This window comes from uncultured Serinicoccus sp. (genome assembly GCF_947500995.1).
In the GTDB taxonomy this organism is placed as follows: Bacteria; Actinomycetota; Actinomycetes; order Actinomycetales; family Dermatophilaceae; genus Ornithinicoccus.
Genome location: NZ_CANMUA010000002.1, coordinates 115,343 through 225,570, shown reverse-complemented (window position 1 = coordinate 225,570; position 110,228 = coordinate 115,343). Strand labels below are relative to the sequence as shown.

Annotated in this window: 111 protein-coding genes (2 of these 111 running past the window's edge); 62 read left to right on the top strand and 49 right to left on the bottom strand. The window is 72.5% G+C overall.

The window, feature by feature from the left end; all coding sequences use genetic code 11:
• The 3 genes from Q0967_RS04170 to Q0967_RS04160 form a co-directional block, all read left to right on the top strand.
• Window positions 1–1,247: the 3' portion of an HNH endonuclease signature motif containing protein gene (locus Q0967_RS04170; RefSeq protein ID WP_299449171.1), read on the top strand. Its footprint begins 7 nt before the window's first position; 1,247 of the gene's 1,254 nt are visible here — the last part of the coding sequence; the start codon falls outside the window, past its left edge; the stop codon is at window positions 1,245–1,247.
• Window positions 1,248–1,345: 98 nt separating this feature from the next.
• Window positions 1,346–2,413 (top strand): DUF4062 domain-containing protein, encoded by a 1,068-nt coding sequence (locus Q0967_RS04165; RefSeq protein ID WP_299449170.1) that lies wholly within the window; start codon window positions 1,346–1,348, stop codon window positions 2,411–2,413.
• A gap of 433 nt (window positions 2,414–2,846) precedes the next feature.
• Window positions 2,847–3,557 carry a hypothetical protein gene (locus Q0967_RS04160; protein WP_298746412.1) on the top strand — a complete coding sequence of 237 codons (711 nt, stop codon included), beginning with the start codon at window positions 2,847–2,849 and terminating at the stop codon, window positions 3,555–3,557.
• 182 nt (window positions 3,558–3,739) lie between these two features.
• On the opposite strand, the gene Q0967_RS04155 is transcribed toward Q0967_RS04160, so the two are convergent.
• Window positions 3,740–5,152: a recombinase family protein gene (locus Q0967_RS04155; protein WP_298746413.1), complete on the bottom strand. Its 1,413-nt coding sequence runs from the start codon at window positions 5,150–5,152 to the stop codon at window positions 3,740–3,742.
• A 557-nt stretch (window positions 5,153–5,709) separates the two neighbouring features.
• Here Q0967_RS04155 and Q0967_RS04150 point away from each other — a divergent pair.
• The 5 genes from Q0967_RS04150 (at window position 5,710) to Q0967_RS04130 (ending at window position 8,377) form a co-directional block, all read left to right on the top strand.
• The gene (locus Q0967_RS04150) at window positions 5,710–6,369 is read left to right on the top strand and encodes a hypothetical protein (protein ID WP_298746415.1); all 660 of its coding nucleotides are present in this window, start codon (window positions 5,710–5,712) and stop codon (window positions 6,367–6,369) included.
• 19 nt (window positions 6,370–6,388) lie between these two features.
• On the top strand, window positions 6,389–7,525 hold the full coding sequence (locus tag Q0967_RS04145) for a helix-turn-helix transcriptional regulator (RefSeq protein ID WP_298746417.1): 1,137 nt from the start codon (window positions 6,389–6,391) through the stop codon (window positions 7,523–7,525).
• A gap of 10 nt (window positions 7,526–7,535) precedes the next feature.
• A complete protein-coding gene (locus Q0967_RS04140) occupies window positions 7,536–7,754 on the top strand; it encodes a hypothetical protein (protein WP_298746419.1) in 219 nt (72 codons plus the stop codon).
• A 63-nt stretch (window positions 7,755–7,817) separates the two neighbouring features.
• Window positions 7,818–8,159, top strand: a complete 342-nt coding sequence (locus Q0967_RS04135; RefSeq protein WP_298746421.1) for a DUF2200 domain-containing protein — start codon at window positions 7,818–7,820, stop codon at window positions 8,157–8,159.
• 83 nt (window positions 8,160–8,242) lie between these two features.
• On the top strand, window positions 8,243–8,377 hold the full coding sequence (locus Q0967_RS04130; protein ID WP_298746423.1) for a hypothetical protein: 135 nt from the start codon (window positions 8,243–8,245) through the stop codon (window positions 8,375–8,377).
• A gap of 152 nt (window positions 8,378–8,529) precedes the next feature.
• Here Q0967_RS04130 and Q0967_RS04125 read toward each other — a convergent pair whose 3' ends face one another.
• Window positions 8,530–8,946, bottom strand: a complete 417-nt coding sequence (locus tag Q0967_RS04125) for an organic hydroperoxide resistance protein (RefSeq protein WP_298746425.1) — start codon at window positions 8,944–8,946, stop codon at window positions 8,530–8,532.
• A gap of 52 nt (window positions 8,947–8,998) precedes the next feature.
• On the opposite strand from Q0967_RS04125, the gene Q0967_RS04120 reads away from it, so the two are divergent.
• Window positions 8,999–9,484: a MarR family winged helix-turn-helix transcriptional regulator gene (locus tag Q0967_RS04120; protein WP_298746427.1), complete on the top strand. Its 486-nt coding sequence runs from the start codon at window positions 8,999–9,001 to the stop codon at window positions 9,482–9,484.
• A 75-nt stretch (window positions 9,485–9,559) separates the two neighbouring features.
• On the top strand, window positions 9,560–10,927 hold the full coding sequence (locus Q0967_RS04115) for a phage tail sheath subtilisin-like domain-containing protein (protein ID WP_298746429.1): 1,368 nt from the start codon (window positions 9,560–9,562) through the stop codon (window positions 10,925–10,927).
• Here the strand turns inward: Q0967_RS04115 and Q0967_RS04110 are convergent.
• The gene (locus Q0967_RS04110) at window positions 10,920–11,498 is read right to left on the bottom strand and encodes a DUF2231 domain-containing protein (protein ID WP_298746431.1); all 579 of its coding nucleotides are present in this window, start codon (window positions 11,496–11,498) and stop codon (window positions 10,920–10,922) included. The genes Q0967_RS04115 and Q0967_RS04110 overlap by 8 nt on opposite strands.
• 153 nt (window positions 11,499–11,651) lie before the next feature.
• A complete protein-coding gene (locus Q0967_RS04105) occupies window positions 11,652–12,833 on the bottom strand; it encodes an NAD(P)/FAD-dependent oxidoreductase (protein WP_298746433.1) in 1,182 nt (393 codons plus the stop codon).
• A 132-nt stretch (window positions 12,834–12,965) separates the two neighbouring features.
• Between Q0967_RS04105 and Q0967_RS04100 the strand changes: the two genes are divergently transcribed.
• Window positions 12,966–15,752, top strand: coding sequence for a DEAD/DEAH box helicase (locus Q0967_RS04100; RefSeq protein ID WP_298746436.1), 2,787 nt, complete (start codon window positions 12,966–12,968; stop codon window positions 15,750–15,752).
• Window positions 15,749–16,432 carry a haloacid dehalogenase type II gene (locus Q0967_RS04095; RefSeq protein WP_298746437.1) on the top strand — a complete coding sequence of 228 codons (684 nt, stop codon included), beginning with the start codon at window positions 15,749–15,751 and terminating at the stop codon, window positions 16,430–16,432. The genes Q0967_RS04100 and Q0967_RS04095 overlap by 4 nt, the downstream gene beginning before the upstream one ends.
• A gap of 98 nt (window positions 16,433–16,530) precedes the next feature.
• Here Q0967_RS04095 and Q0967_RS04090 read toward each other — a convergent pair whose 3' ends face one another.
• The 5 genes from Q0967_RS04090 to ctlX all read right to left on the bottom strand — a co-directional run bounded on the left by Q0967_RS04090 (window position 16,531) and on the right by ctlX (window position 20,101).
• Window positions 16,531–17,382: a TrmH family RNA methyltransferase gene (locus tag Q0967_RS04090; RefSeq protein WP_298746440.1), complete on the bottom strand. Its 852-nt coding sequence runs from the start codon at window positions 17,380–17,382 to the stop codon at window positions 16,531–16,533.
• 31 nt (window positions 17,383–17,413) lie between these two features.
• Entirely contained in the window at window positions 17,414–17,968 is a 555-nt protein-coding gene (locus Q0967_RS04085; protein ID WP_298746443.1) for a dihydrofolate reductase family protein, read from the bottom strand.
• Between the two features lie 123 nt (window positions 17,969–18,091).
• Window positions 18,092–18,526 (bottom strand): SRPBCC family protein, encoded by a 435-nt coding sequence (locus Q0967_RS04080; protein ID WP_298746446.1) that lies wholly within the window; start codon window positions 18,524–18,526, stop codon window positions 18,092–18,094.
• Window positions 18,523–18,909: a thiol-disulfide oxidoreductase DCC family protein gene (locus Q0967_RS04075; RefSeq protein ID WP_298746448.1), complete on the bottom strand. Its 387-nt coding sequence runs from the start codon at window positions 18,907–18,909 to the stop codon at window positions 18,523–18,525. The genes Q0967_RS04080 and Q0967_RS04075 overlap by 4 nt, the downstream gene beginning before the upstream one ends.
• A 127-nt stretch (window positions 18,910–19,036) precedes the next feature.
• Entirely contained in the window at window positions 19,037–20,101 is a 1,065-nt protein-coding gene (ctlX, locus tag Q0967_RS04070; protein WP_298746451.1) for a citrulline utilization hydrolase CtlX, read from the bottom strand.
• 194 nt (window positions 20,102–20,295) lie between these two features.
• Here ctlX and Q0967_RS04065 point away from each other — a divergent pair, with 194 nt between their 5' ends.
• The 3 genes from Q0967_RS04065 to Q0967_RS04055 all read left to right on the top strand — a co-directional run bounded on the left by Q0967_RS04065 (window position 20,296) and on the right by Q0967_RS04055 (window position 23,353).
• Window positions 20,296–20,649 carry a YciI family protein gene (locus Q0967_RS04065; RefSeq protein ID WP_298746454.1) on the top strand — a complete coding sequence of 118 codons (354 nt, stop codon included), beginning with the start codon at window positions 20,296–20,298 and terminating at the stop codon, window positions 20,647–20,649.
• Between the two features lie 5 nt (window positions 20,650–20,654).
• Window positions 20,655–21,914 (top strand): RNA polymerase sigma factor, encoded by a 1,260-nt coding sequence (locus Q0967_RS04060; protein ID WP_298746457.1) that lies wholly within the window; start codon window positions 20,655–20,657, stop codon window positions 21,912–21,914.
• 68 nt (window positions 21,915–21,982) lie between these two features.
• Complete coding sequence (locus Q0967_RS04055; RefSeq protein ID WP_298746460.1) at window positions 21,983–23,353, top strand: L-serine ammonia-lyase; 1,371 nt, start codon at window positions 21,983–21,985, stop codon at window positions 23,351–23,353.
• Window positions 23,354–23,683: 330 nt separating this feature from the next.
• Here the strand turns inward: Q0967_RS04055 and nagA are convergent, their stop codons facing one another.
• The 7 genes from nagA to Q0967_RS04020 are packed head-to-tail and all read right to left on the bottom strand — an operon-like array spanning window position 23,684 to window position 31,759.
• Window positions 23,684–24,838, bottom strand: coding sequence for an N-acetylglucosamine-6-phosphate deacetylase (gene nagA, locus Q0967_RS04050; protein WP_298746462.1), 1,155 nt, complete (start codon window positions 24,836–24,838; stop codon window positions 23,684–23,686).
• Window positions 24,835–26,325: a glycoside hydrolase family 3 N-terminal domain-containing protein gene (locus Q0967_RS04045; RefSeq protein ID WP_298746465.1), complete on the bottom strand. Its 1,491-nt coding sequence runs from the start codon at window positions 26,323–26,325 to the stop codon at window positions 24,835–24,837. Before Q0967_RS04045 ends, nagA begins: the two co-directional genes overlap by 4 nt.
• Window positions 26,322–27,143: a carbohydrate ABC transporter permease gene (locus Q0967_RS04040; RefSeq protein WP_298746468.1), complete on the bottom strand. Its 822-nt coding sequence runs from the start codon at window positions 27,141–27,143 to the stop codon at window positions 26,322–26,324. The genes Q0967_RS04045 and Q0967_RS04040 overlap by 4 nt, the downstream gene beginning before the upstream one ends.
• Window positions 27,140–28,045, bottom strand: a complete 906-nt coding sequence (locus tag Q0967_RS04035) for a carbohydrate ABC transporter permease (protein ID WP_298746471.1) — start codon at window positions 28,043–28,045, stop codon at window positions 27,140–27,142. Before Q0967_RS04035 ends, Q0967_RS04040 begins: the two co-directional genes overlap by 4 nt.
• The gene (locus tag Q0967_RS04030) at window positions 28,042–29,346 is read right to left on the bottom strand and encodes a sugar ABC transporter substrate-binding protein (protein ID WP_298746474.1); all 1,305 of its coding nucleotides are present in this window, start codon (window positions 29,344–29,346) and stop codon (window positions 28,042–28,044) included. Before Q0967_RS04030 ends, Q0967_RS04035 begins: the two co-directional genes overlap by 4 nt.
• Before the next feature lie 47 nt (window positions 29,347–29,393).
• Window positions 29,394–30,158 (bottom strand): GntR family transcriptional regulator, encoded by a 765-nt coding sequence (locus tag Q0967_RS04025; RefSeq protein WP_298746477.1) that lies wholly within the window; start codon window positions 30,156–30,158, stop codon window positions 29,394–29,396.
• Window positions 30,155–31,759 (bottom strand): glycoside hydrolase family 10 protein, encoded by a 1,605-nt coding sequence (locus Q0967_RS04020; protein WP_298746480.1) that lies wholly within the window; start codon window positions 31,757–31,759, stop codon window positions 30,155–30,157. The genes Q0967_RS04025 and Q0967_RS04020 overlap by 4 nt, the downstream gene beginning before the upstream one ends.
• 81 nt (window positions 31,760–31,840) lie before the next feature.
• On the opposite strand from Q0967_RS04020, the gene Q0967_RS04015 reads away from it, so the two are divergent.
• The 3 genes from Q0967_RS04015 to nagB are packed head-to-tail and all read left to right on the top strand — an operon-like array spanning window position 31,841 to window position 35,795.
• Window positions 31,841–33,805 carry an N-acetylmuramic acid 6-phosphate etherase gene (locus tag Q0967_RS04015; protein ID WP_298747112.1) on the top strand — a complete coding sequence of 655 codons (1,965 nt, stop codon included), beginning with the start codon at window positions 31,841–31,843 and terminating at the stop codon, window positions 33,803–33,805.
• Window positions 33,802–35,010 carry an anhydro-N-acetylmuramic acid kinase gene (locus tag Q0967_RS04010; protein ID WP_298746483.1) on the top strand — a complete coding sequence of 403 codons (1,209 nt, stop codon included), beginning with the start codon at window positions 33,802–33,804 and terminating at the stop codon, window positions 35,008–35,010. Before Q0967_RS04015 ends, Q0967_RS04010 begins: the two co-directional genes overlap by 4 nt.
• Window positions 35,010–35,795, top strand: coding sequence for a glucosamine-6-phosphate deaminase (gene nagB / locus Q0967_RS04005; RefSeq protein ID WP_298746486.1), 786 nt, complete (start codon window positions 35,010–35,012; stop codon window positions 35,793–35,795). The genes Q0967_RS04010 and nagB overlap by 1 nt, the downstream gene beginning before the upstream one ends.
• Window positions 35,796–35,799: 4 nt before the next feature.
• Here the strand turns inward: nagB and Q0967_RS04000 are convergent, their stop codons facing one another.
• Entirely contained in the window at window positions 35,800–37,167 is a 1,368-nt protein-coding gene (locus tag Q0967_RS04000) for a short-chain fatty acid transporter (protein ID WP_298746489.1), read from the bottom strand.
• Between the two features lie 86 nt (window positions 37,168–37,253).
• On the opposite strand from Q0967_RS04000, the gene Q0967_RS03995 reads away from it, so the two are divergent.
• Window positions 37,254–37,982 carry a VOC family protein gene (locus Q0967_RS03995; protein WP_298746492.1) on the top strand — a complete coding sequence of 243 codons (729 nt, stop codon included), beginning with the start codon at window positions 37,254–37,256 and terminating at the stop codon, window positions 37,980–37,982.
• A gap of 15 nt (window positions 37,983–37,997) precedes the next feature.
• Here Q0967_RS03995 and Q0967_RS03990 read toward each other — a convergent pair whose 3' ends face one another.
• The gene (locus tag Q0967_RS03990) at window positions 37,998–38,342 is read right to left on the bottom strand and encodes a hypothetical protein (RefSeq protein WP_298746495.1); all 345 of its coding nucleotides are present in this window, start codon (window positions 38,340–38,342) and stop codon (window positions 37,998–38,000) included.
• A 67-nt stretch (window positions 38,343–38,409) separates the two neighbouring features.
• On the opposite strand from Q0967_RS03990, the gene Q0967_RS03985 reads away from it, so the two are divergent.
• Window positions 38,410–38,772, top strand: a complete 363-nt coding sequence (locus Q0967_RS03985; RefSeq protein ID WP_298746498.1) for a VOC family protein — start codon at window positions 38,410–38,412, stop codon at window positions 38,770–38,772.
• Window positions 38,773–38,891: 119 nt separating this feature from the next.
• Here Q0967_RS03985 and Q0967_RS03980 read toward each other — a convergent pair whose 3' ends face one another.
• From Q0967_RS03980 to Q0967_RS03970, 3 genes are all read right to left on the bottom strand, one after another.
• Window positions 38,892–39,632 (bottom strand): class F sortase, encoded by a 741-nt coding sequence (locus Q0967_RS03980; protein WP_298746501.1) that lies wholly within the window; start codon window positions 39,630–39,632, stop codon window positions 38,892–38,894.
• Window positions 39,633–39,645: 13 nt separating this feature from the next.
• Window positions 39,646–40,419: a CHRD domain-containing protein gene (locus Q0967_RS03975; protein WP_299449150.1), complete on the bottom strand. Its 774-nt coding sequence runs from the start codon at window positions 40,417–40,419 to the stop codon at window positions 39,646–39,648.
• A gap of 357 nt (window positions 40,420–40,776) precedes the next feature.
• On the bottom strand, window positions 40,777–41,718 hold the full coding sequence (locus Q0967_RS03970; RefSeq protein WP_298746506.1) for a cold-shock protein: 942 nt from the start codon (window positions 41,716–41,718) through the stop codon (window positions 40,777–40,779).
• A gap of 178 nt (window positions 41,719–41,896) precedes the next feature.
• Here Q0967_RS03970 and cysM point away from each other — a divergent pair, with 178 nt between their 5' ends.
• Together cysM and Q0967_RS03960 are read left to right on the top strand one after the other, a co-directional pair.
• Window positions 41,897–42,784, top strand: a complete 888-nt coding sequence (gene cysM / locus Q0967_RS03965) for a cysteine synthase CysM (protein ID WP_363321971.1) — start codon at window positions 41,897–41,899, stop codon at window positions 42,782–42,784.
• Between the two features lie 141 nt (window positions 42,785–42,925).
• Entirely contained in the window at window positions 42,926–43,153 is a 228-nt protein-coding gene (locus Q0967_RS03960) for a hypothetical protein (RefSeq protein WP_298746512.1), read from the top strand.
• Between the two features lie 60 nt (window positions 43,154–43,213).
• Here the strand turns inward: Q0967_RS03960 and Q0967_RS03955 are convergent, their stop codons facing one another.
• Both Q0967_RS03955 and Q0967_RS03950 read right to left on the bottom strand, forming a co-directional pair.
• The gene (locus Q0967_RS03955; protein WP_298746515.1) at window positions 43,214–44,113 is read right to left on the bottom strand and encodes an arginase family protein; all 900 of its coding nucleotides are present in this window, start codon (window positions 44,111–44,113) and stop codon (window positions 43,214–43,216) included.
• A 46-nt stretch (window positions 44,114–44,159) separates the two neighbouring features.
• The gene (locus Q0967_RS03950; protein ID WP_298746517.1) at window positions 44,160–44,735 is read right to left on the bottom strand and encodes a 1-acyl-sn-glycerol-3-phosphate acyltransferase; all 576 of its coding nucleotides are present in this window, start codon (window positions 44,733–44,735) and stop codon (window positions 44,160–44,162) included.
• 178 nt (window positions 44,736–44,913) lie between these two features.
• Between Q0967_RS03950 and Q0967_RS03945 the strand changes: the two genes are divergently transcribed.
• From Q0967_RS03945 to Q0967_RS03915, 7 genes are all read left to right on the top strand, one after another.
• Window positions 44,914–45,816, top strand: a complete 903-nt coding sequence (locus Q0967_RS03945; RefSeq protein ID WP_298746520.1) for an NAD(P)-dependent oxidoreductase — start codon at window positions 44,914–44,916, stop codon at window positions 45,814–45,816.
• A gap of 139 nt (window positions 45,817–45,955) precedes the next feature.
• Window positions 45,956–46,270: a hypothetical protein gene (locus Q0967_RS03940; protein ID WP_298746522.1), complete on the top strand. Its 315-nt coding sequence runs from the start codon at window positions 45,956–45,958 to the stop codon at window positions 46,268–46,270.
• Window positions 46,271–46,503: 233 nt separating this feature from the next.
• On the top strand, window positions 46,504–46,998 hold the full coding sequence (locus Q0967_RS03935; protein ID WP_298746525.1) for a hypothetical protein: 495 nt from the start codon (window positions 46,504–46,506) through the stop codon (window positions 46,996–46,998).
• Window positions 46,995–47,489 (top strand): hypothetical protein, encoded by a 495-nt coding sequence (locus tag Q0967_RS03930; protein ID WP_298746528.1) that lies wholly within the window; start codon window positions 46,995–46,997, stop codon window positions 47,487–47,489. Before Q0967_RS03935 ends, Q0967_RS03930 begins: the two co-directional genes overlap by 4 nt.
• A 214-nt stretch (window positions 47,490–47,703) precedes the next feature.
• Window positions 47,704–48,222 (top strand): SigE family RNA polymerase sigma factor, encoded by a 519-nt coding sequence (locus Q0967_RS03925; RefSeq protein WP_298746531.1) that lies wholly within the window; start codon window positions 47,704–47,706, stop codon window positions 48,220–48,222.
• Window positions 48,219–49,373, top strand: a complete 1,155-nt coding sequence (locus Q0967_RS03920; RefSeq protein ID WP_298746535.1) for a hypothetical protein — start codon at window positions 48,219–48,221, stop codon at window positions 49,371–49,373. The genes Q0967_RS03925 and Q0967_RS03920 overlap by 4 nt, the downstream gene beginning before the upstream one ends.
• Window positions 49,374–49,512: 139 nt before the next feature.
• Window positions 49,513–50,310, top strand: a complete 798-nt coding sequence (locus Q0967_RS03915; RefSeq protein WP_298746538.1) for a class I SAM-dependent methyltransferase — start codon at window positions 49,513–49,515, stop codon at window positions 50,308–50,310.
• A 51-nt stretch (window positions 50,311–50,361) separates the two neighbouring features.
• Here the strand turns inward: Q0967_RS03915 and Q0967_RS03910 are convergent, their stop codons facing one another.
• Entirely contained in the window at window positions 50,362–50,877 is a 516-nt protein-coding gene (locus Q0967_RS03910; protein WP_298746541.1) for a hypothetical protein, read from the bottom strand.
• A gap of 220 nt (window positions 50,878–51,097) precedes the next feature.
• On the opposite strand from Q0967_RS03910, the gene Q0967_RS03905 reads away from it, so the two are divergent.
• Together Q0967_RS03905 and Q0967_RS03900 are read left to right on the top strand one after the other, a co-directional pair.
• Window positions 51,098–51,514 carry a dihydrofolate reductase family protein gene (locus Q0967_RS03905; RefSeq protein ID WP_298746544.1) on the top strand — a complete coding sequence of 139 codons (417 nt, stop codon included), beginning with the start codon at window positions 51,098–51,100 and terminating at the stop codon, window positions 51,512–51,514.
• A 303-nt stretch (window positions 51,515–51,817) separates the two neighbouring features.
• Window positions 51,818–52,207 (top strand): VOC family protein, encoded by a 390-nt coding sequence (locus Q0967_RS03900; protein WP_298746547.1) that lies wholly within the window; start codon window positions 51,818–51,820, stop codon window positions 52,205–52,207.
• 798 nt (window positions 52,208–53,005) lie between these two features.
• Here Q0967_RS03900 and Q0967_RS03895 read toward each other — a convergent pair.
• From Q0967_RS03895 to Q0967_RS03875, 5 genes are all read right to left on the bottom strand, one after another.
• Complete coding sequence (locus Q0967_RS03895) at window positions 53,006–53,500, bottom strand: carbonic anhydrase (RefSeq protein ID WP_298746550.1); 495 nt, start codon at window positions 53,498–53,500, stop codon at window positions 53,006–53,008.
• A 197-nt stretch (window positions 53,501–53,697) separates the two neighbouring features.
• Entirely contained in the window at window positions 53,698–54,108 is a 411-nt protein-coding gene (locus Q0967_RS03890; protein ID WP_298746553.1) for a type II toxin-antitoxin system VapC family toxin, read from the bottom strand.
• The gene (locus Q0967_RS03885; protein WP_298746556.1) at window positions 54,095–54,325 is read right to left on the bottom strand and encodes a FitA-like ribbon-helix-helix domain-containing protein; all 231 of its coding nucleotides are present in this window, start codon (window positions 54,323–54,325) and stop codon (window positions 54,095–54,097) included. Before Q0967_RS03885 ends, Q0967_RS03890 begins: the two co-directional genes overlap by 14 nt.
• Window positions 54,326–54,400: 75 nt before the next feature.
• Window positions 54,401–56,881 carry a DNA topoisomerase (ATP-hydrolyzing) subunit A gene (locus tag Q0967_RS03880; RefSeq protein ID WP_298746559.1) on the bottom strand — a complete coding sequence of 827 codons (2,481 nt, stop codon included), beginning with the start codon at window positions 56,879–56,881 and terminating at the stop codon, window positions 54,401–54,403.
• Between the two features lie 123 nt (window positions 56,882–57,004).
• Window positions 57,005–57,676, bottom strand: a complete 672-nt coding sequence (locus Q0967_RS03875) for a GntR family transcriptional regulator (RefSeq protein ID WP_298746561.1) — start codon at window positions 57,674–57,676, stop codon at window positions 57,005–57,007.
• Window positions 57,677–57,761: 85 nt separating this feature from the next.
• Here Q0967_RS03875 and Q0967_RS03870 point away from each other — a divergent pair, with 85 nt between their 5' ends.
• The gene (locus Q0967_RS03870; protein ID WP_298746563.1) at window positions 57,762–58,781 is read left to right on the top strand and encodes a 1-aminocyclopropane-1-carboxylate deaminase; all 1,020 of its coding nucleotides are present in this window, start codon (window positions 57,762–57,764) and stop codon (window positions 58,779–58,781) included.
• Here the strand turns inward: Q0967_RS03870 and Q0967_RS03865 are convergent.
• Complete coding sequence (locus tag Q0967_RS03865) at window positions 58,760–59,470, bottom strand: 5'-methylthioadenosine/adenosylhomocysteine nucleosidase (RefSeq protein WP_298746566.1); 711 nt, start codon at window positions 59,468–59,470, stop codon at window positions 58,760–58,762. The two genes, Q0967_RS03870 and Q0967_RS03865, sit on opposite strands and share 22 nt — an antisense overlap.
• Window positions 59,471–59,512: 42 nt before the next feature.
• On the opposite strand from Q0967_RS03865, the gene Q0967_RS03860 reads away from it, so the two are divergent.
• The 3 genes from Q0967_RS03860 to Q0967_RS03850 all read left to right on the top strand — a co-directional run bounded on the left by Q0967_RS03860 (window position 59,513) and on the right by Q0967_RS03850 (window position 62,592).
• Window positions 59,513–60,724 carry an amidohydrolase family protein gene (locus tag Q0967_RS03860; protein WP_298746569.1) on the top strand — a complete coding sequence of 404 codons (1,212 nt, stop codon included), beginning with the start codon at window positions 59,513–59,515 and terminating at the stop codon, window positions 60,722–60,724.
• Window positions 60,724–61,662: an ornithine cyclodeaminase family protein gene (locus tag Q0967_RS03855; RefSeq protein ID WP_298746572.1), complete on the top strand. Its 939-nt coding sequence runs from the start codon at window positions 60,724–60,726 to the stop codon at window positions 61,660–61,662. The genes Q0967_RS03860 and Q0967_RS03855 overlap by 1 nt, the downstream gene beginning before the upstream one ends.
• A 147-nt stretch (window positions 61,663–61,809) precedes the next feature.
• Window positions 61,810–62,592, top strand: a complete 783-nt coding sequence (locus Q0967_RS03850; protein WP_298746575.1) for an alpha/beta fold hydrolase — start codon at window positions 61,810–61,812, stop codon at window positions 62,590–62,592.
• Between the two features lie 161 nt (window positions 62,593–62,753).
• On the opposite strand, the gene Q0967_RS03845 is transcribed toward Q0967_RS03850, so the two are convergent.
• From Q0967_RS03845 to Q0967_RS03835, 3 genes are all read right to left on the bottom strand, one after another.
• Window positions 62,754–63,617 carry an ABC transporter permease gene (locus Q0967_RS03845; protein WP_298746578.1) on the bottom strand — a complete coding sequence of 288 codons (864 nt, stop codon included), beginning with the start codon at window positions 63,615–63,617 and terminating at the stop codon, window positions 62,754–62,756.
• Complete coding sequence (locus Q0967_RS03840; RefSeq protein ID WP_298746581.1) at window positions 63,614–64,597, bottom strand: ATP-binding cassette domain-containing protein; 984 nt, start codon at window positions 64,595–64,597, stop codon at window positions 63,614–63,616. Before Q0967_RS03840 ends, Q0967_RS03845 begins: the two co-directional genes overlap by 4 nt.
• A 240-nt stretch (window positions 64,598–64,837) precedes the next feature.
• Complete coding sequence (locus Q0967_RS03835; RefSeq protein ID WP_298746583.1) at window positions 64,838–66,106, bottom strand: amidohydrolase; 1,269 nt, start codon at window positions 66,104–66,106, stop codon at window positions 64,838–64,840.
• Between the two features lie 43 nt (window positions 66,107–66,149).
• Between Q0967_RS03835 and Q0967_RS03830 the strand changes: the two genes are divergently transcribed.
• The gene (locus Q0967_RS03830) at window positions 66,150–67,142 is read left to right on the top strand and encodes a PfkB family carbohydrate kinase (protein ID WP_298746585.1); all 993 of its coding nucleotides are present in this window, start codon (window positions 66,150–66,152) and stop codon (window positions 67,140–67,142) included.
• On the opposite strand, the gene Q0967_RS03825 is transcribed toward Q0967_RS03830, so the two are convergent.
• Window positions 67,129–67,770: a nitroreductase family protein gene (locus tag Q0967_RS03825; RefSeq protein WP_298746588.1), complete on the bottom strand. Its 642-nt coding sequence runs from the start codon at window positions 67,768–67,770 to the stop codon at window positions 67,129–67,131. The genes Q0967_RS03830 and Q0967_RS03825 overlap by 14 nt on opposite strands.
• Before the next feature lie 68 nt (window positions 67,771–67,838).
• Here Q0967_RS03825 and Q0967_RS03820 point away from each other — a divergent pair, with 68 nt between their 5' ends.
• The 4 genes from Q0967_RS03820 to Q0967_RS03805 all read left to right on the top strand — a co-directional run bounded on the left by Q0967_RS03820 (window position 67,839) and on the right by Q0967_RS03805 (window position 73,137).
• Window positions 67,839–70,505 (top strand): GNAT family N-acetyltransferase, encoded by a 2,667-nt coding sequence (locus Q0967_RS03820; RefSeq protein ID WP_298746591.1) that lies wholly within the window; start codon window positions 67,839–67,841, stop codon window positions 70,503–70,505.
• Window positions 70,506–70,517: 12 nt separating this feature from the next.
• Complete coding sequence (locus tag Q0967_RS03815; protein WP_298746594.1) at window positions 70,518–71,096, top strand: DUF5998 family protein; 579 nt, start codon at window positions 70,518–70,520, stop codon at window positions 71,094–71,096.
• Window positions 71,093–72,289: an alkaline phosphatase family protein gene (locus Q0967_RS03810; RefSeq protein ID WP_298746597.1), complete on the top strand. Its 1,197-nt coding sequence runs from the start codon at window positions 71,093–71,095 to the stop codon at window positions 72,287–72,289. Before Q0967_RS03815 ends, Q0967_RS03810 begins: the two co-directional genes overlap by 4 nt.
• A 110-nt stretch (window positions 72,290–72,399) precedes the next feature.
• Complete coding sequence (locus Q0967_RS03805) at window positions 72,400–73,137, top strand: thymidine kinase (protein WP_298746600.1); 738 nt, start codon at window positions 72,400–72,402, stop codon at window positions 73,135–73,137.
• A 101-nt stretch (window positions 73,138–73,238) separates the two neighbouring features.
• Here the strand turns inward: Q0967_RS03805 and sepH are convergent, their stop codons facing one another.
• A complete protein-coding gene (sepH, locus tag Q0967_RS03800) occupies window positions 73,239–74,843 on the bottom strand; it encodes a septation protein SepH (protein WP_298746602.1) in 1,605 nt (534 codons plus the stop codon).
• A gap of 72 nt (window positions 74,844–74,915) precedes the next feature.
• Between sepH and Q0967_RS03795 the strand changes: the two genes are divergently transcribed.
• The 10 genes from Q0967_RS03795 to Q0967_RS03750 all read left to right on the top strand — a co-directional run bounded on the left by Q0967_RS03795 (window position 74,916) and on the right by Q0967_RS03750 (window position 86,431).
• The gene (locus tag Q0967_RS03795; RefSeq protein WP_298746604.1) at window positions 74,916–75,590 is read left to right on the top strand and encodes a trimeric intracellular cation channel family protein; all 675 of its coding nucleotides are present in this window, start codon (window positions 74,916–74,918) and stop codon (window positions 75,588–75,590) included.
• Entirely contained in the window at window positions 75,587–76,834 is a 1,248-nt protein-coding gene (locus Q0967_RS03790; protein ID WP_298746607.1) for a ferrochelatase, read from the top strand. The genes Q0967_RS03795 and Q0967_RS03790 overlap by 4 nt, the downstream gene beginning before the upstream one ends.
• Window positions 76,834–77,700: an inositol monophosphatase family protein gene (locus tag Q0967_RS03785; protein WP_298746610.1), complete on the top strand. Its 867-nt coding sequence runs from the start codon at window positions 76,834–76,836 to the stop codon at window positions 77,698–77,700. The genes Q0967_RS03790 and Q0967_RS03785 overlap by 1 nt, the downstream gene beginning before the upstream one ends.
• A gap of 142 nt (window positions 77,701–77,842) precedes the next feature.
• Window positions 77,843–78,142, top strand: a complete 300-nt coding sequence (locus tag Q0967_RS03780) for a DUF4193 domain-containing protein (protein WP_058891338.1) — start codon at window positions 77,843–77,845, stop codon at window positions 78,140–78,142.
• 58 nt (window positions 78,143–78,200) lie between these two features.
• Complete coding sequence (gene dut, locus Q0967_RS03775) at window positions 78,201–78,695, top strand: dUTP diphosphatase (RefSeq protein WP_298746620.1); 495 nt, start codon at window positions 78,201–78,203, stop codon at window positions 78,693–78,695.
• A 7-nt stretch (window positions 78,696–78,702) separates the two neighbouring features.
• A complete protein-coding gene (locus tag Q0967_RS03770) occupies window positions 78,703–79,614 on the top strand; it encodes a DUF3710 domain-containing protein (protein ID WP_298746622.1) in 912 nt (303 codons plus the stop codon).
• Window positions 79,614–80,363 carry a DUF3159 domain-containing protein gene (locus Q0967_RS03765; RefSeq protein WP_298746625.1) on the top strand — a complete coding sequence of 250 codons (750 nt, stop codon included), beginning with the start codon at window positions 79,614–79,616 and terminating at the stop codon, window positions 80,361–80,363. The genes Q0967_RS03770 and Q0967_RS03765 overlap by 1 nt, the downstream gene beginning before the upstream one ends.
• A 1-nt stretch (window position 80,364) precedes the next feature.
• On the top strand, window positions 80,365–81,765 hold the full coding sequence (locus Q0967_RS03760; protein WP_298746628.1) for a class I SAM-dependent RNA methyltransferase: 1,401 nt from the start codon (window positions 80,365–80,367) through the stop codon (window positions 81,763–81,765).
• 24 nt (window positions 81,766–81,789) lie between these two features.
• Window positions 81,790–83,466 carry an LLM class flavin-dependent oxidoreductase gene (locus tag Q0967_RS03755; RefSeq protein WP_299449128.1) on the top strand — a complete coding sequence of 559 codons (1,677 nt, stop codon included), beginning with the start codon at window positions 81,790–81,792 and terminating at the stop codon, window positions 83,464–83,466.
• Window positions 83,467–83,608: 142 nt separating this feature from the next.
• Entirely contained in the window at window positions 83,609–86,431 is a 2,823-nt protein-coding gene (locus Q0967_RS03750; RefSeq protein ID WP_298746634.1) for an aconitate hydratase, read from the top strand.
• Window positions 86,432–86,492: 61 nt separating this feature from the next.
• Here the strand turns inward: Q0967_RS03750 and Q0967_RS03745 are convergent, their stop codons facing one another.
• The 3 genes from Q0967_RS03745 to Q0967_RS03735 form a co-directional block, all read right to left on the bottom strand.
• Window positions 86,493–87,518 carry a hypothetical protein gene (locus Q0967_RS03745; protein WP_298746636.1) on the bottom strand — a complete coding sequence of 342 codons (1,026 nt, stop codon included), beginning with the start codon at window positions 87,516–87,518 and terminating at the stop codon, window positions 86,493–86,495.
• 274 nt (window positions 87,519–87,792) lie between these two features.
• Entirely contained in the window at window positions 87,793–88,698 is a 906-nt protein-coding gene (ppk2, locus tag Q0967_RS03740) for a polyphosphate kinase 2 (protein WP_298746637.1), read from the bottom strand.
• Window positions 88,699–88,751: 53 nt separating this feature from the next.
• Complete coding sequence (locus Q0967_RS03735) at window positions 88,752–89,585, bottom strand: siderophore-interacting protein (RefSeq protein WP_298746639.1); 834 nt, start codon at window positions 89,583–89,585, stop codon at window positions 88,752–88,754.
• A 104-nt stretch (window positions 89,586–89,689) separates the two neighbouring features.
• Between Q0967_RS03735 and Q0967_RS03730 the strand changes: the two genes are divergently transcribed.
• Window positions 89,690–90,049: a hypothetical protein gene (locus tag Q0967_RS03730; protein WP_298746642.1), complete on the top strand. Its 360-nt coding sequence runs from the start codon at window positions 89,690–89,692 to the stop codon at window positions 90,047–90,049.
• A gap of 18 nt (window positions 90,050–90,067) precedes the next feature.
• Window positions 90,068–90,886, top strand: coding sequence for a PhzF family phenazine biosynthesis protein (locus Q0967_RS03725; protein WP_298746645.1), 819 nt, complete (start codon window positions 90,068–90,070; stop codon window positions 90,884–90,886).
• Window positions 90,887–90,904: 18 nt separating this feature from the next.
• On the opposite strand, the gene Q0967_RS03720 is transcribed toward Q0967_RS03725, so the two are convergent.
• Window positions 90,905–91,288 carry a hypothetical protein gene (locus Q0967_RS03720; RefSeq protein ID WP_298746647.1) on the bottom strand — a complete coding sequence of 128 codons (384 nt, stop codon included), beginning with the start codon at window positions 91,286–91,288 and terminating at the stop codon, window positions 90,905–90,907.
• 103 nt (window positions 91,289–91,391) lie between these two features.
• On the opposite strand from Q0967_RS03720, the gene dxs reads away from it, so the two are divergent.
• From dxs to Q0967_RS03705, 3 genes are read left to right on the top strand one after another with little or no spacing between them, the layout of a single operon-like run.
• Window positions 91,392–93,281 carry a 1-deoxy-D-xylulose-5-phosphate synthase gene (gene dxs, locus Q0967_RS03715; protein WP_298746650.1) on the top strand — a complete coding sequence of 630 codons (1,890 nt, stop codon included), beginning with the start codon at window positions 91,392–91,394 and terminating at the stop codon, window positions 93,279–93,281.
• 14 nt (window positions 93,282–93,295) lie between these two features.
• Window positions 93,296–94,216, top strand: a complete 921-nt coding sequence (locus Q0967_RS03710; RefSeq protein WP_298746653.1) for a diacylglycerol kinase family protein — start codon at window positions 93,296–93,298, stop codon at window positions 94,214–94,216.
• Entirely contained in the window at window positions 94,159–95,172 is a 1,014-nt protein-coding gene (locus tag Q0967_RS03705; protein WP_298746656.1) for a phosphatase domain-containing protein, read from the top strand. Before Q0967_RS03710 ends, Q0967_RS03705 begins: the two co-directional genes overlap by 58 nt.
• Here Q0967_RS03705 and Q0967_RS03700 read toward each other — a convergent pair.
• Window positions 95,159–96,004 (bottom strand): aldo/keto reductase, encoded by an 846-nt coding sequence (locus Q0967_RS03700; protein ID WP_298746658.1) that lies wholly within the window; start codon window positions 96,002–96,004, stop codon window positions 95,159–95,161. The two genes, Q0967_RS03705 and Q0967_RS03700, sit on opposite strands and share 14 nt — an antisense overlap.
• A 185-nt stretch (window positions 96,005–96,189) precedes the next feature.
• Here Q0967_RS03700 and Q0967_RS03695 point away from each other — a divergent pair, with 185 nt between their 5' ends.
• Genes Q0967_RS03695 through Q0967_RS03680 form a run of 4 tightly spaced genes read left to right on the top strand, consistent with a single transcriptional unit; the run spans window position 96,190 to window position 99,585 of the window.
• Complete coding sequence (locus Q0967_RS03695; protein ID WP_298746661.1) at window positions 96,190–97,485, top strand: sugar ABC transporter substrate-binding protein; 1,296 nt, start codon at window positions 96,190–96,192, stop codon at window positions 97,483–97,485.
• A complete protein-coding gene (locus Q0967_RS03690; protein WP_298746663.1) occupies window positions 97,482–98,357 on the top strand; it encodes a carbohydrate ABC transporter permease in 876 nt (291 codons plus the stop codon). The genes Q0967_RS03695 and Q0967_RS03690 overlap by 4 nt, the downstream gene beginning before the upstream one ends.
• Window positions 98,354–99,187, top strand: a complete 834-nt coding sequence (locus tag Q0967_RS03685; protein ID WP_298746665.1) for a carbohydrate ABC transporter permease — start codon at window positions 98,354–98,356, stop codon at window positions 99,185–99,187. Before Q0967_RS03690 ends, Q0967_RS03685 begins: the two co-directional genes overlap by 4 nt.
• On the top strand, window positions 99,184–99,585 hold the full coding sequence (locus Q0967_RS03680) for a DUF2256 and DUF3253 domain-containing protein (protein WP_298746668.1): 402 nt from the start codon (window positions 99,184–99,186) through the stop codon (window positions 99,583–99,585). The genes Q0967_RS03685 and Q0967_RS03680 overlap by 4 nt, the downstream gene beginning before the upstream one ends.
• A 28-nt stretch (window positions 99,586–99,613) precedes the next feature.
• Here the strand turns inward: Q0967_RS03680 and Q0967_RS03675 are convergent, their stop codons facing one another.
• The 5 genes from Q0967_RS03675 to Q0967_RS03655 form a co-directional block, all read right to left on the bottom strand.
• Window positions 99,614–100,369, bottom strand: a complete 756-nt coding sequence (locus Q0967_RS03675; RefSeq protein WP_298746671.1) for an ABC transporter ATP-binding protein — start codon at window positions 100,367–100,369, stop codon at window positions 99,614–99,616.
• Window positions 100,366–101,346 (bottom strand): iron chelate uptake ABC transporter family permease subunit, encoded by a 981-nt coding sequence (locus Q0967_RS03670; protein ID WP_298747115.1) that lies wholly within the window; start codon window positions 101,344–101,346, stop codon window positions 100,366–100,368. The genes Q0967_RS03675 and Q0967_RS03670 overlap by 4 nt, the downstream gene beginning before the upstream one ends.
• 82 nt (window positions 101,347–101,428) lie before the next feature.
• On the bottom strand, window positions 101,429–102,355 hold the full coding sequence (locus Q0967_RS03665) for an ABC transporter permease (RefSeq protein WP_298747117.1): 927 nt from the start codon (window positions 102,353–102,355) through the stop codon (window positions 101,429–101,431).
• A 119-nt stretch (window positions 102,356–102,474) separates the two neighbouring features.
• Window positions 102,475–103,515, bottom strand: coding sequence for a siderophore ABC transporter substrate-binding protein (locus Q0967_RS03660; protein ID WP_298746674.1), 1,041 nt, complete (start codon window positions 103,513–103,515; stop codon window positions 102,475–102,477).
• A 112-nt stretch (window positions 103,516–103,627) separates the two neighbouring features.
• Window positions 103,628–104,509: a serine protein kinase RIO gene (locus Q0967_RS03655; RefSeq protein WP_298746677.1), complete on the bottom strand. Its 882-nt coding sequence runs from the start codon at window positions 104,507–104,509 to the stop codon at window positions 103,628–103,630.
• Window positions 104,510–104,698: 189 nt separating this feature from the next.
• On the opposite strand from Q0967_RS03655, the gene Q0967_RS03650 reads away from it, so the two are divergent.
• Complete coding sequence (locus Q0967_RS03650) at window positions 104,699–105,019, top strand: putative quinol monooxygenase (RefSeq protein WP_298746680.1); 321 nt, start codon at window positions 104,699–104,701, stop codon at window positions 105,017–105,019.
• A gap of 19 nt (window positions 105,020–105,038) precedes the next feature.
• Here the strand turns inward: Q0967_RS03650 and Q0967_RS03645 are convergent, their stop codons facing one another.
• The 4 genes from Q0967_RS03645 to Q0967_RS03630 are packed head-to-tail and all read right to left on the bottom strand — an operon-like array spanning window position 105,039 to window position 109,725.
• Window positions 105,039–106,676, bottom strand: coding sequence for a Na+/H+ antiporter NhaC family protein (locus Q0967_RS03645; protein ID WP_298746683.1), 1,638 nt, complete (start codon window positions 106,674–106,676; stop codon window positions 105,039–105,041).
• 40 nt (window positions 106,677–106,716) lie between these two features.
• Entirely contained in the window at window positions 106,717–108,222 is a 1,506-nt protein-coding gene (locus Q0967_RS03640) for a tripartite tricarboxylate transporter permease (RefSeq protein ID WP_298746688.1), read from the bottom strand.
• A 1-nt stretch (window position 108,223) separates the two neighbouring features.
• Complete coding sequence (locus Q0967_RS03635) at window positions 108,224–108,721, bottom strand: tripartite tricarboxylate transporter TctB family protein (protein ID WP_298746691.1); 498 nt, start codon at window positions 108,719–108,721, stop codon at window positions 108,224–108,226.
• Window positions 108,718–109,725, bottom strand: coding sequence for a tripartite tricarboxylate transporter substrate binding protein (locus Q0967_RS03630; protein ID WP_298746694.1), 1,008 nt, complete (start codon window positions 109,723–109,725; stop codon window positions 108,718–108,720). Before Q0967_RS03630 ends, Q0967_RS03635 begins: the two co-directional genes overlap by 4 nt.
• Before the next feature lie 78 nt (window positions 109,726–109,803).
• Between Q0967_RS03630 and Q0967_RS03625 the strand changes: the two genes are divergently transcribed.
• Both Q0967_RS03625 and Q0967_RS03620 read left to right on the top strand, forming a co-directional pair.
• Complete coding sequence (locus Q0967_RS03625) at window positions 109,804–110,151, top strand: universal stress protein (protein ID WP_298746698.1); 348 nt, start codon at window positions 109,804–109,806, stop codon at window positions 110,149–110,151.
• Between the two features lie 48 nt (window positions 110,152–110,199).
• Window positions 110,200–110,228, top strand: the beginning of a protein-coding gene (locus tag Q0967_RS03620) for an inositol monophosphatase (protein WP_298746701.1). The gene runs 757 nt beyond the window's last position; 29 of the gene's 786 nt are visible here — the first part of the coding sequence; the start codon lies at window positions 110,200–110,202; the stop codon falls past the right edge of the window.

The window sequence follows — 110,228 nt, the reverse complement described above, 5'->3', positions numbered from 1 at the left end:
GGAGCTGGAGGAGTGAGGCGACCGGCGGTGGGGCCGACGGCGCGGGCGGCGTCGTGGGCGAGCTCGCCGGTGTCCTCGAGCGGTCGGTGACGGCCCTCGCGTCGCCCGCCCTGCTGCAGGAGCGCGAGCTGGGTGAGGTGCTGGGGGCGCTCGATGGCGTGGTCGCCCGGACGCACGCATTGGTGGTGGCGGTGGTCCGGGAAGGGCTGAGCCGGGGGCTGCACCAGGAGGCCGGGTTCTCCGACGTCGACTGGGTCAGACTGGTATGCCCGGGGCTGGCCTCACGGACCGCGATCGAGATCGCGATGGTCGCCCGCGCCGCCCAGCAGGGCGTGCACGTCCCGTTGGCGGACGCCGTCCAGGACGGGAGCGTGCCGGTGCACCGGGCGGCGCAGGTCCTGCGGGCGTTGACGAGGATCCGACCGGCCCTCGGGGAGGCCGAGTATGCCGACGCGGCCGACCTGCTGACCGTCGCGGCGGGCCGGGAGGAGTTCGACGAGAAGGACCTGGGCAGGATCAAGTCCAAGCTCGTGGCGACCTGCCTGTCCGAGAAGGAACAGATCGCCCGCGCCCAGGCCAGGCATGAGCTGCGCGACGTGCACGAGTCGTCGTTGGCGGACGGGTCCCTGCACCGGTTCGTGGTGACCGTGGGCAGCGACGCCGACTACGAGGCCATCCGGGCCGTCCTCATGTCGCCGCTGGCCGCGCCGGCACCGGCCAAGGATCGGGGCCAGTGTGGTGTCACCGGGGTGGCCGAGGGCGGTGTGGCGGACCCCGCCGGGGGTGGTGGTGCCACGCTGGCGGAGCTGGACCTGCGGACCGCGGGTCAGCGGCGGTACGACGCGTTCATGACAGTCTTTCGCCGCGGTGTCGCCGGTACGCAGGGGCAGCCCACGACACCCAAGGCGCAGGTCATGGTCACGATCGGGCTGCAGGAGCTGCGCGGCGCCCTCGCCGGGGATGGGCACACGGTGCACGACGGGACGATCCCGGCCCACCAGGTGCGCCAGCTGGCGTGCGAGGCCGACATCCTCCCCGCCGTGCTCGGCGAGAAGGGACAGATCCTGGACCTCGGGCGCGCCAAGAGGCTGGTCACCCCGGGCCAGCGCCGCGCCCTGGCGCACCGGGACGGCGGGTGCACCTTCCCCGGGTGCCACGTGCCCGCGACCTGGTGCGAGGCCCACCACGTCGTGCACTGGGCCCGCGGTGGCCGTTCGGACCTGTCCAACTACGCCAGTCGTTCATAGGCCCCAGTGCGGAGTCGATGGGACGGCGGAGCCGCAAGGGGGATGAGCGCACAGTCGTTGCGGTAGAGTCGCGATCATCCACAACCGGGAGGGGAGTGATGGTGGCTGCGCAGCCGAAGTATCAGGTCTTCGTCAGTTCAACGTTCGAGGATCTACAGGGTGAGCGCGATCAAGTTATTCGGGCGGTCCTAGAGATGGGCCACATTCCGGTTGGCATGGAGATGTTCAGTGCTGCGGATGAAGAGCAGTGGGGCATTATCTCGCGTCACATAGACCAAAGTGACTATTATGTGGTCATCGTCGCACATAGGCTTGGTTCTGTTACTGATGAGGGGGTCAGTTTCACCCGTAAGGAATACGAATATGCTCGAGAGCAGGGCGTGCCTTGCCTTGGTTTCGTAATCGACGACCAGGCACCCTGGCCGGGAGACAAGTTTGACTCAGGCGAAAGTGATCGTGCTGATCTGATCGACTTCAAGAGACTGGTGAAGGAAAAGCCGGTAAGTTTCTGGGCGAACGCGGACGACCTGCATGCCAAGTGTTCGATTGCTCTGATGAAGGCGTTCACCGCCAACCCCCGGGACGGATGGGTCCGTGCCTCGTCCGCAGGAGGGGCAGAAATGGCTGCTGAGGTTGTCCGTCTGAGTGCGGAGAACGCGGAATTGCGGAATCAATTAAAAGCGGCCGGAGAGGCGTCCAAGAAAGAGCAGCGAGACGAAATCGTCCGGGTTGTGCGCATGCTATTTAGCAACAAGCGTAAGCCTTCCTACAGATATCGGGGCAGTAGTAAATGGCACGATGATTCCGAGGTCTCTCTGTTCCATGTGTTCAAGTGGCTTGGCCCTGAGATGATGGTGGAGAGTACAGTAGAGGATTTGGCGGGAACCTTGGCCATGCATGTACGCACCGATCCCCACAAGACTTGGGACCTAGTTGCCTACAACCAGCTTAAAGAGTTGCTGGCTGACTTTGTCACGCTGGGCCTGGCAGAGCCTTCGACAAAGAAGCATGCGGTCAGTGACAACAATGAATACTGGTCGCTGACGGAGTTCGGTCTCGAAGTCTTGAGACGCGTGCGGCAAGTCAACATGTCAGAGCATGACGAATCCGATGAGGAGCCGGCCGCCCCGTCCAAAGAGCATGGAACGCAGGGCGAGGACGGCTGACCTGGCTGCGAGCGTCACCTGCACCGCCTTGACTTGAAGTAGCAACGTAACTCGTGGGGGTTCCCTGTCGTCGTCGTGTGTGGCAGGATGCCGCTGTCGACCGGGTGCTTCTGTGGCTGGTCGGTGCGGGACCGGTTGCGGTGGGCCACTTCTGCCGTATGACGCCACAAACTGATGCTCTGCTCCCGGAGCGAATCGCGCGGCCTTACGCGAAGGCAGGGACGTACCGGTAAGTCGACACGAACGCAGGTAGCGGGGATGCGCCGCAGGTGGCTTGAGTCCTCCTGCGGCGTTCGCGCGTTCGGGGCCGGGTTTCCTGGCCGGTGACATAACGGGGTTCGTGCTGGGGACTGACGTCCTTGTCGGCTCGTCCTTCTGGGGTGCCTCCGTGTCTGTTCGTGTTCCTGCCATACCTCCTGATCCTGCGTGGCGTTTGACGCTGGTCCCTGCCGCTGGCGAAGCGGGCGGGTCTTTCCAACCTGCCAGCCGGGGTGATCGCCCGTTCGTCGCTGCTGGCGCTGCCGCTGACCCTGTCCGGTCGCGGCAGGAGGCCGCCCGCCGCGCCCGCCGTCAGGTCCGCCGCTACTGCGCCGCGAACGCGATCACCCGTCTCGGGACGCTGACCTACGGCCCTCCCCGGTGCACGGATCCACGGGTCCTGCGCCAGCACATCGGCCAGTTCTTCCGCGACCTGCGCACCGAGCTCGGGGGTGACCCGCTGCCGTATGTGTGGGTTCCCGAGCTGCATAAGGACGGGGTGCACTTTCACGTCCACTTCGGCATCAACCGGTACATCCCCGTCGGGCGCATCAGCAAGGTGTGGGGTCGGGGGTTCGTGCACATCAAGCGGCTCTCGGACATGCCGGTGGGTGCCAGCACCTGGGAGGAAGCCAGGCGCGCGGCGGGGTACATGTCCAAGTACGTCTCGAAGACCTTCGATGCCCCGCAGGTGTTCGGCAAGCACCGTTACGACGTGTCCCAGGGGTTTCAGGCTGCCGAGGTTCGCCTGGTCGGTGACTCCCGCGCGGAGGTGCTGTCGCTGGCGTGCGATGTCATGGGGGGCGCTCACCCTACTGAGATGTGGTTCTCCGAGGACCACGAGGACTGGGACCGGCCTCCGGCGGTGTGGTTCGCATGGGCCTGAGCGGTATGGACTCGGAAGCCCTGGAGCGGTGGGTGACTGCCTCCTGTCAGGACCAGGGTGTCGACGTCCGGGTCAGTGACCCGTTGACGTTGTCGCGGGTGTCCGCACTGCTGGGGACAGGCCCGAGCCCGGGTGCGCGCGCACCCGCGGAGCGGGAGCACGCACCGGGCCGGGGCTGACCCTCAGACGCGCCACACCGGCACGACTCGGGCCGCGTCGAAGGTGCGCACCCCCGGTGTCATGGGGCGGATTACGCCATGGTCCAGGACGGCCTTGACGATCGCGTGCTGACGACCCAGGTTCAGGCTCGTCCACTGCTGGGACAACTGCTTGCCGTGGCCGGCGATCCGGGCCAGGTCGCTGTGCCCGTTCATCCGGGCCAGGTTCCGGCGGGTGGTCTCGATCCGTTCCTCGATGGGCTTCTTCGCCGTGAGCCAGTCGGCCATCCTGATCTGCCTGGCGGCGTAGGCCTGGGCCAGTTCCTCCATCTGCGCCTCGTCGGTCGCCAGGGACTCCGACAGGGCCGCTGTCCGCTCGTCGCTGCTGGACTTGCCCGACGTCGCACGAGCCATCTCCGGGGAGTCGAGCCGGAACAGCACCGCGTCCGCGATCAGCCGCTCCACCGGGTCGGCGACCACGGTTAACCTGCCGCACCCGTAGTGATCGGGCCCGGCTTGGCACACGTACCGGCGGGTGTCCTCCCGGCGCGAGGAGTACAACCCGGTGCCGCACCTGCCGCACCGCAGCAACCCTGAGAGCAGGTATCTCTGCGGTGCCCGCCGACCGCTGCGCTTCCTGGCCTCGACGTGCGCCAGGACCTGCCGGTGCTGCTCCTCGGTGATGATCGGCTCCCACACGGCTTTGGCGACCTTGACGCCCTTGTGCTCCCGGTATCCCGCGATGCGTCCTGAGGTCAGGATCTGCTTCAACGTCGAGGTCTGCCAGTTGCCGCCAGCGACGGTAGCCACCCCGGTGTCCGTGAGCCAGGTGCACAACGACCGCGCTGACTCCCCAGCCAGGAACCGGTTCACCAACTCCCGGATGATGGCCGCTTCCTCGGGGACCACGGTGATGCAGTCCGGGGCGTACCCGAACGGGCGGGTGCTCCCATGGCGGGGCTTGCCCTCCAAGGCGTCTTGCTCCCACTTGCGAGCCATCCGCCGGGACTTCGACACCGACTCATGCGAGGCGAACGCGCCCATCACCCGGGCCATCATCAGACCGTCCCCGGTGCCGATGTTGGTGTCCCCGGCGACGAACCGCACGTGCTTGACCCCGGCGGCCTCGACGGCCTCGACGAACTCCTCCAACTCCTTCGGACGACGAGTGAGCCGGTCCATGTGGTAGCAGAGCACCGCGTCCACCACCCCGTCGGCCAGGTCTGTGAGCATCCGGGCGTACTCCGGTCGCGGCTTGCCGGTGTAGGCAGACAGGTCGTTGTCCACGTAGGTATCGGCCACGCCCCAGCCCACTGACTCGGCCAACTTCTGGCAGTCCGTGACTTGGCGCTGCACGCCCGCCCCACTGCCCTCGATGTCCCTCGAGATCCGCGCGTAGATCGCCGCCCTACGGGGTGCCCCCGTGCCAGTCGCCATGGTGGTCAGACTAGCGACATATGTGTAACTACGCCCTGCTCTGCCCCCGGCACCACACCTGGGTCCACCAGCACGACGCGACCGCAGACGTCACGGCGACCGGGGTCCGGTGGAGACTGCGATGACCCCGCCCCGCACCCGGCCCCACGCGGGCCGGGTTGTCGGGCTGTGCGCCGGCGATGCGGAGCGATCGAGGAAGTGTCGTCGCCCTCCACAGCAAGGATCCCCGGATTGACGAGGGCGCAGCCGACCGGGTTGGTCGTGGCAGCCGCCAGACCGGTGATCGCTCTAGGGTCCAGGGGGACTCCTGCGTCGTCCCTCGAAGCATGACTGGTCCATCCCAGATGTCTGGGATGGCGGTACCCACCTCAGCGCTGCCAGGGTCGTCATCACACCCGGCGATGCCGCGCGGCAGGCGGCAGGTCCTACCGACACCCAGGAGATCGATCGTGAACCCAGGAACGAGGCGACGAGAGGGCCGAAGCGCCCTTCGACCCTGCCGAGGAACCCGCCGGACAGGTCGTTCGTCGGTCGCCTGGGTGGCAATGGTCGGGGGTGTGGCGGTGCTGTCGGCCTGCTCCGGCAGCGATGCCGACTCGGCGACGGACGACGGGACCAGTCAGGTGACCGAACAAGAAGGCGCCTCAGCGCAGGAGGCCGACGAGGCGGACGCAGGTATCGAGGTGGAGGGCACCCAGGAGCAGGACGGCCAGGAGGGGGACGCCCAGGAGTCGTCGGAGGACACTGAGGCAGACCCGTCCGGCGGGATGGAGCCTGCGGGAGCAGACCCGGGTGAGGAGTCCCTCGAGGTGCTGCTGGCCGACGCGCAGGCTCTCTGCGACACCTTGGACGAGCAGGAGCTGCGCCCGGTGGTGGACGACTTCGTCGAGCTGCGCGCCGACGAGGTGACCGAGGTCGACAGCCTGTGCTCCCTGCGCGACGAGCGGTTCGAGGTGGCACGCGTCTGGGTCCAGGCGGACTGGAGCGAGCGGGAGTTCCTCCAGGGTATGGCTGCGGACCCGTACGAGCCCTGCGAGATCTCCGGGCGTCCGGCCGTCTGCCAGAGCCACGAGGGGGACCCGGAGCTGGCCAACGGCTGGCCCCGCGTCGCCATACAGATCGGGAGCATGGGTGTCGAGACCCAGGCGGCCGACCCGGCGGTGGCCCGAGAGCTCGCCGCTGTCGTGCTCGACGACGTGCTGGCGCAGCAGGAGTAGGCCCCACTAGCCTGGGGCGATGGCGCGCAGACGGCGAGCGACGCTGGAGTGGTCCCGGCGGCAGGTGGCCGGCCTGGCGGCGGACGGCCTCCCGTGGAGCGATTTCGCCGCGGCCTCGCGGGAGGTCATCAACCACATGATCCCGCACGACGCGGCCGTGCTCTCGTTGGTCGACCCGGTGTCAGGCATCCTCACCGACACGTTTCGCACGGGGCTCGACGACTCGCTGGACGAGCTCTTCATCAGGCTCGAGCTCACCCACCCCGACCCCATCACCATGACGACCCTGACCGGTCGGCGGGACGGCGTGGGCATCCTCGCCGACCACGTGCCTGGTGGTCCGCACAGCACGCCCCGGGTAAGGGAGCTGCTGGCCCCCCACTTCGACCTCGAGCACGAGATGCGTTCGGTGGTGCGGTCCGGAGGCAGCATGGTGGCCGCGTGCGGGCTCTATCGTGCACCGCACCGGCCAGGGTTCACCGTCGACGAGGCAGCCTCGTTGAGTGCCCTCGAGGATGTGCTGGCCGCCGGGGTGCGTCGGTCGGCTGCCGCGGCCGCGGGTGTCGCGGGTGCCCGCTCCGGCGTCGACGAGGCCGAGGCCTCAGTGCTGGTGCTGGATGCGGAGGGTCGGGCGAGCGGGATCACCACGACGGCACAGGCTTACCTCGAGCAGCTGGGAGGGGGAGAAGGCGGCGCGCTCCCCGCGCCGGTGCGCATGGTCGCCGAGGCCTCCCGCCTGCGTCAGGCGGGTCATGCGGTCTCGCCCTTCGTTCGCGCGCGTACGAGGACCGGCCGGTGGCTGATGCTCCGAGCGGCGCCGCTGAGCGGTGACCCGGGCCCGTCCCGGACGGTGGTCACGGTCGAGCCCGCGAGCGCCGAGCACACCATCGACCTGGACCTCGACCTGTATGACGTGACTCCCCGGGAGCGGATGGTCGTGCGCGAGGTGGTCGCGGGGGCTGGGACGACGGCTATCGCCGGCCGCCTGGCCATCAGCGCCTATACCGTGCAGGACCACCTCAAGTCGGCCTTCAGGAAGGTAGGGGTCTCCAGCCGTCGCGAACTCGTCCACGTGCTGACTCACCATGACGCGCGGGGTGCGGCCTTCGGCCCCATTGCCACTGTCCGGCAGGAGATGCTGCGATCCAGGACGTAGATTGAGGAGCATGACCCACGACTCCGACCAGGGCGGCACCGTCTCCGAGGGTGGCTCCGGCTCCCTCAACGAGGAGACCATCCGCGGGGGCGCCGACGCCGTCCCCGAGACCCCGGACACCAACGACACCGGCCCCGACGACGCCACGGCCGAGGACCACGACGAGGCGGAGGGCGATGCGACGGCCGCTCACGGTCGACAGAGCACCGTCGAGGACGCCGGCCGCTGACGCGGGCCTGGCAGCCGGGACGACCCACGCATCGCCACCCGCACCCGAGGACCAGCACCTGACATGAGCCGCATCTTCACCGTCAGCGTCGCCTCGGTCTACCCGCACTACGTGACCAAGGCCGAGCGCAAGGGGCGGACCGAGGCCGAGGTGCGCGAGGTGTTCGGGTGGTTGACCGGGTTCGACGACGCCGAGCTGAGCCGGCACCTGGCCGAGGGGACGACCTTCGAGGACTTCTTCGCAGCCGCGGACCTCAACCCGCGCGTCGACCAGATCACCGGGTCGGTGTGTGGCGTCACGGTTCAGGAGGTCGAGGACCCGCTGATGCGGCAGATCCGCTACCTCGACAAGCTCGTCGACGAGCTGGCCAAGGGCCGTCCGATGGCCAAGGTCCTGCGCTCCTGAGCCTCCGGTCCGCGGGCGGGGTGGATGACGCGTACTGTCAGGGCTAGCGGGACCACTCAGGTCTCCCCATCGAAGGCCACGCCATGACAGACAAGTCGCCGCGCCAGTCCATGACCAAGAAGTCCGGCAAGAGCATCAAGGAGAAGCGGGCGGACAAGCGGGCCAAGGGGGACGCGGCCACGCAGCTCGAGAACGTGATTCACCCCAAGAAGCGCTGATCCCCCCCGGCCCCGGGCCCGTCGGACGGCATGAGCGCGGGCTTCGGTCTCGGCGTCGCTCATGGTGACCCCCCGGCCCGACCTCGCCCACCTCACCGCACAGCACCGTCGTCCGGCCCAGGGCCGGGACGACGGTGCTGTCGGTGCGAGGGTCAGGCGACGGTGAGGGTGACCTCGATGTTGCCGCGGGTGGCGTTGGAGTAGGGGCACACCTGGTGGGCCTGCTCCACGAGCTTCTCGGCGTCGGCGCGCTCGACCTGGGGGAGCGTCACCTCGAGACCGACCGCCAGGCCGAAGCCGCCCTCCCCGTTCGGGCCGATGGAGACGTCCGCCACCACCTCGGAGTCCGTGACGTCCGCGCCCGCGCGCTTCGCGACGCCGCGGAGGGCGGAGTGGAAGCACGCGGCATAGCCGGCGGCGAAGAGCTGCTCGGGGTTGGTGGCGCCGCCGGGTCCGCCCATCTCCTTCGGGGCCCGGACGTCGGCGGCGAGGATCCCGTCGCTGGACTCGACGCGGCCGTTGCGGCCGTCCCCGGTGGCAAGAGCGGTAGCGGTGTAGAGAGTATCCATGCCCACAACTGTATTGCGCACAATCGAATGGTGCAAACGCTACGATGGCGGCATGGACGATGGCCACCCGACGAGCCGGCGGGGCGCGGACCACCCGCAGCTGGCGCTCGACGCGCAGATCTGCCTGCCGCTCTACGCTGCCTCCCGTGCGGTCACCCGGCGCTACGCCGAGCTGCTCGGTGAGGTCGGGCTGACCTATACGCAGTACCTCACCCTGCTCGCCCTCTGGGACTCGGGGGAGCCGCTGGGCGTGCGCGACCTGGGTGCTCGCCTGCACCTGGACTCCGGCACCCTCACCCCGCTGCTCAAGCGCATGGAGGCGGCCGGCCTGGTCACGCGGGTGCGCGACCGGCGCGACGAGCGGCGCGTGCTGGTCTCGGTGACCGAGGACGGGTGGCAGCTGCGCGAGCGCGTGGCCGACGTGCCGCAGCGGCTGGCCGACGGCATGGGGATGACCGAGGAGCAGGGCCGCGCCCTGCGTTCCCTGCTCGACACGGTCATCGACGCGCTGGAGGACCACTCGGACCGCACCGGCTGACCGTCTGCCGAGAGCACGCTCGGCTGTCGGTACTTCCTGCACGTATCTCACCGTGCGGTGTCTCCTCCTGACGGTATGCCTCCTCCCGCACCCCGCGGCACCGTCGGGCCCGTCGAGGCGCTCCCCACGGCCGTCACCGGCTTCGTGGGTGCCGCGGGCACGGGCCCGGTCGACTCACCTGTCACCGTGAGCAGCGCAGCCGCCTACCACGCCGTCTTCGGTCCCAGCCTCGACGCGGGCCGTCCCCTCGGCCACGCCGTCGACCTCTTCTTCGCGGGCGGCGGCACCCAGGCCGTCGTCGTCCGGGCCGCCGGCCCGGCCCCCGAGCAGCTCGTGCCCACCGAGGGCCCCGGTGGTCTGCACGCGCTGGACGACTCCGGGATCACCGTGCTGGTCGTGCCCGGTCTCACCACCGACCACCCCCAACAGGTGCGGGTCGCGCTCGCTCGGTGTGCGGCATACCGGGCGGTGCTGCTGCTCGACCTCCCGCCGGGGCCCTGGACCTCGGAGGTGGGCAGGCGCCTGGACGAGGTGGACGAGCACCGGGAGCGCGCCGCGGCCTACCACCCCTGGGTCGTCGTCGACGGGCTGGCCGTGCCGCCGAGCGGGGCGGTGGCCGGGGTCGTCGCCCGCACCGACGCGCAGCGCGGGGTGTGGAAGGCACCGGCCGGCGTCGAGCTGCGGGGGATCGACGGCTTCACCGAGGCCCTCGACCGCACCCGGACCGACGAGCTGACCGACGCCGGGGTGAACGCCCTGCGCGAGTTCCCCGGGCGGGGGCGGCTGGTGTGGGGTGCGCGGACGCTCGCCGGGGCGCAGACCGGCGACCCGGCGGCGCGCTTTCTGTCGGTGCGTCGGCTCACCGACCACGTCCTGGCGTCGCTCACCGCGGGGTTGGACGTCGTGGCGGACCGGCCGAGTGACGCGGCGCTCTGGGCGGACGTCCGGCGGCGGACGGAGGACTTCCTGCACGCCCTCTGGCTGCAGGGTGCGTTCGCCGGGTCGAAGGTCGACGAGGCCTACGGCGCGCGCTGCGGGCCGGGGCAGACGATGACCGACGCCGACGTCCGCGCGGGGCGCGTGGTGCTGTCGTTCTGGATGGCGCCGTTGCGCCCCGCCGAGTTCGACGTGCACACGCTGACCCTGCAGACGGCCGTGCCGCCGACCGGTCGGGGTCAGGTGGGGCGCGACCGGGTGGACCTGGGCCGGGTGGTCTCGCGCTACCTGGGGGAGACCGAGAAGAACCTCGGGCGAGTCCTCGACCGTGCGCAGAGGTCGGGACCGGTGCTGGGCCTCGACGAGGCGGACGCGCTCTTCGGTCGACGGGCAAGCAGGGCCGGCTCGCCCGACGAGGCGGACACGCTCTTCGGTCGACGGACCGAGGGGAGCCCGACCGACGACTCGGGCGCGCACGACCCGTCCGAGGAGCCGGGGCCTAGGTGACGATCTGGGCCGGGTCGTCGAACGCCGGGTGCTTGCTGCCGACGTTGCGCGCCACCGCCAGGTGACCGCCGAGGTATGCCGCAGCGCCCGACGCCCCGGCCCCGCCGATCGCGAGCACGGCACCGAGGCGGTGGTTGCCGCTGCGGCGGGCGATCCAGGACGCGGCGTACGCGGTGGCGGCGAGCGCGTTGCCGGCGGCGTGCACGAGGCCGACCCGCTTGTCGCGGGGGCCGGTCTCGGACCACTCCGCCCAGCCGGACCATGCGGTCGGGGCGGCCGTGAGGAGCCCGAGCCCCACCAGCCGCTGGGCGGCCGGTGCGGAGGCGGGACCGCCGACGAGGTCGAGCACCGTCGCCGAGGTCCACGAGCCCATGGTGATGTCGGTGAGCAGCGGGTGCAGCGCGTGGCCGAGCCACTCGCCGCGCAGGGCCCAGCCGGTGGTGCCCGACCCGAAGACGGAGGTGATGGTGGGCTCGATGGCCTGGACCGGACCGTCCAGCGCCTCGGTCTGCTCCAGGCGCTCGGTCCACCGCACGATGGCGGGCACTGGCTGGGACTGAATCTGCTCCATGACGCCATCGTCCGCCTGCTCGCGGTCGAGCGCACCTCGAGACGGAGGGCGCCGCACGTCGAGACCAGGGGCGCCGCACGTCGAGACCAGGGCGCCGCACCTCCAGGCCAGGGGCGCGGCACCCCGAGACGCAGAGCGCCGCGGACGACCCGCTCAGGGGATGAGCCGACCCCGCAGCAGGGCGTGGAAGTAGATGACCGGCTCGACGTACCGGTCGAAGAGCCAGAGCGCACGGCGGTGGACGGTCAGGTCCACCAGGCTCGTGGTCGGCGCCGGGGCACCCGTGCGGTCGAACTCGACGAGCATCAGCCGGCGCCGGTCCACCGTGACGGGGATGATGGTGTAGCCGTCGTAGCGTCGCAGCGGCCGGCCCAGCCTGCTGCGGGCGATGTTGTCGGCGAGCACCTCGACCTGCTGGCGCAGTCCACCTCCGGACGACCGGGTGTCGAGCGCGGCAGCGTCGCCGAGGCTCCAGACCCGAGGCGCCCGGCAATGGGCCAGGGTCTCGGGGTCGATGTCGACCAGACCCGCAGAGCCCTCCCGGGCGAGCGGGGCGAGCCAGTCCGGCCCGCGGTAGGGCGGCACGACGAAGGCACGCTCGACCTCCGCGAGGACCGTCCCGGTGGGTCCGTCCACGGTCACCGTGCGCTCCTCGTGGTCCACCGACCCCACCGTCGACCCGTGGTGGACGGTGACCCCGAGCTCGCGCAGGTGGTCACCGAGCCGGCCGTCCACGAAGGGCACGCCCAGGACCCCGTCGAACGGCGTGACCAGGTGCACGTCGAGGTCGTCCAGCACCCCGCACCGACGCCAGTGGTCGCACGCCAGGAAGAGCGGCTTGAGGGCGGTACCGCCGCACGGTGAGGGCTCCGGGGGGATCGTGAAGACGACGCGTCCGCGCCGCAGACCCTCGACCGCGCGCCACACCGCACTGGCCTGGGACTCCACGTGGGCGGTCAGCGACCACCCCGCCGTCATGGCCGCGGCAAGACCCGGCACGGCGTCGAGGTCCTCCTCCATGCCGGGCGCCAGGACGAGGTCCTGGTAGCCGACCCGCTCACCACCGGCCAGCTCGACCTCGCGCGTCTCGGTGTGCGCCGCCGCCGCACGGTCGCGGATCCAGGTGCACCCCTCCGGCAGGACCGCGGCGGTGCTGCGCGTCAGCTCGTCCATCGTCGCCTGCCCGCCGGCGACGTAGTTCAGCAGCGGCCGGAACAGGTGCGGGCGGTCCGGCGACACCACGGCCACGTCCTTCGCGCCGACCCGCAGCAGCCGCGCCGCCAGGGAGACACCGGCGTTGCCGGCACCGATGATGACCACGTCGTGCCGTGCCATGGTGCTCCGTCCGTCGGGACTGCGTCTCGTCAGCCTAGCCGGGCCGCCGAGGTATACCGTCGCTTCGCCGCCCGGCACTCCGCCTGGCGGCGAGGACCCCGCCGTCGGACCTCCCCGCTACGCTCGCCGGTGATGGACAGGGACGAGCGGGCGCGCCTGGAGGAGGTGGTCGCGCAGGGGGAGCGGCTGTCGCCGGTCGCCGCGCGCGTCGACGCGCACCGCCGGGAGGTGACCCGGACCGCCGAGGCCGCGGGCGCCCGGCTCACCGCCCGGATGACCCGCCTCCGGCCCGCGGGCACGCGCGGGTGGCGGGTGCTCGCCCTCGGTGGGGAGGACGACATCCTGCTCGGACAGCTCGCCGCCCGGGCCGCGCTGACCGGTCTCAGCGCGTCGGAGCAGGAGGTGCTGGACGACCTGGTCCTGCGGGTGCCGGAGGCGGTCGACGCCGCCCGCGCGCTCGTCGGGCTGCGCCGCCTCGTGACCTTCGGCGCCCGCCGCACCCGGGCCGAGACGCAGGCCCGTTGGCTCCTGCAGCACCAGCGCGACTGGGGCGCCGACCCCGAGGCGTGGCTGGCCCGGCTGGACGCGCAGACCCGCGAGCCCACCCTGCCGCTCGCCCGCGACGCCGCCCTGCACCCGCACCTCGGCCTGGTCGACCTCCTCGGCGGCCCTACCGACCACCAGCAGGTCGTCACGCTCGGCGACCTGCGGGGCCGGCCCACCGACCGGACCGACGTCACGACGCTCGGCGCACAGCAGGGCGGGCCGACCGACCAGTCGGCGCTCCCTGATCTGCGGGAGGTGCGGGACCTCCCCGCCGTGCTGCCACCCCTCGCCACGGTCATCACCCGTGCCGACGAGGCCCGCCAGCAGGCGCTGACCGCCGGAGAGGCCGTCCGCGCCTTCGCCGCCGACCAACTGCTGGCGCAGATGCCGGTCGACCGGCTCCGCGAGGCCACCGGCGAGCGGCTGCGGATCGGCGCCCTCACCGAGGCCGGCATCACGACCGTCCAGCAGGTCCTGGCCAGCGACCAGAACGTCGACCGCGACCACGACCTCGACCACGAGCACGTGCGGCACACCCCCGACCTCGAGGCCCTCCCCGGCGTCGGGCCGGTCACCGCGCGGCGCATGCGCGGCGCGGCCCAGACCCTGCGCACCCTGGCCCTCGACGACGCCCCCGTCCGGCTCGACCCCGACGACCGCACCCCGCAGGCGACCCGCCTGCTGGAGCGGCTGCATACCTGGGACCTGCTGCGCCAGACCGCCAAGGCGACCGACCTCGTGGCCCTCGCCCAGACGCTGCTGCCGCTCGCCGACCACGTCACCGACCGCACCACCCACCTCGCCGTGCTGGGCGACGCCCCGGCCCAGGACCTGCTCGACCTCGTCCTGCCCGTCCTGGAGCGGGCCAGAGAGCTGCGCGACGCCCTCGCCCGGGCCGAGCAGGACGACCCCTGGGTCGACTTCTCCGACCGTCCGGCGCACTACCTCGCGCTGCTCTCCGAGCTCGGCCTCGTGGAGGAGACCGGCACGCACGGCGACCTGCCCGAGGACGTCGTCGAGGCGGTCCGAGCGCAGGAGCTGGACACGGCATACCTGACGGTGCCGCTGCGCGGCTACCAGAGCTTCGCGGCCCGCTTCGCCCTCGTCCAGGAGAAGGTCCTCATCGGCGACGAGATGGGCCTGGGCAAGACCGTCGAGGCGCTCGCCGTGCTCGCGCACCGCGCCACCGAGGGCGCCCGCTGGTTCCTCGTGGTCTGCCCCGCCGCCGTCCTCAGCAGCTGGGTCCGCGAGGTCGACGCCAAGACCGGGCTCGAGCCGCGCCGGCTGCACGGTGCCGACCGGCAGGCCGAGCTGGCGCGGTGGCAGGCCGACGGGGGAGTCGCGGTCACCACCTTCTCCACGCTCGCGGCCCTCGGCCAGGACCTGGACGGCTTCGAGGTGGACGCGCTGGTGGTCGACGAGGCGCACTACGTGAAGAACCCCGCCGCCCAGCGCTCCCGCCGGGTGGCCGCGCTCGTCGCCCGCACCCAGCATGTCCTCCTGCTCACCGGCACCCCGCTGGAGAACAGGGTGGGCGAGCTCGCGACGCTCGTCGGCTACCTGCGCCCCGACCTGCTGGACGGCCTCGGCGACTCCCCGGTGGACTTCCGCCGCCGCATCGCCCCCGTCTACCTGCGCCGCAACACCGAGGACGTGCTCGTCGAGCTCCCGGAGCTGGTCGAGGTCGAGGAGTGGCTGGAGCTGTCCGCCGCGGACGAGGTGGCCTACCGGGACGCCGTCGCGTCCGGCAGCTTCATGGCGATGCGCCGTGCCGCTTTCGTCTCGGGTCTGCGGTCGGCCAAGCTCGCGCACCTGCTCGAGGTCGTGGCCGAGGCGGAGGAGAACGGCCGCCGCGTCATCGTCTTCTCCTACTTCCGCGACGTGCTCGACCGGGTCGCGACGAGCCTGCCGGGGCCGGTCTTCGGCCCGCTCACCGGCTCGGTGCCGCCGGCCCGGCGCCAGCAGGTCGTCGACGACTTCTCCCGGGCGGCCGGCGGGGCCGCGTTGGTCGCGCAGATCCAGGCCGTGGGGGTCGGGCTCAACATCCAGGCCGCCTCCGTCGTGGTGCTCTGCGAGCCGCAGCTCAAGCCCACCACCGAGTGGCAGGCGGTCGCGCGGGCCCGGCGGATGGGCCAGCTGCAGACCGTCCAGGTGCACCGCCTGCTCACCGAGGACAGCGTCGACGAGCGGCTGGTCGAGCTGCTGTCGGCCAAGGCCGGCACCTTCGACCGGTACGCGCGGGTCAGCGAGACCGCCCAGAGCGCTCCCGAGGCCTACGACCTCAGCGAGGCCGACCTCGCCCGCCAGGTCGTCGCCGCCGAGCGGGCGCGGCTCTTCCCGGCGGAGGACGGCACGGCGATGATGGGGCGATGACCTCCGCGCCGGCCGTCCTGATCTTCGACGTCAACGAGACCCTGTCCGACATGAGCCCGATGGCCGACCGGTTCGCCGAGGTGGGTGCGCCGGGGGCGATGGCCACGACGTGGTTCGCCGCGCTGCTGCGGGACGGCTTCGCCCTCACCGCGGCCGGCGACAACCCGCGCTTCGCCGACGTCGGGCGCGCCGTGCTGCGGCCGATGCTCGCGCGTGAGCTGCGGCATACCGAGGTGGAGGGGGCGGTCGAGCACGTGCTCGGCGGGTTCGGCCGGCTCGCGCTGCACCCGGACGTCGAGGCCGGGGTGCGCCGGCTCCACGACGCGGGTGTCCGCCTGGTGACGCTGAGCAACGGGTCGACGGCGGTGGCGCAGGGGCTCCTCGAGCGGGCCGGGCTGCTCGACCGATTCGAGCGGCTGCTGACCGTCGAGGACGCGCCGCGGTGGAAACCGGCGCCGGAGTCCTACGCTTACGCCCTGCAGGTATGCCGGGTCGCACCCGCCGAGGCGATGCTCGTCGCCGTGCACCCCTGGGACCTGCACGGCGCCCGGGCGGCCGGGCTGCGGACGGCGTGGGTCGAGCGCGGCACGGCCCGCTACCCGGGCCACATGGCCGCCCCCGAGCTCACCGTCAGCGGCATCGAGGACCTGGCCCGCCGGCTGGACGCCACCGAGGGCTGACGCAGCAGGCGCCGCGAGCGGCCGCCCCTCGACTCGTGTGCAGGAGATGCACCTCTGCGGGGATGCATCCCGACAGAGGTACCCCTTCTGCGCAGGAGTCAGCGCGCGCGGCCCCGCAGGGCAGCGTGCAGCACGATCGACCCCGCGACGGCGGCGTTGAGCGAGCTGGCCGAGCCCACCATGGGGATGCTGAGGACACCGTCGCAGGCCTCGCGCCACGCCTTCGCCATGCCGCGGGTCTCGTTGCCCAGGACCAGCACCGTCGGCAGCTCCCAGGGCACGGAGCCCAGGTCGCTCTCACCGCCCTCGTCGGTGCCCCAGACCTGCATCGGCACGCCGTTGCGGCGCTGCGCCTCCACCCAGTCGAGCACCGCCTGCGCCGAGTCCACGCGCACGGTCGGGACGGCGAAGCAGGAGCCGGTCGAGGCGCGGACCGCCTTGGGGTCGTAGGGGTCGGCGGCGTGCCCGGTCACCACCAGGCCGGTGCCCCCGAAGGCGTCGATCGAGCGCTGCAGGGTCCCGATGTTGCCGGGCTGACCCGGCCGGTCGAAGACCGTCACCAGGGGCGCACCTGCCCGAGCCGTCCCGGCGTCCCCGGGGCCCAGCACCCGGTCCAGGTCGTCGTCGGGCATGCCGACCACCGCGACGAGCTCGGTCCGCTCGTCCTCCCGCTGGGCCAGCTCGGCCAGCAGCCCGGGCGCGACCTCGAAGCGCTCACCACCCGCGTCCGCCCACACGCGGGCGGCCCACTCCGAGGGCCGCCCGCCGAGCGGGCGCAGCAGCGCGTGCACCGGCCAGCCGTGGGCGAGCGCCTGGTCGATCGGGCGGACGCCGTGCACGAGGAGCTCGCCGGCCCGGTGCCGGGCCCGGCGGTTGCCCAGCAGCGACTCCCAGCGCTGGAAGGTCGCGTTGCGGGAGGTGACGCGCAGCGTCCGGCGGGGGGCAGGCATACCCCTGATCGAACCAGACGGCCCGTCGCCTTCAGCGCCGGACGTCGTAGACGGCCATGGTGACGCCGTTGCCGTAGGTCTGCGACTCCACCAGCGTGAGCCTCTGGTGGGGGCCGTCGGCGAACAGCCGGAGGCCGCTGCCGAGCAGCACGGGGAAGACGAGCAGGTGGTAGCGGTCGACGAGCCCCGCCGCCGCGAGCCCCTGCGCGAGCGTGGCGCTGCCGTGCACGATGATCGGGTCGCCCTCGCCCTCCTTGAGCGCCCGCACCTCGTCCAGCGACCCCAGGACGGTCGCCTCCCACTGGCTCGTGTCCGTGAGCGTGGTCGAGACGACGTAGCGCGGCATGGCGTTGTAGCCGGGGAACTCCTCGGTCATGCTCGGCCACACCGGCGCGAACTCGTCGTAGGTCCGCCGACCCAGCAGCAGCGCACCGGCCTCGTCCTGCTCGGTGCCCTTGATCTCGTAGGCGGCCTCGTCGAACTCGACGTCGGTGAAGCTCCACCCGCCGTGGGGGTGCTCGCCGCCCCCGGGGGAGTCGACGACCCCGTCGAGGGTGATGAACTCGGTGACGATCAGCTGGCGCATCCTGCTCCTCCGGTCTGCCGTGGGCCGCCCCGGGTGCGGCCGTCGGGGGTATGACGTCGCTGCGGCCGCCGACTCATCGGTGCCGCCGCGGCAGGCTCGGGACCGGCGGGAGGGACTCCCCGGTCAGCTCACCAGACGTCGCAGCGCCCACCTGGCCACCGGTCGGTAGGCCAGCACGACCGGCGCCGGCCCGCTCAGCACGAGACCGGCCTCGGTGAGCGGGCCGGTGCTGTCGGGCAGGGCGACGAGGGTGTGGTGCAGGTCCAGGCGGAACGGGCCCGGCACCGGCCGGACCAGGCGCACGGTCCACGACCACGTCCGCGCCGGCTCGTCCACGGCGCTGACCACGAAGTCGACCGCGAGCCCCAGGGTCCCGTGCACCCGACCGGACATCCCCGCGTGCAGCCGGGTCGACCCCCCGGCGGACACCCCGTCGACCTCGACGCGGCGCAGGTGCGGTGCCCAGTCCGCCCAGCGGGAGGGATCGGCATACCGATCCCAGGCCTCGTCGACCGGCAGCGGCCCGCGCGCCGAGGTCCAGACCTCGCTGCGCCTCACCCCTGACCCGGAATGGCGCACTGGGCGGTGCCGCCCGGCAGCCGCCCCCGGTTGGCCGCCACGAGCCGGTAGACGGCGGCGCCCGGGCGCTCCAGGACCCGCGAGCCCAGGACCAGCCCGAGGGTCCGCAGCGGCTGGGGGCAGTGGGCGAGGATCTGCGCCCACGCGCGGTGGCCGTAGGCGACCTGCCCGTCGGGGAGCACCACGGGCATCTCCAGCCCGGTGCGCCCGGCGTCGACGCCCAGGGCGGCGAGGTCGTGCTCCTGCAGCGACGAGACGTCCACCCGGGCGCCCAGCCGCGGGATCCACCCCGCCGCCCGCGTGCAGAAGCCGCAGTCGCCGTCGTAGAGCGCGAGCGGCCTGCGGCGGGGTGCTGTCGTCATGACCTCATGGTCGCGCACCGTGCGACCGGCGGCGAGTCGACCGGGCGCCCCGGCGAGGCAGCAGGCCCCTCGACCGGTCAGAGGGAGACCTCCGGGCAGCGCCCGGTGCCTGGGTGCGCCCCGGCGCTCAGACCGGCTGCGGCTGCCCGGCCTCGCGGCCGGTGCTCCGTGGGCGGGGCTCCTCCACCTGGCCGTCCGCGCTGACCGGCGCCTCGTCGATGGCCTCGGCGGTCGCGGTGGGCTCGGGTGCGCCGGTGCGGCGAGGGTCGAGGTGGACCCCCGCGATCATGCACCGCACCGAGCCCCCGGCCAGCTCGATGGTGGGGATGTCCACCGACACGATCTGGCAGGAGCGCTCGATCGCGGTGATCTGCGGCCCGGTGAGGCTGCGCCGGGCCCGCCCGGACATCGCCATGACGTGCTGCCGCCGACCCTCCGGGGTCCGCCCCAGCAGCTCGACCGCGTTGCCCGCGAACTCGCGCACCTGGTGCTCGCTCAGCTCGATGATCTCGCGCCCGGTGACCTCGAGCCGCTCACGCACCTCGCGGCGGCGCTGCGGGTCGCCGATCATGTCGAGCGCGATGAGCGCGACGTCGGTGCCGATGCAGGCGATGACGTTGGTGTGGTAGACCGGCACCCCGCCCGCGTCGACCGCCCGGAACGGCATCGGCTCGTAGTTGAAGTCGCTGCAGAAGCGCTCCAGGACGTGGGTGTCGGCCCGGTGGCTGACGGCCGTGTAGGCCACCCGGGAGACGTGGTCCAGCACCATCGCACCGGTCCCCTCCAGGAAGATGCCGTCCGGCTCCAGCCCGGAGTAGTCGACGATCGTCTGCAGCCGGTAGTCCGCCTTGAGCATCTCCAGGATGTCGCCGCGCCGCTCGTGCCGGCGGTTGGAGGCATACATCGGGTAGACCGCGACGTAGCCGCCCGGGTGCGTGGAGAGCCAGTTGTTGGGGAAGACGCTGTCCGGCCGGGTGTGGTCCGGGTCGCTGAAGACGTGGACCCGGACCCCGACGTCCCGCAGCGCCTGCGCCACCGCGTCCATCTCGGCCAGCGCCGCCGCCGAGGTCGCCTCGACCGACTGCCCCACGGGCACGTCGTGCTGGAAGGCGTTGTCGGTGGCGGTGGCCGGGTTGGGCACGAAGTTCTCGGCGCGGATGAGGATGACGGAGGACGGGGCTTGGGCACTCACGCCCGGCAATCTAGGGCATCGCGGGGTCTGCCTCCGAAAATGTCGGGGTCAGGTGTCGATCTCCTGCCGTCCCGTCCGACATGCTGGTGAGGTCGCGCACGGCGGCCCGCGAGGAGCGAGGAGAGACGTATGGAGCGACGCATCGTCCGCAGCACCGGCACCACGGGGTGCCCCGGTCCGGCGAGGGGGCAGCGATGAAGTACGTCGTGCTGCTCATGGCCGATGGCGAGCTGTCCGCGTGGTCCACGATGAGCGACGAGGACAAGCAGGCCGTGATGCGGCAGTTCGAGGACTTCGACGCCGCCTGCCGGGACCGGGAGGGCGTGGAGATCCTGGCCGCCGAGGCGCTCGGGGCCGGTGACACGGCCACGGTCGTCCGCACCCGCGGCGGTGAGCGGGTCGTCACCGACGGGCCCTACGCGGAGGCCGTGGAGGAGCTGGGTGGGTTCTACCTGCTCGAGGCCCCCGACCTCGACGTCGTCCTGGAGCTGCTCACCGTCCTGCCGTCCTACGACATCCAGGTCAGCCCGGTCATCGACCCCTCCTGACCACGATGGTCACCGAGCTCGACGAGGTCGTGCGCGAGGAGTGGGGCCGCCTGGTCGCCCTGCTCCTCGCGCGCTTCCGGCGCCTCGACCTCGTCGAGGACGCCCTCGGTGACGCCGTGGAGGCCGCCGCCCGGCAGTGGCCGCGGGAGGGCGCCCCGACGAACCCCGCGGCCTGGCTGCAGACCGTGGCCCGGCGCCGCATCGTCGACCGGCTGCGCGCCGAGGCGATGGCCGGCCGGCGTCACGCGCTGCTCGCGACCGACCTCGACCGCCGCCCGCCCCGCGCGATGGCCGACCCCGGCGACCTCGTCGAGGACGACCTGCTGCGCCTCGTGCTCATGTGCACCCACCCGGCCCTCGCCCCGGAGGCGTCGAGCGCCCTCGCCCTGCGGCTGGTGCTGGGCGTGAGCACGCACGACGTGGCCGCCCTCTTCCTCGTGCCCGAGCCCACCATGGCGGCCCGCCTCACCCGCGCGAAGAAGAAGATCGTCACGGCCGGCATCCCCTTCGCCGTCCCCGACCTCGCGGCCCTGCCCGGGCGTCTCGAGACCGTCGCGCAGACGGCATACCTCGCCTTCACCGCCGGGTATGCCCCGGCCAGCGGTCCCGACCTGCTGCGTCCCGCGCTCGCGGGGGAGGCGGTGCGCCTGGTCCGCACGGTGCGCGAGCTGCGGCCGGAGGACCCCACGCTGACCGCGCTGCTGGCCCTCGTGCTGCTGCAGCACTCCCGTCGGGACGCCCGGGTGGACGACCAGGGGCGGCTGGTGCTGCTGGGCGACCAGGACCGCGACCGGTGGCACCACGACGAGGTCGCGGAGGCGCGCCGGTTGCTGGCCTCGCCCGTGGTCGTGGGCACCCCGCTGCCGGAGCTGGCGGGGACCTACCTGCTGCAGGCGCTCGTGGCCGCCGAGCACGCCGCCGCCCCGAGCAGCGCGCAGACGAGGTGGGACCGCATCGTCGCGCTCTACGACCAGCTGCTGGTCCTCGCCCCGTCGCCGCCCGCCCGGCTCGCGCGGGCCGTCGCCGTCGCGGAGGCGCACGGTCCGCAGGCCGGCCTCGCCGCCCTCGACGGCGTGGAGATCGCGGGCAGCCACCGCCTGCCCGTCGTCCGCGCCGAGCTGCTCGCCCGGTCGGGCGAGGTGGCCGCGGCGCTCCAGCAGCTCGACACGGCCCTGGCCGCGTGCGGCAACGAGGCCGAGCGCGCCCACCTGCGACGACGCCGCGCCGAGCTGGCGCGGCCCGAGATCTCCCACCCCGGAGGCTGACGCCGGCGCTACGCTCGGAGGGTGCGATCCCGCGCCAGCCTGCCGCCACCTCCGGTCGGGTGCTCGCCGTGGCCCTGAGCGTCCTCGACCTGTTCACCGTGGGCATCGGGCCGTCGTCCTCCCACACCGTCGGCCCGATGCGCGCCGCGCGGATCTTCGCCGAGGGCCTGGCCACGGACGGCCTGCTGCCGGAGGTCGGCCGCGTGCGCGCCGAGCTCTTCGGCTCCCTGGGTGCCACCGGGCACGGCCACGGCTCGGACCGCGCGGTCGTCCTCGGGCTCGAGGGCGAGGACCCGGAGACCGTCGACACCGCCACGGTCGCCCAGCGCGTCGCCGACGTCCGGGAGCGCGGCCGGGTCAGCCTGCTGGGACGGGTCGAGGTGGGCCTCGCCGAGGACGACCTCGTGCTGCACCGCCGGCTCACCCTGCCCGGCCACCCCAACGGTATGACGTTCCGCGCCTGCGCGGCCGACGGCACGGTCCTGCGCGAGCGCACGTACTACAGCGTGGGCGGCGGCTTCGTCGTGGACGAGGAGGCCCTGGGCGCGGACCGGGTCGTCGCGGACGACACCCCGCTGCCGCACGGCTTCGGCACCGGCGCCGAGCTGCTGGCCCACTGCCGGGAGCAGGGCGTGGACGTCGCGGGCCTGGTGCGGCGCAACGAGGAGGCCTTCCGGCCGTGGGAGCAGACCCGTGCCCAGCTGCTCCACCTGTGGTCGGTGATGCAGGAGTGCGTGGCGGCCGGGCTGGCGCACGAGGGCACCCTGCCGGGAGGGCTCCGGGTCCGTCGCAGGGCGCCCGTGCTGCACGCCCGGCTGCAGGAGCAGGGACTGCCGGACGACCCGTGGCGGGCGATGGACTGGATCGACCTGTGGGCGATGGCGGTCAACGAGGAGAACGCCTCGGGCGGGCGCGTCGTCACCGCCCCCACCAACGGCGCGGCCGGCGTCATCCCCGCCGTCCTGCACTACTACCGTCACCTCGTCCCGGGCGCCGACGACGACGGCGTGGTCGACCTGCTGCTCACGGCCGGTGCGATCGGGATCATCATCAAGGAGAACGCCTCCATCTCCGGGGCCGAGGTCGGCTGCCAGGGGGAGGTCGGCTCCGCCTGCGCGATGGCCGCCGCGGGCCTCACCCAGGTGCTGGGGGGCACGCCGGCACAGGTGGAGGCGGCCGCCGAGATCGGCATCGAGCACCACCTCGGTCTCACCTGCGACCCCGTCGGGGGGCTGGTGCAGATCCCGTGCATCGAGCGCAACGCGGTGGGCGCGATGAAGGCGGTGCACGCGGCCCGGCTGGCACGCCACGGCGACGGCACGCACACCGTCTCCCTGGACCAGGCGGTCCGGACCATGCGGCAGACCGGCCGGGACATGAAACGCAAGTACAAGGAGACCTCGCGCGGCGGGCTGGCGGTCAACGTCGTCGAGTGCTGAGGGCCTCTGTCCGGGTCGCCAAGGTCTCGCTTCGGCAAAGGTTTGTCACAGGACCTTTCCCCAGGCGCCCGATGGTCGTACCGTCAGCACTGTGAGAGCACATGTCTCTTCCCTCGGTGCATGGCGCGGCGACGCGCCGGTGCACCACACGGTGATCAACGTGGAGACCACAGCACAGGTGATCACCGACAGGTCCATCGAGCTGGCGGACACGGAGTCCGGCGGTCCCTTCTGCGTGCAGGAGGGGTGCCAGCCGGACGCGTGAGCTCGTGAACCCGGGACTGAGCCGGTCTGCAGCCCTGCTGCAGACCGGCTCAGTCGTGGGTGGGATCAGTCGTCCTGCGCGGGACCGTCCGCCACGTCGTCCCGGAGGAGCTCGCCGTGGCGCAGGACGAGGCGCACGTCCAGGTCGCGGTCCAGACCCACGAGGTCCGCGCGGTGCCCGGGCGCCAGCTGGCCGGCGTCGAGCCCGAGGGTCCGGGCCGGGCCCCAGGTCGCCGACAGCAGGGCCGCGCACCGGGCGACACCGGCCGCGACGCTGGTGCGCACCGCCCGGTCGAGGGTGAGGGTGCTGCCCGCGATGCTCCCGTTGTCCAGGGTCCGTGCCACCCCGTCGACCACCTCGACGTCCATCGGGCCGAGGCGGTAGCGGCCGTCCGCGGCCGCCGCACCGGCCATGGCGTCGCTGACGAGCACGACGCGCGACAGGGTGCTGCGCACCGTGAGCTCCACGACGTCGGGGTGGACGTGGACGCCGTCCACGATGAGCTCGACGGCGAGCCGGGGGTCGGCGAGGGCGGCCACCACGGGGCCGGGGTCACGGTGGTGCAGCGGACGCATGGCGTTGAAGAGGTGGGTGACGACGGTGGCCCCCGCGTCGACCGCCTCGCGCAGCTGGTCGGCGTCGGCGTCGGTGTGGCCCACGGCGACGACCACGCCCGCCGCGACGAAGCGGCGGACCGCCTCCATCCCGCCGGGCAGCTCGGGGGCGAGGGTGACCATGCAGATGGTGCCGGCGCCCGCCTCCAGCAGCGCGTCGATCTCCGCCGGGTCCGGGTTGCGCAGGTCCTCGAGCCGGTGCGCGCCGCGGTGCAGCGGGCTCAGCCAGGGCCCCTCCAGGTGGATGCCGGCGATCATGGTGCCGCGCACGAGCGGGGCCAGCGCGCGGACCTGGGCGAGCAGCGTAGGGGGGTCGGCCGAGACGAGGGAGGCGACGACCGTGGTCGTGCCCGCTGCGTGGTGGGTCGCGGCGGCCGCGCGCACCTCGTCGGGGTCGGTCGTGGCGAAGGTATGCCCGCCGCCGCCGTGGCAGTGCATGTCGACGAACCCCGGGGCGAGGAAGGGGGTGTGCCGGTCGGCGGGGTAGAGCGGGGCGTCCCTCCCGACCTGGGTGATCCGGTCACCCTCCACGGCCACCCAGCCCCCGGCGAGGGTGCCGTCGGGCCACAGGACCTGCTCGCCGGAGATGACCATCCGCTCCCTCATCGGGCCCCCCGCAGGACGTCGGCGGCGGCGGCCGCGCTCGCGGCGCCCCCGCCGAAGGTCCGCACCACGCAGGCGGGCGCGTCCCCGTCCGGCAGGTCCCGGATGCCCGTGTGCACGAGGACGTCGCACCGGGCCAGCAGGCTGCGGGCGATCTCGGCGCCGGCGTCGGAGCCGAGATCGGTGTGGTCGTCGCTCACGAGGACCAGTCCACCACGGTCGGGGCTGCCGGCGACAGCCACGGACGGCTCCACGACCCGGCCCGCGAGCTCGCGCGCCAGCCCCTGGGTGAGGACCTCCTGGCGCGCGCCGCTGGCGATGTTGGCGCCACCACCCAGGGCGGTGACGTCCGGGCTGCGCAGCACGGGGACCTGCCCGGTCACCCGCACGGCACGCGCGGCGGCGGCCCTCCCCGCCCGGGTCGCCGCCGCGGCGTCGGTCTGCCCGGTGGGCGCGGCCCGGCGTTCCGCCTGCCGCCGTCCCAGCCCGGCTACCCTCCGGTCCGCCTCGAGCAGCCGCTCGCGGTCCAGGTCACCCCGCCGCACGGCGGCGACCACCGCGTCGGCGAGCGCGAGGGTGTCCTCGCGCGCGTCGTAGTCGCCCGGGTGCACCGGGTTGCCGATGCACAGCAGGTCCGCGCCGGCGGCGAGGGCCAGCACGGCCGCCCCCGCCCGGCCCCAGCCCTGCGCCACGGCGGCCATGTCGAGGGCGTCGGTGCAGATGACCCCGTCGAAGCCCAGGTCCTCCCGCAGCACGCGCAGCACCGAGGGGTTGAGCGTGGCCGGGAGGTCGCCATGCCCGGGCACGACCAGGTGGCCGGTCATGACCATGGGCACCTCCGCGCGGACCGCGGCGGCGAAGGGCACCAGCTCGCGGGCGCGGAGGACCTCGTCGTCGACGTCCAGCACCGGCAGGTCGAGGTGGGAGTCGACGCGCGTGGAGCCGTGGCCGGGGAAGTGCTTGGCGCAGGCGAGGACGCCCGCCTCGCCCAGCCCCTGCACGGCCGCCGCGACGTGCCCGGCGACCCGCTCGGGGTCCGGGCCGAAGGAGCGCACCCCGATGACCGGGTTCGCGGGCTCGGTGTTGACGTCGGCGTCCGGCGCGGCGGTGACGTCGATGCCGACCTCCCGCAGCTGCCCGCCCAGGCCGGCCATGACCTCCCGGGTCAGCGCGACGTCGTCGGCCACCCCCAGTGCCCACGCCCCGGGCCACGGGGAGCCGTCCCGGTGGTGCAGCCGGGTGACCGTGCCGCCTTCCTCGTCCGCGGCCACGAGAGCCTGCGGCCGCCGGGCGTGGACCTGCGTGGTGAGCGCCCTCACCTGCTCGCCGTCCTCGACGTTGTGGCCGAAGAGCCAGACGCCGGCCATACCCTCCTCGAGCAGGTCCCCCAGCCAGTCCGGCAGGGTCGTCCCCACGAAGCCGGGGACGAGCACGCCGAGCGCGGCCCGGCGCAGCAGCTGGTCGTCGGCGGGTGCGTCGGTTCCGGTCATCCCTTGGTCGCTCCTGACATGAGTCCGCTGGAGAGCCGCGACTGGACGGCGACGAAGAAGATCATGACCGGGACGGTGATGATCGTGCTGGCCGCCATGACCGCACCCCAGTCGGTGCCGCCGCGGGTGAAGAAGGTCCGCAGGCCGACGGCGGCGGTGTACATGTCGTCGTCGGCCATGAAGGTCAGCGCGAAGATGAACTCGTTCCACGCCAGGATGAAGCTGAAGACGCTCACCGCGACCAGCCCGGGCGCCACCAGCGGGAAGAGCACCTTCCAGAACATCTGCCACCAGCTCGCCCCGTCGAGGTAGGCCGCCTCCTCCAGCTCGACGGGCACCGCGGCCACGAAGCCGCGCAGCGTCCAGATCGCGAAGGACAGGCTGAAGGCGATGTAGACCACCGACAGTCCCAGCAGGCTGTTGAGCAGACCCAGCGTCTTGGCCTGCAGGAACAGCGGGATGACCAGCGCCTCCATCGGCACCATCTGCACGATGAGGATCATCATGAGGATCTTGGTGCGCCCGGAGAACCGGAAGCGGGCCACCGCCACGGCGGCGAAGAGCGCCAGCAGGCCGCTCGCCACGACGGTGACGACCGCGACGATGAGCGAGTTGAGCAGGTAGTCCGGGAAGCGCGTCTGCGACAGCACCCGCCCGAAGTGCTCGAAGGAGATGCCGGAGGGGATGACGCCGCGCCCGCCCGCGTTGGCCGCCGGGTCGAGGGCGGTGCCGATCATGACGAACACCGGGAAGATGCTGAAGACCACGACGACGACGCTGGCCAGGACCAGCCCGCCGCGCCCGAGCAGCCGCCTCACAGCTCCTCCTCCTTGAACAGCGTCCGCAGGTAGACCGCGGTGATGGCCAGCAGCAGGATCGTGAGCAGCACGGCGATCGCCGCCCCGAGACCGAACTGGTTCTGCGACATGGCGGTGATGTAGCTCCACGTGCCCAGGTTGAGCACCTCGCGGTTGGAGCCGTCGCCGCCGGGCATGAGGTAGATCTGCGTGAACACCTTGAAGTCCCAGATGGTGGACAGGATGGTGACGATCGCGAAGACCGGCTTGAGCATGGGCACGGTGATGTGCCGGAACCGCTGCCAGGCGTTGGCGCCGTCGATCATCGCCGCCTCGGGCAGCTCGGACGGGATGGTCACCAGCCCGGCGAGCACGGTCACCGCGACGAACGGGAAGCCGTGGTGGACGACGTTGAGGGTGGCGATGGCGTAGAACCAGCCGCGCTCGGTGAAGAGGTTCTGGGTGGCGACGTCGACGAGGCCCAGCTGGCCGAGGACGCCGGTGAGGAAGCCGGCCCGGGCGTCGAAGAGGTAGACCCAGACGTAGGTGCCGGTCACGGCCGGGATCGCCCAGGCGGCCATGACCGCCATCATGACCAGCGTCCGCCAGCCGGGGGAGAGGCGGTGCAAGAGCAGCGCCACGAGGGTGCCGACGGCCACGGTCAGGACCACGCAGACCAGCGCGAAGACGACGGTGTTGGGCAGCGCCACCCGCCAGAGCCGCTCGTCGGTGAGGATGTCGCGGTAGTTCTGCAGGCCGACGATCTCGGCGCCGCCGCGGACCAGCTCGCGCAGGCCGAAGTCCTGGAAGGACAGGACGACGACCCGCACCATGGGCCACAGCAGCAGGATGCCGATGACGGCCAGGGTCGGCGCGAGCAGCAGCCACGGCCGCCGCGCCGACCCCAGGGCGGGCGAGCTCACGAGCCGAAGATCTCGTTCATCTCGTCCGCGGCGGTGGTGGCGGCCTCCTGCGCGTCGGCCCCACCCCCGAGGATGGACTCCATCATCGCGGGGATGGTCTGCGCGCCCTCGACCTGACCCCACAGCGGGGTGACCGGGAGGGTGGCGCTGCCGTCCTTCATCTGCAGGGCGAACGGCGCGACCAGCGGGTCCTCGGCCTCCTCGAGCCGGGTGAGCAGGTCGTCGGTCGCGGGGAAGAAGCCGGTCTGCTCGCCCCACATCTCGGCATACTCCCCGGTCGTCATCATCTCGACGAAGGTCCAGGCGAGGTCCTGGTTCTCGGCCGTCTCGAAGACCGACAGGTGCGAGCCGCCGGCGAAGGAGGGCGACATGCCGCCGTCCGGCCCCGGGATCGGCACGACGCCCAGCTTGCCCTCCAGGTCGGCGTTGGCCTCGACGATGGACTTCGGGGTCCACGAGCCGCTGATGATCATGCCGGCCTCGCCGCGGGCGAAGGCGTCGCGGGTGTCGGCCTCGTTCCACGTGCTCGCGGCCGGGGTGGACAGCTCGTGCTCCTCGACCAGGGACTCCAGGTAGGCCAGGCCCTCGACCGACTCGGGGGAGTCCAGACCGGAGGTCCAGGTGTCGCCCTCCTGCACGGCGATCTCACCTCCGGCACCCCAGATGAACGGGGTCGTGGTGAACGTCGAGTTGGGGATCGGGAAGGGGATGAGGTCCGGGTCGGCCTCCTTGAGGGCGTCACCGACCTCCGCCAGCTCGTCCCAGGTGGTGGGCGGCTCGATGCCGTTCTCCTCGAAGAGGTCGGCGCGGTAGATGATCGACCGGACACCGGCATACCAGGGCGCGCCGTAGACGGCGCCGTCGTAGGTGCCGGACTCCAGCACGCTGCTCACGTAGGCGTCGCCCAGGCCGGACTCCTCGATCTGGGGGCCGAGGTCCATCAGCGCGCCGGCGTCCCCGAACTCGGGGGTCCAGGTGGTGCCCACCTCCGCGACGTCCGGACCGGTGCCGCCGGCGATCGAGTTGACGAACTGGTCGTGCGCGGAGGCCCAGGGGATGAACTGGATGTCCAGGGTGGCGCCGGTCTCCTCCTCGAAGGCCGTGCTCACCTCCTCGAAGAACGGCGTGGCGTCCGGGTTCGTGCCCTCCATGATCCAGACGCTCAGGGTCTCGCCCGTGGCGTCCATGGCCTCGCCGGATCCGTCGTCGCCGGAGCCGGTGTCCTCACCACCACCTCCGCAGGCGGTGAGCGTGAGGGTGGTGGCCGTGGCCAGCGCGAGCAGGCGGGTGGTGCGCTTCATGATGGTGTCCTTCCGGTGGGGGTGGCGGGTCTGCCGGTATGCCGTGGTCAGGGTCGTCCGCCGGAGGCGGCGGGGAAGAGGTCGACGAGGATGCGGTAGCGGTCGCCGCGGTAGACCGAGCGGACGAACTCCGCGACCTGTCCGTCGGCGACCCGGGAGGTGCGCTCGAAGAGGAAGGCGGGGGAGCCCGCGCTGGTGTGCAGCTGCTCGGCCTCCTCGGCGGTGACGAGGTGCGGCTCGATGGTCTGGGTGCCGGCGCTGATGGTGAGCCCGTAGCGCGCCTCGAGCAGCTGGTAGAACGAGGCGTCCTCGAGGTCGGCGCCGGTGAGCCCGGGGACGAGGTCGGCGGGGACGTGCAGGTCCTCCAGCGCCATCGGCTCGCCGTCGGCGGTGCGGACCCGGCGCACGTGGATGACGCTCGAGGTGGGGTCGACCCCCAGCACCGAGGCGAGCATCATGCCGGCCGGCTCCTGCCGGGCCCAGACCGTGTGCGCGCCCGGCGTCATGCCGCGCGAGCGCATGTCGGTGGAGAACGACGTGGCGGACAGCTGCTGGTCGACCCGTTCGGGGGCCACGAAGGTGCCGGCGCCCGGGCGGCGGATGAGCCGGTGGTCGGCGACGAGCGACTCGACCACGCGGCGCAGGGTCATCCGCGCCACGCCGAGGTCGGCCGCGAGGTCGCGCTCGGCGGGCAGCGGCTCACCGGGACGCATCGGGGCGATGAGGTCCTCCAGGCGGTGGCGGACCAGCTCGGCCTTGGCCCCCCGGGCACCGCTCGTGGGCACCGGCGCGCGCGCCGGTTCGGCGGTCATCGTCCGCGGACCGGACGGGACGCGGTGGACTGGGTGTTGTCGGCCGAGAGCGCGGTGACGACGTAGACGTCGTGCTTGTCCCCGTCGGGGTCGACCCAGCCGGTGTCGCCGGTGCCCAGGACCGCGACGAGGCTGTCGGCGTCGAGGTCGTCGCAGTCGACGCGGCCCGGGCCCCGGGCGTCGTCGACGCGGTAGACGGCGAACCCGGCGTCGTCGCCCGCGTGGCTCCACGACAGCGCGGTGCCCTCGGCCGTGCGCCGCGTGCGGACCTTCGTCGGGGCGTCCACCTCGGGCGTGGTGCCGGGGTTGAGCGCGGGCGGCAGGGCCGGGCTGCCATAGTGCTCGCTCTGCAGGAGCGACCAGTGGTCGAGCCGGTCGGCCCGCACGTCCTTGGCGGAGAAGTAGACGTCGCCGGTGACCTGCGGGTACTGCTCGTTGAGGTCGAGGTGACGCACCATCTCGGCGGGGTCGGACCACTCCGGCGACTGCGTCGAGGTGCCGACCTTGTAGGTCGCCTGACCGATCCACAGCGCCACGTCGGTGCCGTCGACCTGCTCGCTCCACCACGGGACGAGGACGTCGTAGGCGGCCGGCTCGAACCCGATGGCCCAGTAGACCTGGGGCAGGACGTAGTCCATCCACTCCTCGCGCACCCACCGGCGGGTGTCGGCATACAGGTCGTCGTAGGTCTGGGCGCCGGCCGTGGTCTCCGAGCCCTCGGGGTCGGTGCCGGCGTTGCGCCAGACGGCGAACGGGCTGACGCCGAAGGCGACGTGCGGCTTGGCGGCCTCGATCTGCTCGTGCAGGCCCTCGATGAGCCGGTCGACGTTGTGGCGCCGCCAGTCGCCGCGGTCCGCGAACCCGGCGCCGTAGGCGGCGTAGCTCTCGTCGTCGGAGAACTCCTCGCCGGCCACCGGGTAGGGGTAGAAGTAGTCGTCGAAGTGGACGCCGTCGATGTCGTAGCGCTCGACCGCCTCCATGATGACGGCGGTGGTGTGCTCGCGGACGGCCGGGACGCCCGGGTCGTAGTAGAGCTTGCCGCCGTAGGCGACGGTCCAGTCGGGGTGGACCCGGGCCGGGTGGTCCTCGGCCAGGACCGAGGGGTCGGTGCCCGTGAGGGTGACGCGGTAGGGGTTGAACCACGCGTGGAAGTCCAGGCCGCGCGCGTGGGCCTCCTCGACGGCGAAGGCCATGGGGTCCCAGCCGCCGAAGTCGGCGCCCTGCTCCCCGGTAAGCCACGCGCTGCTCGGCTCCAGCTCGGAGGGCCAGAAGGTGTCGGCCGTGGGGCGGACCTGCACGACCACGCTGTTGAGGCCGGAGGCCAGCGCCTCGTCGTACCACGCCTCCAGCTCGGCCTGCGCCTCCTGCGGGCTCAGCCCGGGCCGGGAGGGCCAGTCGATGTTGGCGACGCTGGCGATCCACACCCCGCGCATCTCGTGCAGCGGCGCCTCGGGCGCCGGGCTGCACGTCGTCCACGGTGCTCCGGCCGGGGCCGGGGCGGCCTGGGAGGTCGCGGCACCCCCGAGGGCGAGCGCCGCCCCCAGGGGGACGACGGCGCCGGCGAGGAGGGTGCGGCGGTGACGGGGGTGCGGTGCGGGCATCTGCTCTCACGTCCTTGTCAGAGTCATCTAGACCAACGGTGTTAGACCAATGGTCCAGAGATTGGCATACTGCCTCCCGTGATGTCAACGACGAACGAGCACGACGGCGTGGCGGTCGACCTCCTGGCGGTGGACCTCGGCAAGACCGGAGCCCGGGGCCGCTGGCGCCGCGGCGAGGAGGTGCGCGAGGCCGACGGCCCGGGGGTCGTGGGCCTGGCGGCCGCCGACGGGGTGGAGCAGGTCGTGGGGGCGGTGCGGTCGCTGACCGGCGCGCTGGGGCTCGCCGGGGAGCGGGTGGACGTCCTGGCCGTCGGGCTCGTGGGTTACCACGCGGCCAGCGCCCGACGGGACGACCTGGCGGCGACCCTGCTGGACGAGGTCGCCGACACGGTGGTGCTCACCGGGGACGTGACGACCACCTACGCCGGGGCGGTCGGGGACCGGCCCGGGGTCGTCGTCGCGGCCGGCACCGGCGCCGTCGCCCTCGCAGCCGACGGGGCAGGGCGCACCGCGGTCCGTGACGGGTGGGGCTTCCTGCTCGGGGACGACGGCAGCGGGTATGCCGTGGGCCGCGCCGGCCTGCGCGCCGCCCTCGAGCACCGGGACGGCAGGGGTGGCTCGGCCGCTCTGGAGCAGGCGGCGACACGGCGCTTCGGCGACCTCACCGGTCTGCCGTCGGCGGTCCACTCGGCCGAGCACCCCTCCCGGCTCCTCGCCTCCTTCGCCCGCGACGTCGCCGAGGCCGCACGCGGCGGCGACCCCGTGGCCGTGCAGATCTGGCAGGAGGCCGGCGAGACGCTGGCCCGCACCGCCCTGGCCTGCCGCGACGCCCTCGACCCCGGCCTGCCGGTCTGCCTGGCCGGGGGGCTGGTCGAGGTCGGTCCGCTGCTCACCGAGCCCTTCGCGGCCGCGGTCGGGGGTGAGGTGCTGCGGGCGGCCGGGACGTCGCTGGACGGCGCGGAGACCCTCGCCCGCCAGGCGTGGGCGGGCGAGCCGGGACCGGTGCTGGCCGGCCAGGTGAGCGTGACCCGCCGCGCTGCCCGCTCGGGTCGGGGCCACGACGCCCCTTCCCGCACCGGACGCGCGTCCGGGACACACCGAACCACCCCGGAGCCCGCGGACGACACCCTCGCCGAGGTCATCGGCGCGCTGGCGACCGAGGGTGTGCGCGAGGACCTGCTCGACCTCGACGAGCGCGACACCGCGGCGGTGCTGCGCGAGCTCTGGGGGGCCGAGGCCACGGTCGCGCCCACCCTGCTCGGCGTGGTCCCCGCCGTGGCGGCGGCCGTCGACGACATCGCCGAGCGGCTCCGGGGAGGCGGGCGGATGTTCTACCTCGGCGCCGGGACGCCGGGACGGCTCGCCTTCGTCGACGCCTCGGAGCTGCCGCCGACCTACGGCACCCCCGCCGACCTCGTGCGGGCGCTGCCCGCCGGGGGCGTCGAGGCGATGGTCGAGGCGCGCGAGGGCGCCGAGGACGACGGCGCGGCCGGGGCGGCCATGGTGCGCGAGGCCGGCGTCGGGCCGCAGGACGTCGTGGTGGGCATCAGCGCGTCGGGCCGCACGCCCTACGTCCTCGAGGGTCTGGCGGCGGCCGCCGAGGTCGGCGCGCTCACGGTCGCCGTCTCCAACAACGAGGGAGCCCGGGCCTCGGCCGGGGTCGACCACGCCGTCGAGATCCCCACCGGACCGGAGGTCATCAGCGGCTCCACACGGCTCAAGGCCGGCTCGGCGCAGAAGATGCTGCTCGGTGCCCTCTCGACCGCGGTCATGGTGCGGCTGGGCAAGACCCACGGGCCGTTCATGGTCGACATGCAGGCCTCCAACGTCAAGCTGCGCGACCGCGCCGTGCGGATGGTCCAGCGGGTCGCCGGGTGCGACGCCGAGGCCGCCGCGGCGGCCCTGGAGGAGGCCGGCTGGAGCACGAAGGTCGCGGTCGTCCAGCTCCTCGGAGGTATGCCGACCGACCAGGCCCGCAGGGCCCTCACCGAGGGCGGTGGGTCGGTGCGGGGGGCGCTCGCCCGGGCGGACGGGGGTCGCCGGTGATCGTCGTCGGGGCCGGCTCCGGGACCAGCGTGGACGGGATCGACGTCGCGGCGCTCGACCTCCGCCTCGACCGCGACCTGGTGCGGGCGAGGCTGCTCGGTGCGGGGACGGTGCCCTTCGACCCCGACCTGCGGGCCGACGTGCTCGCCGCCTTCCCGCCGGGCCGCCTCGGGATGCAGGAGGTGTGCCGCCTCGACACCCGGCTCGGGCAGGCGTTCGCCGAGGCGGGTGCCACGCTCGGGAACGAGCTCGCCGGAGGGACCCCGGACCTGGTGTCCTCGCACGGCCAGACGCTCTTCCACGACGTCGTCGACGGCGAGGTCCGGGGCACCCTGCAGCTGGGCCAGCCCGCCTGGATCGCCGAGCGCGTCGGTGCGCCGGTCGTGTCCGACCTGCGCGTCGCCGACGTCGCTGCGGGAGGCCAGGGGGCGCCGCTGGCCAGCACCTGGGACGCGCTCTGGCTGGGCGGGCGCGGGCACACCTGCGCCGCGCTCAACCTCGGCGGCATCGCCAACGTCACCGTCGTGCCCGCCGACGCCCCGACCACGCCGACCACGCCCGCCTCGCCGACCCCGGCCGTGCGCGCCTTCGACACCGGCCCGGCCAACGCCCTGGTCGACGCCGTCGTGACCCGCGAGAGCGGTGGCCGCCGGTCCTACGACGCGGACGGGGCGGGCGCCGCGGCGGGGCGGGTGGACGACGAGCTGCTCGCGCTGCTGCTGGCCGACGACTACTACGCCCAGGCGCCGCCGAAGACGACCGGCAAGGAGCGTTTCCACCTCGGGCACGTCGACGCGGCGCTCAGCACGCTCGGCCGCGAGGTCGCGCACCTCGACCTCCTCGCGACCCTCACCCGGCTCACCGTGCGGACGGTCGCCGACGCGCTGGTGCCGTTCGCGCCCGGCGAGGTCGTCGTCAGCGGCGGTGGCGCGCGCAACGCCACCCTGCTCCGCGGCCTGACCCAGGCGCTCCCGGACGCGCGGGTGACGACGAGCCAGGCGCACGGCATACCTGTCGACGCCAAGGAGGCGTGCCTCTTCGCGCTCCTCGGCTTCCTCACCTGGCACGGCCTGCCCGGCACCGTCGCCGGCGTTACCGGGGCGCGGCACGCGCGGCTGGCCGGCCGCATCACCCCCGGCCACGGGGCGCTGAGCCTCCCCGGGCCAGCCCCGACCGCCCCGACCCGCCTGGAGGTGGTGGGCTGATGGAGGTCGTCATCTGCGACGACGAGCAGCAGCGGGGGCGGCTGGTGGGGGACGTGATCGCCCGCCTGGTCGGCTCCCGGCCCGACGCCGTGCTCGGCCTCGCGACCGGCTCCAGCCCGCGCCCGGTGTATGCCGACCTCCTGGCCCGGGTGCGGGCCGGCACCCTCGACCTGGGTGGGGTGAGCACGTTCTCGCTGGACGAGTACGTCGGGCTGCCCGCGGGCCACCCGGCCGGCTACCGCACCGAGATCCGCGAGCAGCTCACCGACCCCGCCGGCATCCCGGCGGAGCGGGTGCACACCCCGCCCGGCGACGCCGAGGACCTGCCGGCCGCGGCCGCCGACTACGAGCGGCGCATCGCCGAGGCCGGCGGCGTCGACGTGCAGCTGCTCGGGCTGGGCACCGACGGGCACATCGCCTTCAACGAGCCCGGCTCCTCGCTCGCCAGCCGCACCCGCATCAAGACACTGACGCGGCGCACCCGGGAGGACAACGCCCGCTTCTTCGACGACGACGTCGACGCCGTGCCCACGCACTGCCTCACCCAGGGCCTGGGCACGATCCTGCAGGCGCGCCACGTCGTGCTCCTGGCGACGGGGGAGCACAAGGCCCGGGCCGCCGCCGAGCTGGTCGAGGGCGCGGTGTCGGCGCGCTGGCCGGCCACCGTCCTGCAGTGGCACCCGCACGTCAGCGTGCTGCTGGACGAGGCGGCGGCCGGCAGGCTGGAGCTCGCCGGCTACTACCGGGAGGCGTGGGCGGCCAAGCCGGCGTGGCAGGGGCTGTAGGCGCTCACACCCCGGACCCGAGGACGAGCAGCGCGGCCGCGAACAGCACCCCGGTGGTCAGCAGGATGACCGTGGTGTAGCCGAGGATGTCGCGGATCTTGAGCCCCGCGATCGCCAGCAGCGGCAGCGCCCAGAACGGCTGGATCATGTTGGTCCACTGGTCGCCGTAGGCGATCGCCATGACGGCCACCTCGGGGTCGACGCCCAGGCTGCTCGCGGCCTCGAGGAGGACCGGGCCCTGCACGGCGATCTGGCCGCCGCCGGAGGGCACGAAGAAGTTGACGATGCCGGCGGACAGGAAGGCCAGCAGGCCGAACGTGGCGGGCGTGGAGACCGAGACGAGCGCCTCCGAGAGCACCGTGATGAGCCCGGTGCCGGCCATGATGCCCATGATCCCGGCATACAGCGGGAACTGCAGCAGGATCTCGCCGACGTTCGACGCGGCGCGCTGCGTGAGCTCGATGATCTCGAAGGGGTTGCGGACCAGGAGCAGGCACAGGGTGAGGAAGCTCCAGTTGACGATGTCCAGGGTGATGGTCCCGCCGCCGCTGAAGTGGATGACGAGGTAGGCCAGCAGCAGCAGCCCGGGGACGAGCGTCAGCACGCGCGAGGCGTCGAGGCGGTCGGCGGGGGTGGTGACGTCGTAGGTGACCTCGTCGTCGGCCATCCGGTGCTCGGGCATCTCGACGATCCCGGCGCCGTGGCGCGGGGCCATGAGCGCGATGGTGCCGGCGACCACGGCGACGGCCAGGAGGGCGGTGATGATGTTCCACGTCGAGAAGGTCGTCTCGGTGATGGGCAGCGGCTGGCCGAGCTGCTCGCTGACGAAGCTGTCGGGCGTGGCCGCGACCAGCGGTGCCGAGCCGGAGTAGCCCATGTGCCACACGACCATGCCGGTGTAGCCGGCGGCGACCAGCAGGGGGAAGTGCCGTGGCTCGCCCCGGCGGCGGCCCCCGGCGGCGACCTCCTTGGCGAGCAGCGCGCCGACGACCAGCCCGAGGCCCCAGGTGAACAGCCCGGCCACGCAGGTCACCAGGGCGACGAAGACGTAGGGCATGACCCGGCCGCGGGGCACCGCCGCGAGCCGGCGCAGACCGGCCCGGACCGGGCCGGTGTTGGCGAGGATGTAGCCGAGCAGCAGGATGAGCGCCATCTGGGTCATGAACGCCAGCAGTCCGGACAGCCCGTCGCCCCACGTGCGGACCACGTCGACCGGCCCGGCGTCGGTGAGACCGAGGGCGGCGACCATGACGAGGACGGTCAGGACGATCGCGAAGACCAGCGCCGAGGGGATGAAGCGCTCGACGACGGAGTTCAGCGGGCCCATGGCGCGCTGGACCCCGGTGCGGGTCCGGGGCTGGGTCTGGCTCATGCGGGTGACCTCGATGTCGTGGGTGGGACGGGCTGGGCAGACGCTAGCGGACGGCGGTTGTCACCCAGGAGACCTACGCTCGCGACATGCGGTTGGAGAACATCGTCCTGCAGGCCCGTGACCCGCAGGTCACGGGCCGGTTCTGGTCGGCGGCGCTGGGCCTGGTCGACCTGGCCCCGGGCAGCCCGGAGGATTACGAGGGCCGGTTGTGGGTCGACGACGAGGTCTGGCTGGACATGTGCATCGAGCCGGCCGCCGAGCCTCCGCCACCGGGGTGGCGGCTGCACCTCGACCTGAGGGGCGGGGCGCAGCAGCAGCAGGTCGTGGAGCGGCTCACCGGGCTGGGGGCCACCCCGGTCGACATCGGCCAGGGGGAGGTGCCGTGGGTCGTGCTGGCCGACCCGGACGGCAACGCCTTCTGCGTGATGGAGGAGCGCGCCGCCTACTCCGACACCGGGCCGATCGCCGCGCTCCCGCTCGACAGCGCCGACCCGCGGCGGGACGGCGAGCTGTATGCCGCGCTCACCGGCTGGGTGCCCGCGCCGGGGGTCGGGCCGGTCACGCTGCGCCACCCGAGCCTGCGTGGCCCGCTGCTCGAGCTGTGCCCCGAGCCCAAGCCGAAGGTCCGCCAGAACCGCACCCACCTCGACGTGCGCCCGACCCCGGGCGGCCCGGACCAGCGGGCTCTCGTCGACCTGGCCCTGTCGCTCGGCGCGACCCTGGCCACCGACGACTGGGCGCACGGTCACCCGTGGGTGGTGATGCACGACCTGTCCGGCAACGAGTTCTGCGTCCTCGCGGACGCCGAGGGCTGAGGACGGGGCCGGCGCTCACCTCTGCGGGTGCTGCCGGGGCGCCGGCCAGGCCAGCGGCACGGTGGCGGCGGCCGCGATGCCGAGCCCGCCGGCCACCACCACCCCCAGACCCGCCAGCGCGCCCAGCGCGGTCACGGCTGCGGCGAGGAAGACCTGCAGCGCCGTGCGCCACCCGGCCTGCTCGGCGGTCACATGGCCCCGTGCGGGCGGCATGAGCGCCGCTGCGGCGACGACGACGACCGCGACGACCAGCGCCAGGGGACGGTCCTCGGGCTCGAGAAGCCGGCGCAGCGCCCTCAGGAGCGCGAAGAGGGCGACGAGCGCGGCCACCCAGGCCACCGACGAGCGGGTCCAGTGCATGGGCCCACGCTAGGCCGGGGACGTCGGGGACCTGGTGCCCGGCGTGCAGCACGGGCAGACTGACCGGATGGACATCAAGGCGCACATCCTCGTGCTCGACGCGGCCGACCCGGAGCCGGAGGCCGCTTTCTGGGCCGGGATGCTGGGCGGCACGGCCCACCAGGAGGACGACGACTGGTGGTCGGTGCGGGTGGGCGAGAGCGAGGCCCTGTGCGTGCAGCTGGCCCCGGGTCAGCGTGCTCCCGAGTGGCCCGACGGGCTGCCGCAGCAGATGCACCTCGACCTGGTGGTCGCCGAGATCGCGTCCGCCCACGACGAGGCGCTGGGGTGGGGCGCCACCGTGCTCCAGGAGGCCGACGACCTCACCGAAGAGCACGGCTTCCAGGTGTATGCCGACCCCGCCGGTCACCCCTTCTGCCTCTGCTGGTGAGGCGAGGGCCGCTCGCCCCTGCGCGCGCGACCGCTCTCAGGTGTCGAGGTCGGTGACCGACGCCGGGCGGACGGGGGCGGGCATACCCCACCGTATGCCGGGGACGGAGCAGGTCCGGGTCAGACCTCGCGGGCGAAGACGATGATGTTGTCGTCGAAGTGGCCGGTGGTGTCGGAGAAGGTGCCGCCGCAGGTGATGACGCGCAGCTCGGGTCCGGTGGTGTTGCCGTAGACCTGGGCGGTGGGGAAGGTGTCCTTGGGGAACTGGCGCAGGTCGTAGATCTCGAAGGTGGCGGTGGTGCCGTCGGCGCGGGAGACCTCGACGGTGTCGCCGACCTGGAGGCGGGCGAGGTCGAAGAAGACGGAGGGGCCGGCGGCGCCGCTGACGTGGCCGAGGATGACGGCGGGGCCGTCCTGGCCGGGGCGGGGGGATCCGTCGTACCAGGCGGCGGAGTCGTAGTCCTGGCCCTCGGGGACGGCCAGCGCCCCCTGGTCGTCCAGGCCGAGGTGCAGCAGGTCGGAGGTGACGCCGATCGCGGGGATGGACACCGAGGTGGGCTGCGCGACCGGGGTGAGCTCCTCGGCGTCCTCGTCTCGGTCCGCTCCCGGCGCACGGGGCGACTCCTCCCGGGCCGGGGGAGAGGTCGACGGCTTCGGTGCCTGCACCGTCTGGGTGGTCGCCGACCGACCGTCCGGGGCGACGGTCAGCGCCGGCGGCGAGAGCGTGTCATCGGATCCCGACAGGCCCGCCGCGACGGCGGTGCCGCCCCCGAGGAGGAGCGCGAGGGCGGCGACCGTCGGGAGGACGCGACGACGTCGGGCAGCGCGGGATAGGCCCGCCTGCCCGACGTCCTCGGTCATCGAGAGAGCCCGGTCAGCTCTGGTCGGCGCTTCGGCGACGGGCCAGGATCAAGGCGCCGCCGAGGAGAGCGGCGCCACCAGCAGCGGCGAGCGCGATGTTCTGGCCGCCGACGGCGACCTCACCGGTCCCGGCGCCGCCACCGGGCATCTCGTCCATCTGCGCCGCCTGCACGACGCCGCACAGGGCGGGGTCGGTGGCCTCACCGGGCAGGGCGGGGTCCAGGTCGGACATGCCGCGGTCGCCCTCGTCGTAGGCGCCGCTGCCGTCGTGGTCCACACCGTGGACGACGACGACGGCCTCGCTGTTCATGAGCGCGTCCGCGGTCTCCTGGTCGACCTCGATGTCCTGCCGCTCGTAGCTGACGGCGTCACCGACACCGAAACGGTCGACGGCCAGGCCCGAGTCCGGGCTGGTGTCACCCTCGGTGGTCAGCGACACCTTGATGCCGCCGTAGGCGGGGGCGCCCTCGGTGGTGGTGAGGAAGCCGTCGCCGTCCGCGTCGTCCTCGGCCGTCGGGCAGGCGTTGCGCGCGTCCGGGCCGTAGTGGATGTGGGCGGCGTGCGGGGCGTCCGCCAGCAGGCCTTCGTAGGCGAGGCCGAAGCTGATCGTGGTGCCGTCGATCTCGAGCACCGCGGCACCCAGGCCCGGCGCGTCGTTCAGCGGGACGGGCTGCAGCTCGGCGGCAGCCGCCCCGGTCTCGGAGGAGGAGGCCAGGGCGGGGGCCCCGGCCAGGAGCAGCGCGACGCCAGCGACCGGGACGGCCAACAGCTTGCGGGAAAGACTCATGGGGACATCCTTGTTCTCGAGCTCCAGCCATCTCATCTGAGAAATCCTGGAACGGTGTCGGCCCCACCGATCAGCAGGGCTCACCCACGGACGTGCCCCCGTTGAATGCCCATTCCTGGGCACGCCTGGAGAAGATCGGCGAATCCCTGTGATGACTCACGCGTCGACACTGACCATGGCCGAGCCATCAGAACACAGAAAAGGTTTTCGTGCGGTGAATCAGGGACGAATTCCGTCGTCGTGATCAGATCGAGACATCACCATCCCTGGATCGCGCGCGAGATCTCGACGGGAGAATCGGCCGAGGTCCAGAGAAAGACAGCCACGAGAGACGGCATACCCCCCCGCGGATCCGGGTCAGAGCAGCTCGACGCGGTCCGCCTGCGGCCCGCGGTCGCTCTGGCGCACCTGGTAGCGGACGCGGTCACCCGGGTAGAGGATGTCGCCGTCGCGCAGGACCGACACGTGCACGAAGAGGTCGGCACCTCCCGTGTCCGGGGTGATGAAGCCGAAACCTCGGTCCGCGTCGAAGCGCGCCACCACGCCCTGACCCCCACGGGCCGGGCCGTCGGACCCCCGCCGCGGTCCGGACCGGGAGGGGGTCGACCTCGGGGGGGCGCCCCGGCGCGCGGAGCCGCCCACGAGGCGCACGTCGCGGGCCTGGGGGCCTCGGTCGCCCTCGACGGTGTCGAAGGTCACCCGGTCGCCCTCGTCCAGCGCGGGGAGGCCGTCGGCGAGCGCCCGGGCGTGGACGAAGACGTCGGGGCCGCCGGTCTCGGGCGCGATGAACCCGAAGCCCTTGTCGTCGTCGTACCAGGACACGGTGCCGTCCGCCCCGTCGGCGGCCTCGGCCTGCTGGCCGGCCTGATCCGACAGGGGGAGCAGGTGGTCCGCCTGCGGACCCTTCTCCCCGTCGACCACGAGGAAGGCGACCCGCTGGCCCTCCGAGACCATGCCCCCCGGCACGATGGCCGAGCTGTGCAGGAAGATCTCGTCACCGCCGCCGTCGGGGGTGATGAAGCCATACCCCTTGGCCGGCTCGAACCACGAGACGGTGCCGAGCAGGCCCAGCGTGACGTCGGCAGGCTGGTCGGCGGTGACCCGGACGCGGCGCGCGAGCGGGCCGCGGTCACCCTCCCCGATCTCGAACTCGACCACCTGCCCCTCCCGGAGCAGCTTGGTCGTGTCGCTGCCGAGGATGTCGGACGCGTGGACGTAGAGGTCCTCGGCGTCCTCTCCGAGGGCGATGAAGCCGAACCCCCGGTCGGCGTCGAACCACCGCACGGTTCCTTCGCTCACGGCTGACTCCTTCTCGAGGTGACGATCGGTGCACCCCCAGTGTCCCCGACGACCCGGCCGCAGGCCATTCGCCCCTGCGGCCGCGTCGTCGATGACTGGACCGAGCAGTGGGCTCCGAGGCAGGGGAGGGCGCCGCCGTAGACTCCCGCAGGTGACTGACCCTCGGCCGTACCCCACGATGGAGGACGTCATCGGCGACACCCCGCTGGTGCGTCTGCAGCGCCTGCCGGGGCCGGAGAACGAGCGCCGCGGCAACGTGCTGCTGGCCAAGCTCGAGGGGAACAACCCGGCCGGCTCGGTGAAGGACCGGCCGGCGATCAGCATGATCCGGGGCGCCGAGGAGCGAGGGGAGATCTCTCCGGGCGACACCCTGCTGGAGGCCACGTCCGGCAACACCGGGATCGGTCTGGCGATGGCGGCGGCGATCAGCGGCTATCCCCTGGTCATCGTGATGCCCGAGGACGCCTCGACCGAGCGCATCCAGACGATGAAGGCGTATGGGGCGGAGCTGGTCCTCACGCCTGCCGGGGGCGGTATGGAGCAGGCCCGGGACGTCGTGGCGCGGATGGAGGGGGAGGGGAGGGGCCGGGTGCTGGACCAGTTCGGCAACCCGGACAACCCGCGTGCCCACGAGGAGGGGACGGGTCCGGAGCTGTGGCGCCAGACCGACGGCCGGATCACGCACTTCGTGTCCGCGATGGGCACCACCGGCACGATCACCGGGGTCTCGCGGTTCCTGAAGTCGCGCAACCCGGGGGTGCAGATCGTCGGGGCTCAGCCCGCGGAGGGGTCGCGGATCCCCGGGATCCGCGCCTGGCCACCGGAGTACGTGCCGAGGATCTTCGACCCGTCCGCGGTGGACCGGACCGTGGAGGTCGCCCAGGCCGACGCCGAGGAGATGGCCCGCAGGCTGGCCCGCGAGGAGGGCATCTTCGGCGGGGTGTCCGCGGCCGGTGCGTGCTGGACCGCCCTGCAGGTGGCGGAGCAGGTCGAGGGCGCGACGATCGTCTTCGTGGTCTGCGACCGCGGCGACCGCTACCTCTCCAGCGGTGTGTTCCCCGCCTGACGGCGAGCCTGGCCCGAGACCGGCGGCGGCCCTTCGGGTCGCGGCGGCACGGGGCGGGGGCCGGACGTGCCCGTCCCTCCTGAGGGTGACCTCCCCGTCGGCGATGACGGACATGGCCGGGTGGGGGGTGCATACTGAGGGGTGACTACATCAACCCGACCCGGTTCGCAGCGGCGCCACCTCCCCTCCAGCCCCTTCCAGCCCCGGGTCGAGCCGGACATCGAGCACTTCGAGCTCGACGACAGGGTCTCCCACCAGACCTTCGGCCTCGGACGTGTCGTGGGCACGGACAGCGGGGCGGTCACCGTCAACTTCGGCACGCGCACCCTGCGCATCCCCAGCCCGTTCCACAGGCTCGAGAAGCTCTGAGGGCGGACTCCTGCTCGACCTGTCGTGACGCCTCGGGGCGTCAGGTCCGGGTCGTCGCGGTCAGGCGTCACCTGGCGGGGTGAGCGCCTCGACGAAGCGACGCAGCGAGGTCGGGTCCGACGCGGCGTGAGCGGGCACCAGCTGCCCGACCGACATCCCGAGGAAGCCGGGTTCGCGCCACAGCGCGCCGAGCGCCTCGCCCAGCTGACCCAGGGTCGGCCCCGAGTTGCGACCGTTGACGTTCTCGGCCAGGGGTGCGTCGAGGAAGTCCAGGACATCGACATCGAGGTGGACCACGAACGGCCCGTCGGGCAGAGCGTGCCTGGCCTTGAGCGCGGCCGACGTCGGCTCTGCGACCAGCTCTGCCTGGGTGGTCACCGGTATCCCGAGGTGGTCGACCTGATGGCGTTCCCACTCGGTGGCCTCGGTGGCGGGCTCGACCCCCAGGTAGCTCAGGTGCGCCGGCTGCAGGAGCGGGGAGGTGCTGGTCAGCCTGGTCAGCGACTCCTCAGCGCCAGGTATGCCGAGCGCGTGGGCCATGCCCATCCAGCTGAGCGACCCCTCGGTGGTCGACTCGGGCGTGTTGAGGTCGAGGTGTCGGTCCAGGTAGACGAGGTGGGGTTCGACCCCGGCGTCCGCCACGGCCGCGCACAGCCCGAGCGCCACGGTGCAGCTGCCCCCGAGGACGAGCAGGCGGGCGTCGGTCGTGACGAGCGGTGCTGCCTTCTCGGCCAGGGGACGGAGGGCGTCGACCTCCTCGTCGAGGTTCTGCGCCCGGGGCCGCTCCGCGTCCGGCTTCCAGAGGTGGACGGGGAGGTCACCCAGGTCCTCTACCTGATGCCCTGCGGCCTGCAGGGCATCCACCAGACCGGCTTCCCGGAGGGCGGCCGGCGCATGCTCGACGCCGACACAGTAGGCAGCCGCGCTGCTGGGGTAGCCCAGGACATTGATGGTCACCATCCTTCGAGGGTGCCCTATGGACGCCGCGGCCGCGTCGGCGAGTCCGTCATACCTCTCGGGTCTCCTCCCGCAACCGGGGTTCGACCCGCCGGTCAGGACGGGCACCTGCCTTGTCGGCGTAGAACGCACGGATGCGGTCCATGTCAGCCGCGACATCGCCGGTCATCTCCAGGGTCGGACCCAGACCCGTCGTCATCGTGGTGCGGTCGACGTAGCCGAGCGTCACCGGCATGCCGCTCTCGCGGGCGATGCGGTAGAAGCCGGACTTCCACTGCGTGTGTCCGCTACGAGTTCCGTCAGGTGTGACCACGAGGCCGAAGACCTCACCCGACCGGACCCGCTCGAGGACCTCGTCGACGACACGGCTCGCGTTCGACCGGTCGACGGGGATGCCCCCGAGGGCACGCATCAGCGGGCCACGCCAGCCCACGAAGAGGCTGTCCTTGCCGAGCCACCGGATGTCCATGTCCAGGCGCCAGGTGATCCCCAGCATGAGGACGAAGTCCCAGTTCGAGGTATGGGGTGCACCGACGAGCACCGTGGGCCGGTCTGGTGCGGGTGCGGTAGAGAGTCGCCAGCGGCTGAGCGACCAGAACGCGCGAGCCACCAGGGGTCGAAGCATGGGCACACGCTAGCGGCAGGCCCGGAGGGCTGGAACTGCCTCCGCGGCCAGGGCGGGTCTGCTACGTGGCTCGGGCGGCCTCGATGGGTCGCCGACCCGGGGCGGCGGCTCGTCGGGTGCGTGCGGCACGAGACGGTCTGACCGGCAGGGACAGCCGGACGGGTGGTGTAATCACGCCATGCGGATCTTCTTCACGGGGGGTAGCGGCAAGGCCGGTCGGCACGTCGCGCCCTTCTTGGCCGAGCACGGTCATCAGGTCACCAACGCCGACCTCGTCCCCTTGGGCCATCCGGCCGTGGCCGACCTGAGGGTCGACCTCACCGACGCCGGCGAGACCTACTCGGCCCTCGCAGGGCTGGCCAGGATGGAGGAGCTGGAGCTGGCGAAGAAGCCTGTCTACGACGCTGTGGTGCACTTCGCGGCGCTCCCGGCCATCCTCATCGCCTCCGATGCTCGCACCTACGCGACGAACGTGCTCAGCACGTACAACGTGCTGGAGGCCGCGACACGGTTGGGTGTGCGCAAGATCGTGTTCGCCTCCTCGGAGACGACCTATGGGATCTGCTTCGCCCAGGGGGAGCGGCGGCCCCAGTACGTGCCGGTCGACGAAGACCACCCGACGGTGCCGGAGGACTCCTACGCCATGTCGAAGGTGGCCAACGAGGTGACGGCGCGCTCGTTCCAGGCTCGCACCGGTGCCGACGTGTACGGCCTGCGGATCAACAACGTCATCGAGCCGGACGAGTACGCCGAGATGTTCCCCGACTTCCTGGGCGACCCGTCGCTGCGGCGTCGCAACATCTTCGCCTACATCGACACCCGAGACCTCGGCCAGATGGTGCAGCGTTGCCTGGAGGTCGATGGGCTCGGCTACGAGGTCTTCAACGTCGCGAACGCGGACATGTCGGTTGCCCTGACCACCCAGGAAGTCCAGGACCGCTTCTACGACGGGGTGACGCAGAACCGTCAGATGGGCCGCGACGAGACCTTCTACTCCATCGACAAGGCCCGCCAGCTCCTCGGATACGCTCCGCAGCACTCGTGGCGCGACGTCCTGCCCGATCCTCGACCCGAGGCCTGACCTCGACCCACCGGCCGGTCCGGGTATGCATGCCCCCGGGAAGGGTGGTAGAGCAGCGCAGCGCCGTGGTCGACCAGATGGCCACGTCGCTGGATCGGGTTGGCCCCACTCTCCGCCCGCGGGCGGTACGGTGATGGGCATGACGGACCAGGGCCCGGGAGCCACCGACGAGGGTGCCGTCATCCTGAGTTTCCCGACCGAGCAGGAGGCCCCCCGCAGCAGCGAGGTCGACCTCGAGGGTGAACCTGTCACGGTCATCTACCTCCCATGGCCACACCTGGTCGACGGTGCCCACCGACCCGCCGGCCTCTACTACCGCGCCAACGAGACCTCCGGGTTCTATCCCGACCCGGCGGTGCGTGGCTTGGACGCGGTGCTGGAGGAGGCCCGCCCGGTGCTGCAACGCCACCTGCGGCTCGTCCGCGAGCCCGGTGAGGGGCCCGCGGACGGGTGACCTCGGACTCGGGCCGGGCCAGGCGTACGGCCTGATCCCGCCATGCGGCGGTCGGAGACGTCCACTATTCGACGCGGCAGTTCCCGTGAACCGATCAGGCCCCCGTCGGGCATTCTTGGCCAGCATTCGCGAGAGAATTGATCGGTTGAGACCGCGGCGGTGATGAGGCAGGGTGGGGGATTCATCCAGTGCCCGTGTGCCTGAACCGGTGGGACGGGCAGGAGGAGGCACCGGTGCAGAAGAACGTCTCGGCACTACAGCTGGCGCGAATCCCTGTCCTGCTCATGGTGCTGTGGGCCACCGGGTGGCCCGTGCGGGCCACAGCGGACGCGCTCGCCGAGGTGTCGATGGCTGACTACTGGGGGCTGTGGGCGCTCACGGTCCTCCTGTCCCTCGCCTTCGTCGTCCTGGCGCTTTTGGGTCGGCTCTCCCCGCATCCGTGGTTCGTGCTGGCGGTCGAGGGGCTTGCTGCTGGTGTCATAGCGGTGGTGCCGCCCGTGTCGTGGGTCCTGTGGCTGGGAGTCGGTGGTTCCTGGGTGACCGCGATGTCCGGTGGGCTCGCGCAAACTCTGGCGGTGACATGGCTGGTCGTCGTCGGGTTCCGGGCGGTCCGGCAGACGAGGAACCTCCCTCGACGGCATACACCTCTCCCCGCCCGACCACGTCAGATGGGCGCCCTCCACGACCCTTCAGGGGAGTCACGAAGGATGTCCGAGAGGACGTCATGACTGCCGCGGACGAGAAGTATCTCCGGGACGTAGCCGTGACCTTCGGTGTCGAGGATCCACCGCCCGTCGATGTGGTTGAGGAGGTTGTGCCAAGGGACCAGGTCGAGCGGGTCGTGTCATGCATGCGTGAGTCGGGATGGACTGACGTCCATGTCGAGGATGGCGGCATCCGGTACCCGTGGCATCGGGAGGACCCTGAGCAGCGCAGGGCTATCGGATGGGCCCTCTACACCTGTTATGCGAAGTTCCCGATCAAGACTGAGTTCCTGCATCCGTCCGATGCGATGTGCAGGCGCCTGTACGACTACTTCAAGGACGAATTGGCACCGTGCCTGCGGTCGCACGGGTACGACATCAGCCCGGCTCCCGGATGGGACCACTGGCTGCACACTCTTCGGCACGACCAGGAGTACTGGGACCCGTCCCGGGAGGTGCCGAGGGACACATACCCGCAGGACGCCTGTCCGCACATGCTTCCGGAGTTCCGGTAGCTCGTCCGGCAGGTCTAGGTCCCTACGGTGCACGTGGGTGGGCGACCGGCGACCAGCAGCCGGCACCCACGACTGGCCGCTTCCCTGGCAACCCATCGGCACGACGGTGTGGCTCTTTCCTGGGAGGCGGAAAGACGTGTGTCGTGGCGAGGCAACCTTCTCGGACCAGGTGGGCTAGTAGGTAGGAGAAGGCGCGTCCAGCGAGGAGGCACAGGTGGGTGCAGGCGCACGGCGGCAGCGCGACGCCGAGTTCACGGCGTTCGTGGAGCAGGCGAGCCCTGAGCTGCTGCGCTTCGCGTGGTTCCTGACCGGTGAGGTGCACGCGGCTCAGGACCTGGTGCAAGGTGCGCTGCTGCGCACGTACCGCGCGTGGCGTCGGATCGACGTGCCGCGGGCGGTGGCCTACACCCGACGCGTCATGGTCAACCTGTCCCGCAGGGAGTGGCGGCGGGGTGGAGCAGGGCGTGTGCTCGTCGGCGAAGGCACCGGGGAGCTGCTTGCGCCGGCCCCGGATCACGCGGACGCCGCCGGGGAGCAGGACCGATTGATCCGCGGCCTGAGGCAGCTGCCCTCGAGGCAGCGGACCGTGGTCGTGCTCCGCTACTACTGCGACCTGTCCGAGCAGCAGTGCGCCGACGAGCTGGGCATCTCTACCGGGGCCGTGAAGAGCGCGGCCTCCCGTGGGCTCGCCCGCCTGCGGGAACACCTCGTGATGCAGGAGGTCCACCCATGAGCACCGACATCGAGCAGCAGCTCCGGCGCAGTCTCGCTGAGGCGACGACTCCGGTCGACCTGGTGCTGGACCCCACGGAGGTGACCCGTCTCTCCGCCCGCTCCTACCGGCGCCGCCGCACCCGCCAGGTCCTCGTGGGGGGTATGGCGTCGCTTGCCGTACTCGCCGCCGGCGCCTGGGCTGGTGGTTGGCTCCCCGGCGATGCGCAGAGTGCGCTGCCGGCCTCGCCGTGGACCTGCCCCATCACCCGCAGCGGCGGCGAGGTGGGCGCCGGCACCGTGGCCGCCGATCAGATCGACGGCGCGATGTTGCCCGTCCAGGGTGGCGGCACCGTGGTCGCTGCCCAGGTCGAGGGGTGCGGTGGCGTCCTGGTGTTCGCTACTTCTACCGCCGGCTCTGACTCGCTGCCCGAGAAGCTGGACGTCCAGACGGCAATAGGTGCGGATGCGGACTCCTCCGACCAGGTTGTCGGGATCGAAGGCGTCCTGCGGGTCGGTGATCGTCTCGTGGTCGCTCGGATGACGGCGGCGGACGTGGGGCAGCTGACGGTCCTGACCGTCGATGGTGCGACCGTCGTGCCGCAGGACGCGATCGTGCCGGTCCCCGGCACGGACATGGTCGCCTACCTGGTCCAGGGACCGGCCGCTGAGGGCACGCAGATCGCCACCACCTGGCGCAGCAGCGACGGGCTCGACCACGTCGCCCCGCGCTCGGTGACGTCGGAGGCGCGAGACCAGGATGCCGTTCCTGGAGACCGCGCCACGGAGTCGTGGGTCGGGAGGCAGGCGGATGGGAGCCTGTGGTTCATGCGGCGCGGGGAGGTCGCCGGCCCGGTAGATGCCCACGGGGCTCCGGTCGCGGTCCCGTTCGACACCTCGCACGATGGCGAGGTCGAGCTGCTGGTCGTGGGTCCCGGGCCGGGGCAGGTGTCGCTGGCTGACCCTGAGCCGCCCCCCGGTGAGAGCACCGGCGACCCGTCGGAGGTGGTCAGGACGGTGTCACTGTCGGGCGAGTCCTTCGTCGGACAGGAGCCGGTCTACGCGGAGCTGGTGACCCTGACCGGCCTGAGGTCTGAGGACCCGATGCCGGGGATGGTCTGGACTCCCGCCGACGGCGGCCCCCCACAGCAGGTGGAGGTCATCGAGCCCTGACTCGAAGTAGCTCTCGGACGGTGTATGGGCCCGCCCGGGACGACGCGGTCGCTCGGACTCGAGGCCCGAGGTGAGCGCGCGCGGTGCCCCTCAGATATCGGGTCGACCCCGGGGGTGCTGGTCGTGGACCATCGGGTCCGTGACTGACGAGAAGCAGACCAACGAGTTCGATCACCCCGTATCCGCCGCGATGTACGACGTGGCGGAGGGCTCACGAGAGGACCTCGACCACTACGCCGCCATCGTGGAGGAGCTCGGGGGCCGCTCGGTCATCGACGTCGGCTGCGGCACCGGGGTGCTGGCGATCCTGCTCGCGGGCCGAGGGTATGCCGTCACCGGGGTCGACCCCGCCGGCGCCATGCTCGACGTGGCTCGTGGGAAGTCAGGTGCCGAGCTCGTCCGGTGGGTGCACGGGACCGCGGAGGTCCTGCCCGAGCTGATCCAGGACACGAGCCCCTCCGGCGGTGAGCAGACCCACCGACGCGGCGGGCACCAGACCGGCCTGCCCGCCGACCTGGCCGCGATGACCGGCAACGTCGCCCAGGTCTTCCTCACCGACGAGGAATGGCTCAGCACGCTACGCGCGATCCACGACGTGCTCGTCCCCGGTGGGCACCTGGTCTTCGAGACCCGCATACCCCAGCGTCGCGCGTGGGAGGAGTGGGCGCGGTGGGGCTCCTCGGCCTACCAGGTCCAGGGCCTGGGGGAGGTGCGGGACTCCTTCGAGCTGGTTCGCGTGGAGGAGCCCTATGTCACCTTCCGCTCCAACAACACGCTGCCCGATGGCACGGTCGTGCCCAGCGAGTCGACGCTGATCTTCCGGTCCCTGCGCGAGGTGGAGCGAACTCTCGCCGAGGCAGGCTTCACCATCCGCGAGGTCCGAGACGCCCCGGACCGCCCGGACCGGGAGTGGGTCGTGCTCGCGCAGCGATCGTGACAGGCATACCTTCGAGCGGCTGCCCACCGGGGGCCGTGCGCCGCCTGCGCATCAGTCGGTGGTGCTCGTCGTCCGCTGGGCGACGGCGTGCCCCCGACTCAAGACTCTTCCCTCGTCGCGCCGGATGTACTCGGTGAGGTAGACGATCTTTCCCATCCGGTCCCCGAACCACAGGTTGTCAAAGGCGACCGGCACCGTGAACGCTGCGACGAATCCCCCGTCGTACACCAGCGCTGCGGCGAACGCGAGGTTCCAGTTGGGGCTGTCACCCGAGGGCTCGAACCGTAGGTAGACCGGGCTCTTCGTCAGGTTGCCCGTGTCGAGAGGCATCCCGATGCGCGGATCGTTGAACGCCGGGTCGACCACGTCGATCAGCTGTGGCGGTGTTGTCGTGGGTGGCAGCTCGCCGAGCGCATACTCGCGCCACGAGCCACGCTCGTAGTCATCCTTCTCGGAGTCCAGTCGGAACTCGCGTCCGCCCAGGCCGAGGTATACGCGGCCATCCGTTCCCGCGTCGTCGATGTTGCTCGTGATGACCTGGCACAGGATGCCGGTGATCGCGGCCATGGTGGTCCTTCCGATGAGTCGTTCCAGACGCCGGGGCGTCGTGGGTGCAGGGGAGAGAGGCCTGACCGGGAGGTTCAGATACGTCACCTGGCTCAGTCCCTGCTGCGCCCCAGGTGCTCCAGCGTCCTGGACGCTGAGCGAGGGGGCCCTCGTGCCCGGGGTCGACTGGATGTCCGGTCGACCCTCCGCTCCCGAAGACGACGCCGTCGTGGGAAGAGTCATGGAACGCATCGGCGCCGTGGTCGGGGGCGCGAACAAGACGCAGACCGTCGAGGACGGCGAGATCCCCTACGGTGGCATGCTCACAGTGCCGGTGTATCTCATGACCCACAGCCCTCATGAGCCGATCGAGCGGGACGGAGTCAGGTACACCTTCGTGGTCGACGACATCGGGCTGGCGGTCGAGTCGGCCAAGCAGGCGGCGGGAGACAAGTGGGTCAGTCTGCTCGGGGGGAGCATCTCGCGACAGTGCCTCGTGCTCGGACTCGTGGACGAGCTCCACCTCGACATCGCGCCGGTCCTGCTGGGCAGCGGCATCTCGCTGTTCGCGGGGCTCGGGCAGCACATCGAGCTGGAACGCCTCGAGACCTTTGCCTTCGCCAGTGAGACCCACCTCCGCTACCGCGTCATCACCTAGAAGCACCTCAGCGGTATGCGATCCCCCGACGCGAGGCGCACCTCCAGAGGCGGTCTGCCATTCAACACTCTCCATACAGCGTTCCGACGCCGCGTGTCGGTTGACGCCGCCGCGCATGACATCGATCTGATCTCCGTCGTCTGGGCGCTCGACCACCAGGCCGATCCAGCGGAGTTCGCCACCAGTGGGCTCCTCGCACAGCACCCGCACGACCGCGTTGGCCGTTGTTGCTATGGATGGACCGGCCGGAGGCGTGAACAGATGGAGAACCGAGTGCGGACGTCGATCCGGATACCATCGAGCATGATCAACGCCGTGCATACCTTGATCTACTCCACCGACCCTGTGGCGACGCGGAGGTTCTTCAAAAAGGTGCTGCGGTGGCCCTACGTCACCGAGGGCTCGACCGACGAGCCCGAGGAATGGCTGATCTTCAGAACTGGACCCAGCGAGATCGGGGTTCACCCCACCCGTGGCCCAGGTGGTGAGACCTGGGGACCGGAAGGCCAGCATCAAATCGCTTTGATGTGTGATGACCTGCCCAGCACGATGAAAGAACTGGAATCCCGTGGTGCTCACTTCGACGGGAAGCCAGAGGAGATGGGCTTCGGGGTAGGTATCGACCTGCCCGTAGCCGCCGCGGGGAAGATCCTCCTTTATGAAGCGCGGCATCCCGTCGCCTTCGACCTGTGAGTGTTGCTTCACCCTGACAGGGGCAGCGTGCCTGCCACGCTCCACGCGGCCAGAGTCTCGGACGCCTGTAGACGGGTGCTCGGTCGCGCCTCGGTTCAGGGCGCGAGGGACTACGTTGGCGACGTGATGGCATCACGCGGGCGATGGGCCGTGGCACGTTGCCTTGTCATGTGCGGGGCTCTGCTCGTGCTGGGCTGTGTCCTTGTGGTTGAGCCGAGAGGGCAGGGAGCGAATGGCACGGGCTTGTCGTACAGAGGCGAGTTCTATGTCTTGTCCGGTGCAGAGGTTCAGCCCGAGCGGCTAGGCCACGTGCTGGACGAGGACGTGGCCTTCCAGGACACGACCACCGAGGTGCGACGGATCGCCGGCGTGCGCCCAGATGTCGCAGTGGCGGCCTTGATCAGCCTGCCAGAGGGGAGAACTGGGAAAGCAGAACCAGCCTGGTCGCTCCTGAGCCCCAAGCCCGACCTGGCGGCAGACCCGTGGTCCGATGCCGAACTCTCGTCCGTGGTTCAGCCCCAACCCTGATTCGTGTCACACCCATACATGGCAGGTCAGCCGAGCTCGGGAGGCCTCTGGGTTGGCGCCCAGCTTCTCGCCACCCGGCGCAGCGCACCGGTCCTGGTCGGCTGGTCACGCCGCAGATCGAGCGCCACCCGGATCGCCCTGTCCCGACGCTCCTCCGGGTACTTCTTCGGTGCTGCCAGGACTCTCATCCTTCCGTGACATGAGAGCCTCGATCACACCCCGGTACGCGGCAGAGCTTGAACGTGCCGGAGTAGGTCCGCGAGGACCAACTCACCGTGCCGTCACTTCGTGAAGTCGTCCGGTGGCGACGTCAAAGACGAAACCGCGAACCGATTCCTTGTGGGGGATGAAGGGACTGGAATGGACACGGCCGAGCGACTGGCGAACATCCTCCTCCACGTCGGGGAACGCCTCGGCCGCCCACGGGGGGCGCAAGCCGGTATCCACGCGGATGGATTCTTTGAACTCGTCGTCGGTGAAGGTCAGCATCCCGCAGTCGGTGTGGTGGATGAGGATGATCTCCGTCGTTCCCAGGAGTCGTTGGCTGATCGCCAGGGAACGGATCTCGTCCTCGGTGACGACACCGCCGGCGTTTCGGATGACGTGCGCTTCCCCTTCGTTCAACCCCAACGCCCGGTAGACGTCGAGACGCGCGTCCATGCAGGCGAGAACGGCCACGTGCTTCGAGGGAGGCAGCGGCAGCGGACCGCTGAACTGTGACGCATACGCCTCGTTGTTGGCCAGCAGGGTGTCGGTGACGGTCATCGCTGCTCCTTGGAGTATGAGTCCTGGCGCGGCGTCCAGGGCTCATCCGGTGGAGCGACAGGGCGCCTCGCCCGCCACCCAACTCTACACCGTCTTGGCATCCGCATAAGTGATCATTATGTCGGGTCCCATGGACCCTCTGGGTCAGTCGTCGTAGTCCTCACATCGCCGCCACCGCCCATGCCGACTGCGGCATGTCAGTGCGGACGTGAGCGGGGCTTGACAACTTCGATGAGGCACGTCGGGCCTGGGGCTCGCGCGATGCGCCGATCTCCGGTGAGGAGTGTTGCCTGAATTGCCTCGGCCAGTGCGACGTAGGAAGCGTCGTAGACGGTGAGGTTCTGCCGCAGCTCCCAGCAGCGCATGACCAGCGCCCCGTGGTCGACCCGCTGCAGCGGCAGGGCGCGCAGGTCCTCCAGGGCGAAGGCCACGCGCCGAGCGTCCAGCTGGCCGCCGCGCGCGAGACCGCGCCACACCGACACGACCTCCAGGTCGATCAGGCTGGGCGCCGCCAGGTCCTCACCGCGCAGGCGGGCACGAAGCTGGTCCCCGTCCGGTCCGTCGTCGAGCAGGGCGACGGCCAGGACGCTGGCATCAACGACGAGCACGCTCGAACCGCAGCGCGCTGACCGCGTCCGCCAGGGGGAGCGTGCCGCCGGCCCGGCTGCCGGCCCGCTCGAGCACCTCGTCCAGCGTCGGTTGCTGGGCCTCCCGGATGAGCCGGGCGCGCAGGTACTCCTGCAGCGACTGGTGGGCTGCCGCCGCACGCTCCCGCAACACCGCGTGCGTCTCCTCAGGGACGTCCTTGATCTGAATGTTGGGCATGGCGCCATTATGGCTCCACAAGAGCCAACAAGGAACCTCGCGGTCACCGGCAGTGCGGTGTATTTATCGACCGCTTCAGCCGACGGCGGCGATGGGGGCGGCGGCGGGGACTCCTGAGCCGTCGCGCTTGTCATTGGTCTCCGGCAGCTCGACGGCGACGCCGTTGGCGGATGCCGCGCGCGGGGGAGCCGCGCCGGCCCAGCCCAGCACGAGGGCGTCCTCGCCGCGCAGGAGGCGGTGGCAGCGCACCCCGCCGGTCGCGCGGCCCTTGGTGGGGTAGGCCCACAGATCAGTGACCTTGACCGACCCCGTCTGGGCGCCCGGGGCGGCGCCGGGGGGCCCGGCCACCGTGACGACGACGTTCTCCACGCTCGAGTCCACGGCGGCGAAGCCGATGACCCGTGCACCGGCACCCAGCTTGATGCCCGCGATGCCACCGCCCGAGCGGCCCTGCGCCCTGACCAATGAGGAGGCGAAGCGCAGCAGCTGGGCGTCGGAGGTGACGAAGACGAGCTCCTCCTCACCGGTGGCGAGCTCCACCGCACCGACGACGCTGTCGCCGTCTTTGAGCGAGATGACCTCGAAGGAGTCACGGTTGCCGGGGTAGTCGGGGTTGACCCGCTTGATCACCCCCTGCTCGGTGCCGATCGCCAACCCGGGCCCGTCGCCGGTCAGGGTGCACAGGCCGAGCACCTGCTCGCCCGGTGGCAGGTCCACGAAGGCGGACAGCGGCGCACCCCCGGAGAGGTTCGGGGCCTCCGCCGACGGTGGCAGCGCCGGCAGCTCGACCACCGACAGGGTCACCACACGGCCGGCGCTGGTGAGAAGACCCACGCTCCCGCGGGCCGTGGTCCGCACCCGCGACCGGATTACGTCGTGCTTGGCCCGGCGCCCGCCGGTGCTGAGCGGTTCCTCGTCCGAGACGCCGGCCCGCGCCAGCAGGCCGGTGGAGGAGAGCAGCACCCAGCACGGGTCGTCGGCGACCTCGAGGTCCATGCCCGCGGCCTTGGCCCCGGCCGCAGGGCCCCCCGCCGCGGACGCGGCGCCCGTCCCGTCGCTCTCCAGCAGCACGGTGCGGCGCGGCGTGCCGTGCGCAGCCGCGACCGCGGCGAGCTCGTCGCTGACGACCGTGAGCAGCAGCTGCTGGTCGGCGAGGATCGCCTCCAGGGCCTCGATCTCGCGCTTGAGCTCGTCCCGCTCGCTCTCCAGCTCGATCCGGGAGAACTTCGTCAACCGGCGCAGCTGCAGGTCCAGGATGTGGTTGGCCTGGATCTCGGACAGGTCGAAGACCTGCATGAGCCGGGTCCGCGCGGTGGCGACGTCCTCGGCGGCCCGGATGAGCTGGATGACCTCGTCGATGTCCAGGATCGCGATGAGCAGGCCCTCGACCAGGTGCAGGCGGTCCTTCTTCTTGCCCAGCCGGTGCGCGGTCCGGCGTCGCACCACGTCGGTGCGGAAGTCGACATACACCTGCAGCAGGTCCCTGAGCCCCAGGGTGCGCGGCTGCCCCTCGACGAGCGCCACGTTGTTGATCCCGAAGGACTCCTCCATGGGGGTGAGCTTGTAGAGCTGCTCGAGCACCGCGTCGGGGTTGAAGCCGGTCTTGATCTCGATGACCAGGTGGAGGCCCTTGGTTCGGTCGGTGAGGTCGATGATGTCCGAGACGCCCTGCAGCTTCTTGGCCTGCGCCAGCTGCTTGACCTTCTCGATGACCTTCTCCGGCCCGACGAGGTAGGGCAGGTCGGTGACGACGATGCCCTTCTTGCGCGGTGTGACGTTCTCGATCCGCGCCGTGGCGCGCGTCTTGAACGACCCGCGCCCGCTCTCGTAGGCCTCCCGGATGCCGTCCAGGCCGACGATCCGCCCGCCCAGCGGCAGGTCCGGCCCGGGCACGAAGCGCATGAGCGCCTCGAGGTCGGCCTCGGGGTGGGCGATGAGGTGCCGGGCGGCCCCGATGACCTCGCCGAGGTTGTGCGGCGGCATGTTGGTCGCCATGCCGACCGCGATCCCGGTGGCACCGTTGACCAGCAGGTTGGGGTATGCCGCGGGCAGCACCTCGGGCTGGAACAGCTGGTCGTCGTAGTTGGGGACGTAGTCGACGGTGCTCTCGTCGAGACCGCCGGTCATGAGCAGCGCCGCCGGCGCCATGCGGGCCTCGGTGTAGCGGCTGGCCGCGGGGCCGTCGTCGAGGGAGCCGAAGTTGCCGTGCCCGTCGACCAGCGGCAGCCGCATGGTGAAGGGCTGCGCCATCCGCACCATCGCGTCGTAGATCGCGGTGTCCCCGTGCGGGTGGTACTTACCCATGACCTCACCGACGACCCGCGAGCACTTCACGTGCGGCCGGTCCGGCCGCAGCCCGAGCTCGTTCATCGCGTAGAGGATGCGCCGCTGCACCGGCTTCAGGCCGTCCCGGGCGTCCGGCAGCGCCCGGGAGTAGATCACCGAGTAGGCGTACTCCAGGAAGGCACCCTCCATCTCCTCCTGGACGTCGACCTCGAGGATCTTCTCCTCCACGTCGAAGAGGTCTTCGCTCTGCGGGCGCTTGCGACGAGCCATGAGGGGGTGGGGCGACCTTTCGTGCTCACGGAGGCCCGGACGGGCGTGTCAGGGTCGATCCAGGGTATGCCGCGCGCCGGGGATGACGGCGGAGGCGCGGCGGTCGGGGGGCGGGCGCGGCGGTCACCGGGGAGGTTCGGGGGGTCCGGGTCGGCCGAGGCCGAGCCAGTTGGCCCGGGTCGCCTCCGCGGCACCGACCGCGTCGCCCTGGCGGAGCCGACGCACGATGAGGTCGTGCTCGGCGGGGGAGTCGCCGCCGGTGATCGAGCCGAAGTGCAGGAACTCGGCCCGCCGCAGCATCGCCGTCACCGCGTCCAGCTGCTCGGCCAGGATCGGGTTGCCGGCGACCCCGACGGGCACGGCGTGGAAGTCGTCGTCGGCCTGCAGGGCGGCGGCAGGATCGGGGACGGCCAGGCCCGCGCGGAGCCGGGCGGTGGCCTCGTCCATGGCCGCCAGCTCCTCGGTGCCCAGTCGCGGGGCCGCGGTCCGCACCGCGAGGGCGTGGAGCTCGGCCACCACCTCGCGGGCGTGCGCGAGCACGGTCTCGTCCTCCGGCGCGACCGTCGTCACCCGTCCGGGCCTGGCCAGCACCAGGCCGTCGCGGGCCAGCCGCAGCAGGGCCTCGCGGACCGGGGTGCGCGACACCCCCAGCCAGGCGCCCAGCTCGGCGTCGTTGATCTTCTCGCCCGGGGCCAGCCGGCCGCGCACGATCTCGTCGCGGATCCGCCCGTAGACGTCGTCGCGCAGCAGGCGACGGGACGCGGAGGCCGGGGTCGGGGTCGTGGGCACGGGCATACCCCCAGCGTAGACGCGGACCTCCTGCGATATGCAATATATTGGTTGTGGCGGTCCGGCCGGCGGACCAGGAGGAGAGCACGCGATGGCCCTGTCAGACCACCCCCGACACCCCCTGACCTTCGGGCCGAGCCCGGTGCACCCGCTGGACCGGCTCAGCGACCACCTCGGCGGGCCGCGCATCTGGGCCAAGCGGGAGGACGTGAGCTCCGGGCTGGCCTTCGGCGGCAACAAGACCCGCAAGCTGGAGTACATCGTCCCGGACATCCTGGCCTCGGGTGCGGACACCCTCGTCTCGATCGGCGGCTACCAGTCCAACCACACCCGGCAGGTCGCCGCGGTCGCGGCCCACCTGGGGCTCAAGGCGGTGCTCGTGCAGGAGCGGTGGGTGGAGTGGGACGACCCGGGCAACGACCGGGTCGGCAACATCGAGCTGTCCCGGATCATGGGCGCCGACGTCCGGCTCGACGACGCCGGCTTCGACATCGGCATCCGCCCCAGCTGGGAGGCGGCGCTCGCCGACGTCGAGGCGGCCGGCGGCACGGCATACCCCATCCCGGCCGGTGCCTCCGAGCACCCCCTGGGCGGGCTCGGCTTCGCGAACTGGGCCCACGAGGTGGTGGCCCAGGAGGCCGAGCTCGGGGTCTTCTTCGACACCGTCGTCGTGTGCACGGTGACCGGGTCCACGCACGCGGGCATGATCGCTGGCTTCGCCGAGATCGAGGACGCCGGCGGGCGGCCCCGCCGCGTCATCGGCATCGACGCCTCGGCGACCCTGGACAAGACCAGGGACCAGGTGCGCCGGATCGCCACGCACACGGCCGGGCTGCTCGAGCTGGGCCGCGACCTGCGCGAGGACGAGATCACCGTCCTGCCCGGATGGGAGGGCCCGGCCTACGGCATCCCCGACTCCTCGACGGTCGAGGCCATCCGGACGGTCGGCCGGCTGGAAGGCGTCATCCTGGACCCCGTCTACGAGGGCAAGTCCATGGCCGGGCTCATCGACCTCGTCGGCGACGGCACCATCGGGGCGGACTCGACGGTCCTCTACGCCCACCTGGGCGGGCAGCTCGCCCTCAACGCCTACAGCGCGATCTTCGACTGAGCCCCGCGCAGGTAGCGCTCCACGACATCGGCCATGAGCCTCGCCGACCCGTCGAGGAAGGCGGGGAAGTCCTGCGCGGCGCCGTGGTCCGCGGTGTCGGAGAGCGCCCGCAGGACGGCGAAGGGCATCCCCAGCGACGTGGCGGCCTGGGCCACCGCCGCACCCTCCATCTCCACGCAGATCGCACCGAACTCGGCGTGGACGGCCGCCGCCCGCGCCGCGGAGGCGACGAACTGGTCACCGGAGGCGATACGGCCCTCGTGCAGCGTCCTGCCGTCGCGCGCGGCGCAGGCGTCGGCGGCGGCCACGAGGTGCTCGCTCATCGCCGGGTCCGCCGCCCAGGACACCGGCTCTCCCAGCAGCTGACCGGGTGGCCGGCCCAGCGCCGTGACGTCCACGTCGTGCTGGACCAGGTCGGTGGCCACGACGAGGTCGCCGACCCGCTGGCCGGGGGCCACGCCCCCGGCGACGCCGGTGAACAACAGCGAGGTGGCGCCGGCGGAGTGCAGGACGGTGGTCGCCATGGCGGCGTTGACCTTGCCGACGCCGCACCGGGCCAGCAGCACCTCGACCCCGTGCAGACGGCCCCGGTGGAGGGTGAGGTGACCCGCCCGCAGCTCGACCGGCTGGTCCAGCAGCCGCCGGTTGTCGGCGACCTCCGTCTCGATGGCCCCGAGGATGGCGAGCATGGCGCCGATCATCGCAGACCGGTCACGGTTAGCCTCGGGAGCATGACGAGCACTCTCTTCACCGGCGGCACGGTCGTCGACGGCACCCTGTCCGAGCCCCGCGTCGCGGACGTCCACGTGGTCGACGGCCGCGTCATCGAAGTCGGGCCCGGCCTCGGCGTCGAGGCGGACACCGTCGTCGACTGCACCGGTCAGACCGTGCTGCCGGGCCTCTTCGACTGCCACGTGCACTTCATGTTCGAGCAGCCGAGCATCAGCCGCATCCTGCAGACCCCCTTCAGCCTGGCCTTCTTCCAGGCGGCCGAGCGCATGCGCACCACGCTCGCGACGGGCATCACCTGGGTGCGCGACGCCGGCGGCTCCGATCTCGGGGTCGCCGAGGCGGTGCGCCGCGGCGTCACGCCGGGCCCACGGATGCAGATCGCGCTGACGATGATCAGCCAGACCGGCGGTCACGGCGACGGGTGGCAGCTGTGCGGCGCCCATGTGGACCTCATGCCCGAGCACCCGGGCTGCCCCTCGGGAGTGGTCGACGGCCCCGTCGAGATGCGCCGCAAGGTGCGCGAGCTGGTCCGTGGGGGCGCCGACGTCATCAAGGTCGCCACCAGCGGCGGCGTGCTCTCGCCGCGCAGCAACCCGTTGCACGGCCACCTGCGTGACGACGAGATCGCCGCCCTGGTGACCGAGGCCACCGCCGCCGGCCTCCACGTCATGGCGCACGCGCAGGCGACCGACGGCATCAAGACGGCCATCCGCGGGGGGATCCGCTCCATCGAGCACGGGATCTACCTCGACGACGAGGCCATCGAGATGATGCTCGAGCGTGGCACCTGGCTGGTGCCGACCCTGCTGGCGCCGCGCGCTGTCCTGTCCCAGGCCGACGCGGGGGTCCCGCTGCCGGACGCCGTGGTCGCCAAGGCCCGCATGGTGTCCGAGGCGCACGACGAGTCCGTCCGCCGCGCCATCGCCGCCGGGGTCAAGGTGGCGATGGGCACCGACTCCGGGGTGGGCGTCCACGGCACCAACCTCGACGAGCTGGCGATCATGCGCGACCTGGGGATGAGCGAGCTGGGGGCGTGGCACGCCACCACCCAGGTCGCGGCCGAGCTGCTCGGTGTCGGGGAGGACCACGGCACCCTCGAGCCGGGCAAGGTCGGTGACGTCGTCGTCCTCGACGGGGCGTGGGACGACCTGGCCGGCCTCGGGGAGCGGGTGTCCTCGGTCTGGCTGGCGGGGGAGCGGGCCCCGGTCTGATGGAGGTCCTCGACGCCGCCGCCGTCCGGGCCGGCCTCGACCCCGAGGCGCTGGTCGAGGCGCTCCGGGTTGTCTTCGCCGGCCCGGGACCGACCGTGCCGGAGCGCACGCTGGAGCCGCTCGGCGGCGAGCCGCCTGCGACGCTGCTGCTCAAACCGGCCTGGGGCCTGCACGGGTGGCTCGGGGTCAAGGTCGCCACCCACCACCCGGCCAACGGGGAGCGCGGGCTGCCCGCGATCCAGGCGACCTACCTGCTCCTGGAGGAGGCCACCGGCTCCCCGGTGGCCGTCCTGGACGGGACCGAGCTCACCCGGTGGCGCACCGCCGCCGCCAGCGCCCTGGCCGCCGACCACCTGGCCCCCGAGCGGGTCGGCGAGCACCTGCTCGTCGGGGCGGGCAACGTCGCCGCCGCCGTGCCTGCCTGCTTCGCCGCGGTCCGCGACGTCGGGATCACCCGGGTCTGGGCGCGCGACCGCGACCGCGCGGCCGCCCTCGTCGAGCAGCTGCGCACCCAGGGGTATGCCGCGGCCGTCGCCGACGACCTGCGGGCCGCGGTCCGCACCGCCGACGTCGTCACCACGGCCACCTCGGCGACGAGTCCGCTGGTGCTCGGGCGGGACGTGCAGCCCGGCACCCACGTCGACCTCGTGGGCTCCTTCCTGCCGACGATGACCGAGGCCGACGAGGAGCTCATGACGGCCGCCCGGGTGGTCGTCGACGTCGCCGAGGCGGCGCAGACCGCCGGCGAGCTGGTCGGGCCGCTGCAGCGCGGCACGCTCAACCAGCAGGACGTCGCGACGACGCTCGCCGACGTCGTCTCGGGCCGCTCACCCGGCCGCCGCGACGCGTCCGAGGTCACCGTCTTCAAGTCCGTCGGCACGGCCGCCGAGGACCTCGCCGCAGCCGTCCTGGTCTGGCGAGTCGCCACGTCCTCCTGAGCAGGGTCGAGCGGCCGCAGGGTGGTGCGGAAACGGTGCGGCACATCCGTTGTCAGAGCGACTGACATGCAGCACCGTTTCCGCACATCCATCGGTCTGGCCGCTCCCACCAGGCAGGTCGCAGACCCCCCGACCTAGGATCGACGGATGACTCTCCATCACGTCCGGCGTGGCAGCGGCAGTCCTCTGCTGCTGGTCCACGGTCTCGGGGCAGGCTCGCAGTCCTGGGCGCCCATCCTCGACCGGTTGGCCGCCGAGCGGGAGGTCATCGCCGTCGACCTGCCCGGGTTCGGGCAGTCCGCGCCCCTGGCCGGGGAGGTCTCCATCACGACCCTGACCGACGCGGTCGCTGGCTTCATCGACGAGCAGGGGCTCGGGGCGGTGTCCACCGCCGGTCAGTCCATGGGGGCGCGGATCGTGCTCGAGCTCGCCCGCCGTGGGCGCGGCGGTGACACGGTCGCCCTGGACCCGGGCGGCTTCTGGACCGACCGGGAGGTCGCCGTCTTCAGTGGCACCCTGCGTCCCTCGATCAGGCTCGTCAGGGCGCTGCAGGGTGCGCTCCCGACCCTGGTGGGCAACCCCGTCTCCCGGTCCGCCCTCCTGGCGCAGTTCTCGGCCCGGCCCTGGGCGCTCTCCGCCGAGACCGTGCTGCCGGACCTGCGCGGGCTGGCCACCGCCCCCTCGACCGGGGCGGCGATGGACGCGCTCACGAGAGGACCGAAGCAGGAGGGTGCCCCCGCCGGCACGCTGCCCGGCCGGGCCACCATCGGCTGGGGGCGCCGCGACCTGGTGACCCTGCCCCGCCAGGCGCAGCGCGCCGTGGCGGCGTTCCCGGACGCGCAGCTGCACTGGTTCGAGGGGTGCGGGCACTTCCCCCAGTGGGACGCACCCGACGAGGCCGCGCGGCTCATCCTCGACCGGACCAGCTGAGCAGCCCACCGCAGCCCCAGCTCACCACAGTCCACAGGCGCCGCAGCCCACTGGATCCCCGCCCATCACCCGCCCGCCTACCTCAGCCGCCGCCTACCTCAGCCGCCGCCCACCTCGCCGCGGCCATCGCCCGGGGCTCGTCGGGGGGCAGCCCGTGCCCCTCAGCGCGAGGAGGCCTGGCGGAACCGGTTGACCGCCACGGGCACGAAGACGGCGAGCATGAGCACCGACATGGCCACGGTGGTGAGGATCGGGTTCTGCATGGGGAAGGTGTCCGGGGTCGCTGCTGCCCCGGTGTTGCCGAAGAGCTCGCGCACCGCCTGCACCAGGGCCGAGATGGGGTTCCAGTTGGCGAAGGTCTCCAGCACCGCGGGCAGCCGGTCGGTCTGCACGAAGGCGTTGGAGATGAAGGTCAGCGGGAAGAGGATCATGAACGAGGCGTTGTTGATGACCTCGGGCGTGCGGACCACGATGCCGAGCAGCGCCATCACCCAGCTGAAGGCATAGCTGAAGAGCAGCAGGATCCCGACGCCGGCGAGGAAGCTGAGCCAGCCCTCGTGGAAGCGCCAGCCCACCAGCGCGCCGCTCATCATCATGATGACGACGGACACGCCGTTGAGAACGAGGTCGGCGTTGGTGCGACCGAAGAGGACGGCCGAGTCGTGCATCGGCAGCGTCCGGAAGCGGTCGATCATCCCCTCCTTGAGGTCCTGCGCCATCTGGTAGCCGGAGAAGGTGGAGCCGAAGAGGACCGTCTGGCCGAAGATGCCGGCCATGAGGTAGTCGGTGTAGTTGCCCCCGTCGATCTCGATCGAGCCGCCGTAGACCTGCGAGAAGAGCAGGACGAACATGATGGGCTGCAGGACCGCGAAGAGCAGGATCTCGGGGTTGCGGCGGAACTTGATGAGGTTGCGCCAGGTCACGGTGCGGACGTCGCTGGCCCAGGAGGCGAGTGGGCTGGCCGCGTGGGGTCCCTGGCCGTCGTCGGCGGCCCGGGCCGGCGGGGCCGCGGTGTCGGTGCTCATGCGCTCTCCTCGAGCTCGCTCGTGGTGTCGTCGGCCTGCTCCCGGCCGGTCAGCCGGAGGAAGACGTCGTCCAGGGTGGGCCGCCGCATCCCGGCGTCGTGCAGCCGGACCCCTGCGGAGTCGAGGTCGGCGAGGACGTGCTGCAGGGCGCCCGGGCCCTCGGTGACCGGGACCGACAGGGTGCGACCGCCGGTGTCCTGCTGGACCTCCTCGGTCCCGTGCCGGGCGAGGACGGCCCGAGCGGTGTCCGCGTCGTCGGCGTCCACCAGCGTGACCACCACCCGGTGCCCGCCGACCTGGGCCTTGAGCTCGTCAGCGGTGCCCTCGGCGATGACCGTGCCGTGGTCGATGACGCTGATGTCGTCGGCGAGGTAGTCGGCCTCCTCGAGGTACTGGGTCGTCAGCAGGACGGTGGTGCCCTGGGCCACCAGGTCCTTGATGACCTCCCACAGGCCGAGCCGGCTGCGCGGGTCCAGCCCGGTGGTGGGCTCGTCGAGGAAGAGGATCTGCGGGCTGTTGACGAGGGCGCAGGCCAGGTCGATGCGCCGCCGCATGCCGCCGGAGAAGCCCTTGACCGGCCGGTCTCCCGCGTCGGCGAGGTCGAACTGCTCGAGCAGCTCGGCGGCGCGCGCCTTGGACCTGGCCCCACCGAGGTGGTAGAGCCGGCCCACCATCTCGAGGTTCTCCCGGCCGGTGAGGTGCTCGTCCACCGCGGCGTACTGGCCGCTGGCGCCGATGACCCGCCGCACCCCCTCCGGGTCCTGCAGCACGTCGACCCCGGCCACGCTCGCGGTGCCCGAGTCGGGCTGCAGGAGGGTGTTGAGCACCTTGACGGTGGTGGTCTTGCCGGCCCCGTTGGGGCCCAGCAGACCCTTGACGGTGCCCTGCGGGACGGTCAGTGACAACCCGGCGAGCGCGTGCACGTCGCCGGAGCGGGAATGGTAGGTCTTGCGCAGGTCGTGCGCCTCGATGAGGGCCACGCGAAGATGCTACTGCGGTCTACCGACACACCCCACCCGTTAAGGTGAGGCCGCCGTCCCGGGCGAGGGTCATCGGCTCTGCCCGGGCGGGCGGCACAGGGCAACCATGCGCGGCGCTCGGTGGGGGTGGGCGCAACCATGCGGGGCGCTCGGTGGGGGTGGGCGCAACCATGCGCGGCGCTCGGTGGCGGTGGGCGCAACCACTCGCGGCGCTCGGTGGCAGACTCCGCGACGGATCGCTCAGCGGGCGAGCCACCCCATCGCCGCGGCGACCATCGCCCGCACACCCGTGTCCAGCATCGGTTGCAGCACGGGGGCGAAGTGCGGGGAGTGGTTGTCCGGGAAGTCCGACCGCTCCGTGCCGCGCCCCTCGGCGGCACCCCAGTCCTGCGCGTCGAAGGCGCCGAAGCCCCAGTAGCAGCCGGGCACCCCCCACGCGGCCGGCAGCTCGCCGAAGTCCTCCGAGCCCATCTCGGGGGTGAAGTCGCGCACCTGCCCCTCGCCCAGCTCGGCGACGAGGGCGTCCCGCACCCGTGCGGTGGCCCCCGGGTCGTTGTCCGTCACCGGCAGGTGGTCGAAGGTCTCGAAGCCCGGCTCCGGGGCTCCCCAGGCCAGCGCCTCGGCGCGGGCGGTGCGCTCGATGACCTCCAGGCAGTGCGCCGCCACCGCACCGTCGTAGGTCCGCACGGTCCCCTCCAGCACGGCGTGCGCCGGGATGATGTTGGTCTTGGTGCCGGCGGCGATCCGGCCGACGCTCACCACGGCGGTGGCCTGCGGCGAGACCTGCCGGGACACCACCGTCTGCAGGCGCATCACCAGCGACGCGGCCATGACGACCGGGTCGATCGCCGTGTGCGGCGCCGAGCCGTGCCCGCCCTTGCCGTGCAGGGTGATCCGGAAGTCGTCGCAGCTGGCCATGATCGGCCCCGGCGCCACCTGCACCGACCCGGCGGGTCCGGGCAGCACGTGCTGGCCCAAGGCGACGTCCGGACGCGGCAGCAGGTTGACCAGGCCGTCGGCGACCATCGCCTCGGCACCGTTGAACTGCTCCTCCGCCGGCTGGAAGACCGCGACGACGGTGCCGGCCCAGTGCTCCCGACCCTCCAGCAGCAGGCGCAGGGACGCCAGCAGGGTCGCCACGTGGGTGTCGTGGCCGCAGGCGTGCATGACCGGCACCTGCTCGCCGGCCTCGTTGGTGACCCGCACCGTCGACGCGTAGTCCAGCCCGGTGTCCTCGGCGACCGGCAGACCGTCCATGTCGGCGCGCAGCAGCACGGTCGGGCCGTCGCCGTTGCGCGCGACCACCGCCACCCCGGTCCCCCCGATCCCGGTGTGCACCTCGAGGTCGTCGGCGCCGGGCATGCCCGACACCTCCTGCACGACGCGCGCGGCCGTCGCGTGCTCGGCCATGGACAGCTCGGGGTGGGCGTGCAGGTGGCGGTAGACGTCCTCCAGCCAGGGGCGGATCGTCGGCAGCGGCTGGAGGACGGCGGCGGTCGCGGTGCTCATGGGGCGAGGGTATGCGGTGCGCCGGCGTGGCAGGGTACGTCCCATGTCGTCGCCCGCCCGCAGGGTCATCCACACCGGCCAGGCCATGGTCGACCTCGTGCTCGAGGTCGGCACGCTGCCCGAGCGCGGCGGCAACGTCATGGCCGACAGCGCGACCAGGTATGCCGGTGGTGCCGTCACCATCGTCGTCGCCGCCGCGCGCTCGGGCGGGCTGGCCGTGCTCGCCGGCGCGGTCGGGACCGGGCCGAACGGCGACCTCGTGCGCGACGTGCTCGCCGCCGAGGGGATCGAGGCCAGCGCGCCCCCGGTGGCCGACCTCGACACGGGGGAGTGCGTCGTGCTCGTCGAGCCCAGCGCCGAGCGGACCTTCGTCACGACCCGGGCGGCGGAGCGCCGCATCACCCGCGACTCCCTCGCCACGAGCGGTCCCGCGCACGGTGACCTCGTCTGCGTGTCCGGCTACACGCTGCTGCCGCCCACCCGCGACCCGCTGCTGGGCTGGCTCGAGGACCTGCCCGGGGGCGTGCAGGTCGTGCTCGACCCCGGAGCGCCCTTCACCACCTTCGAGCCGGACGTCGTGGACCGGGTGCTCGCCCGGACGACGGTGTGGACCTCCAACGCCGCCGAGGCGCGCGACCTCACCGGCGGCCCCGCGCCGGAGCCCGCTGCGTCCGCGGCTGCCGCGGCTGCCGGGGCAGAGCATGAGGACGGGGCCGACCTCGTGGCGCTCGCCGAGGCCGTCGCCGAGCGGCTGGCGCCCGGGGCGGTCGTCGTCGTCCGGGACGGGCCCCGGGGCTGCGTCGTCCGGGCGGAGCAGACCTCGACCCTCGTGCCGGGCTTCCCGCAGACCGCGGTGGACACCAACGGCGCCGGCGACACGCACACCGGGGTGCTGTGCGCCGGGGTCGCGGACGGTCTGCCCTGGGTCGAGGCCGCGCGCCGCGCCAACGCCGCGGCGGCGGTCAAGGTCACCCGGCGCGGCCCCGCGACGTCGCCGACCGCGGACGAGGTCGACGCCTTCCTCAGGGCCCGCTGACCTCCTCCCACGGGGTGCCGAACCGCCCGCGGTGGGCCACCTCCGCCACCGGCCGTCGACCACGGCGCAGGGAGGGCGAGCGGCGGTCGCGGTCCGTGGCGGCATACCCCATCGCCACGACCCCCACGACGCGGCGGTCGGCCGGGGCCCCGAGCGCGGTCAGCGTCTGCCCCACCCGCTCCCCGGGGACCCCGAAGAAGAGCCCGCCCAGCCCCTCGTCGACGGCCGTCAGCAGCATGAGCAGCGCCGCCATCCCCGTGTCGACGTCCCAGTAGGGGACCGGCCAGCGGGCCTCGTCGCGGTCCGTACGGCCCTTGTCCGCCTCGGCGTAGCGCTCGAGGTAGGCCTGCTTGTCCGACAGGCACACGACGAGGCAGGGGGCGCTCATCACCCCGCGCAGCCACGGGTCCATGCGGGCGCGGGCCGCCGGGTCGGTCGCCGCGGACCAGAACCGTCCGCGCTCCTCCTCCGAGGTCAGCACGACGAAGTCCCAGCCCTGGGAGAAGCCGGCGCTGGGTGCGCGGGTCGCGTGCTCCAGCGCGCGGGTGAGCACCTGCGGCGGTACCGGACGCCCGGGGTCGTAGGCCCGGACCATCCGCCGCCGTCGCACCACCTCGCCGAGCTCCATACCTCGATCGTGGCACGGGCCACCGACAGATCCGGACCCGGTGCCGCCCCCGATGGGATAGTGGAGCCATGAGCGAGGCCGAGGAGCTGCCCCCGGGCTATCCGCACGAGTGGGAGGCCGACGTCGTCCTGTCCGACGGCCGGGTGGCCCACGTCCGGCCGATCCGACCGGACGACACCGAGGCCATCCACCGCTTCCACGAGGCCCAGTCCGAGCAGTCGATCTACCTGCGCTTCTTCGCCCCCATCAAGAGGCTCTCCGACAAGGACGTGCACCGGTTCACCCACGTGGACTACGCCGACCGGGTGGCGCTGGTCATGTACGTCCGCGACGACCTGGTGGGCATCGGCCGGTTCGACCGGCTCACCCCCGGCGGGACGGTGGCCGAGGTCGCCTTCAACGTCTCCGACCACCACCAGGGGCGCGGCATCGGCTCGGTCCTGCTCGAGCACCTGGCCGACATCGGCCGCGAGGGCGGGGTGACCCGCTTCGTCGCCGACGTCCTGCCGCAGAACCGCAAGATGATCGGCGTCTTCCGGGACGCCGGCTTCGAGGTCTCACACGAGTTCGACGACGGGGTCATCGCCGTGTCCTTCGACATCGAGCCGACCGAGGCATCCCGGGCCGTCCGCACCTCCCGGGAGCACCGCTCCGAGGTCCGGTCCATGCGGGCGGTGCTGCACCCCGAGTCGGTCGCCGTGGTGGGGGTCAGCCGGCGTCCCTCGACCATCGGCCGCGCCTTCTTCGACGACATCGTCGCCGGGGGCTTCACCGGTCGCGTCTACCCGGTCAACAACGCCGCCGACCCCGGCACCCTCATCAACGGCCACCCCGCGGTCGCCTCCGTCCGCGACATCGAGGGCGGCGTCGACCTCGCCGTGGTGGCGGTGGTGGCCGAGGAGGTCCTCGGCATCGTGGACGAGTGCGCCGACGCCGGGGTCAAGGCGCTCGTCGTGGCCTCCGAGGGGTTCGCCGAGACGGGCACGGAAGGACGGGCCCTGCAGCACGAGCTGCTGGTCCGGGCGCGCCACTACGGCATGCGGGTGCTCGGCCCGACCAGCTTCGGGCTCATCAACAACGACCCGCAGACCCGGCTCAACGCCTCCATCGCCGCCACCGAGCACCTGCCCGAGTTCGGCAGCCTGGGCCTGTTCAGCCAGTCCGGCGGCCTCGGCATCGCGCTGCTGGCCTCGGCCCGCCGTCGCGGGCTGGGCATCTCGACCTTCGCCTCGGCCGGCAACCGGGTGGACATCTCGGGCAACGACCTCATGCAGTACTGGACCGAGGACGAGAACACCACCGTCGTGGGGCTCTACCTCGAGACCATGGGCAACCCGCGCAAGTTCACCCGGATCGCCCGCAAGCTCGCGCTCAGCAAGCCGGTGATCGTGGTGAAGTCGGGCACCGGGCAGCACGCCATCCCGCAGGGGCACCGGGTGCGGCTCACCCACGAACGCCCCGAGACCTTCGGGCAGATGCTGCGCCAGTCCGGGGTCATCCGGGTCGACAACGCCCACCAGCTCTTCGACGTCGCCCAGCTGCTCGTCTCCCAACCGCTGCCGCGCGGGGACCGGGTGGCGGTGGTCACCAACAACAACGCGCTGGGGTCGCTGGCCGCGGACGCCGTCTCCGCGCGGGGGCTGCGCGTCGTCCACGGGCCGGTGACGGTCTCCGCGGAGGCGCTGACCGAGGAGTTCCGGGAGGTGGTCGAGGAGGCGCTCGCCCAGGAGGACGTCGACGCGCTCGTCGCCTGCTTCATCCCGCCGGTCGCCGACATCGACCCCGAGGTGGTCGACGCCGTGGCGGCGGCGGTCGCGGGGCACGAGAAGCCCTGCGTCGCGACCTTCCTCGGTATGCGTGGCGTCACCCCCGGCGCCGGCGTCCCCACCTACCCCATGCCCGAGGACGCCGTCCGCGCCCTGGCCGCGGCCGTGCGCTACGCGCAGTGGCGGCGCCGCGACCAGGGGGAGCGGGTGCGGCTGGACGGGCTGGACCGCGCCCGCGCCGGCGCGGTGATCGAGGCGGCCCTGGCCCGGCAGCCCCGTGGGGTCGAGCTCTCCCGCGAGCAGGTGGAGGAGGTGCTCGGCGCCTACGGCATCGAGGTCTGGCCGGTCGTCCCCGTGCACTCCGACGCGGAGGCGGTCAAGGCATACCAGAAGCTGCGCGGCAGCGTCGTGCTCAAGGCGACCTCGCCGCTGCTGCAGCACCAGCCCGGGCGGGGCTGGGTGCGCACGGGGCTGCGCCACCCCAAGGCGGTCGGCGCCGCATACCGCGACCTGGAGGCGCTCATCGACCCGCTCGGGGCGGACGGGATCGCGCTGCAGCAGATGGCGCCGGACGGCGTCCCGGTCGAGGTCAACTCGGTCGAGGACCCGCTCTTCGGGCCGGTCGTCGGCTTCGGGGTGGCCGGGCTGCCCATCGACCTGCTGGGCGACGAGGCGCACCGCTTCCCCCCGCTGACCGACGTCGACATCGCCGAGCTCACGACCTCCATCAAGGCGGCCCCGCTGCTCGACGGCTACCGCGGCGCCATGCCGGTCGACCAGCGCGCCCTGCACGACCTCGTCGCCCGCGTCTCCATGCTCGCCGACGACCACCCGGAGCTGGCCCACGTGCGGCTCAACCCGGTGATGGCCCACCAGGACGGCATCGAGGTGCTCGGCGCCAGCATCCGGGTCGCGCCCGCCCCGACCCGGGCCGACGCGGAGCGGCGGACGCTGCTCGCCGACGTCTGAGACGATGGGCCCATGGTCCGTCGTGTGAGGTCGCCGCTGCCCGATTCGCTCGTCGCCGACATCGACGCGGCGGGATACCTCCCCGCCGTGGTCCACGACGTCGTCGTCACGGCCGTCGGCAAGGACCACGTCGTCACCCACCTCGTCCACGACGAGACGACCTTCGACGAGATGGCGGTCCGCAACCACCTCACGGTCCTCGTGCTGACCGAGCGCCGCCTCGTCATCGCGCACGCCGACGACCACGAGGGCCCGGAGGGGCAGCGGATGGCCACGGCCACCAGCGAGACCGTGCCGCTGCGCGCGGTGCGCGGCGTCATGCTCACGCACACCCTGGTCGACCCGGAGCACTACGACGGCAGCCTCGCCGGCCGCGGCATCACCCTCACCCTGGGCTGGGGCGCCGTCGCCCGCGTCGACCTGCTGCCGGCGGTCTGCGACGACCCGCAGTGCGAGGGGGACCACGGCTACGAGGGCACCGTCTCCAGCGACGACCTGTCGCTGCGCATCGCCGCAGAGGCGCACGGCGTCGAGCGGCTCGAGCAGGCGTTGATCTTCTCCAGCGAGCTCTCCGGCCGCCTGGGTCGATGAGCGCTGCCGAGGGCCCCGCCGCCGACCTGGTCGCCACGGCGGCCGCGGCATACCAGCCACCCGCACCGGGCACCGGGCTGGCCTCCGTGCTGCCGGCAGCGCTGCGCGCCCTGGGGGTGAGCGACCTGCCCGACGGGGTGGAGCCGGCCGGGTGGGCGCTGCCCGGGACCCGTCGCGTCGTCGTCGTGCTCGCCGACGGGCTCGGCGTCCACCAGCTGCGGCGGGGCAGCGGGCACGCGCGCACCCTGAGCGGTCTGCCGACCCCCGACCTGCCCGGGCCGGAGGGGTTCGCCTGCGGCTTCCCGTCGACGACGGCCACCAGCCTGACCACGCTCGGCACGGGTCGGGCGGCAGGCGGGCACGGCATCGTCGGGTGGCAGACCAACCACCGCGGCCGCCTCTTCAACCACCTGGCGTGGAAGGACGGGCCCGACCCGCACGAGTACCAGCCGTCGCCCACCCTGCTGCAGCACGCCGGACGCCGGGACGTGTCGATGAGCACCGTCTCCCAGCCCGCCTACGCCGGCTCCGGGCTCACGCGGGCGGCGCTGCGCGGTGGCGCCTTCATCGGGGCCGCGGACCACGCCGGTCGCACGGAGGGGGTCCTGCACGCGATGGCGCAGGCGGGGCGGCGCGGCCGGGCCCTGGCGTATGCCTACTGGGACGAGATCGACAAGGCCGGCCACGTCCACGGCCCGGACTCCCTGGAGTGGGGTGAGGCGGTGGAGACCTTCGACGCCTGGGTCGCGGACCTGCTCGGACGGCTGCCGGCGGACACCGTCGTCGTCGTCACGGCCGACCACGGCATGGTCGAGGCGCCGCACGAGCACCGCCGCGACCTGGCGCTGGAGCCGGAGCTGGCGGACGGGGTGGAGCTGCTGGCCGGTGAGCCGCGGGCGCCGCAGGCCTGGTGCCGCCCGGGGGCGGTCGACGACGTCGTGGCCGCCTGGCGGGAGGAGCTGGGGGAGTCGGCCCTGGTCCTCACGCGTGAGGAGGCGATCGGGGCGGGCTGGTTCGGGCCGGTCCGCGACGGCTACGACACCCGCATCGGCGAGGCGGTCGTGGCCATGCTCGGACCGGCCACGATGCTGGACTCCCGGACGCTGCGCCCCGAGGTCCTGCGGCTGCGTGGCCACCACGGCTCCATCACCCCGGCGGAGACCGGCATCCCGCTGCTCGTCGCCACGACCTGAGCCTCCCGCCGGCCGTGGCCACCGGCGCACCCCTGCCCCGGACGTCACCGGGGCGGCCGTCCGGGCGGCCACCGGGTCCGGGCCCCCACGGCGTTCCGTAGACTGCCGGGGTGGCCGAGCTCGTCTTCTTCACCGGAACGATGGACTGCGGCAAGTCGACCCTGGCGCTGCAGATGGACCACACGCACCACCAGAGGGGTCGCGGCGGGCTGCTCTTCACCCAGCACGACCGGTCCGGGGCGGCGGTGCTCTCCTCCCGGCTCGGGCTGACCAAGGACGCCCTGGAGGTCAACGACGACCTGGACTTCTGGGACCTCGTCGTCCAGCAGCGCACCAACGGACGGGCCATCGACTACCTCGTCTGCGACGAGGCCCAGTTCTACCGCCCCGTGCAGATCGAGCAGCTGGCGAGGCTCGTCGACGAGATGGGCATCGACGTGTATGCCTTCGGCATCACCGCGGACTTCCGCACCGAGCTCTTCCCCGGGTCACGGCGGCTCATCGAGCTGGCCGACCGCACCGAGCAGCTGCAGGTCCGCGCCCTGTGCTGGTGCGGCAAGCCGGCCACGGTCAACGCCCGCGTCGTCGACGGCCACATGGTGGTCGAGGGCGAGCAGGTGGTCGTGGGCGACGTCGGCGGGGGAGACGACGGCGACGGTGAGGACGGCGCTGGCGACGACGGGGCGGCGGCCAGCGTCGTCGAGTACGAGGTGCTCTGCCGGCGCCACTACATGCGCCGGATGAACTCCGCGGCAGCGCGCTCGGCCTCGCTGTCCCCCGAGCTGCTGCCCTTCGACCTCGACCTGTGCCCGCTGCCGGTGAACGAGGCGACCCGGCCGCCCTCCTGACCGTCGTCGTGTCGCCGGGGCGGTGATTCCCCGGTCGGGGGTGTGCGGGTGGCTGGGGTGACCGTGGTTGTGTGGCCGGGGCGGTGTTTCCGCGGTCGGGGTCAGCCGCGGGGCGGGCGCGAACCGAACATGATGTCGTCCCAGCTCGGGACGCTCGTGCGGCCCTTGCGGCCGGCGGCCTTCGTCGCGCTCGACTCCTCGTCGGACCCGCTGGGCTGCTCCTCGGTGGCCTCGGCGGCCGGGGGCTCGTCGGCCTCCACGTCCGCCGGTACCTCGTCCAGAGGGTCGTCCTCGGCGTCCGCGGGCACCTCGTCGGCCGGAGTCTCGTCCGCGGGCACCTCGTCCGCGGGCACCTCGTCGGCCGGAGCCTCGTCCGCGGGCACCTCCTCGGCCTGCACCTCGGCCGCAGGGTCGTCGGCGTCGGGGTCGTCCTCGGCGGCACGGCCCTCGTGCGCCGCGACGTCCGGCTGCCGGTAGGTCGTCTGCGGGGCCTCGTCCTCCTCGTCCTCCATCCCGAAGAACTCGTCGAAGGTGACCTCGCGCGGGTCGTGCCGGGTCCGGGCGTAGGTCACCTCGGGCTCGTCCTGCTCCTCCTGCTGCTCGGCGCTCAGCGAGGGCAGCCGCAGCCGTCGGCGTCGTCGACCCGGCGACCGACCCACGGCCCGCTGCGCCTCCTCCGGCGACACGGGCTCCGGGGCGACCTCCGGCTCGGTCGGTGCGGTGGTGACAGCCTCGTGGGCGTCCCCGGCGGGCGCCTCCTCGACGATCTCCACGAGCACCTCGTCCTGGGCGTCGCCGTCGGGCGCGTCGTCCCCGGCACCGTCCTCGAGCGGCTCGTCCTCGTCCGGTCCGACGGGCGCCGCGGCCTCCGGCGCCGACCCCCGGGGGTGCGCGGCCGGGGGGTCACCCATGGTGTCCGGGTCGTAGGGCAGGTCCTCCAGCGGCAGCACCTCGTCCGGCATCTCCTGCTGGCCGGGCACGTGGCTCGGGTCCTCCGCGGTCTGGCGGCTCCCCCCGCGGCGGCCCTTGGCCCGCCGCTGGCGACGCTCGCGCATCGTGGCCATGAGGTCGGCGGCCGCCTCGTCCTCGCCGTGGTGGCCCCCGAGCAGGGGGTGTCCGGCCAGGCCGCCGGGGAGGGACTGCTCGTCCTCGCTCAGCCAGCGGGCCTCGTCGTCCAGCGCCTCGACCCAGCGCGAGCGCACGTCGTAGTGCCAGGCACCCCGCCGTTCGCGACCCCCCGCCATGAAGGCCACGATGACCGTCCACGGCTCGTGCGCCTCGCCCCGGGCGGCGTCCCAGCTGACGGCCGTCAGGTCCACGCCGCGGCTCTGCAGCCGCTCGCGCACGCGGCGCTCCAGGGTGTGCGACCCGTCGGTGCGTCCGCTGGCCCGGACCGGGGCCCGCTGCGCCAGGCCCACGACGTGCTCGCGCTCGGCGACGACCGGCCCCTCGAAACGGCGCACCCGGTCCAGCTCCCACCCGGTGGAGGCGGCGACGTCCTCGGCCGGCTGACCGGCGCGGATCATGGCCTGCACGTCGCGCGGGGTGACCGAGCGACCGGCCGGGCCGCCCTCGGTCTGCCGGGGACGCGGCCGCAGGGCGGCGCGCAGGCGGTCGTCGACCCGGACGGCATACTGCCTCCCGTCGTCGTCGGTGAGGACCAGACGACCACCCTCGTCGAGCTCGACGAACTGGAGCTGCTGCATGGTCGACCACTCTGCCACCCCGCCAGGACCGCACGAGGGAGGGCACGCCGCGCGGGATACCCTGACGGGGTCATGATCGCCGCCTCCGCCGATGTGCGTCTCGCCCTCGATCTCGTCGGCATCTTCGTGTTCGCGCTGTCCGGCGGGCTGGTGGCCGTGCGCGCGCGGCTCGACCTCTTCGGCGTCGCCGTGCTGGCCTGGGTCAGCGGCCTGGGCGGTGGCATCATCCGCGACGTCTTCCTCGGCGACGTACCCCCGGACGGCATCAGCAACCCCTGGTACGTCGTGACCGTCCTCGCCGCCGGCCTGGTCGTCTTCGCCTTCCACGGCGTCTTCGTCGACCTCTCCCGCCACCGCCCGAAGCTGCGGCTGCACCGCATCAGCCAGTCGGTGAAGTACCTCGACGCCGTCGGCCTGGCCACCTTCGCCGTCGCCGGCGCGCTCAAGGCCGTCACGCTCGGCGCGCCCCCGCTCGCCGCGGTCTTCGTCGGCGGCATCACCGCGGTCGGCGGCGGCATGATCCGCGACGTCCTCGTCGGCCAGGTGCCCGAGGTCCTGCGCCGCGACCTGTATGCCGTGCCCGCCCTGCTCGGTGCCGCGGTGGTCGTGGTGGCGGCCGAGCTCGGCGCGCTGTCCTACCTCGTCATCTGGGCCACGCTGCTGCTGGTGCTCGGCATCCGCGTGGCCGCGATCGTCTTCGACCTGCACGCCCCGACCCCCGTCCCCTCCCGAGGAGAAGCCGCATGAGCAACCCGCTCGCCGACCCCACCGACCCCACCGACCCGTCCGTCGCGTCGGCACCGGACGCCGCTGCCCCCGACGGGACCGTGGACCAGGCCGCCACCGACGAGGTCGTGGCCGAGCTCGAGGAGACGCTGGAGGAGACCGAGGAGCACGACCTCTTCCCCTACCAGGCCATCGTCCTCACCTCCTTCGGCGGACCCGAGGCCCCCGAGGAGGTCATGCCCTTCCTGCGCCGGGTCACCGGCGGCCGCGGGATCCCCGACGAGCGGCTGGAGGAGGTGGCCGAGCACTACCTGCACTTCGGCGGCCGCAGCCCCATCAACGACCAGAACCGTGCCCTCATCGAGGCGATCCGCGCCGAGCTGGCCCGCCGGGAGCTGGCCATCCCCGTGCTCTTCGGCAACCGCAACTCCGAGCCGTTCCTGGCCGACGCCTTCCGGGAGGCCCACGCCGAGGGCATGACGCGGCTGCTGTCGGTGACGACGAGCGCCTACTCGTGCTACTCCTCGTGCCGGCAGTACCGCGAGGACATCGCGGGCGCCCAGATCGAGCTGCGCGAGGAGGGCAAGGAGGTGCACGTCGACAAGATCCGGCAGTACTGGAACCACCCGGGCTTCTCCGGCGCCAACGCCCGGATCGTCGGCGAGGCCGCCCGGCAGCGCTACGAGGCCACCGGCGTCGTGCCGCACCTCGTCTTCGTGACGCACTCGCTGCCGAACTCGATGGACGACACCTCCGGCCCGGGGGACGACGAGGGCAACCTCTACTCCCGCCAGCACCTCGAGCTGTCCGCCGCCATCGCCGCGGAGACCGCCGCGACGCTCGGTACCGAGGTCGAGCACGACCTCACCTACTGCTCGCGCTCCGGCCCGCCCAGCCAGCCCTGGCTCGAGCCGGACGTCAACGACCACCTTCGGGTCCTCAAGGAGCGCGGCGTCGAGAGCGTCGTCCTGGCGCCGATCGGTTTCGTCTCCGACCACATGGAGGTTGTCTTCGACCTCGACACCGAGGCGGCCGAGACCGCCGAGGAGCTGGGGATGGACCTGCTGCGGGTCCCCACCGTCGGCACGGACACCGAGTTCGTCATGGGGCTGGTCGATCTCGCCCTGGAACGGGCGGCGCAGGCGCGGGGCGAGGAGCCCGCGACCCCCACCTGGCCCGGTGGCGAGGTGCGTCCCGCGATCTGCCGGCCGGGCTGCTGCCCCAACCTCAGGGTCGCCAAGCCGGCTGCCTGCGGGAGCGACTGATGGCGGCCGCCCCGGACGCGTCCACCGTCGGCGCGGACGCCCGGGCCGCCCTGGAGGACCTCGCCGTGGCGCTGGTCGACGAGGTCGGCGCGCTCATCCGGGACGAGCGACCGGACGGGCTCGGGGTCGCGCACACCAAGAGCACCGACCTCGACGTCGTCACCGAGATGGACACCCGCGCCGAGGCGCTGCTGCGCGAGCGGTTGGCGCAGGCCCGCCCCGACGACGGCATCCTCGGCGAGGAGGACGGGCTGACCGAGGGCACGTCGGGGCTGAGCTGGGTCGTCGACCCCATCGACGGCACCGTCAACTACCTCTACGACCTGCCCGCGTATGCCGTGTCCGTCGCCGTCGTCGTGGGCGACCCGAGCACCCCCGGTGCCTGGGCGCCGGTCGCCGGCGCGGTCGTCAACCCGCGCACCGACGAGGTCTTCCACGCCCACCTCGGTGGGGGTGCCCGGCTCACCTCGCGCGGCCGGACCCGGTCGCTCGCGGTCGCCGGGCAGCCGACGCTGGACGGCGCCCTGCTGGCGACCGGCTTCTCCTACGACCGGCAGGTGCGCCGGACGCAGTCGGCCGTGGTTGCCGACCTGCTGCCGCGGGTGCGGGACATCCGCCGCATGGGCGCGGCCGCGCTCGACCTGTGCCACGTGGCGGCCGGTCGCGTGGACGGCTACTTCGAGGGCGGCACCCACCCCTGGGACGTCGCCGCCGGTCTCGTCATCCTCGGCGAGGCGGGCGGGGTCGCCTCGGGCGCCGAGCCGGGCAGCCCGGCGTCGACCGACCTCGTGGTCGCCGCCAACCCGGTGCTGCAGCCGCTCCTGCGGGCCGAGATCGTCCGCCTGACCAGCGCGGACCCGCACTGACGGCATACCCGTGCACGGGCGGGCGCACCGATAGGGCAGAATCCGCGCGACACGTGCGAGCGCCGCGTCTCCCGCGGGCACAAAATCGCAGGCCTCGGCGTTCACGCACGACGAGAGAGACTTCAGAGGTGAAAGAGGCGAGATGGCGACTGATTACGACGCCCCACGCAAGAATGACGACGAGCTCAACGAGGACTCCCTCGAGGAGCTGAAGGCACGGCGCAACGACAAGTCCTCGGGCAGTGTCGACGTCGACGAGACCGAGCAGGCCGAGGGTTTCGAGCTCCCGGGGGCGGACCTGTCCAACGAGGAGCTGTCGGTGCACGTGCTGCCCCGCCAGCAGGACGAGTTCACCTGCTCGCGGTGCTTCCTCGTGCACCACCGCAGCCAGCTGGCCAAGGAGGTCGGGGGGCTGCCGGTCTGCACCGAGTGCGCGGCCTGAGCCCCGTGCGCCCGCCGCGCTCGGTCCGGGGACGGACCGGGGACTACCCTCGGTGACGATGCAGCCCGAGCCCCAGACCGTCGCCGTCGCCCTGCGCCGCCTGGACCCGGACCTCCCGGTCCCCGTCCAGGCCCGCCACGGCGACGCCGGGGTCGACCTGCACCTCCGGGAGGACGTGCAGGTCGGGCCGGGCGAGCGGGTCCTGGTGGGGACCGGCGTGGCCGTCGCGGTCCCGGAGGGGTATGCCGCGTTCGTGCACCCCCGCTCCGGGCTGGCCGCGCGGCACGGCCTGACCATCGTCAACGCCCCGGGGACGGTGGACTCCGGCTACCGCGGCGAGATCCTCGTCAACCTGCTCAACACCGACCCCCAGGAGCCGGTGCACCTGCGCAGGGGCGACCGCGTCGCCCAGCTCGTGGTCCAGCAGGTCGTCCGGCCCGTCTTCACGGTGGTCGACGACCTGGGGGACTCCCCGCGCGGAGCCGGCGGGCACGGGCACACCGGCACCTCCACCACCCTCCCGGCCACGGCCGGGCCGACCTCGAAGGACTGAGCCACCAGTGGCACTCTTTGGCCGACGCAAGACCAACCGCCTCAGCGACGAGGAGCTGCTCGACCTCGACGGCGGGGACGAGGCCGTCGTGCGGCCCGAGCCCGCCGAGGGGGAGCCCGGGGTGGACCGCGACTGGGTCCGGGCCGAGGACGGCCCCTACGACATCTCCGAGTGGCGCGAGCTGGACGGCCGCATCGACCTGGGCGCCCTGCGCATCCCGTCGGTCAAGGGGATGCAGATGCGTCTGGACATCGAGCAGGGCTCGGGCCGGGTCATCGGCGCCACCCTGGGCTTCGGCGCCTCGCAGGCGCAGGTCCAGGTCTTCGCCGCGCCGCGCACCGAGGGCATCTGGGACGAGCTGCGCGCCGAGATCGCCCGGGGTCTGGTCGACTCCGGCGGCGCCGCCGAGACCGTCGAGGGGCGCATGGGCAAGGAGCTGCGGGCCCGTATGCCCGGCCGCGCCCCGGACGGTCGCGTCGCCTACCAGCCCGCCCGCTTCCTCGGGGTCGACGGGCCCCGGTGGTTCCTGCGCGTCGTGGTCGGGGGCCCGGCGGCCTCCGACGACAACCAGGCCCGCGGCATCCTCGCCTTCGTGCGCCGGATCGTCGTCGACCGCGGCGACGAGCCGCGCCCACCCCGCGAGGTCCTGACGCTGACGCCCCCGAAGGGCTTCGCCGAGGCGGTCGCCAAGGAGGCCGGGGCCCGCCGGGAGAAGCAGGCGCAGGCCCGCCGGGCCGCGGCGGCCGACGCCCTGCACAAGGCCCCCACCGCCGGGGGTTCCACCGACGCGACCGCGGTCGCCGGCGTGGGCCTGGGCGGGACGGCGGCCACCGACGCCGCCGAGCCGCCCCGCCACCGTGCGCCGGAGCCGGCCCCCACGGACGCCCCGCAGGCCCCCCGCAACCCCGACTTCACCTGATGGCCCCTCCCACCGCGCCCGAGGGTCCCGAGCGCCGCACGGCGTCGGAGACCGCGGCGGGGGCGACCCCCGAGGAGACCGTCGAGCAGGTGATCCGCCGCCGGATCGGCGAGGCCCTCGGCGGGTGGTACGGCTCGCTGGAGACGGCCCTGCCCACCGTGGCCTTCGTCACCACGTGGCTCCTCACCGATGCCGTGCGGCCCGCCGTGGTCGCCGCGGCCGCGCTGCTGGTCGTGCTCACGGTGGTCCGCGGCTTCGTCGGTGGGTCGTGGCGCTTCCTGGGCTCGGCGATCTTCGCCACCGCCATCGCCGCCTTCTTCGCGCTTCGCTCCGGCGAGGCGCAGGACGCCTTCCTGCCCGGCATCCTCGCCAGCGCCCTCTACGGCGTCGGGGCCCTGCTGAGCATCGTGCTGCGCTGGCCGCTGGTCGGCTTCCTCGTGGCCGTGGGCGACCCGCAGTTCGCCGAGCGACCGGGCGCCTGGCGTCGCGACCCCGGGCTGGTGGCCGTCTGCGCCCGGCTCACCTGGGTCCTCGTCGCGCTCTTCGCGGTGCGGGTGGCCGTGATGCTGCCGCTCTACCTCGCCGGCGAGGTGGCGTGGCTGGGCATCAGCAAGATCGTGCTGAGCTGGCCGGCCTACCTGCTGGCCGTGGTCGTCATGGGGTGGATCCTGGCGACCGGACGCACCGCCGCGCAGCCGCAGGACGAGGCGAGCGGGACCGCGGCCATCGACCCGGGCCAGGGTCGCTAGGGTGCCCGCGTCCGTCCCGGACGCGACCCCCGGGACGGGGGACGTGCTCGACCTGCGCGTCGGCCCCGTCGCGCACGGAGGGCACTGCGTCGCCCGGGTGGGCGACACCCCGCACGGGCAGGTCGTCTTCGTGCGGCACGCGCTGCCGGGGGAGCGGGTGAGCGCCGTCGTCACCGGCAGCGGGGGCGGGGGCCGCTTCCTGCGCGCCGACGCCGTCGAGGTCCACGAGGCCTCCGCCGACCGCGTGCCGGCGCCCTGCCCCTTCGCCGGGCCCGGCCGCTGCGGCGGGTGCGACTGGCAGCACGCCGACCTGGCCGCTCAGCGCCGCCTCAAGGCGGCGGTGGTGCACGAGCAGCTCACCCGGGTCGGGGGCTGCACCGAGCAGGAGCTGGCCCGGGTCACCGGACCGGAGGGGATGGTCTGCGAGCCGCTGCCCGGCGACGACGCGGGCCTGCGCTGGCGCACGCGGGTGGAGGTCCCCCTCACCCCCCGCCACGAGGGGGACGGGGTGGCGGCCGGGCTCAGAGCACATCGCTCGCACCGGGTGGTGCCGGTCGACGACTGCCTCATCGCCGCGCCGGGCGTGGTGGGGACCGGGGTGTTCGAGGACCCGCAGGCGTTCGTGGACGCCACCCGCGTGCCGGTCCGGCACGGGCGGGCGGCCCCGCAGGTGAGCGCGCTCGACGTCGTCGCGCCCGGAGCCGGCGACCCGGTCGTCGTGCCGCTGGTCGTGCCGGGCGACCCGCCCCGCCGTCGGGGCCGCCGCCACGCCCCGCGCCGCGGGTCGCGCCGGACCCCCGAGCCGGTCGGCCCGGTGCCCGAGGTGGTCGAGACCGTGGGGGAGCACGAGTTCCGCCTCTCCGCCCGCGGCTTCTGGCAGGTGCACCCCGGCGCCGCGACCGAGTTCACCGCGCAGGTGCTCTCCTGGCTCGACCCGCAGCCGGGGGAGCGGGCGCTGGACCTGTACGCCGGGGTGGGGCTCTTCTCCGTGCCGCTCGCCGAGGCCGTGGGGGCCTCGGGCGAGGTGCTGGCCGTCGAGTCCGACGCGGTCGCGGCGGACGCCGCCGGGCGGCACCTGGAGCCCTACCCGCACGCGCACGCGCTCGCCGAGCCGACCGCGGAGGCGCTGGCCGGGCTCGTCGCGTCCGGGGGGACCGCCGACGTCGTCGTCCTCGACCCGCCCCGCAGCGGTGCCGGGGCCGAGGTGGTGCGCGCGCTCGCGGCGCTGCGGCCACGCGCCGTGGTCTACGTCGCGTGCGACCCCGCCGCCCTCGCCCGCGACCTCGCGACCGCGCGCGAGGAGGGCCTGGAGCTCACCGCGCTCCGGGTGCTCGACGCCTTCCCCATGACCCACCACGTCGAGTGCCTGGCGCTGCTGCGCCCGGCGCCGACGACGACCTGACGCGACGACCTGACGGAGGACCTCGTGCCCGACCTGGACCAGCAGCTGGAGTTCGGCATCTTCCCCACCCCGGCGGCCGACCGCATACCGGAGCTCCTCGGGCTCGTGCAGGTCGCCGAGGTCGAGGGCCTGGACCTCGTCTCCGTGCAGGACCACCCCTACCAGGACGGCTTCCTCGACACGTGGACGCTGCTGTCGGTCGTCGGTGCGCGGACCACGACGATCCGGCTGGCCCCGAACGTGGCCAGCCTGCCGCTGCGACCGCCCGTGCTGCTGGCCAAGGCCGCGGCCTCGCTGGACCTGCTCACCGACGGGCGGGTCGAGCTCGGGCTCGGCGCCGGCGCGTTCTGGGACGGCATCGTGGCCGCCGGCGGTCCGCGCCGGTCGCCGGGGGAGGCGGTCGACGCGCTCGCCGAGGCGGTCGAGCTCATCCGGGCCTTCTGGGCCGGTGGCACTCTGCGGTTCCGCGGGGAGCACTACCGGGCGCAGGGGCTGCACGCCGGCCCCGCGCCCGCCCATGACATCCCCATCTGGCTGGGGGCCTACAAGCCGCGCATGCTGCGGCTCACCGGCCGGCTCGCCGACGCCTGGGTCCCGAGCATGGGGTATGCCGACCCGCCCGCCCTCCCCGCGCTCGCGGCCGTGGTGGACGAGGCGGCGCTGACGGCCGGGCGTCCGCCGGGGTCGGTGCGGCGCATCTACAACATCAGCGGCCGCTTCGGCACCGATGGCGGGTTCCTGCGCGGCACCCCCGCGCAGTGGGCCGAGCAGCTGGCCGAGCTCACCCTGACCGTGGGGATGAGCAGCTACGTCCTCGGCACCGACGACCCCGACGTGGTGCGCCGGTTCGCCGCCGAGGTGGCACCGGCGACGCGGGAGCTGGTGGAGGCGGAGCGGGCGCGGAGGGCGACGACGTCGCAGGAGGCGCCGATGGGGGTTGCGACGACGTCGCAGGAGGCGCCGATGGGGGCTGCGACGACGTCGCAGGAGGCGCCGATGGGGGTTGCGACGACGTCGCAGGAGGCGTCGATGGGGGCTGCGACGACGTCGCAGGAGGCGCCGCTCCCCGGGCGCACCGACGAGGGCCGGGGGAGCGGGCGGCATACCGTCGAGCCGACGCCGGACGACGGGCGCCGGCTCTCGTCCGCGATGCCCTGGGACGAGCCGAGCCGCCCGGTCGCCCCGGACGGGGCGCCGGGCCCGCACCCGGAGCAGGCCCAGCACCTCAAGGACATCCACGACGGGCTGCGCGGCGAGCTGGACCAGGTGCGCGACGTCCTGGAGCAGGTGCGCCGCGGCCACCTCACCGTCGGGGCGGCCCGCTCGGTGGTCAACACCATGACGATGCGGCAGAACAACTGGACGTTGGGCGCCTACTGCGAGTCCTACTGCCGGATCGTCACCGGGCACCACACGCTGGAGGACCGCAGCGTCTTCCCGCACCTGCGCCGGGTCGAGCCCGGGCTGGGAGCGGTGCTGGACCGGCTGGAGGAGGAGCACGTCGTCATCCACGACGTGCTCGAGCAGTTCGACCGGGCGCTGGTGCGGCTGGTGGCCGAGGACGGCAGCGGGCGGGCCGGCGAGGAGGTGCTCGAGGGCGTGCAGTCCTCCCTCGACCTGCTCACGGACACCCTGCTGTCGCACCTGGCCTACGAGGAGCGCGAGCTCGTCGGACCGCTGAGCCGGCACGGGCTGTCCTGAGCCCGCCCGCCCCACCTGACGCTGCGGCGGGTGGTGGGGCAGGATGGGAGCACCGGGTGCGGCGCGCCTCGTTGCATCCCCCACCCGCGGTGAGATATCTTGATGTCAAGATAAATAGCCAGCCAGCGAAGGAGCGATCACGTTGAGCCCCAATCCGAACAGCTTCGAGGCCAAGGGCACGCTGGAGGTGGGCGAGGCCAGCTACGAGATCTACCGGATCGGCGGGCTGGAGGGCGCCGACACCCTGCCCTACTCCCTCAAGGTGCTGCTGGAGAACCTCCTGCGCACCGAGGACGGCGCCAACATCACCACCGAGCACATCAACGCGCTCGCCGGCTGGGACGCAGACGCCGAGCCGGGCACCGAGATCCAGTTCACCCCGGCGCGCGTCATCATGCAGGACTTCACCGGCGTGCCGTGCATCGTCGACCTGGCCACCATGCGGGAGGCCATGGGCGACCTCGGCGGTGACCCGACCAAGATCAACCCGCTCGCGCCGGCCGAGCTCGTCATCGACCACTCGGTCATCATCGACGTCTTCGGCCGCCCCGACGCGTTCGAGCGCAACGTGGAGATCGAGTACCAGCGCAACGAGGAGCGCTACCAGTTCCTGCGCTGGGGGCAGACGGCGTTCGAGGACTTCAAGGTCGTCCCCCCGGGCACCGGCATCGTCCACCAGGTCAACATCGAGCACCTGGCCCGGACCGTCATGACCCGCGAGTCCGGCACCGACGGCGCCCTGCAGGCCTACCCCGACACCTGCGTCGGGACCGACTCCCACACCACCATGGTCAACGGGCTCGGCGTGCTGGGCTGGGGGGTCGGTGGCATCGAGGCGGAGGCCGCGATGCTCGGCCAGCCGGTCTCGATGCTCATCCCGCGGGTCCTGGGCTTCAAGCTCACCGGGGCCGTGCCCCCGGGCGCGACCGCCACCGACGTCGTGCTCACCATCACCGAGATGCTGCGCGAGCACGGCGTGGTCGGCAAGTTCGTCGAGTTCTACGGCGACGGCGTCACCCAGGTGCCGCTGGCCAACCGGGCCACCATCGGCAACATGAGCCCGGAGTTCGGCTCGACCTGCGCGATCTTCCCCATCGACGACGTGACGCTGGACTACCTGCGGCTCACCGGGCGCCCGGACGACCAGGTCGCCCTGGTGGAGGCCTACGCCAAGGAGCAGGGCATGTGGGCGGACCCGGAGCACGAGGCCCGCTACAGCGAGTACATGGAGCTCGACCTGTCCACGGTGGTCCCCTCCATCGCCGGGCCCAAGCGCCCGCAGGACCGCATCGAGGTGTCCCGCGCCAAGGAGCAGTTCTGCTCCGACCTGGAGAACTACGCGCAGCCGACCGAGCTCACCGGGGTCGACCACGAGCTCGAGGACACCTTCCCGGCCTCGGACGCGCCGTCGCACGACGCCAGTGACGCCGGCACCGAGGCCGACCGTCCGATCCGCTCGGGCCGGGCCAAGGACGGCGACACCCGCCGCGCCTCCAAGCCGGTCCAGGTGACGATGGGGGAGGAGACCGTCGAGATCGACCACGGCATCGTCGCGATCGCCTCGATCACCTCCTGCACCAACACCTCCAACCCCTCGGTCATGATGGCCGCGGCGATGCTGGCCAAGAACGCCGTGGACAAGGGCCTCACCGTCGCCCCCTGGGTCAAGACCTCCATGGCCCCCGGCTCCAAGGTGGTCACCGGCTACTTCGAGAAGGCCGGCATGTGGCCCTACCTCGAGAAGCTCGGCTTCCACCTGGTCGGCTACGGCTGCACCACGTGCATCGGCAACTCCGGGCCGCTGGTCGAGGAGATCAGCCAGGCGATCAACGACAACGACCTCGTGGTCACCTCGGTGCTGTCGGGCAACCGCAACTTCGAGGGTCGGATCAACCCGGACGTGAAGATGAACTACCTCGCGTCCCCGCCGCTGGTCATCGCCTACGCCCTGGCCGGCACCATGGACTTCGACTTCGAGTCCGAGCCGCTCGGGCAGGACACCGACGGCAACGACGTCTTCCTCGCGGACATCTGGCCGGTGCCGGAGGACGTGGAGCGGACGATCTCCGAGTCCATCAGCCGTGACATGTTCACCGAGGACTACAGCGACGTCTTCGCCGGCGACGAGCGCTGGCGGGGCCTGGACACCCCGGACGGCGACACCTTCGAGTGGGCCGACGAGTCGACCTACGTGCGCAAGCCGCCGTACTTCGAGGGCATGGGTGCCGAGCCCGAGCCCGTGGAGGACATCGCGGGTGCCCGGGTGCTGGCGCTGCTCGGCGACTCGGTCACGACCGACCACATCAGCCCGGCCGGCTCGATCAAGGCCGACAGCCCGGCGGGCAGGTACCTCTCCGAGCACGGCATCGACCGCAAGGACTTCAACTCCTACGGCTCGCGGCGCGGCAACCACGAGGTCATGATCCGTGGCACCTTCGCCAACATCCGGCTGCGCAACCAGCTGCTGGACGGCGTCGAGGGCGGCTTCACCCGTGACTTCACCCACGGCGGCGAGCAGACGACGATCTACGACGCGGCCCAGGCCTACGCCGAGCAGGACATCCCGCTCGTCGTCCTCGCCGGCAAGGAGTACGGCTCCGGGTCCTCGCGCGACTGGGCGGCCAAGGGCACCCGTCTGCTCGGGGTCAAGGCGGTCATCGCCGAGTCCTACGAGCGCATCCACCGGTCCAACCTCATCGGGATGGGTGTGCTGCCCCTGCAGTTCCCGCAGGGCGAGACCGCGGAGAGCCTGGGGCTGGACGGCACCGAGACCTTCGACATCAGCGGGGTCACGGCGCTCAACGACGGCTCCACGCCGAAGACGGTCCAGGTGACCGCGACCAAGGGCGAGGGCGACCCGGTCACCTTCGACGCGGTCGTGCGCATCGACACCCCCGGCGAGGCGGACTACTACCGCGGCGGCGGCATCCTCCAGTACGTCCTGCGCTCGCTCGTGGCCGCCTGAGGCGGACCGGGCGCGCAGCGCGCCACCCCTGAGCACCCCGTCGGCACGGCCGGCGGGGTGCTCAGTCCGTCGACGTCGGGTCGGCGATCTCCACGGTGCGCGGCACCGGTTGCACGAGGGTGAACCGCTCGTCCGCCGGGAAGCGGACGGACGGGCAGTCCGACCCCAGCTCGGAGAGGGTCTGCACGACGTAGGGGGCGTCCGCCGTGCCCTCTCCCTCGGTGAGCAGGACGGGTATGCCGCCCGCCGGCTGGTCCGGCGCCGTCCCGGCACCGGCCGGCGCGCGGCACGACGCGAGACCGACGGCCTCCCAGAAGTCCGCCCCGTCCTCGGTCGGGGACAGCCAGCCCACCACGGGGGCGGCGCCCCCGGCCGGAGCGGCCTCGGCGTCCTCCTCCTCGGCGCCGGTGGCGGCGGCCAGGGTGAGCTGGAACAGCAGGGCCGAGGCCAGCGCGATGCCGGCGGTGACATAGGTCCGCGGGGTCAGCGACCGTGTCGCCCTGACCCGGTGGTAGCGCTCCATGTCCATCATGGTCGCGGTGAGCTGGTGGGCCTGGCGCTGCTGCTTCACGAGGGCACGCCGCTGTTGCCGCAGCGTCGCTCGATTAGCAGCGCCGGCGGTCCCCGCAGCATGCTGATGCTCGATGAGTGCTAGATCGAGTTGTCCGAGGCGGATCTGATAAGCCTTCAGCTGGTCAAGCAACTCCCTCTCCGGCCGGTCTGTCTTTGGCTCGCCATCGAAGGCCAGCCACCAGGACGAGCGCAGGGCCGCCCTGGTCTCGTCCGTGAATTCGTCGATCGAGACAACCTCGGGCCGGAAGACGTCGGCTACCCGCCAAGCTACTTCCGCGAGCGCGACGATGCCGACCACGCCGAGGAGGGCGGCCAGGAGCAGCAGCGGTACCGGTGCGCCGCCCAGCTCTGAGCGAGCGCCGAGGGTCCCGGCACCGAAGAGGAAGCTCGCGACCGTGGCGACCACGATGACCAGCCACTTGGCACTGTTGCGGACGGAGGCGATGGCCTCGTCCCACGTGTCGACCACCGGGTCGAGGACGTCGAGGCCCCCTGGGCCTGGCTCAGCGGTCACGGCGGTGCTGGATGGCCGCGGTGGGAGAAGCTACTCGCCACAAGTCTCCGAGGCCGCTGCCTGAAGTCGCGCCGCGCAAGCCCATCTCACGCCAGTGGGGATCCTCGTCGTACCAGATCCATATGACGCCATCCTCGACGTAAAGCCCTGATGGCGGAGGCGTCTCTGGGGCTCTGCTTGGTCGTCGCTCTGGGCTCATGGCGCTCCTCTCTTGGCGCCACATCATCCTCCGGCTGCGACAGTCGGACAAGGGCGCAAACGCGGGCGGCGCTCCTCAGCTGGCGCCCTCGGTGCTCGGGCGCCGCACGGGCTTGCCCGCCGCCTCGGCGACCTGGGCGGCGTGGTCGGGCACCGGGTGCTGCAGCGAGCGGTCGGTGCGCCGGTAGCCGGTCGACTCCGGGCGCTCGGGCAGCTGCAGCTCGGGCTGCTCCACCTTCTCGTAGGGGATGGACCCCAGCAGGTGGGCGATCATGTTGATGCGCGCCGAGCGCTTGTCGTCGGAGGGCACGACGTTCCACCGGGCCTCGGGGATGTCGGTGTGGACGAACATCTCGTCCTTGGCCCGGCTGTAGTCCTCCCAGCGGGTCAGCGACTCCAGGTCGGTGGGCGACAGCTTCCAGCGGCGCATCGGGTCCTCCATCCGGGAGCGGAAGCGGCGCTCCTGCTCCTCGTCGGAGACGGAGAACCAGTACTTGCGCAGCATGATCCCGTCCTCCAGCAGCATCCGCTCGAAGATCGGGGTCTGCTGCAGCCAGCGCCGGTGCTCCTCCGGCGTGCAGTAGCCCATGACCCGCTCGACGCCGCCGCGGTTGTACCAGGAGCGGTCGAAGAGCCGGGTCTCACCGGCCGCCGGCAGGTGCTCGACATACCGCTGGAAGTACCACTGCGTCTTCTCCCGCTCGGTCGGGGTGGGGAGCGCCACGATCTGTGCCTGCCGGGGGGAGAGGTACTCGGTGACCCGCTTGATCGCCCCGCCCTTGCCAGCCGCGTCGCGCCCCTCGAAGACGAGCACCAGCCGGTGACCGGTGTCCTGCACCCACGTCTGCATCTCGACGAGCTGCTCCTGCAGGCGCAGCAGCTCGGCCTCGTACACCTTCTTGTCCAGCCGGGGGACGGTGCTCTTGCGCGAGCCCGACCCGCCTGCGGTCCGCTTCGCCGCGGTGGTGCGCTGGGATCCCATCGCCCCACTCTGCCCTAGAGTCCGGTCGCAGGGAAGGTGCGACGCCTCGTCATCTAGTCCTCGAGGGGTGCGTGGTGGTCGCGGCCGGCGACACCGCGCCGCCAGTACCCGTCGACGTGCAGGGCGCTCTCCCCGTCCGCCCCGATGCCGTGCTCCCGGGCGGCCCGGCGCACGGCGACCATCGCCCTCGCCTCGCCGGCGGCCCAGACGTAGTCGCCGGGACCGGGGGGCGGGTCGAGGCCGTGCAGGTGGTCGGCCAGGTCGCTCTCACCGGTCCCCACGAGCCACGTCACGGTGGCACCGTCGCGTGCCGGCAGGTCGATCACGGACTCCGGTCCGGGGACCTGGACGACGACCTCGAGGGGTGCCGTCGCGGGGGCCTCCTCGAGCCACCGGCCGAGGGCCGGTATGGCGGTCTCGTCACCGAGGCAGAGGTAGCGTGCCGCCCCGGACGGCTCGGTCATCGAGCCGCGGGGCCCCAGCAGGCCCACCGTGTTGCCGGGCGAGGCGTCCCGCGCCCACGTGCTGGCCGGGCCGGAGCCGTGCACGACGAAGTCCAGCGCGAGGTCCTGCCCGTCAGGTCCGTCGTCGACGGCGCGCACCGTGTAGTCCCGGGCCACCGGCCGCTCGACGCCCTCCGGCAGATGGGGACGGTCGTCCACCACGGTCGGGAGGGTGAGCTCGCCGGTCGTCGGGTGGGGGAAGGCGACCTTGACGTGGTCACCCACCGCCAACCGGACCCAGGGGACCGGCGGTGTCTCCGGTCCCAGGCGCAGGGTGACCCTGCGCATCCGTCCGCCGAGCGGGGTGACCTCGCGGACGACGGCGTGGCGCACGTGCAGGGGGTGGAGCTGGCGGCCACGCGCCAACGAGACGGGGTCGGGCATGGTCGTCCTCAGCAGCAATAGCGAACAGTGACGTCGTCATAATAGGCCACGGCGATCTCGTCGGGGGGAGCGGCGCGTCCCTCTGGAGTCGTACACTTGTTCGCATGAGCGGCGGACCCCCTGGCTGGCCCGACCGGGTGCCCCCTGCCGGGGTGCCCGGGTGGGAGCAGGCCGCCGTCTCCTGGCTGCTCGACCAGTGCCCGGCCGACTACCGGGCGTATGCCGCGTGGCGGCGTCACCCTGCGGCGCTGGCCTGGGTGGCGACCCGGCACCTGGAGGCGCAGCTGGAGGCGATGCGCGGGGCGTGGCGCGACGTGCGCCCCGAGCTGGGGCCGGCGCTGCCCCCCGGCACCCTCGGTGACGTGCTGGAGTCGCTGGCCCGGGAGGGGTTGCGGCTACGCGCCAACCACCGTGCGGCCGGCCTGCTGCTGGAGGCGCTGCGCCTGCGGGCCCCGATCCGGTGAGTCGTCTAGCCTGGCCCGATGTCCCACCGGTTCAGCCAGTACGACGTCTTCTCGACCCGCACCGGGGACGGCAACCCGCTCGCGGTGGTCCACGACGCCGACGACCTGGACGCCGCGACGATGCAGCGCTTCGCCGCCTGGACCAACCTGTCGGAGACGACGTTCCTGCTGCGGCCGGAGGACCCCGGGGCGGACTACCGCGTACGGATCTTCACCCCGACGACCGAGCTGCCCTTCGCCGGGCACCCCACGCTGGGCAGCTGCCGGGCGTGGCTCGACGCCGGCGGACGGCCGGCCGCCGCCGGCGCCGTCGTGCAGGAGTGCGGTCTGGGGCTGGTCACCCTGCGCTCCGACGGTGAGCTGCTGTCCTTCGCCGCCCCGGCGTTGCGGCGCTCCGGCCCGGTGGACGCCGGGATCGCCGACCACGTGGCCGGCATCCTCGGGCAGGAGCCGCTGAGTCTGCAGTGGGGCGACAACGGGCCGGGCTGGGTGGTGGCCGAGCTGCGGGACGCCGCCGCCGTGCGCGACCTGCGGCCCCGCTTCGGGGAGGGCGACCAGACCTACCTCGGGGTGTTCGGCGGGGACCTCGCGGACGGCTACGAGGTGCGCGCCTTCTTCCCCGACCAGACCGGTCGTCGCGAGGACCCGGCCACCGGCAGCCTGAATGCCTCGGTGGCGATGATCCTGGCGCAGCGCGACCAGGGATGGACCCACTACACCGCACGCCAGGGCACCGCACTGGGTCGCGATGCCCGCATCGACGTGCGGCGCGAGGGCGACCGGCTGTGGGTCGGCGGGCGGGTCGTGGCCGCCGTCACCGGGTCCGTGCACCTCTGAGGCCCCGTCGCACCTCGCTCAGCGTGCGGCCAGCCGCTCCTGCAGCAGATCGCCGAAGGCGGTGACGTCGCCGCCCGTGCGCTCCAGGTCCTGGGCGTCGAGGAGGACGTCGTAGCCCTGCCGCTCGAGGTCGGCGACCAGCACCACCGGGAGCCCGGACTCCAGCGCGGCCGCGCTCTGGGCCGCCGTCAGCTCGTTGCGGTGCCGCAGCTCGACGGTCACGTGGAGCCGGGCCACCAGGGCGTCCCACTCCTTCTTCCGGCGCACCGGGGAGTGGGTGATGTCGCACAGCGAGCAGTGGGTGGTGCCGCGGACCTTCCCCCACAGGTATGCCGCCTCGCCCAGCACCCCTCCGTCCGGGTCGTAGACGCCGATGACGACCGGGGTGCGAGGCTGGCCCATCCCCGCAGCGTAGCCGCCCGCGCGGCCCGACCCAGCGGTGTCCCAGGCGCGGCCGCGTAGACTTGTCCCTCGACCGCACCGCCGCCGACCCCGGAGGAGTCCCGTGGCCCTCATGCGCACGATCACCGGACCGTCCGACCTCAAGAGGCTGACGCAGGGGCAGGTGGTGGCGCTCGCGGAGGAGATCCGGGCATACCTCATCTCCTCGGTCTCCCAGACCGGCGGTCACCTCGGCCCCAACCTCGGCGTGGTCGAGCTGTCGATCGCGCTGCACCGGGTCTTCGACTCCCCGCGCGACACGCTCCTGTTCGACACCGGGCACATCTCCTACGTCCACAAGCTGCTCACCGGGCGGCACGACTTCTCGACGCTGCGCAAGCAGGGAGGCCTCTCGGGCTACCCCAGCCGCGCCGAGTCCGACCACGACGTCGTCGAGAACAGCCACGCCAGCTCCTCCCTGTCCTGGGCCATCGGGATCGCCACCGGCCGCAAGCTGCGCGGCGAGACCGACCGGCACACGGTGGCCGTCATCGGTGACGGCGCCCTGACCGGTGGCATGGTCTGGGAGGCGCTCAACAACATCGCCGACCAGCCCGACCTGCCGCTCATCATCGTCATCAACGACAACGAGCGGTCCTACGCGCCGACCCGCGGCGGGATGGCCGACTACCTCGCCTCGCTGCGGGCGACCCAGGAGTACGAGCACGTCCTGTCCTGGGGCAAGCGGCAGCTGTCACGCACGCCCATGGTCGGCCGGCAGGTCTACGACACGCTGCACGGCATGAAGAAGGGCATCAAGGACATCGTCAGCCCGCAGGGGATGTTCGAGGACCTGGGGCTGAAGTACCTCGGCCCGGTCGACGGTCACGACGTCGAGGCGATGGAGACCGCGCTGCGCAGGGCGCACGACTTCGGCGGCGTGGTGCTCGTGCACGTGCTCACCGAGAAGGGCCACGGCTACGACCCGGCCACCGCCGACGAGGCCGACCGCTTCCACGCCGTCGGCAAGATCAACCCCGAGACCGGGCTGCCGCTCGAGGTCTCGGGACGCTCCTGGACCGACGAGTTCAGCGACGAGCTGGTGCGGCTGGGCCGCGAGCGCGACGACATCGTCGCGCTCACCGCCGCCATGCTCATCCCGGTGGGCCTGCAGCCCTTCGCCGAGCGCTTCCCCGACCGGGTCTTCGACGTGGGCATCGCCGAGCAGCACGCGGTCGCCATGGCCTCCGGGCTCTCCTTCACGGGGATGCACCCGGTGGTCTGCATCTACGCGACCTTCCTCAACCGCGCCTTCGACCAGCTGCTCATGGACTGCGCGCTGCACCGGCAGGGGGTGACCTTCGTGCTCGACCGGGCGGGGATCACCGGCTCGGACGGCGCCAGCCACAACGGCATGTGGGACCTCACCCTCGTCGGGATCGTCCCCGGCGTGCGGGTGGCCGCGCCCCGCGACGGCCAGCAGGTCGCGCTCGCGCTGCGCGAGTCGGTGGACATCGACGACGGCCCGTCGGTCGTGCGCTTCCCCAAGGGCAGCGTGGGTCCCCCGATCGAGGCGGTCCGCCGGATCGGCACCCTCGACGTCCTGCGCGACGTGCCGGCCGAGGGGTCGGCGGCGACCGACGAGGTGCCCGAGCTGCTGCTCGTCGGCGTCGGGTCGATGGCCGCCACCGCCCTGCAGGTCGCCGACAAGCTGCACGCCGAGGGTCGTCGGGTCATGGTGGTCGACCCCCGCTGGGTGCTGCCGGTCAGCCCCGACCTGCTCGAGCTGGCCCGGGGGGCCGACCGGGTCGCGGTCATCGAGGACAACGTCGTCGGTGGCGGCATCGCCAGCGCGGTCTCGCGGGCCTTCGACGACGCCGGTGTCGACGTCCCGGTGCACGGCTACGGTATACCCCAGCAGTTCCTGGAGCACGGCTCGCGCGACCAGGTGCTGGAGCGGATCGGCCTGACGCCCGACGCCGTGGCGACGTCGCTGTCGGCCCGGCTGGTCTGAGAGACCTCCGGGCCGTGGGCTCGGTCGCGCTGGTCCTCAACCCGGTCGCGCGCGGCGCCGGCGCGGCCCGGCGCGCGGTCGAGGAGGCGTGCCGCGAGGCCGGCACCGGGCCACCCCGGCTGCTGCCCACCACGCCGGAGGAGCCGGGTGCCGCCCAGGCCCGCGCAGCCGTGGACGCCGGCTGCTCGCGCGTGGTCGTCGCTGGGGGAGACGGCACGGTCCGGGAGGTGGCCGGCGTGGTCGGCACCCGCGCGACCCTGGGGGTCGTCCCGTGCGGCACCGCCAACCTGGCCGCCCGCAACCTCGGCCTGCCGGTCCGCAGCCCCCTGGCGGCGGCGCGGGTCGCCGTGTCCGGGGCCGGGCGCGGGGTCGACCTCGGCCGGGTGGAGCTCCGGCACGCGGACGGGGCGGTGCGCACCCTGTCCTTCCTCGTCGTGGTCGGGGTGGGCCACGACGCGCAGATCCTCGCCGGACTGTCGGCGACGGCCAAGGCGCGCACGGGCTGGTGGGCCTACGTCACCCCGGGCCTGCGTCGACTGGGCAGCCCGGGTCTGCCGGTGCGCGTCCGGCTCGACGACACCGAGGAGCGGGCCGAGACCGCCTGGAGCGTGCTCGCCGTCAACGGGGGGCGGCTCCCGCTGGGGGCGCGCCTCGTGCCGGGCGCCGGAGCCCTCATGGACGACGGCCTGCTGCACCTCGCCGTGGTGCGGCCCCGCCGGGCGCGGGACTGGACGTCGATCGGGGCCACCGGCCTGGGGGTCCGACGGCGTGAGCACCCCGCGCTGAGCTATCGCACCGGCCGGTCGGTGGTGGTCGACCTGCCGGCACCCGGCCCGGTCCAGGTCGACGGCGACGTGGTGCCGGATATCCTCCGCGTATGCATCGAGCTCCTGCCGGCGGCCGTCCGGGTGGCGACGAAGACGGGGTTCCCCTGAGCGCCACCGTGCCGACCGAGCTGCTGGCCCGGCTCATCGGACCGTTGCACCGGGGGCGGGTGACGCGGGAGGACCAGGAGGCCATCGTCGACACGTTGACGACCCTGGAGGGAGCGGCGTTCCACGACCTGAAGTACCGCCTCAACGCCACCGGCGACCACCACGACCTGGAGCACCTGGTCTTCGACCACCTCGACGACGACCTGCAGGACGTGGTGCTGGAGCACATCGCGGCGCAGGCGACGCAGCACCCCTCCTCGGACCTGCGGGTGCTGTGCGACATCGACGACACCGTGAGGTCGGCGATCCACGACGACCGCTTCCCGCGCGGCACCGTCTACCCCGGCGTGGTCACACTGCTCACCGAGCTGGACCGCGGCGCGACGGCCGACCCGGGGCGGGTCGGCGACCTCACCTTCGTCACCGCCCGCCCGGGCGGACCGCTCGGGCTCGTGGAGCAGTACACCCGCGACGACCTCTCCGAGCTCGGCATGCCGACCCACACCGTCCTCGGCGGCTCGCTGCTCAACCTGCACACCAAGAACGCCATCGCCGAGCGCAAGCTGCAGAACATGGAGCGCGACCACCTGCTCTTCCCGGAGAGCCGCATGGTGTTCATCGGGGACAGCGGCCAGGCGGACGGGGACGTCGGCGCCGAGATGGCAGCCCGGCCGCACGACCATGTCGTCGGGACGCTCCTGCACGACGTCACCGGCCTCGACGCGGCCGCCCGGGCCGCCTGGGCCGACCAGCGGGTCCACGTCTTCGACACCTATGTCGGGGCCGCGGCCCACGCGGTGCGGCTGGGACTGCTGAGCCCCGAGCAGGGCCGCACCGTCGCGGGGGCGGTGCAGACCGAGCTCGGGGCGCTGCAGCTCGAGGAGGGGCAGGCCGACCGGGTCGCCGCCCTGCTCGAGGCGGACCTGGCGACCCTGGGGTCCGTCAGTCGGGGATGACGTCCATCTCGTCGGGGTGCGGCCCGCGGCGGCCGTTCTCGCCCTTGTCCAGCCCGTCGACGGCGCTCATCTGCTCGTCCGTCAGCTCGAAGTCGAAGAGTGCGAAGTTCTGCTGCATCCGGCCCGGCGTCACGGACTTGGGGAAGATGATGTCGCCACGCTGGATGTGCCAGCGGAGCGCGACCTGCGCCGGGGTGCGCCCGTGGGCGTCGGCGATGCCGAGCAGGACGGCGTCGTCCAGGACGGCGCCCTGGGCGATGGGCGACCAGGCCTCGACCAGACCTCCGTGCTGCTGCGTAGCCGTCCGGGCCGCCTCGTTGGCGAAGTAGGGGTGCACCTCGATCTGGTTCACCACGGGGGCGCTGCCGGTGGCCTCGACGATGCGCTCGAGGTGGTCGGGCTCGAAGTTGGAGACGCCTGCCGAACGGGTCTTGCCCGCACGCTGCAGCTCGAGCATGGTCTCCCACGTGGAGACGTAGTCGCCGTCGTAGCGGGTGGGCAGCGGCCAGTGGATGAGGAACAGGTCGACCTGGTCCAGGCCGAGGCGGTCCAGCGACTCGTCCAGCGAGCGCCGTGCGTCCTCGGGGCGGTGGAACCCGTTGTTGAGCTTGGTGGTGACGTAGATCTCGTCCCGCGACAGGCCGGACTCGGCGATCGCCTCACCCACACCCGCCTCGTTCTGGTACATCTGCGCGGTGTCGATGTGGCGGTAGCCGAACTCGAACGCCTGCAGCACCGCCTGCTTGGTCTCCTGCGGCGGGATCTGGAAGACCCCGAAACCGAGCTGGGGGATGGTGGTGCCGTCGTGGAGCTTCAGTGTCGGAACAGTCATACCCGCTCCAGCGACGGACCCCGGCGCAGAATTCCCGGGTGGCGGTCCCCGGTGAGCGGCCTCGCCCGGCCGCCTCCGGGACCGGACGGCCGAACAGGACGAGGCGCGCACGTCGGGGTTAGGCTCGCCGCAGCCGCTCCCCGCACGGCGACCCGTCACCGTCCCTCCTCACCCACGGAGTCACCATGCGACTGTCACGACGCTCGTTCCTCGCTGCCCTGGGAGCGGCAGCCACCCCCGCCGCCCTGGGCGGCTGCGCCGGCTTCTCGACCGGGTCCGGCTCGGCCTCGGCCGAGGGGTCGCTGACCTTCACCACCTGGGGCACCGACGCCGAGCTCGCCGCCCTGCGGTCGGCCATCTCGGCCTTCGAGGCCGCCAACGACGGGGCCAGCGTGGAGCTCAACGCCGTGCCCTACGAGCAGATGTTCACCAACATCGACGCCCAGCTGCAGGCCGGGAACCCGCCGGACGTCTTCCGGGTGCCCTACTACACCTTCGGCAGCTACGCCGGGCGCGACCAGCTCCTGGACCTCACCCCGCACCTGAGCGACGGCTTCGCCGACCGGTTCACACCCCAGGCCTGGGCCGCGGTGCAGAACGGCGGCTCGCCCTACGGCGTGCCCCACCACACCGACACCTCGGTCATCCTCTACGACGTCCAGGCCCTCGCCGACGCCGGCATCGACTCGGTGCCGCAGACGCTGGAGGAGGCCTGGACGTGGGAGGAGTTCGCCGACGTCGCGCGCCGGCTCCAGGAGTCGCTGCCCTCGGACCAGTCGCCCTTCGCCTACAACTGGCAGGGCAACGGGGTGACCCGCTGGCTGAGCTGGCTGTTCGAGGCCGACGGGCGCTTCCTCGAGGAGGACCTCGTGACGCCGGCGATCGACTCCGACGCGGGGGCCGCGGCGGTGGAGTTCACCACGAGCTTCTTCCGGGACAACCTGGTGCCGCGCAACAACTCGATCAGCTCCTCGACGTATGCCGCGGACAGCTGGTTCGCCGGGACCGTCCCCATGGTCTTCGCCGGGGCCTTCCTCATCCCTGATGCCGAGGCGACCTACGAGCGGGAGTGGGCCGCCACCTTCCCGCCCCGCAACGAGCGCTCGGCGGGCGACTTCGGCGGCAACGCCCTGGTGGCGACCGCCCAGACCGAGCAGCCCGAGCTGGTCGCCCGGTTCCTCGAGTTCGTCACCGAGGCCGAGCAGATGCGCGAGTTCTGCGCGGGGTCCTCCTTGCTGCCCACCCGGGCCGACCTGGTGGAGGAGGGCATCGAGTTCGAGGTGCGTCCCGAGCTGTCGCAGGTCTTCCTGCAGCAGTCCAGCGCGGTGCTGCCGCAGGACTCGGGGCAGGTCGCCTCGCCGGACATGTCCTCGATCATCACGGTGCTGCAGGACGGTCTCGAGGCGAGCTTCCTCGGCGACGCCGACGTGGAGACGACCCTCGCCACGCTCTCCGACGGCATCGAGGCTGCGACGCAGTGACGGCGCGCGTCCGCGAGGCGTGGGCGGGCTACGCGTTCGCCGCGCCCACGCTCCTGCTGCTCGGGGTCTTCGTGCTGCTGCCGCTCGGTGGCGCCATGGTCATCAGCCTGCAGGAGACCAACGGCTTCGGCGAGGGGACCTTCGTCGGCCTGGACAACTACCGGCGCCTCGCGCAGGACCCCGTCTTCTGGCGGGCCACCCTCAACACGGCGCTCTACACGGTGCTGGTGACCCCGGCCGCGATGGCGATCGGCCTCGGTCTGGCCCTGCTGCTGGACTCCGCGCTCCCGGCGCGCGGGGCCCTGCGCTCGGTGCTCATCCTGCCGATGGCCATCTCCGGGGTCGCGACGGCGCTCATGGGCGTGCTCATCTTCGACGAGAACAGCGGCTTCCTCGCCGAGGTGGCCCGCGCCCTGGGCCTGCCTCAGGTCGACTGGCAGACGCACGGTCCGGCCGCCTTCGCCTCCGTCGTCATCATGACCCTGTGGTGGCGGGTGGGCTTCAACATGCTCATCTACCTGGCGGGGCTGCAGGGGGTGGCGACCGAGCTCTACGAGGCGGCGCGGCTGGACGGCGCCAACGCGTGGCAGCGGCTGCGCCACGTCACCGTCCCGCAGCTCAGCAACCAGTCGTTCTTCCTGTTCATCCTCAACATCATCTACTCCTTCCAGGTCTTCGACATCGTCTTCGTCATGACCGGCGGCGGCCCGGAGCGGGCCACGACGGTGCTCGTCACCTACGCCTACGACACCGGGTTCGTCACCCGCGACCAGGGGTATGCCGCGGCCATCGGCGTCGTGCTGCTCGCCGTCACCCTCGCGGTGACCGCCCTGCGGTGGCGCGCCCAGCGCCGACGGGAGGAGACCGAGTGAGCAGCCACGTCACCCGCCGCCGCACGGCCGCAGGGCTGCGCCTGCTGGGCGCCCTGCTCGCCGCGGCGGTCATCCTCTTCCCGCTCTACTGGATGGTGGTCGTCGCCTTCTCCACCCGGTCCTCGCTGTCCGGGGGAGGGCTGCGGCTGTGGCCGGAGCAGGCCACGCTGGACAACTTCCGGCGGGTCCTCGACTCCTTCCCGGTGCTCACCTGGTTCGGCAACTCGGTGGCGATCGCCCTGGTGACCTCGGTCATCATCGTGCTCGTCAACCTGCTGGCCGGGTATGCCTTCGCGCACCTGCGCTTCCCGGGCTCGGGGGTCCTGCTGCTCGTCGCGCTGTCCACGCTCATGCTGCCGGTGCAGGTCATCATGGTCGGGCTGTTCCGGCTCGTCACCGACCTCGGCCTCTACGGCAGCTACTGGGCGGTCATCCTGCCGACGGCCGCCTCGGCCTTCGGGGTCTTCCTGGCCCGGCAGTTCATCCTCACCATCCCGCGCGAGCTCATCGAGGCGGCCCGGATCGACGGCGCCACGCACCTGCAGATCTTCTGGCGCATCGTCCTGCCCCTGTCGCGACCGCTCATCGCCGTGCTCTTCTTCATGAGCATGCTGCAGGTGTGGAACGACTTCGCCTGGCCGCTCATCGCGCTGCGGGAGAACGCGCTCTACACACTGCCGGTGGGGCTGCTCTTCCTGCAGGGCCAGTTCGGGCCGGACTACGGCGCGACCATGGCCTTCGCCCTCATCACCGTGGCGCCGATGGTGCTGGTCTTCCTCCTGGCCCAGCGCTGGTTCGTCCAGGGCTTCTCCCGCAGCGGGCTGCGATGAGCCGCGAGTCCCGCCCCGCGGACAAGACCTGTCTGGCCTGCGGCCGGACGATCACCTGGCGCAAGAAGTGGGAGCGGGACTGGGACGAGGTGCGCTACTGCTCGGCGGCCTGCCGGCGCCGGGGGGTGGGCGAGGTGGACCGGGCCCTGGAGGACGCGATCGTCGTGTTGCTCGACCGACGGGCACGCGATGCGACCATCTGCCCCTCGGAGGCGGCCCGTCAGGTGGCCCGGGACCGTGGGCTCGAGGAGTGGCGCGAGCTCATGAAGCCGGCGCGCCGGGCCGCCCGCCGGCTCGTCGCCGACGGGGAGGTGGAGATCGTCCAGCAGGGCCGCGTCGTGGACCCGTCGACGGCTCGTGGCCCGATCCGGGTCCGACGTGGCGACGGGACCCGGTGACGTCCGGTCGGTGCCGGCATGGGTCAGGTCAGTAGTACACGGCCAGCGGCCCGTCGGGTCCCTCGATGACCCGGACGGGCGTGTGGAAGACCCGGCTGAGGATGTCCTCGGTGAGGATCTGTGCGGGCGGGCCCATCTCGGTGATGCGGCCCTCGTTCATCGCGATGATGAGGTCGGCATACCGGGCGGCGAAGTTGATGTCGTGCAGGACGATGACGATGGTGCGGCCCAGCTCGTCGGCGGCGCGGCGCAGCTGGCGCATCATCTGCACCGAGTGCTGCATGTCCAGGTTGTTCAGCGGCTCGTCCAGCAGGACGTAGTCGGTGTCCTGCGCGAGCACCATCGCCACGTAGGCACGCTGGCGCTGGCCACCCGAGAGCTCGTCGAGGTAGCGGTGCTCCAGGGCGGTCAGGTCGAGGAAGTCGATGGCCTCGCTGATGTGCCGCTCGCACTCCGGGGTCAGCCGGCCGCGGGAGTGGGGGAACCGGCCGAAGCCCACGAGCTGGCGCACGGTGAGCCGGGTGATGAAGTGGTTCTCCTGCCGCAGGATCGACAAGATCGTGGCGATCGTCAGGGACGGGGTGGCGCTCACGTCGTGGCCGCCGACCGTGATGCTGCCCTGGTCCGGCCGCAGCAGGCGGCCGATCATGGTGAGCACCGTGGACTTGCCGGCACCGTTGGGGCCGATGAGCGCGGTGATCCCCCCGGCCGGGATCTGCGTCGTGACCGGCCCGATGGTGGTCTCGGTGCCGTAGGTCTTGGTGACGTCGACGAGCTCGATCACAGCCGGCCCTTTCGGAGGATGACGACGAGGAAGGTCAGCCCGCCCACCAGCTCGATGATGACGGTGACCAGGCCCTGGGCGTAGAAGACGTGCCTGAGCACGAAGTAGGCACCGCTGAGGACGACGTAGCCCAGGAGGAAGGCCATCGGCAGCAGCAGCCGGTGGTCGTAGGTGTCGGCGAGCTGGTAGGCGAGCATCGCGACGAGAAATCCGAGGAAGGTCATCGGACCGACCAGCGAGGTGGTCATCGCCATGAGCACGGAGACGAGGACGAGGACGACGATGACCTCCCTCTGGTGGTGCAGCCCGAGGTTGGTCGCGGCGTCCCGGCCGAGAGCGAGGACGTCCAACCGGCGGGCGCGCCACCACAGGGCGCCGCCGGCGAGCAGGGCGATGGGCACGGCATAGGGCAGGTATGCCGCGTCCGCGTTGCCGATGTTGCCGAACAGCCGGGCGGTGAGGATGTCGAACTCGCTCGGCGTGAGCAGACGCTGCATGAACGTGGACAGCGACCCGAGGCCGCCACCGAGGATGACCCCGACCAGCAGCATGACGTGGATGTTGCCGAAGCGGCCGGACAGCAGCCAGCCGTAGAGCATCGTGGCCACGACGACCATGAGGGCGGCCTGCAGCAGGAACTGCGTCGTGCCGGTGACCATCGCCACTCCTGAGGCGCCGAAGACGAAGACGGCGCCGGTCTGCACCACGACGTAGAGCGCCTCGAAACCCATGATCGAGGGGGTGATGATCCTGTTGCTGGTGGCGGTCTGGAAGCTCACGGTGGCGAAGGCGTGGCAGAAGGCGACCACGAGGATGACCGCGACGCTGGTCGCCCGCAGCTCGGCGATGCGCCAGAAGCCGTCGCTGCCCACCGGCATCGGGTTGTCGTAGGCGAGGATCCCGGCCGTGAAGCCCACGGCGAGCACGGTCAGCAGGACCATGACCACGGCGTACCGGACCCGGTCGCGGCCGCGCACGAAGGGGCCGGTGCGCCGCGGCGCGTCCCCCGGGGTCGGGGGCCGCGTGGTCGTCGAGAGGCCGGGTGCGGCGGTGCGGGTCTCAGCCACGGCGCTGCCTGATGACGAGCAGGGCGATGAAGAAGAAAGCGCCCAGGACCCCGAGGATCAGGGACACCGGCACCTCGAAGGGCTGGATGATCGTGCGTCCGATGAGGTCGCACACGGTGACCACCCAGACGCCGAGCAGGCAGACCCACGGCAGGTTGCTGCGCAGGTCGTCACCGCGGATGAGGGAGACGACGTTGGGGACGATGAGCCCGAGGAACGGGAGCGCGCCGATGACCACGGTGACGATGCCGGTCGCCACCGACACCATCGCGACCCCGATGAGGATGATCCGGTCGTAGTCGAGCCCGACGTTGGTCGCGATGTCCTTGCCCAGGCCCGCGACCGTCAGCCGGTCGGCGAGCAGGAAGACGAGGACCGTGACGGCCAGGACGATCCACAGCATCTCGTAGCGTCCCCGCACCACCGAGGTGAAGCTGCCGGCGAACCAGATGCCCATCTGCTGCAGCATGTCGGTGGACATGGCCAGGTAGGTCGAGACGGCACCCACGACGGCACCGATCATGATGCCGACGATGGGGACGATGAGCGAGGACTTCAGGGAGACCCGGCGCAGGAAGAGGAAGAACACCATCGTGCCGAGGAAGGCCATGAGCACCGCCCCGCCCATCCGGGTGAGCAGGCTCGCGCCCGGCACGAGGATGAGCACGAGCAGCAGCCCGAGCCCGGCCCACTCGGTCGTGCCCGTCGTGGTCGGCTCGACGAAGCGGTTCTGGGTCAGGAGCTGCATGACGAGCCCGCACATCGACATGGCGGCCCCGGCCAGCACCAGCGAGATGGTCCGTGGCACCCGGGTGATGCCGAACATCGCCCAGCCGTCCTCGCCCCCGGTGATGTCGTAGACCCCCACCGACAGCGACAGGAGGAGCAGCCCGGCCGTGAGCAGCACCGCGACCGGCAGCGTCCACGGCGAGGACCTCCGGCCCGCGCCCCGCCCTGCCGGTGTGGCGGGGCCGGTGGGCGGGGCGGGGCCGGGGGTCGGTCTCGAGGACGTGTCCGAGGTCACCTGCGGGGTGCGGGTCAGCGCGCCGACCCCATGGCGTCGGCCATGGAGGTGAACAGCTCGGTGTAGGCCTGCATGTCCTCGGTCAGGTAGAAGTCGGCGGGAAGGTAGACGATCTGACCCTCCTGGACAGCGGTGACGTTCTGCAGCGCCTCGGACTCTTCGATGAGCTCCTCGGCGCTGGAGTACTCGTCGCCCTCGGCGGCGATGGCCGCGTCGCGGTCCATGACGACCAGCCAGTCCGGGTTCGCCTCGGCGATCGCCTCGACCGAGATGTCGTCCCCGTGCCCGCTCTCGCCACCTTCCTGCTCCAGCGCCGGGGTCAGCCCGAGCACCTCGAAGACCGGGCCGATCGACCGGCCGGTCACCGGGGCGACGTAGCTGATGTCGCCGCCGGAGGTGAGCAGCCCCATGACGGTCTGCTCCGGGTCGTAGGCCTGCGCGGCCGCGTCGATGGAACCCTGGAACTCCTCGACCATGTCCTGCGCCTCCTCCTCGTGCCCGAGCGCCTGCCCGACGAGCTCCAGCTGGCGGATGAGCTCCTCGTCCAGCGGGTTCGACTCGTAGTCGGTGGTGGTGTCCACGAGGGCGGCGTCGGGGACGAGGTCCTGGATGTCGCCGTAGTAGTCCTGGAAGCGGTAGCCGGTGAGGACGAGGTCGGGGTCGGCGGCCACGACGGCCTCGAGGTCCGGCTCGCCGTGGTTGCCCAGGTTGACCACCGAGTCGTCCTCGGCGTAGGACAGGCCACCGGGGAAGATGTCGAGGGGGGCGGCCACGATCTCCACCCCCCACTCGTCCATGGCCCGGACCACCCGGTTGTCGGTCACCATGACGCGCTCGGCCGGCATGGGGACCTGCACGGTGCCCTGGAAGTCCGTGACCTCCACGGTGCCGGACTGCTCGGAGCCCTCCTCGGCGCCGGTCGCGTCGGCGTCCTCGGACGACCCACCGCCGGCGGCAGCCTCCTCGGACCCCTCGTCGCTGCCGCAGGCGGCCAGGGTGAGGGCGGTGGCGGTCGCGACGGCGACGAGGCCGGCACGGGAACGAGCGATGCGCATGAGGTTTCTCCTCCAGGGTTCGACAGGCGCCGGATCGGCAAGGTAACCCTAACCTCACTTCGATTTACGATGCGTCGGTGCAGTCTAATTGTGGCGAAGGTCACTCGATCCCTCAGAGCACGAGCGAGAGGGCCTCGGCGAAGAGGGCCTCGCCGTCGGCGTCGACCCCGTGGCCGGTGAACCACGCGGCGACGTTGAGGCAGTCGCGGTGCAGCAGTGCGTGACCCTGCGGGTTCGTCACGACATCGACGACCTGGGGCAGGTCGATGATGGTCACCGTCTCGTGGTGGACGAGGAGGTTGTAGGCCGACAGGTCCCCGTGGGCCCAGCCCTGCTCGGCCAGCTGCAGCACGACCGTGCGGACCTGCTCCCACAGGTGCTGCAGGAGGGCCGGTTCGGCCTGCGCCTGGGCCAGCCGGGGAGCGGCGAGGCCCGTCGGCTCACCGACGAACTCCATGAGCAGCTCGGTCCCCTCCAGCGAGACGGGGTAGGGGACGGGGATGCCGTGCTCCCAGGCCCGGCACATCGCCAGCCACTCCGCCTCCGCCCAGCGGACCGCTGCGATCTGTCGGCCGTAGCGGCTGCCCCGGGCGAGGGCGCGCTGGTCGCGCGACCGGCGCACGCCGCGGCCCTCGGCGTACACCGCGCTGCGGTGGAAGGTGCGGTGGTCGGTGTCGCGGTACCTCTTGGCGGCCAGGAGGCACGCCACGTGAGTGGTGTCGAGCGCGCTGGTGTCGACCTCGCTGGTGGTGGCGCGCTCGAGCAGGAAGACGTCGGCCTCCTTGCCGGTCTTGAGGACGCCGAGCTCGGTGTCGACGGCGCCGGAGTCCTGGATGACCCAGGCCGGGACCGGGGAGGGGCCGCGGTGGCCCGCCTCGACGTCCCAGTAGGTCGTCAGCCGCTGGCCGTCGGCGAGGTGCTCGAGACCCTCGAGCGGGGTGTAGTCGAAGGTGAAGAACGGGTCGAGATTACCCGTGGGGGAGGAAGGGTGCACTGGTGCTCCTGGTGCGAGGGGTGGGGCGGGTCGCGGCGGTGCTCGAGCAGGCCATGGTCGTCCCTCCTTCCTCGCACGGGAGCACGACCGGTGTCGTGCGTCTCACCGTCAGCATGACGCCCCCGGGCGAGCGTCGGCAACGGGTTTTCCCGACTTGACCTCGCCGGCCGTGAGGGTGAGCCTGAGCGGATGTACCTCATCGTCGTGAAGTTCCCCGTCAAGGCCGAGTCCGCGTCGCAGTGGCCCCAGATCGTGTCCGACTACACCGCCGCCGTGCGGTCGGAGGAGGGCAACCTCTTCTTCGAGTGGTCCCGCAGCCTGGAGGACCCCCACGAATTCGTCCTCGTTGAGGGCTTCACGGACGACGGGGCCGCCGCCCACGTCGAGAGCCCGCACTTCACCGAGGGCATCGAGGCGATGCGGCCGCACCTCACGGCCACCCCGAGCATCATCTCGCGCCAGGTCGACGGCGAGGGCTGGGACGCGATGGGCGAGCTGCAGATCGACTGAGCGGGGTCGCCCGAGCGGCTCAGGTGCCGGCGCGGCTGGCCTGCTCCTCATCGGGGATCTCGTCCTCGAGCCGCTGCAGCACCGTCTTGCCGAGGAGGGCGAAGGCGACCACGCCCACCAGGAGGACGCCGAAGCCGAGCCAGCCGCTGCCGGTCGCGGCGAACGCCACGTAGCCGAGCAGCGCGATGACGGCGCCCGAGATGGCGTACGGCAGCTGGGTGGTGACGTGGGTGATGACGTTGCAGCTGGCGCCGGTGCTGGACAGGATCGTCGTGTCGCTGATGGGCGAGCAGTGGTCGCCCCAGACCGCGCCGGCGAGCACTGCGCCGAAGGCGGCCAGGAGCAGCTCGTCGCCCCCGCTGACGTTGTTCATGATGTCTCCGGCGATCGGCAGCAGGATGCCGAAGGAGCCCCACGACGTGCCGGTCGAGAAGGCCATGGCCCCGGCCAGCACGAACATGACGGGCACCAGCCACTGCGGTGCCATGTTGGCGCTCTCGACGAGCCCGCCGAGGTACTCACCCGTGCCCAGCTCGCTGATGAGGCCTCCGAGGACCCACGCCAGCAGCAGGATGTAGACCGCCGGGAGCATCGACTGCAGCCCGCTGACGACCCCGCGCCCCAGCGTGCTCGGGGAGAACTTGGGGTTGGAGGTGGTGTAGCGCACGTAGTAGTAGAACGCCGAGGCCAGGCCCAGCACGGCCCCGTAGATGAGGGCCTGGGTGACGTCGGTGGAGGCCATGATGTCCAGGACGCCGAGACCGCTGCCCGCCTCGTAGTCCTCGGCGGTGACGGTGCCGCGGTAGCCGGTCCAGACGATCCCGCCCAGGACCCCGACGACGAGGAGCAGGAAGGGGATGACGAGGGCCCGCTTGTGGCCGGGGGAGTGGACCGGCAGGTCCTCGGCGATCTCGCCGGGGATCTCCTCGCTGGCGTCGTAGGTCTCGCCCTCGGTGATGGCCCGGCGCTCCTGGCCGCGCATCGGGCCGAAGTCGATGCCGAAGACCACGACCACCCAGACCAGGAGCACCGCCGTGATGGCGTAGTAGTTCATCCCGGCCGCCCCGACGAAGGCGCCGACGTCGCTGACCGTGAGCGCCGAGGCCGCGACGAGGGGGGCCATGATGCCGATGATGCTCGCGCCCCAGCTGGAGAAGGGGACGAGCACCGCGACCGGGGCCGAGGTGGAGTCGATGAGGTAGGCCAGCTTCGCGCGTGCGACGTGGTGCCGGTCGGTGACCGGCCGGGCCACCTGCCCGACGGCCAGGGCGTTGAAGTAGTCGTCGATGAAGATGGCGATGCCCAGCGCGGCGGCCAGGGACTGCGCGCCCCGGCGGGTCCGGATCCGCTGGATGGCCCAGTCGGAGAAGGCCTGGCTGCCGCCGGACATGAGGATGAGCGAGGCGATGACGCCCAGCGCCAGCGTGAACAGCAGGATGTAGACGTAGTAGGTGTTGACCGCGCCCTCCTCCCAGAAGATGGCGCCGATTCCGGTCCCGACGAGGCGCAGGGTCTCCAGCGGGTTGAAGTTCGCGACGAGCAGGGCGCTCGCCAGGACGCCGGCGCCCAGGCTGAGCAGGACCTTCTTGGTCGCGATGACCAGCGCGATCGCGATGATCGGCGGCAGGAGGGTCAGGATCGGCAGGTCCTCGGTCATGGTGCCTCCTCGGGGGCGGTGGTGCTCAGGGTAGACCTGCTCAGACGTCGGCGCCCCGACGTGCGCGGAGTTTCGCGCGCACGGTGACGACGAGGACGACGGCGAGGATGCCGTAGAGCAGCCAGGTGATCCAGCTGCTGACCAGCACCGAGTAGTCGCCGTCGGAGGACAGCAGCGCCTCGCGCAGGGAGCTCTCGGCAAGCGGGCCGAGCACGATGCCGATCATGAGCGGGGCCAGCGGCACGTCGTAGCGGCGCATGACGAAGCCGACGACCCCGATGAGCAGCAGCAGGTAGAGGTCGAACTGGGCGGCGGACAGGGCATACACCCCGAGGCCGCAGAACATGGTGATGCCGCCGTAGAGGTACGGAGCGGGGATGAGCAGCAGCTTGGCCCACAGCTGCGCGAACGGCAGGTTGATGATGAGCAGGACCACGAGCGCCACGAAGAAGCTCGCCAGCAGTGACCACACCAGGTCCGGCGCTCGGTCGAACAGCAGCGGACCGGGCTGGAGGCCGTACTGCTGGAAGGCCGCGAGCATGATGGCCGCCGTGGCCGAGACCGGCAGCCCGAGGGCCAGCAACGCGCCCATGGCGGTACCCGTGGTGGCGTTGCCCGCCGCCTCGGGGGCGGCCAGGCCGCGGATGGCGCCCTTGCCGAACATCGGCCGGGGCCGCTTGCGGTCGATGCGGCGCTCCAGGTCGTAGGCCATGAAGGTGGGCACCTCCGAGCCGCCCACCGGGATGATGCCGAAGGGCAGGCCGATCGCCGTGCCCCGGGCCCACGCCGGCCCCGCCTCGCGGAACTCGGCCCGCGAGAGCCAGGCCCGGCCGCCGGCCGTCATCGCCACCGTCTTGGGGTCCCGGCGGACCCGGGAGGCGATGTGGAACACCTCGCCGAGCGCCAGCACGGCGACCGTCACCGTGACGAGGGAGACGCCGTCGAAGAGCTCGGGCACCCCCAGGGTGCCGCGCTCGGTGGCCGAGATGGGGTCCATGCCGATCGTGGCGATCCCGAGCCCCACGACGAGGGCGGCGACTCCCTTGACCACCGAGTCGCCGACGATGGAGGAGGTCGCCACGAAGGCGAAGACGGCGAGCGCGAAGTACTCCGCGAACCCGAAGGTCGACGCGAAGTCGGCGAGCGAGGGCGCGAGGAAGACGACCACGACGGCGGCGCTGAACCCGCCGAGGAACGCCCCGAGGGCGGCGGTCGCGAGGGCCTGGGGCGCGCGTCCGTCCTTGGCCATGCGGTGGCCCTCGAAGGTGGACGCGATGGCCGAAGCCTGGCCCGGGGTGTTCATGAGGATGGCCATGGTGGAGTCGCCGAACAGGCCACCGAAGTAGACACCGGCGAACATGATGAAGGCCGCGGTCGGCTCCAGGGCGAAGGTCATCGGCAGCAGCAGGGCGACGGCCATGGAGCTGCCCAGCCCGGGCATGACGCCGACGGCGGTCCCGAGCAGGCAGCCGACGACGACCCAGAGCAGGTTCATCGGGGTGAGGGCGCCGGCGAAGCCCTCCATGAGCAGCGACAGGGACTCCATGTCAGAACCCCCCGAGGACGCCGGCCGGCAGGTTGAGGCCCAGCCCCTGGGCGAAGGCGAGGTAGACCGCCGAGGAGACGACCAGGGCCAGGGAGGCGTCGAACAGCCCGCGGGTCGAGCCGATCCCCCGGGCCACGCACCAGAAGAGGACGGCGGCCGCGAGGATCCAGCCCAGCAGCTCGATGGTCAGGGCGAAGACGAGGAAGCCGCCGACGCACCAGGCGACGGCCCGCCAGTCGGTGAAGGTGCGCCACTGCCCGCCGTCCTGGTCCCCGGTGTCGACCGGCTCCGGGTGGCGCAGGTAGTGCAGCACGAGCAGCACCGAGAGGAGATAGCCCAGGGCGATGAGGATGAGGGGGAAGAAGCGGGGGCCCGGGAAGTCGGTCCCCTCCGGCACCTCCATCGTCAGCACCCCGACGAGCAGGTAGGTCGTGAAGGCGGCCAGGAGGGCCGGCACGACCAGCCCGGAGCGACCGTGCCAGAAGCCTGCGTCGGTCACAGCCCGAGCTCCTCGACCAGCGCCTCGTTCTGGCGCGTGTCCTCCTCGATGAAGTCGATGAGGTCAGGCCCGGTGAGGAAGACGTCGGACCACCGGTTGCGCTCCATGGCCTCCTGCCACTCCTCGCTCTGGGCCGTCTCGGTGACGATCGCCTCCAGCTCGGCGAACTCCTCGTCGGTGATGCCCGCCGGGGCGAGGAAGCCGCGCCAGTTGGTCATCGAGACGTCGTAGCCCTGCTCGATGAGGGTGGGCAGGTCGATCCCCTCGACCCGCTCGGGGGAGACGATCGCGAGGCCGCGCATCCGGCCGGCCTCGATCTGGTCGGCGAACTCGTTGTAGCCCGAGACCGCCGCGCGCGCGTCACCCGAGGAGATCACCTGGATGGCCTCGCCCCCACCGGACTGCGGGATGTAGGTGATCTGCGTGGGGTCGATCCCGGCCCGGATGGCCAGGTCCGCGACGATGAGGTGGTCCAGCCCTCCGGCCGACCCGCCGGTGAAGGGGAAGGCCCCCGGGTCCTGCTCCCAGTCGGCGACGAGGTCCTCGATGTCCTGGTAGGGAGAGTCCGCGGGGACCACGATGATGTCGTACTCCTCGCTGACCCGGGCCAGCGGGCGCATGTCGGTCATGGCGACGGGGGAGTCGTTCAGCGCGATGGCGCCGCTCATGACGGTGCCCGTGGTGAGCAGGTTGGTCGCCTCGCCCTCCAGCGTGGAGAACTTCCCGAGCCCGATGGTCCCGCCCGCGCCGGGGATGTTGAGGACGGTGGCGTTGTTGACGATCCCGTTGGCCCGCATCGCGGCCTGCTGCTCCCGGGTGAAGGTGTCCCATCCCCCTCCGGCACCCGCCGGGGCGATGAGCGTCAACGTGGAGCGCAGGTCCGAGCCCTGCTGCGCCGACCGGGCCGAGGCGGTGACCGCCCACCCGATGACCAGGACCGCGACGACGGCATACACGACCATCGCCCACCGTGGTCGACCCACGCGCGCCGCGTCCTCGCTCATCCTGCTCCTTCGCTGGTGGTCAGCGACTACTATCACTGACGCAACGTCACCTGACAAGCAACCGGACGGGGAACCGCCATGACCGTAGTGCTCGCGTGGACGACCACGCCGGAGGGACGGGCCGCCGAGGAGACCGCGGTCGCCGAGGCGAGGCGCCGCTCCCTGGACCTGGTCGTCGTGCCGATGCAGGAGGGGACGCCGGAGGTGTCCGCGGACGGGGTGCAGGTGCGGGTGCACGCGCCCGACGAGCGGGACCGCGACGTCGTCGGCGACTTCCTCGACATCGCCTCCGAGGAGGACGCCGCGCTCATCGTCATCGGCGTCCGGCACCGCTCCGCGATCGGCAAGCTCATCCTCGGCTCGAGCGCCCAGCAGATCCTCCTCGAGGCCTCCGCGCCGGTGCTCGCGGTCAAGGCCGCCCGCTGAGTCGACCGCGCCGCACGGCCGCGGCACGGGCCATGACAGTCTGGTGACGTGACGAGCACCCTGGGCACCGACCGCGT

What these genes read in the sequence shown, in the direction of transcription:
- cysM (WP_363321971.1), top strand. Translation starts at nt 41,897, where the DNA reads ATGGAGGACGTCATCGGCGACACCCCGCTGGTGCGTCTGCAGCGCCTG.
- Q0967_RS03780 (WP_058891338.1), top strand. Translation starts at nt 77,843, where the DNA reads ATGGCGACTGATTACGACGCCCCACGCAAGAATGACGACGAGCTCAAC.
- Q0967_RS03930 (WP_298746528.1), top strand. Translation starts at nt 46,995, where the DNA reads ATGACTGCCGCGGACGAGAAGTATCTCCGGGACGTAGCCGTGACCTTC.
- sepH (WP_298746602.1), bottom strand. Translation starts at nt 74,843, where the DNA reads ATGCAGCAGCTCCAGTTCGTCGAGCTCGACGAGGGTGGTCGTCTGGTC.
- Q0967_RS03785 (WP_298746610.1), top strand. Translation starts at nt 76,834, where the DNA reads ATGGCGGCCGCCCCGGACGCGTCCACCGTCGGCGCGGACGCCCGGGCC.
- Q0967_RS03645 (WP_298746683.1), bottom strand. Translation starts at nt 106,676, where the DNA reads ATGACCGAGGACCTGCCGATCCTGACCCTCCTGCCGCCGATCATCGCG.
- Q0967_RS03810 (WP_298746597.1), top strand. Translation starts at nt 71,093, where the DNA reads ATGAGCGCTGCCGAGGGCCCCGCCGCCGACCTGGTCGCCACGGCGGCC.
- Q0967_RS04060 (WP_298746457.1), top strand. Translation starts at nt 20,655, where the DNA reads ATGGTCACCGAGCTCGACGAGGTCGTGCGCGAGGAGTGGGGCCGCCTG.
- Q0967_RS04075 (WP_298746448.1), bottom strand. Translation starts at nt 18,909, where the DNA reads ATGACGACAGCACCCCGCCGCAGGCCGCTCGCGCTCTACGACGGCGAC.
- Q0967_RS04105 (WP_298746433.1), bottom strand. Translation starts at nt 12,833, where the DNA reads ATGGCACGGCACGACGTGGTCATCATCGGTGCCGGCAACGCCGGTGTC.
- Q0967_RS03865 (WP_298746566.1), bottom strand. Translation starts at nt 59,470, where the DNA reads ATGCTCGCCATCCTCGGGGCCATCGAGACGGAGGTCGCCGACAACCGG.
- Q0967_RS03990 (WP_298746495.1), bottom strand. Translation starts at nt 38,342, where the DNA reads ATGCACTGGACCCGCTCGTCGGTGGCCTGGGTGGCCGCGCTCGTCGCC.
- Q0967_RS03765 (WP_298746625.1), top strand. Translation starts at nt 79,614, where the DNA reads ATGGCCCCTCCCACCGCGCCCGAGGGTCCCGAGCGCCGCACGGCGTCG.
- Q0967_RS04100 (WP_298746436.1), top strand. Translation starts at nt 12,966, where the DNA reads ATGGACAGGGACGAGCGGGCGCGCCTGGAGGAGGTGGTCGCGCAGGGG.
- Q0967_RS03860 (WP_298746569.1), top strand. Translation starts at nt 59,513, where the DNA reads ATGACGAGCACTCTCTTCACCGGCGGCACGGTCGTCGACGGCACCCTG.
- Q0967_RS03905 (WP_298746544.1), top strand. Translation starts at nt 51,098, where the DNA reads ATGGAACGCATCGGCGCCGTGGTCGGGGGCGCGAACAAGACGCAGACC.
- Q0967_RS03945 (WP_298746520.1), top strand. Translation starts at nt 44,914, where the DNA reads ATGCGGATCTTCTTCACGGGGGGTAGCGGCAAGGCCGGTCGGCACGTC.
- Q0967_RS03850 (WP_298746575.1), top strand. Translation starts at nt 61,810, where the DNA reads ATGACTCTCCATCACGTCCGGCGTGGCAGCGGCAGTCCTCTGCTGCTG.
- Q0967_RS04025 (WP_298746477.1), bottom strand. Translation starts at nt 30,158, where the DNA reads ATGACCGCCGAACCGGCGCGCGCGCCGGTGCCCACGAGCGGTGCCCGG.
- Q0967_RS03870 (WP_298746563.1), top strand. Translation starts at nt 57,762, where the DNA reads ATGGCCCTGTCAGACCACCCCCGACACCCCCTGACCTTCGGGCCGAGC.
- Q0967_RS04165 (WP_299449170.1), top strand. Translation starts at nt 1,346, where the DNA reads ATGGTGGCTGCGCAGCCGAAGTATCAGGTCTTCGTCAGTTCAACGTTC.
- Q0967_RS03640 (WP_298746688.1), bottom strand. Translation starts at nt 108,222, where the DNA reads ATGGAGTCCCTGTCGCTGCTCATGGAGGGCTTCGCCGGCGCCCTCACC.
- Q0967_RS03720 (WP_298746647.1), bottom strand. Translation starts at nt 91,288, where the DNA reads ATGGGCCAGCCTCGCACCCCGGTCGTCATCGGCGTCTACGACCCGGAC.
- Q0967_RS03880 (WP_298746559.1), bottom strand. Translation starts at nt 56,881, where the DNA reads ATGGCTCGTCGCAAGCGCCCGCAGAGCGAAGACCTCTTCGACGTGGAG.
- Q0967_RS04085 (WP_298746443.1), bottom strand. Translation starts at nt 17,968, where the DNA reads ATGCGCCAGCTGATCGTCACCGAGTTCATCACCCTCGACGGGGTCGTC.
- Q0967_RS04120 (WP_298746427.1), top strand. Translation starts at nt 8,999, where the DNA reads ATGGACGATGGCCACCCGACGAGCCGGCGGGGCGCGGACCACCCGCAG.
- Q0967_RS03695 (WP_298746661.1), top strand. Translation starts at nt 96,190, where the DNA reads ATGCGACTGTCACGACGCTCGTTCCTCGCTGCCCTGGGAGCGGCAGCC.
- Q0967_RS04045 (WP_298746465.1), bottom strand. Translation starts at nt 26,325, where the DNA reads ATGACCGGAACCGACGCACCCGCCGACGACCAGCTGCTGCGCCGGGCC.
- Q0967_RS04110 (WP_298746431.1), bottom strand. Translation starts at nt 11,498, where the DNA reads ATGGAGCAGATTCAGTCCCAGCCAGTGCCCGCCATCGTGCGGTGGACC.
- Q0967_RS03815 (WP_298746594.1), top strand. Translation starts at nt 70,518, where the DNA reads ATGGTCCGTCGTGTGAGGTCGCCGCTGCCCGATTCGCTCGTCGCCGAC.
- Q0967_RS03790 (WP_298746607.1), top strand. Translation starts at nt 75,587, where the DNA reads ATGAGCAACCCGCTCGCCGACCCCACCGACCCCACCGACCCGTCCGTC.
- nagA (WP_298746462.1), bottom strand. Translation starts at nt 24,838, where the DNA reads ATGAGGGAGCGGATGGTCATCTCCGGCGAGCAGGTCCTGTGGCCCGAC.
- Q0967_RS03820 (WP_298746591.1), top strand. Translation starts at nt 67,839, where the DNA reads ATGAGCGAGGCCGAGGAGCTGCCCCCGGGCTATCCGCACGAGTGGGAG.
- Q0967_RS03950 (WP_298746517.1), bottom strand. Translation starts at nt 44,735, where the DNA reads ATGCTTCGACCCCTGGTGGCTCGCGCGTTCTGGTCGCTCAGCCGCTGG.
- Q0967_RS03845 (WP_298746578.1), bottom strand. Translation starts at nt 63,617, where the DNA reads ATGAGCACCGACACCGCGGCCCCGCCGGCCCGGGCCGCCGACGACGGC.
- Q0967_RS03650 (WP_298746680.1), top strand. Translation starts at nt 104,699, where the DNA reads ATGTACCTCATCGTCGTGAAGTTCCCCGTCAAGGCCGAGTCCGCGTCG.
- ppk2 (WP_298746637.1), bottom strand. Translation starts at nt 88,698, where the DNA reads ATGGGATCCCAGCGCACCACCGCGGCGAAGCGGACCGCAGGCGGGTCG.
- Q0967_RS03920 (WP_298746535.1), top strand. Translation starts at nt 48,219, where the DNA reads ATGAGCACCGACATCGAGCAGCAGCTCCGGCGCAGTCTCGCTGAGGCG.
- Q0967_RS03955 (WP_298746515.1), bottom strand. Translation starts at nt 44,113, where the DNA reads ATGGTGACCATCAATGTCCTGGGCTACCCCAGCAGCGCGGCTGCCTAC.
- Q0967_RS03725 (WP_298746645.1), top strand. Translation starts at nt 90,068, where the DNA reads ATGTCCCACCGGTTCAGCCAGTACGACGTCTTCTCGACCCGCACCGGG.
- Q0967_RS03980 (WP_298746501.1), bottom strand. Translation starts at nt 39,632, where the DNA reads ATGACCGAGGACGTCGGGCAGGCGGGCCTATCCCGCGCTGCCCGACGT.
- Q0967_RS03625 (WP_298746698.1), top strand. Translation starts at nt 109,804, where the DNA reads ATGACCGTAGTGCTCGCGTGGACGACCACGCCGGAGGGACGGGCCGCC.
- Q0967_RS04155 (WP_298746413.1), bottom strand. Translation starts at nt 5,152, where the DNA reads ATGGCGACTGGCACGGGGGCACCCCGTAGGGCGGCGATCTACGCGCGG.
- Q0967_RS03735 (WP_298746639.1), bottom strand. Translation starts at nt 89,585, where the DNA reads ATGCCCGACCCCGTCTCGTTGGCGCGTGGCCGCCAGCTCCACCCCCTG.
- Q0967_RS04135 (WP_298746421.1), top strand. Translation starts at nt 7,818, where the DNA reads ATGAGCCGCATCTTCACCGTCAGCGTCGCCTCGGTCTACCCGCACTAC.
- Q0967_RS03830 (WP_298746585.1), top strand. Translation starts at nt 66,150, where the DNA reads ATGTCGTCGCCCGCCCGCAGGGTCATCCACACCGGCCAGGCCATGGTC.
- Q0967_RS03940 (WP_298746522.1), top strand. Translation starts at nt 45,956, where the DNA reads ATGACGGACCAGGGCCCGGGAGCCACCGACGAGGGTGCCGTCATCCTG.
- Q0967_RS03700 (WP_298746658.1), bottom strand. Translation starts at nt 96,004, where the DNA reads ATGACTGTTCCGACACTGAAGCTCCACGACGGCACCACCATCCCCCAG.
- Q0967_RS03825 (WP_298746588.1), bottom strand. Translation starts at nt 67,770, where the DNA reads ATGGAGCTCGGCGAGGTGGTGCGACGGCGGCGGATGGTCCGGGCCTAC.
- Q0967_RS03835 (WP_298746583.1), bottom strand. Translation starts at nt 66,106, where the DNA reads ATGAGCACCGCGACCGCCGCCGTCCTCCAGCCGCTGCCGACGATCCGC.
- Q0967_RS03680 (WP_298746668.1), top strand. Translation starts at nt 99,184, where the DNA reads ATGAGCCGCGAGTCCCGCCCCGCGGACAAGACCTGTCTGGCCTGCGGC.
- Q0967_RS03995 (WP_298746492.1), top strand. Translation starts at nt 37,254, where the DNA reads ATGCGGTTGGAGAACATCGTCCTGCAGGCCCGTGACCCGCAGGTCACG.
- Q0967_RS03855 (WP_298746572.1), top strand. Translation starts at nt 60,724, where the DNA reads ATGGAGGTCCTCGACGCCGCCGCCGTCCGGGCCGGCCTCGACCCCGAG.
- nagB (WP_298746486.1), top strand. Translation starts at nt 35,010, where the DNA reads ATGGAGGTCGTCATCTGCGACGACGAGCAGCAGCGGGGGCGGCTGGTG.
- Q0967_RS03975 (WP_299449150.1), bottom strand. Translation starts at nt 40,419, where the DNA reads ATGAGTCTTTCCCGCAAGCTGTTGGCCGTCCCGGTCGCTGGCGTCGCG.
- Q0967_RS04090 (WP_298746440.1), bottom strand. Translation starts at nt 17,382, where the DNA reads ATGCCTGCCCCCCGCCGGACGCTGCGCGTCACCTCCCGCAACGCGACC.
- Q0967_RS03875 (WP_298746561.1), bottom strand. Translation starts at nt 57,676, where the DNA reads ATGCCCGTGCCCACGACCCCGACCCCGGCCTCCGCGTCCCGTCGCCTG.
- Q0967_RS03630 (WP_298746694.1), bottom strand. Translation starts at nt 109,725, where the DNA reads ATGAGCGAGGACGCGGCGCGCGTGGGTCGACCACGGTGGGCGATGGTC.
- Q0967_RS04030 (WP_298746474.1), bottom strand. Translation starts at nt 29,346, where the DNA reads ATGAAGCGCACCACCCGCCTGCTCGCGCTGGCCACGGCCACCACCCTC.
- Q0967_RS04020 (WP_298746480.1), bottom strand. Translation starts at nt 31,759, where the DNA reads ATGCCCGCACCGCACCCCCGTCACCGCCGCACCCTCCTCGCCGGCGCC.
- Q0967_RS04000 (WP_298746489.1), bottom strand. Translation starts at nt 37,167, where the DNA reads ATGAGCCAGACCCAGCCCCGGACCCGCACCGGGGTCCAGCGCGCCATG.
- Q0967_RS03705 (WP_298746656.1), top strand. Translation starts at nt 94,159, where the DNA reads ATGCATCGAGCTCCTGCCGGCGGCCGTCCGGGTGGCGACGAAGACGGG.
- Q0967_RS04065 (WP_298746454.1), top strand. Translation starts at nt 20,296, where the DNA reads ATGAAGTACGTCGTGCTGCTCATGGCCGATGGCGAGCTGTCCGCGTGG.
- Q0967_RS04095 (WP_298746437.1), top strand. Translation starts at nt 15,749, where the DNA reads ATGACCTCCGCGCCGGCCGTCCTGATCTTCGACGTCAACGAGACCCTG.
- Q0967_RS03885 (WP_298746556.1), bottom strand. Translation starts at nt 54,325, where the DNA reads ATGCCCAACATTCAGATCAAGGACGTCCCTGAGGAGACGCACGCGGTG.
- Q0967_RS03900 (WP_298746547.1), top strand. Translation starts at nt 51,818, where the DNA reads ATGATCAACGCCGTGCATACCTTGATCTACTCCACCGACCCTGTGGCG.
- Q0967_RS04145 (WP_298746417.1), top strand. Translation starts at nt 6,389, where the DNA reads ATGGCGCGCAGACGGCGAGCGACGCTGGAGTGGTCCCGGCGGCAGGTG.
- Q0967_RS03895 (WP_298746550.1), bottom strand. Translation starts at nt 53,500, where the DNA reads ATGACCGTCACCGACACCCTGCTGGCCAACAACGAGGCGTATGCGTCA.
- Q0967_RS03660 (WP_298746674.1), bottom strand. Translation starts at nt 103,515, where the DNA reads ATGCGCATCGCTCGTTCCCGTGCCGGCCTCGTCGCCGTCGCGACCGCC.
- Q0967_RS03910 (WP_298746541.1), bottom strand. Translation starts at nt 50,877, where the DNA reads ATGGCCGCGATCACCGGCATCCTGTGCCAGGTCATCACGAGCAACATC.
- Q0967_RS03985 (WP_298746498.1), top strand. Translation starts at nt 38,410, where the DNA reads ATGGACATCAAGGCGCACATCCTCGTGCTCGACGCGGCCGACCCGGAG.
- Q0967_RS03795 (WP_298746604.1), top strand. Translation starts at nt 74,916, where the DNA reads ATGATCGCCGCCTCCGCCGATGTGCGTCTCGCCCTCGATCTCGTCGGC.
- Q0967_RS04125 (WP_298746425.1), bottom strand. Translation starts at nt 8,946, where the DNA reads ATGGATACTCTCTACACCGCTACCGCTCTTGCCACCGGGGACGGCCGC.
- Q0967_RS04130 (WP_298746423.1), top strand. Translation starts at nt 8,243, where the DNA reads ATGACAGACAAGTCGCCGCGCCAGTCCATGACCAAGAAGTCCGGCAAG.
- Q0967_RS04115 (WP_298746429.1), top strand. Translation starts at nt 9,560, where the DNA reads ATGCCTCCTCCCGCACCCCGCGGCACCGTCGGGCCCGTCGAGGCGCTC.
- dut (WP_298746620.1), top strand. Translation starts at nt 78,201, where the DNA reads ATGCAGCCCGAGCCCCAGACCGTCGCCGTCGCCCTGCGCCGCCTGGAC.
- Q0967_RS03730 (WP_298746642.1), top strand. Translation starts at nt 89,690, where the DNA reads ATGAGCGGCGGACCCCCTGGCTGGCCCGACCGGGTGCCCCCTGCCGGG.
- Q0967_RS04015 (WP_298747112.1), top strand. Translation starts at nt 31,841, where the DNA reads ATGTCAACGACGAACGAGCACGACGGCGTGGCGGTCGACCTCCTGGCG.
- Q0967_RS04140 (WP_298746419.1), top strand. Translation starts at nt 7,536, where the DNA reads ATGACCCACGACTCCGACCAGGGCGGCACCGTCTCCGAGGGTGGCTCC.